Annotated in this window: 89 protein-coding genes, 3 pseudogenes and 1 riboswitch (2 of these 93 running past the window's edge); of the genes and pseudogenes, 51 read left to right on the forward strand and 41 right to left on the reverse strand. The window is 61.8% G+C overall.

The window, feature by feature from the left end; genetic code table 11:
• A protein-coding gene (metC, locus tag AC07T0_RS16225; protein WP_495002153.1) for a cystathionine beta-lyase crosses the window boundary here: on the forward strand, positions 1 to 2,156 show its 3' portion. 601 nt of this gene lie to the left of the window's left edge; the window shows 2,156 of its 2,757 coding nt (coding positions 602–2,757); the start codon falls outside the window, past its left edge; it ends in the stop codon at positions 2,154 to 2,156.
• Between the two features lie 125 nt (positions 2,157 to 2,281).
• Here metC and AC07T0_RS16230 read toward each other — a convergent pair whose 3' ends face one another.
• Complete coding sequence (locus tag AC07T0_RS16230) at positions 2,282 to 3,187, reverse strand: helix-turn-helix domain-containing protein (RefSeq protein WP_495002154.1); 906 nt, start codon at positions 3,185 to 3,187, stop codon at positions 2,282 to 2,284.
• Positions 3,188 to 3,315: 128 nt separating this feature from the next.
• Between AC07T0_RS16230 and cobF the strand changes: the two genes are divergently transcribed.
• Positions 3,316 to 4,071, forward strand: a complete 756-nt coding sequence (gene cobF / locus AC07T0_RS16235; protein WP_495002155.1) for a precorrin-6A synthase (deacetylating) — start codon at positions 3,316 to 3,318, stop codon at positions 4,069 to 4,071.
• Positions 4,072 to 4,230: 159 nt separating this feature from the next.
• Positions 4,231 to 6,564 (forward strand): glycoside hydrolase, encoded by a 2,334-nt coding sequence (locus tag AC07T0_RS16240; protein WP_495002156.1) that lies wholly within the window; start codon positions 4,231 to 4,233, stop codon positions 6,562 to 6,564.
• Positions 6,565 to 6,567: 3 nt separating this feature from the next.
• Here the strand turns inward: AC07T0_RS16240 and AC07T0_RS16245 are convergent, their stop codons facing one another.
• Positions 6,568 to 7,860: a glycosyltransferase gene (locus AC07T0_RS16245; protein WP_495002157.1), complete on the reverse strand. Its 1,293-nt coding sequence runs from the start codon at positions 7,858 to 7,860 to the stop codon at positions 6,568 to 6,570.
• Between the two features lie 90 nt (positions 7,861 to 7,950).
• Positions 7,951 to 8,169: riboswitch (cobalamin riboswitch) on the forward strand.
• Positions 8,170 to 8,264: 95 nt separating this feature from the next.
• Here AC07T0_RS16245 and cobW point away from each other — a divergent pair.
• From cobW to AC07T0_RS16265, 4 genes are read left to right on the forward strand one after another with little or no spacing between them, the layout of a single operon-like run.
• Positions 8,265 to 9,332 carry a cobalamin biosynthesis protein CobW gene (gene cobW, locus AC07T0_RS16250; protein WP_495002158.1) on the forward strand — a complete coding sequence of 356 codons (1,068 nt, stop codon included), beginning with the start codon at positions 8,265 to 8,267 and terminating at the stop codon, positions 9,330 to 9,332.
• Between the two features lie 3 nt (positions 9,333 to 9,335).
• On the forward strand, positions 9,336 to 13,109 hold the full coding sequence (gene cobN, locus AC07T0_RS16255; protein WP_495002159.1) for a cobaltochelatase subunit CobN: 3,774 nt from the start codon (positions 9,336 to 9,338) through the stop codon (positions 13,107 to 13,109).
• A gap of 12 nt (positions 13,110 to 13,121) precedes the next feature.
• The gene (locus AC07T0_RS16260) at positions 13,122 to 14,153 is read left to right on the forward strand and encodes a magnesium chelatase ATPase subunit I (protein ID WP_495002160.1); all 1,032 of its coding nucleotides are present in this window, start codon (positions 13,122 to 13,124) and stop codon (positions 14,151 to 14,153) included.
• A gap of 35 nt (positions 14,154 to 14,188) precedes the next feature.
• Entirely contained in the window at positions 14,189 to 14,800 is a 612-nt protein-coding gene (locus tag AC07T0_RS16265; protein ID WP_495002161.1) for a vWA domain-containing protein, read from the forward strand.
• Positions 14,801 to 15,182: 382 nt separating this feature from the next.
• Here the strand turns inward: AC07T0_RS16265 and AC07T0_RS16270 are convergent, their stop codons facing one another.
• Positions 15,183 to 15,446, reverse strand: coding sequence for a hypothetical protein (locus AC07T0_RS16270; RefSeq protein ID WP_100943402.1), 264 nt, complete (start codon positions 15,444 to 15,446; stop codon positions 15,183 to 15,185).
• A gap of 359 nt (positions 15,447 to 15,805) precedes the next feature.
• Between AC07T0_RS16270 and AC07T0_RS16275 the strand changes: the two genes are divergently transcribed.
• On the forward strand, positions 15,806 to 17,131 hold the full coding sequence (locus AC07T0_RS16275; protein ID WP_495002162.1) for a sigma-54 dependent transcriptional regulator: 1,326 nt from the start codon (positions 15,806 to 15,808) through the stop codon (positions 17,129 to 17,131).
• A 65-nt stretch (positions 17,132 to 17,196) separates the two neighbouring features.
• Here the strand turns inward: AC07T0_RS16275 and fapF are convergent, their stop codons facing one another.
• From fapF to AC07T0_RS16315, 8 genes are all read right to left on the reverse strand, one after another.
• A complete protein-coding gene (fapF, locus tag AC07T0_RS16280; RefSeq protein ID WP_495002163.1) occupies positions 17,197 to 18,501 on the reverse strand; it encodes a fibril amyloid transporter FapF in 1,305 nt (434 codons plus the stop codon).
• Between the two features lie 49 nt (positions 18,502 to 18,550).
• Complete coding sequence (gene fapE / locus AC07T0_RS16285) at positions 18,551 to 19,300, reverse strand: fibril amyloid subunit FapE (protein WP_495002164.1); 750 nt, start codon at positions 19,298 to 19,300, stop codon at positions 18,551 to 18,553.
• A 43-nt stretch (positions 19,301 to 19,343) separates the two neighbouring features.
• Positions 19,344 to 20,024, reverse strand: a complete 681-nt coding sequence (gene fapD / locus AC07T0_RS16290; RefSeq protein WP_495002165.1) for a fibril amyloid maturation endopeptidase FapD — start codon at positions 20,022 to 20,024, stop codon at positions 19,344 to 19,346.
• Positions 20,025 to 20,087: 63 nt separating this feature from the next.
• Positions 20,088 to 21,044 (reverse strand): amyloid-like fimbrin subunit FapC, encoded by a 957-nt coding sequence (gene fapC, locus AC07T0_RS16295; protein WP_495002166.1) that lies wholly within the window; start codon positions 21,042 to 21,044, stop codon positions 20,088 to 20,090.
• A 70-nt stretch (positions 21,045 to 21,114) separates the two neighbouring features.
• Positions 21,115 to 21,690 carry a fibril amyloid subunit FapB gene (gene fapB / locus AC07T0_RS16300; RefSeq protein WP_495002167.1) on the reverse strand — a complete coding sequence of 192 codons (576 nt, stop codon included), beginning with the start codon at positions 21,688 to 21,690 and terminating at the stop codon, positions 21,115 to 21,117.
• Position 21,691: 1 nt separating this feature from the next.
• Positions 21,692 to 22,132, reverse strand: coding sequence for a functional amyloid chaperone FapA (fapA, locus tag AC07T0_RS16305; protein WP_495002168.1), 441 nt, complete (start codon positions 22,130 to 22,132; stop codon positions 21,692 to 21,694).
• Between the two features lie 451 nt (positions 22,133 to 22,583).
• On the reverse strand, positions 22,584 to 23,120 hold the full coding sequence (locus AC07T0_RS16310; RefSeq protein WP_495002234.1) for an AAA family ATPase: 537 nt from the start codon (positions 23,118 to 23,120) through the stop codon (positions 22,584 to 22,586).
• A gap of 61 nt (positions 23,121 to 23,181) precedes the next feature.
• Entirely contained in the window at positions 23,182 to 24,816 is a 1,635-nt protein-coding gene (locus AC07T0_RS16315; RefSeq protein WP_495002169.1) for a methyl-accepting chemotaxis protein, read from the reverse strand.
• A gap of 296 nt (positions 24,817 to 25,112) precedes the next feature.
• Here AC07T0_RS16315 and AC07T0_RS16320 point away from each other — a divergent pair, with 296 nt between their 5' ends.
• On the forward strand, positions 25,113 to 25,940 hold the full coding sequence (locus tag AC07T0_RS16320; protein WP_495002170.1) for an undecaprenyl-diphosphate phosphatase: 828 nt from the start codon (positions 25,113 to 25,115) through the stop codon (positions 25,938 to 25,940).
• Positions 25,937 to 26,368, forward strand: a complete 432-nt coding sequence (locus AC07T0_RS16325; RefSeq protein ID WP_495002171.1) for a DUF1294 domain-containing protein — start codon at positions 25,937 to 25,939, stop codon at positions 26,366 to 26,368. The genes AC07T0_RS16320 and AC07T0_RS16325 overlap by 4 nt, the downstream gene beginning before the upstream one ends.
• Here AC07T0_RS16325 and AC07T0_RS16330 read toward each other — a convergent pair.
• Together AC07T0_RS16330 and AC07T0_RS16335 are read right to left on the reverse strand one after the other, a co-directional pair.
• Positions 26,363 to 26,707, reverse strand: a complete 345-nt coding sequence (locus AC07T0_RS16330; protein ID WP_495002172.1) for an MmcQ/YjbR family DNA-binding protein — start codon at positions 26,705 to 26,707, stop codon at positions 26,363 to 26,365. The two genes, AC07T0_RS16325 and AC07T0_RS16330, sit on opposite strands and share 6 nt — an antisense overlap.
• An 11-nt stretch (positions 26,708 to 26,718) precedes the next feature.
• A complete protein-coding gene (locus AC07T0_RS16335; protein ID WP_495002173.1) occupies positions 26,719 to 27,627 on the reverse strand; it encodes a LysR substrate-binding domain-containing protein in 909 nt (302 codons plus the stop codon).
• A gap of 129 nt (positions 27,628 to 27,756) precedes the next feature.
• On the opposite strand from AC07T0_RS16335, the gene AC07T0_RS16340 reads away from it, so the two are divergent.
• Together AC07T0_RS16340 and AC07T0_RS16345 are read left to right on the forward strand one after the other, a co-directional pair.
• The gene (locus AC07T0_RS16340; RefSeq protein WP_495002174.1) at positions 27,757 to 28,368 is read left to right on the forward strand and encodes an FMN-dependent NADH-azoreductase; all 612 of its coding nucleotides are present in this window, start codon (positions 27,757 to 27,759) and stop codon (positions 28,366 to 28,368) included.
• 249 nt (positions 28,369 to 28,617) lie between these two features.
• On the forward strand, positions 28,618 to 29,649 hold the full coding sequence (locus AC07T0_RS16345) for an alpha/beta hydrolase family protein (protein ID WP_495002175.1): 1,032 nt from the start codon (positions 28,618 to 28,620) through the stop codon (positions 29,647 to 29,649).
• Position 29,650: 1 nt separating this feature from the next.
• On the opposite strand, the gene AC07T0_RS16350 is transcribed toward AC07T0_RS16345, so the two are convergent.
• The 3 genes and pseudogenes from AC07T0_RS16350 to AC07T0_RS16360 all read right to left on the reverse strand — a co-directional run.
• The gene (locus tag AC07T0_RS16350; RefSeq protein ID WP_495002176.1) at positions 29,651 to 30,844 is read right to left on the reverse strand and encodes an MFS transporter; all 1,194 of its coding nucleotides are present in this window, start codon (positions 30,842 to 30,844) and stop codon (positions 29,651 to 29,653) included.
• Between the two features lie 282 nt (positions 30,845 to 31,126).
• On the reverse strand, positions 31,127 to 32,716 hold the full coding sequence (locus tag AC07T0_RS16355) for an ABC-F family ATPase (RefSeq protein WP_495002177.1): 1,590 nt from the start codon (positions 32,714 to 32,716) through the stop codon (positions 31,127 to 31,129).
• A gap of 12 nt (positions 32,717 to 32,728) precedes the next feature.
• A pseudogene (locus tag AC07T0_RS16360) lies at positions 32,729 to 32,948 on the reverse strand (site-specific integrase); the annotation flags it as partial.
• A 179-nt stretch (positions 32,949 to 33,127) separates the two neighbouring features.
• Here AC07T0_RS16360 and AC07T0_RS16365 point away from each other — a divergent pair.
• From AC07T0_RS16365 to ilvA, 4 genes and pseudogenes are all read left to right on the forward strand, one after another.
• On the forward strand, positions 33,128 to 39,766 hold the full coding sequence (locus tag AC07T0_RS16365) for a TcdA/TcdB pore-forming domain-containing protein (RefSeq protein WP_495002178.1): 6,639 nt from the start codon (positions 33,128 to 33,130) through the stop codon (positions 39,764 to 39,766).
• A gap of 109 nt (positions 39,767 to 39,875) precedes the next feature.
• Positions 39,876 to 40,238, forward strand: a complete 363-nt coding sequence (locus AC07T0_RS16370; protein ID WP_495002179.1) for a hypothetical protein — start codon at positions 39,876 to 39,878, stop codon at positions 40,236 to 40,238.
• Between the two features lie 15 nt (positions 40,239 to 40,253).
• A pseudogene (locus AC07T0_RS16375) lies at positions 40,254 to 40,397 on the forward strand (hypothetical protein); the annotation flags it as partial.
• A 199-nt stretch (positions 40,398 to 40,596) separates the two neighbouring features.
• The gene (ilvA, locus tag AC07T0_RS16380) at positions 40,597 to 41,628 is read left to right on the forward strand and encodes a threonine ammonia-lyase, biosynthetic (protein ID WP_495002180.1); all 1,032 of its coding nucleotides are present in this window, start codon (positions 40,597 to 40,599) and stop codon (positions 41,626 to 41,628) included.
• Positions 41,629 to 41,639: 11 nt separating this feature from the next.
• Here the strand turns inward: ilvA and eco are convergent, their stop codons facing one another.
• Positions 41,640 to 42,122 carry a serine protease inhibitor ecotin gene (gene eco / locus AC07T0_RS16385; RefSeq protein WP_495002181.1) on the reverse strand — a complete coding sequence of 161 codons (483 nt, stop codon included), beginning with the start codon at positions 42,120 to 42,122 and terminating at the stop codon, positions 41,640 to 41,642.
• A 425-nt stretch (positions 42,123 to 42,547) separates the two neighbouring features.
• Between eco and AC07T0_RS16390 the strand changes: the two genes are divergently transcribed.
• Positions 42,548 to 42,817 (forward strand): DUF1652 domain-containing protein, encoded by a 270-nt coding sequence (locus tag AC07T0_RS16390; RefSeq protein ID WP_495002182.1) that lies wholly within the window; start codon positions 42,548 to 42,550, stop codon positions 42,815 to 42,817.
• 165 nt (positions 42,818 to 42,982) lie between these two features.
• Positions 42,983 to 44,629, forward strand: coding sequence for a phosphoglucomutase (alpha-D-glucose-1,6-bisphosphate-dependent) (gene pgm, locus AC07T0_RS16395; RefSeq protein WP_495002183.1), 1,647 nt, complete (start codon positions 42,983 to 42,985; stop codon positions 44,627 to 44,629).
• 160 nt (positions 44,630 to 44,789) lie between these two features.
• Here pgm and AC07T0_RS16400 read toward each other — a convergent pair whose 3' ends face one another.
• Positions 44,790 to 45,488: a pirin family protein gene (locus tag AC07T0_RS16400; RefSeq protein WP_495002184.1), complete on the reverse strand. Its 699-nt coding sequence runs from the start codon at positions 45,486 to 45,488 to the stop codon at positions 44,790 to 44,792.
• Positions 45,489 to 45,759: 271 nt separating this feature from the next.
• Here AC07T0_RS16400 and AC07T0_RS16405 point away from each other — a divergent pair, with 271 nt between their 5' ends.
• Entirely contained in the window at positions 45,760 to 48,225 is a 2,466-nt protein-coding gene (locus AC07T0_RS16405; protein WP_495002185.1) for a UvrD-helicase domain-containing protein, read from the forward strand.
• 146 nt (positions 48,226 to 48,371) lie between these two features.
• Here AC07T0_RS16405 and AC07T0_RS16410 read toward each other — a convergent pair whose 3' ends face one another.
• Positions 48,372 to 48,662: a DUF1652 domain-containing protein gene (locus tag AC07T0_RS16410; protein ID WP_495002186.1), complete on the reverse strand. Its 291-nt coding sequence runs from the start codon at positions 48,660 to 48,662 to the stop codon at positions 48,372 to 48,374.
• Positions 48,663 to 48,835: 173 nt separating this feature from the next.
• On the opposite strand from AC07T0_RS16410, the gene AC07T0_RS16415 reads away from it, so the two are divergent.
• The 6 genes and pseudogenes from AC07T0_RS16415 (at position 48,836) to AC07T0_RS16440 (ending at position 54,587) form a co-directional block, all read left to right on the forward strand.
• Positions 48,836 to 49,651 (forward strand): AraC family transcriptional regulator, encoded by an 816-nt coding sequence (locus AC07T0_RS16415; protein WP_495002187.1) that lies wholly within the window; start codon positions 48,836 to 48,838, stop codon positions 49,649 to 49,651.
• 49 nt (positions 49,652 to 49,700) lie between these two features.
• On the forward strand, positions 49,701 to 51,107 hold the full coding sequence (locus AC07T0_RS16420) for an NAD(P)/FAD-dependent oxidoreductase (protein WP_495002188.1): 1,407 nt from the start codon (positions 49,701 to 49,703) through the stop codon (positions 51,105 to 51,107).
• Between the two features lie 43 nt (positions 51,108 to 51,150).
• Complete coding sequence (locus AC07T0_RS16425) at positions 51,151 to 51,492, forward strand: cupin domain-containing protein (RefSeq protein WP_495002189.1); 342 nt, start codon at positions 51,151 to 51,153, stop codon at positions 51,490 to 51,492.
• 50 nt (positions 51,493 to 51,542) lie between these two features.
• Positions 51,543 to 52,622, forward strand: a complete 1,080-nt coding sequence (locus tag AC07T0_RS16430; RefSeq protein WP_495002190.1) for a polyamine ABC transporter substrate-binding protein — start codon at positions 51,543 to 51,545, stop codon at positions 52,620 to 52,622.
• A 354-nt stretch (positions 52,623 to 52,976) separates the two neighbouring features.
• Positions 52,977 to 53,729 (forward strand): annotated as a pseudogene (locus AC07T0_RS16435) (MCP four helix bundle domain-containing protein); the annotation flags it as partial.
• Positions 53,724 to 54,587 carry a methyl-accepting chemotaxis protein gene (locus AC07T0_RS16440; protein WP_495002235.1) on the forward strand — a complete coding sequence of 288 codons (864 nt, stop codon included), beginning with the start codon at positions 53,724 to 53,726 and terminating at the stop codon, positions 54,585 to 54,587. The pseudogene AC07T0_RS16435 and the gene AC07T0_RS16440, both read left to right, overlap by 6 nt.
• Positions 54,588 to 54,800: 213 nt before the next feature.
• Here AC07T0_RS16440 and AC07T0_RS16445 read toward each other — a convergent pair whose 3' ends face one another.
• Positions 54,801 to 56,144 (reverse strand): OprD family porin, encoded by a 1,344-nt coding sequence (locus tag AC07T0_RS16445; RefSeq protein ID WP_495002191.1) that lies wholly within the window; start codon positions 56,142 to 56,144, stop codon positions 54,801 to 54,803.
• A 605-nt stretch (positions 56,145 to 56,749) separates the two neighbouring features.
• On the opposite strand from AC07T0_RS16445, the gene AC07T0_RS16450 reads away from it, so the two are divergent.
• From AC07T0_RS16450 to AC07T0_RS16460, 3 genes are all read left to right on the forward strand, one after another.
• Positions 56,750 to 58,099, forward strand: coding sequence for a 2-hydroxycarboxylate transporter family protein (locus AC07T0_RS16450; protein ID WP_495002192.1), 1,350 nt, complete (start codon positions 56,750 to 56,752; stop codon positions 58,097 to 58,099).
• Between the two features lie 483 nt (positions 58,100 to 58,582).
• Positions 58,583 to 59,782, forward strand: a complete 1,200-nt coding sequence (locus AC07T0_RS16455; RefSeq protein WP_495002193.1) for a YncE family protein — start codon at positions 58,583 to 58,585, stop codon at positions 59,780 to 59,782.
• 281 nt (positions 59,783 to 60,063) lie between these two features.
• On the forward strand, positions 60,064 to 61,689 hold the full coding sequence (locus AC07T0_RS16460) for a methyl-accepting chemotaxis protein (protein ID WP_495002194.1): 1,626 nt from the start codon (positions 60,064 to 60,066) through the stop codon (positions 61,687 to 61,689).
• 48 nt (positions 61,690 to 61,737) lie between these two features.
• Here AC07T0_RS16460 and AC07T0_RS16465 read toward each other — a convergent pair whose 3' ends face one another.
• From AC07T0_RS16465 to AC07T0_RS16505, 9 genes are all read right to left on the reverse strand, one after another.
• Complete coding sequence (locus AC07T0_RS16465; RefSeq protein ID WP_495002195.1) at positions 61,738 to 62,715, reverse strand: NAD(P)-dependent oxidoreductase; 978 nt, start codon at positions 62,713 to 62,715, stop codon at positions 61,738 to 61,740.
• 18 nt (positions 62,716 to 62,733) lie between these two features.
• On the reverse strand, positions 62,734 to 64,032 hold the full coding sequence (locus tag AC07T0_RS16470; protein WP_495002196.1) for an MFS transporter: 1,299 nt from the start codon (positions 64,030 to 64,032) through the stop codon (positions 62,734 to 62,736).
• Positions 64,033 to 64,095: 63 nt separating this feature from the next.
• A complete protein-coding gene (locus AC07T0_RS16475) occupies positions 64,096 to 65,049 on the reverse strand; it encodes a sugar kinase (RefSeq protein ID WP_495002197.1) in 954 nt (317 codons plus the stop codon).
• A complete protein-coding gene (locus AC07T0_RS16480) occupies positions 65,042 to 65,830 on the reverse strand; it encodes a sugar phosphate isomerase/epimerase family protein (protein ID WP_495002198.1) in 789 nt (262 codons plus the stop codon). The genes AC07T0_RS16475 and AC07T0_RS16480 overlap by 8 nt, the downstream gene beginning before the upstream one ends.
• Positions 65,831 to 65,934: 104 nt before the next feature.
• Positions 65,935 to 66,972: a LacI family DNA-binding transcriptional regulator gene (locus tag AC07T0_RS16485; RefSeq protein ID WP_495002236.1), complete on the reverse strand. Its 1,038-nt coding sequence runs from the start codon at positions 66,970 to 66,972 to the stop codon at positions 65,935 to 65,937.
• Positions 66,973 to 67,090: 118 nt separating this feature from the next.
• Positions 67,091 to 68,020 (reverse strand): alpha/beta hydrolase, encoded by a 930-nt coding sequence (locus tag AC07T0_RS16490; protein WP_495002199.1) that lies wholly within the window; start codon positions 68,018 to 68,020, stop codon positions 67,091 to 67,093.
• Between the two features lie 180 nt (positions 68,021 to 68,200).
• A complete protein-coding gene (locus AC07T0_RS16495) occupies positions 68,201 to 69,142 on the reverse strand; it encodes a choline ABC transporter substrate-binding protein (protein WP_495002200.1) in 942 nt (313 codons plus the stop codon).
• A gap of 137 nt (positions 69,143 to 69,279) precedes the next feature.
• A complete protein-coding gene (locus AC07T0_RS16500; protein ID WP_495002201.1) occupies positions 69,280 to 69,891 on the reverse strand; it encodes a LysE family translocator in 612 nt (203 codons plus the stop codon).
• A gap of 51 nt (positions 69,892 to 69,942) precedes the next feature.
• Positions 69,943 to 70,794: a helix-turn-helix domain-containing protein gene (locus AC07T0_RS16505; protein ID WP_495002202.1), complete on the reverse strand. Its 852-nt coding sequence runs from the start codon at positions 70,792 to 70,794 to the stop codon at positions 69,943 to 69,945.
• Between the two features lie 173 nt (positions 70,795 to 70,967).
• Between AC07T0_RS16505 and AC07T0_RS16510 the strand changes: the two genes are divergently transcribed.
• From AC07T0_RS16510 to AC07T0_RS16540, 7 genes are all read left to right on the forward strand, one after another.
• Complete coding sequence (locus AC07T0_RS16510) at positions 70,968 to 72,071, forward strand: DmpA family aminopeptidase (protein ID WP_495002203.1); 1,104 nt, start codon at positions 70,968 to 70,970, stop codon at positions 72,069 to 72,071.
• A gap of 309 nt (positions 72,072 to 72,380) precedes the next feature.
• Positions 72,381 to 73,829, forward strand: a complete 1,449-nt coding sequence (locus AC07T0_RS16515; RefSeq protein ID WP_495002204.1) for a serralysin family metalloprotease — start codon at positions 72,381 to 72,383, stop codon at positions 73,827 to 73,829.
• Between the two features lie 135 nt (positions 73,830 to 73,964).
• On the forward strand, positions 73,965 to 74,276 hold the full coding sequence (locus AC07T0_RS16520) for a protease inhibitor Inh/omp19 family protein (protein ID WP_495002205.1): 312 nt from the start codon (positions 73,965 to 73,967) through the stop codon (positions 74,274 to 74,276).
• A 184-nt stretch (positions 74,277 to 74,460) separates the two neighbouring features.
• Positions 74,461 to 76,242, forward strand: coding sequence for a type I secretion system permease/ATPase (locus tag AC07T0_RS16525; RefSeq protein WP_495002206.1), 1,782 nt, complete (start codon positions 74,461 to 74,463; stop codon positions 76,240 to 76,242).
• On the forward strand, positions 76,239 to 77,561 hold the full coding sequence (locus tag AC07T0_RS16530) for an HlyD family type I secretion periplasmic adaptor subunit (RefSeq protein WP_495002207.1): 1,323 nt from the start codon (positions 76,239 to 76,241) through the stop codon (positions 77,559 to 77,561). The genes AC07T0_RS16525 and AC07T0_RS16530 overlap by 4 nt, the downstream gene beginning before the upstream one ends.
• Before the next feature lies 1 nt (position 77,562).
• Positions 77,563 to 78,912, forward strand: coding sequence for a TolC family outer membrane protein (locus tag AC07T0_RS16535; protein WP_495002208.1), 1,350 nt, complete (start codon positions 77,563 to 77,565; stop codon positions 78,910 to 78,912).
• A gap of 25 nt (positions 78,913 to 78,937) precedes the next feature.
• Positions 78,938 to 80,785, forward strand: coding sequence for a polyurethane esterase (locus tag AC07T0_RS16540; protein ID WP_495002209.1), 1,848 nt, complete (start codon positions 78,938 to 78,940; stop codon positions 80,783 to 80,785).
• 181 nt (positions 80,786 to 80,966) lie between these two features.
• On the opposite strand, the gene AC07T0_RS16545 is transcribed toward AC07T0_RS16540, so the two are convergent.
• From AC07T0_RS16545 to arnC, 8 genes are all read right to left on the reverse strand, one after another.
• Positions 80,967 to 82,562: an ArnT family glycosyltransferase gene (locus AC07T0_RS16545; protein WP_495002237.1), complete on the reverse strand. Its 1,596-nt coding sequence runs from the start codon at positions 82,560 to 82,562 to the stop codon at positions 80,967 to 80,969.
• A gap of 262 nt (positions 82,563 to 82,824) precedes the next feature.
• Positions 82,825 to 84,186, reverse strand: a complete 1,362-nt coding sequence (locus AC07T0_RS16550; RefSeq protein ID WP_495002210.1) for a UDP-glucose dehydrogenase family protein — start codon at positions 84,184 to 84,186, stop codon at positions 82,825 to 82,827.
• Entirely contained in the window at positions 84,183 to 84,590 is a 408-nt protein-coding gene (arnF, locus tag AC07T0_RS16555; protein ID WP_495002211.1) for a 4-amino-4-deoxy-L-arabinose-phosphoundecaprenol flippase subunit ArnF, read from the reverse strand. Before arnF ends, AC07T0_RS16550 begins: the two co-directional genes overlap by 4 nt.
• A complete protein-coding gene (gene arnE, locus AC07T0_RS16560; RefSeq protein WP_495002212.1) occupies positions 84,587 to 84,931 on the reverse strand; it encodes a 4-amino-4-deoxy-L-arabinose-phosphoundecaprenol flippase subunit ArnE in 345 nt (114 codons plus the stop codon). The genes arnF and arnE overlap by 4 nt, the downstream gene beginning before the upstream one ends.
• Positions 84,928 to 86,577: a lipid IV(A) 4-amino-4-deoxy-L-arabinosyltransferase gene (gene arnT, locus AC07T0_RS16565; protein ID WP_495002213.1), complete on the reverse strand. Its 1,650-nt coding sequence runs from the start codon at positions 86,575 to 86,577 to the stop codon at positions 84,928 to 84,930. Before arnT ends, arnE begins: the two co-directional genes overlap by 4 nt.
• Positions 86,574 to 87,458, reverse strand: a complete 885-nt coding sequence (gene arnD, locus AC07T0_RS16570) for a 4-deoxy-4-formamido-L-arabinose-phosphoundecaprenol deformylase (RefSeq protein ID WP_100943353.1) — start codon at positions 87,456 to 87,458, stop codon at positions 86,574 to 86,576. Before arnD ends, arnT begins: the two co-directional genes overlap by 4 nt.
• On the reverse strand, positions 87,458 to 89,449 hold the full coding sequence (arnA, locus tag AC07T0_RS16575; protein ID WP_495002214.1) for a bifunctional UDP-4-amino-4-deoxy-L-arabinose formyltransferase/UDP-glucuronic acid oxidase ArnA: 1,992 nt from the start codon (positions 89,447 to 89,449) through the stop codon (positions 87,458 to 87,460). The genes arnD and arnA overlap by 1 nt, the downstream gene beginning before the upstream one ends.
• On the reverse strand, positions 89,446 to 90,459 hold the full coding sequence (gene arnC, locus AC07T0_RS16580; RefSeq protein ID WP_100943351.1) for an undecaprenyl-phosphate 4-deoxy-4-formamido-L-arabinose transferase: 1,014 nt from the start codon (positions 90,457 to 90,459) through the stop codon (positions 89,446 to 89,448). Before arnC ends, arnA begins: the two co-directional genes overlap by 4 nt.
• 394 nt (positions 90,460 to 90,853) lie before the next feature.
• Here arnC and AC07T0_RS16585 point away from each other — a divergent pair, with 394 nt between their 5' ends.
• Positions 90,854 to 92,515, forward strand: coding sequence for an MFS transporter (locus tag AC07T0_RS16585; RefSeq protein WP_495002215.1), 1,662 nt, complete (start codon positions 90,854 to 90,856; stop codon positions 92,513 to 92,515).
• Positions 92,512 to 93,657 carry an HlyD family secretion protein gene (locus tag AC07T0_RS16590; RefSeq protein WP_495002216.1) on the forward strand — a complete coding sequence of 382 codons (1,146 nt, stop codon included), beginning with the start codon at positions 92,512 to 92,514 and terminating at the stop codon, positions 93,655 to 93,657. The genes AC07T0_RS16585 and AC07T0_RS16590 overlap by 4 nt, the downstream gene beginning before the upstream one ends.
• 85 nt (positions 93,658 to 93,742) lie before the next feature.
• Here the strand turns inward: AC07T0_RS16590 and AC07T0_RS16595 are convergent, their stop codons facing one another.
• Genes AC07T0_RS16595 through AC07T0_RS16605 form a run of 3 tightly spaced genes read right to left on the reverse strand, consistent with a single transcriptional unit; the run spans position 93,743 to position 97,037 of the window.
• Complete coding sequence (locus AC07T0_RS16595) at positions 93,743 to 94,570, reverse strand: metal-dependent hydrolase (protein WP_495002217.1); 828 nt, start codon at positions 94,568 to 94,570, stop codon at positions 93,743 to 93,745.
• Between the two features lie 14 nt (positions 94,571 to 94,584).
• Complete coding sequence (locus AC07T0_RS16600) at positions 94,585 to 95,490, reverse strand: SDR family NAD(P)-dependent oxidoreductase (protein ID WP_495002218.1); 906 nt, start codon at positions 95,488 to 95,490, stop codon at positions 94,585 to 94,587.
• Entirely contained in the window at positions 95,487 to 97,037 is a 1,551-nt protein-coding gene (locus AC07T0_RS16605; RefSeq protein WP_495002219.1) for a flavin-containing monooxygenase, read from the reverse strand. The genes AC07T0_RS16600 and AC07T0_RS16605 overlap by 4 nt, the downstream gene beginning before the upstream one ends.
• Before the next feature lie 253 nt (positions 97,038 to 97,290).
• Between AC07T0_RS16605 and AC07T0_RS16610 the strand changes: the two genes are divergently transcribed.
• The 12 genes from AC07T0_RS16610 (at position 97,291) to AC07T0_RS16665 (ending at position 113,031) form a co-directional block, all read left to right on the forward strand.
• Positions 97,291 to 98,283, forward strand: coding sequence for an alpha/beta fold hydrolase (locus AC07T0_RS16610; RefSeq protein ID WP_495002220.1), 993 nt, complete (start codon positions 97,291 to 97,293; stop codon positions 98,281 to 98,283).
• Between the two features lie 243 nt (positions 98,284 to 98,526).
• Positions 98,527 to 99,561 (forward strand): alkane 1-monooxygenase, encoded by a 1,035-nt coding sequence (locus AC07T0_RS16615; protein WP_495002221.1) that lies wholly within the window; start codon positions 98,527 to 98,529, stop codon positions 99,559 to 99,561.
• Between the two features lie 139 nt (positions 99,562 to 99,700).
• Entirely contained in the window at positions 99,701 to 100,192 is a 492-nt protein-coding gene (gene praA / locus AC07T0_RS16620) for an alkane oxidation protein activator PraA (RefSeq protein ID WP_495002222.1), read from the forward strand.
• 171 nt (positions 100,193 to 100,363) lie between these two features.
• The gene (praB, locus tag AC07T0_RS16625; RefSeq protein ID WP_495002223.1) at positions 100,364 to 100,846 is read left to right on the forward strand and encodes an alkane oxidation protein activator PraB; all 483 of its coding nucleotides are present in this window, start codon (positions 100,364 to 100,366) and stop codon (positions 100,844 to 100,846) included.
• Positions 100,847 to 100,968: 122 nt separating this feature from the next.
• Positions 100,969 to 102,411 (forward strand): outer membrane protein transport protein, encoded by a 1,443-nt coding sequence (locus AC07T0_RS16630; RefSeq protein WP_495002224.1) that lies wholly within the window; start codon positions 100,969 to 100,971, stop codon positions 102,409 to 102,411.
• A gap of 289 nt (positions 102,412 to 102,700) precedes the next feature.
• The gene (locus AC07T0_RS16635) at positions 102,701 to 105,226 is read left to right on the forward strand and encodes an acyl-CoA dehydrogenase (RefSeq protein WP_495002225.1); all 2,526 of its coding nucleotides are present in this window, start codon (positions 102,701 to 102,703) and stop codon (positions 105,224 to 105,226) included.
• Positions 105,227 to 105,257: 31 nt separating this feature from the next.
• Positions 105,258 to 106,610: a 3-oxoacyl-ACP reductase gene (locus AC07T0_RS16640; RefSeq protein ID WP_495002226.1), complete on the forward strand. Its 1,353-nt coding sequence runs from the start codon at positions 105,258 to 105,260 to the stop codon at positions 106,608 to 106,610.
• A 3-nt stretch (positions 106,611 to 106,613) separates the two neighbouring features.
• The gene (locus AC07T0_RS16645; RefSeq protein WP_495002238.1) at positions 106,614 to 107,507 is read left to right on the forward strand and encodes a MaoC family dehydratase; all 894 of its coding nucleotides are present in this window, start codon (positions 106,614 to 106,616) and stop codon (positions 107,505 to 107,507) included.
• Entirely contained in the window at positions 107,504 to 108,802 is a 1,299-nt protein-coding gene (locus tag AC07T0_RS16650) for an acetyl-CoA C-acetyltransferase (RefSeq protein ID WP_495002227.1), read from the forward strand. Before AC07T0_RS16645 ends, AC07T0_RS16650 begins: the two co-directional genes overlap by 4 nt.
• Positions 108,803 to 108,823: 21 nt before the next feature.
• On the forward strand, positions 108,824 to 110,545 hold the full coding sequence (locus AC07T0_RS16655) for an AMP-binding protein (protein WP_495002228.1): 1,722 nt from the start codon (positions 108,824 to 108,826) through the stop codon (positions 110,543 to 110,545).
• Between the two features lie 264 nt (positions 110,546 to 110,809).
• Positions 110,810 to 111,214, forward strand: a complete 405-nt coding sequence (locus AC07T0_RS16660) for a TraR/DksA family transcriptional regulator (RefSeq protein ID WP_100943636.1) — start codon at positions 110,810 to 110,812, stop codon at positions 111,212 to 111,214.
• 407 nt (positions 111,215 to 111,621) lie between these two features.
• On the forward strand, positions 111,622 to 113,031 hold the full coding sequence (locus AC07T0_RS16665) for a methyl-accepting chemotaxis protein (protein WP_495002239.1): 1,410 nt from the start codon (positions 111,622 to 111,624) through the stop codon (positions 113,029 to 113,031).
• A gap of 82 nt (positions 113,032 to 113,113) precedes the next feature.
• Here the strand turns inward: AC07T0_RS16665 and AC07T0_RS16670 are convergent, their stop codons facing one another.
• Positions 113,114 to 113,515: a hypothetical protein gene (locus AC07T0_RS16670; protein ID WP_495002229.1), complete on the reverse strand. Its 402-nt coding sequence runs from the start codon at positions 113,513 to 113,515 to the stop codon at positions 113,114 to 113,116.
• Positions 113,516 to 114,030: 515 nt separating this feature from the next.
• Between AC07T0_RS16670 and AC07T0_RS16675 the strand changes: the two genes are divergently transcribed.
• Both AC07T0_RS16675 and AC07T0_RS16680 read left to right on the forward strand, forming a co-directional pair.
• Positions 114,031 to 114,501, forward strand: coding sequence for a hypothetical protein (locus AC07T0_RS16675; RefSeq protein WP_495002230.1), 471 nt, complete (start codon positions 114,031 to 114,033; stop codon positions 114,499 to 114,501).
• Between the two features lie 116 nt (positions 114,502 to 114,617).
• On the forward strand, positions 114,618 to 115,343 hold the 5' portion of the coding sequence (locus AC07T0_RS16680; RefSeq protein WP_495002231.1) for an ABC transporter substrate-binding protein. It continues 291 nt past the right edge of the window; 726 of the gene's 1,017 nt are visible here — the first part of the coding sequence; it begins with the start codon at positions 114,618 to 114,620; its stop codon lies off the right edge, out of view.

Here is a 115,343-nt window from a genome sequence, read left to right on the forward strand (position 1 = left end):
AGACGCTGATCAACCTTGGGGTGAAGAACCCGGTCTATGCCCTGGAAAATGGCACCCAGGGTTGGTTCCTGGCTGACCTGCAACTGGAGCATGGCAGTACCCGCCGCTACGCTGATGCGGCACCGCCGGCCGGTATCGAGCAGCAGCGCGAGGCTGCCCGCGTGCTGGCCCGGCGTGCCGAGGTGCCGACGGTCACGGCGGCGCAGGTCACGGCCTGGGCGCAGGCGGGCGAGGGCAGTCTGTTTCTCTGCGATGTGCGCAGCGCCGAAGAGTTTGGCCTCGGCAGCCTGCCCCGCGCGCAACATACGCCAGGCGGCCAGTTGATCCAGGCCACCGACCTGTATATCGGTGTGCGCCAGGCGCGGCTGGTGCTATTCGACGACGATGGCGTGCGTGCCCCGGTCGTTGCCAGCTGGCTGCGCCAGTTGGGGCACGATGCCCGGGTACTGGAAGACGGACTGTACAGCGGTTTGCGCTTGCCGGTGGCTGCAGCCTTGCCGTTGCCCGAGCTGCCCGTGCTTGAGGCTCGGGATTTGTCCCGTGAACTGGCTGAAGGCGCGGTGGTGCTGATCGATCTGCGTCCGAGCATGGCCTTTCGCAAAGCTCATCTGGTCGGTTCGCGCTGGTCGATCCGTTCGTTGCTGGCCGCTGAAGTGGCCAATGAAGAACAGCCTCTGGTTTTACTGGCGGACGATATCGCCGTGGCGCAGTTGGCGGCCCTGGAGTTGCCCGAGGTCCAGCGGGCGCGGCTGCGGTTTTTCCGCGCGGACCTGTCGGCCTGGAAAGCGGCCGGGCTGACGGTGAGCAACGACCCGTCGGCGTTGCCTGACGAGCGTTGCATCGATTTCCTGTTTTTCACCCACGATCGTCATTCCGGCAACAAGGACGCGGCGCGCCAGTACCTGGCCTGGGAAACCGGCCTGCTGGGGCAAATGACGCCGGCGGAGATCGCCAGCCTGAAGCCGCTGGCACCCGCCAAGGCGCCAGTGGATGTACGGACTCGGCTGATTCACGCTGCTCGTACCGTCAAGGGCAGTGGCCCGCGTTCGGTGAACGTGCCGGTCACCCGCTTGAGTACCGTACTGTTTGACAGTCTGGCGGATATGCGTGACGCCCGCCGCCGCCGCGACAGCGAACGGGTCCTGAGCTATGGCGCCCGGGGCAACCCGACGGCCTTTGCTCTGGAAGACCTGGTGACGGAGCTGGAAGGCGGCCATCGCACACGTCTGTTCGGTACCGGGCTGGCGGCGGTGGCGCAGACCTTCCTGGCCTATCTGCGCCCGGGCGACCATGTGCTGATTAGCGATGGCGTCTACTTCCCGGTGCGGCGTCTGGCGCAGGAGTTCCTCGAGCCCTTCGGCATTGAAGTCGGCTATTTTCCGGCGGACGGCCGGGATATCGAGTCACGCCTGCAGGCCAACACCCGGATGGTCTATTGCGAGTCGCCGAGCTCCTTGCTCTACGAACTGAACGACCTGCCGGCCATCGCGGCCCTGTGCAAGCCGCGCGCTATCCTGCTGGCGGTCGACAATACCTGGGGGTCGGGTTACCAGTACCGGCCGTTGGCCCTGGGGGCGGATATCTCGATCATGGCGTTGACCAAGTACCTGTGTGGTCACAGCGATGTGGTCATGGGCAGCGTCTGTACCCGCGCGGCCGCCTGGCCGGCGCTGGCGCGGATGAGCGACAGCTTTGGCAACACGGTGAGTCCCGACGATGCTTATCTGGTTCTGCGCGGTGCGCGGACCCTGGCGGCGCGCCTGGAGGTGCACCAGCGCCAGGGCCTGGAAATCGCCCGCTGGTTGCAGACGCAGCCGCTGGTGCGGCAAGTGTTCCATCCGGCCTTGTCCACGCACCCGGATCATGCGCTATGGGTGCGGGATTTCAGCGGCAGCAACGGGTTGTTGTCGTTCGAGTTCGCCGAGGCCGATCCAGGGCAGTTGCAGCGTTTTATCGGCGCCTTGCAGCTATTCGGGCTGGGCGCTTCGTGGGGCGGCTATGAAAGCCTGGTAACGGTGGCGGATGTGAGCGACCGGCAGTTTGCCGGGCCGAGGCGCAATCCGCTGATCCGGCTGCATATCGGCCTGGAGGCGGTTGCCTCGCTGATCGAAGATTTGCAGCGCGGTTTTGCCGCCCTGGCACGACCCTCCACCTAGCACGGTCTCCCTGTAGGAGCTGGCTTGCCAGCGATGGCGGCCGCAAGGCCGGTACAAGCCTCAAGGGCCTCATCGCTGGCAAGCCAGCTCCTACAGGTCCGCGTTCTGCCTCTGAATCCGGGTCATCAGCCGTGGTTCTGCTCGGTCAGACGTTGTACCGCCAGGCGCCGGTAATGCGAAGGGGTCATGCCCTTGAGTTGCTGGAAGCGCCGGTTGAAGTTGGAGATATTGTTGAAGCCGGACTCGAAGCAGACATCGGTCACTGGCTTGTCGCCGTCCGCGAGCAATTCGCAGGACTTGCTGATGCGCAGGCGATTGACGAATTCGACGAAACAACGGCCGGTGGCCTGCTTGAATACCCGGGAAAAGTAGGTGGGTTTCATGCCCAGGTACTCGGCCACTTCTTCCAACGGCAGTTCGCGGGCGTAGTGGGCAAAGATGTAGTCGACCGCCCGGTTGGTGCGGTCGATATTGTGCTCGTCGGCCAGTTGTGGTGTGGTAGCGCCAGACAGCAACTGGTAGTCGTCACAGTTGCCCAGCAGTTCCAGCAGGATCAGGAAATGACCGAGCCGGGTGACCCCCCGGGAGTCGGCGATACGTTGCATCAGTGTCGTGGCCTGGCGCACGGTGTGCTGGCAACGGAACTCGATGCCGTACTGGGCCCGTTCCAGCAGCGGTGTCAGGGCTTTCAGCTCGGCAAACACCAGGTGGCCGCTTTCGAACAGTTCGTCGGTGAAGTTCACCAGCATGTCGCGCTTGGGTACCACTTCATCCTCGGCCACCTGGCTGATCCAGTTGTGGGGCAGGTTGGGGCCGGTCAGGAACAGGGTCTGCGGGTAGAAGTTGCCGATATAGTCGCCAATGAACACCTTGCCGGAGCTGGCGACGATCAGGTGCAGCTCGTATTCCTTGTGGAAATGCCAACGAACCAGGGGGCAGGGAAAACCATGCTGGCGATAGATGATCGACAGGCCGTTGTGGTCGTCCATCAACTCGTAGGAGGGGTCGGTGACGCGGGCTGCTCGGGTCATGCCTGGCTACTTTTTGTCGTTTTTTGTTGTGGGCGCCTGCCGATAATGCCCTCATCCTCGCCATCGCGCCAGTTGCACCGTGCCCAAGATGGGCCCGTGCCAGGCGCCGGACACCTGGAGCGCCAGTCATGAAAACCCTCCTGCTGATCGGCATGGGCCCCGGGCACCCGGAGCAGATCACCGTGCAGGCGATCAACGCGCTCAACCGCGCCGCGGTGCTGTTCCTGCTGGACAAGGGCGAGGCCAAGGACGATCTGCTGAATCTGCGCAAGGCCATCTGCGAGCGTTATATCCAACAGCCCGGCTGCCGGCAGGTCCAGGTCAGCGATCCGCTGCGCGAGGACTCGGCGGCGTCCTACGAGGCGGGGGTCGAACACTGGCATCGGCAGCGGGCCAGCCTGTTTGCACGACTGATCGACGAGGAGCTCGGCGAAGATGAGTGCGGTGCGTTCCTGGTCTGGGGCGATCCGGGGCTCTATGACAGCACCCTGAGGATTCTCGAGCGGGTTCGCGCGCTCGGCGGTCCGGCGTTCGCCGTCGAGGTGATCCCGGGCATCAGCAGCATCCAGGTGCTGGCCGCGCACCATCGGATTCCTCTGAATCGCATCGGCGAGCCGCTGCTGATCACCACCGGGCGGCGTCTGGCGGCGGCCGACCTGGACAACGTGGTGGTCATGCTCGACGCCCGCTGTGCGTTCGGCCAGTTTGCCGACCAGGACCTGGAGATCTATTGGGGCGCCTACCTGGGCACCGAAGACGAACTGCTGGTGGCCGGCAAGCTGCACGAGGTCGGCGAGCGGATTCGCCGTGTGCGCGAAGCGGCGCGCAAGCGCAAGGGCTGGATCATGGACTGTTACCTGCTGCGCCGGCCACTGAAGTCCTGATTGTGGTGTGGGAGCGGTGCGGCGGTCCGACAAGCCCCGCGCCCACATCCGCAGATTTTTAGTGTTTTCACTCGATTCGAGGGGAAGGGGACTACAGGGCATTTTCTCCTCTGTCAGTTAAGGTTCGTCGGTTTACACACCTGAATCGACGAGGACAACATGAAGGCCACGCCGCCGCGCTGGGTGAATGATCGTCGCTGCTTGCAGATCTGGCTGACCCTGCTCGGATCGGCCTTATCCCTGACGGTCGAATGCGCTTCCCTGGTCTACCTGCCCCATCGTTCAGGTACCTTTGTCATCGACCCGGCCAGCCTGGCCGTGTCCTTGCTGCACCGCGACGAACACCGGCCCCCGGACCTGCTCAGTGCCGCGGCCTTCGACAAGGACACTCAGGTCATCGAGCACACCGGCAACCGCTGGCGGGTCCGACAGGCTGAGCAGGATTTCAGGGTCGAGGTCGGGATGGACCGGGAGGCCCTGGTGGTGACGGTGCATGCCCAACAGCCGGGGCGACTGGAGTGGCCTCGGCCCATCGACGGCGGGGCGATCGAGGCCCATGCGATTCCGTTTGGCGAAGGCGCCTATATTCCCAGTGATGATCCGAAATGGCTGGACTGGCTGCTGCGGCGCTATCAGCCATCGCGGCTCAACGGCGTGCTGTCGATGCCGTTCTGGAGCGAACTGCGCAAGGACTATTCACTGACCTGGATCGTCGAGACGCCGTTCAACACCAGTTTTGGTATCAAGGAGCAAAACGGTCGCCCCGTGCCGACCCTCGGCCATACCTTCAATCGCTTGGCCCCCGATGCACCTTACCGGGTGCGCATTGTCGTCGGCCCGCGGGAGTCGCTGATCGGCGCACGGCTGTACCGGCAATGGCTGCGGGATAACGATCAGTTCGTCTCGTTGCGCGAGAAAATCCACAGCCAACCGCAGATTGCCCAACTGGGCGGCGCGCCGCATATCTATCTGTGGGATGCCGGGCCGCTGAAGGCTGGCGATGTCCTGCACTGGCCGGAGTTCCTACGCTTTTTTGCCCGCCACCGCGACGATAGCGATCACCTGGCGTCCAGGCTCTGGGGGGCCTTCGAACTCAAGGCCCGTGAGGCCTTCCTGCTGGCGCTGGGCGAAGCCGATAGCGCCTCTGAGCAGGTTCCGCCTTTTGCCCGGATCCAGGTGATCCGGGCGATCAACTCCGGGTTGCCTGCGGTGATCGTACGCGAGGCCCGGGCGCCGTTGCCCGGCAATCACGATCCGCAGGCCGAGGTGGCCTGGGCGCAAACGGTGCGTCGGCAGTTGCGCGAGGCCTTTGGTGATCTGCTGGCGCCGGCCGAGCGCTGGGGCGGTGGGTTGTCCCTCGACACCGTTGTCGCCTTGCAAGGCGCGGGTCTGGCGCGGGCCTGGTTGGGCGCCGATGACTGGCGCGACACCTTCTGGCACCCCGAGGCGGTGGACGCCGCCAAGGCCGCCGGCTACCTGGTGTCGGCCTACGACAGCTACGGCAGTGCGCATCCGTCGAATCTGCAAGCCAGTTGGGCGACCGCGAAGATGGGCGATGAACTGGCCGCCGCCGGTTATACCGATGAGCAGGGCAAGAAAGTCCAGGGCTTCAATGGTCGAGGGGTCTACGTCAATCCACGCCGTGTCGAAGCCTATGCCAAGCGGCGGATCAGCGCCGTGGCGCAGGCGGGGCGCCTGAACAGCTACTTTCTCGATGTCGATGCCGCCGGCCCCGAGTTCAGTGATTACACGCCGGGCCGGGAAACCAGCCAGGTGCAGGATGCCGAGGCGCGCCGCCGGCGTCTGGCGTATCCGGTCCAGGCGCTGGACCTGGTCACGGGCAGCGAGGGTGGGCTGGCCTTCTATGCGCCGGTCATCGCCTTCAGCCATGGCATTGCCACCCAGCCCTTTGCCTGGATGGACGCGGATATGCGCAAGAACAAACGCTCGCGCTACTACCTGGGCGGCTATTGGCCGCCGGAAACCCCCAACCTGTATTTCAAGGCGGTGCCGTTGAAGCCGGAGGTGGCGCGCTTCGTGACCTCGGCCGAGTTTCGCTTGCCGCTGTATCAGATCGTGTTGCATGACAGCCTGGTCAGTACCCATCACTGGGAGTACGGTTCGCTGAAATTTTCCAGCGAGCGCGAGGTCACGGCGTTGCTGCAATTGCTGTACATGGTGCCCCCGCTGTATCACCTCAACGATCAGGTGATTTCCCGCGATTTGCCGCTGATCAGCGCCTACGACAAGGTGTTCCGGCCCCTGCACGAGCGCCTGTTCAGCCAGGCCATGGATGACTTCCAGATCCTGTCCGCGGACCGCCTGCTGCAGCGCTCGACCTTTGCCGACGGCACGCTGATCACCGTCAACTTTTCCGTCCGGCCCAGCCGCACGCCGGAAGGTCGGCAGCTGCCGCCGTTGTCGGCGCATGTCGTGGTCTCCGGCGAGCCGGCGCAACTGATCGAGATCCGCCAGGTCCTCGGCGCCTCCTGAACATCAGTCGACGCGGTTTTTCGCCTCGATCCACTGGGACATGTACTGGGTGCTCTTGTGGTGATGATGCCGCAGCATCGCCCCGGTGAAATTGTCCCGGCGGTGGGCCGCGAGGTCGAGGCGGCAGGCCTGGATCCGGGCAATCAGCGCGGGGCCGTGGACCCGGCGCTCGTAACGGGCGGCGAGCAGCGCCTGGCCGTTGGCCTGGGCCTGCTGCCACAGCGTGCGGTCCTGGTAGAGGCGCACGGCCGCTTGGGCCAGGGCGACGGCGCTGGTTTCGATGGCGCCGGCCCAGGGCAGCCCACCGTGCATGGCTTCGGCCCCGATGGGGGTGGTGACATTCGGCGTGCCGCAGAGCATGGCGTCAACGATCTTGCCCTTGATCCCGGCGCCGAAACGCAATGGCGCCAGGCAAATGCGCGCCGCCGCCATGACGTCCAGGGCATCCTCGGCCCAGTTCATGATGTGAAAACCCTGGGCGGGGTTGTGCAGCGCGGTGGCCTTGGGCGGGGTGTAGGCGCCATAGATCTGCAGCTGGGCCGTGGGCAACTGCTGGCGGATCAGCGGCCAGAGCGTGGTCTTCATCCAGAGCACGGCATCCCAGTTCGGCGCGTGGCGGAAGTTGCCGATGCTGAGAAAATGCGCACGCTCGTCGAAATCGCGATAGGCCGCCACAGGTGTGTCGATCATCAACGGGCACCAGTGCAGCAACGCCGCCGGGACCTTGAATTGTTCGACCAGCAACTGCGACTCGACATCGGAAATCATCAGGCTCAGGTCCGAACGGTAAATCGCGGCGATTTCCCGCTGGGCCTGATCGGTTTCGCTCATCTGTTGGAACACCTGCCGCTGATCGGGAGCGAACAGGCTGCTGAAGTCATTCTGGTCCTGATCGTCTTTCAGGCGCGCCTTGAGCTGTTGTTGGCGGGCATCGCGCAAGCTTTGCAGGTCCGCGGTCTCCAACACCCGCAGGGCCTCGGGGCAGTGTTTTTCCACGCGCCAGCCGAACTGCTCCTCCATCATGAAGCGGTCGAACAGCACCACATCCGGTTGCAGGCCGGCGACAAAGCTGTCGAAACTGCTGCTGTTGAGCTCGATGCGACACTCCTCGATACCCAAGCTCGCCAGGTCGGCCTTGTGTTCGCCGACGGCGGCGGGGCTGGCGAAGGTGACGCGCCAGCCGGCGTCGAGAAAACTCTCGAGGATCTGCATCATGTGGCCGCCAGCCGCCGACGAGCGCGGTTCCGGCCAGACGTAACCGATAACCAGGACCTGAGTGATGTCGGTGGCGTGCATGAGTACGATTCCTTGAAACGGGCAGGGCGGGAAAAAGGGGCGCAATTAAACCACAGCGACGCTCGCGATTGACCTGCCTCGACGCACTGCGTAGCCTTGCAGCTTCGAGGTTCTTCGGCATTCGGCCGAAGCTAAGAAGGGAACGCGGTATGCCGCGGCTGCCCCCGCAACTGTAAACGGTTCGATAGCCCTGCAATGCCACTGTCTGCGGACGGGAAGGCGCAAGGCCAGGTCTACCGCGTGCTGCCCAGAAGGCGCCGCGACGGCCCGACCGTAAGCCAGGAGACCTGCCTCGTGACCGTTTCTCACTACAACCGGGCGGGGTGATCCGGTGGCGAACGCATCCGCGCCCCAGGGCCGTGGTTCTCGTCCCGTATGCCCGCCACTTTGCCAAAGGGCATCCGATGAAAACACTGGCCAAGCTTCCCGTCACCATCGTCACCGGCTTTCTCGGCTCGGGCAAGACCACCTTGTTGCGCCATATGCTCGACAACGCCCAGGGCCGCCGCATCGCGGTGATCGTCAACGAGTTCGGCGAACTGGGCATCGACGGCGAGATCCTCAAGCAGTGCTCGATCGGCTGCACCGAAGAAGAGGCCAGTGGTCGCATCTATGAACTGGCCAACGGCTGCCTTTGCTGCACGGTCCAGGAAGAATTCTTCCCGGTGATGCGCGAGTTGGTGGCGCGCCGTGGCGACCTCGATCATATCCTCATCGAAACCTCCGGTCTGGCGCTGCCCAAGCCCCTGGTGCAAGCCTTCCAGTGGCCGGAAATCCGTAGTGCCTGCACCGTCGACGCGGTGATCACCGTGGTCGACAGCCCGGCCGTCGCCGCCGGCACCTTCGCTGCGTTCCCGGACCAGGTGGATGCCCAGCGCAAGCTTGATCCGAACCTGGATCACGAGTCGCCGCTGCACGAACTGTTCGCCGACCAACTGTCCAGCGCCGACCTGGTGATTCTCAACAAGGCCGACCTGATCAGCCCTGAAGACCTGGCCCGGGTGCGCCTGGAAGTGGCCGAAGAACTGCCGCCGGCGGTGAAGGTCGTCGAAGCCAGCAGCGGCCGCCTGCCGCTGGACGTGCTGCTGGGCCTGGGCGCCGGTTCCGAGGAGCATATCGACGGCCGTCACAGCCACCACGATCACCACCACGATGCTGACGATCATGACGATCACGATCATGATGCCTTCGACTCGATCTCCCTGGAGCTGCCGCAAGCGGATGAAAGCCTGCTGCTGGACGTCCTGACGCAACTGGTGGTCAAGCACGGCATTTTGCGGGTCAAGGGCTTCGCCGCGATCCCGAACAAGCCGATGCGTTTGCTGATCCAGGGTGTAGGCACACGTTTCGACAAGCATTTCGACCGTGCCTGGACGGCGGCCGAACCCCGCGTTACCCGCCTGGTGCTGATTGGCCAGGATCTGGATGCCGCGCTGCTCGAATCGACCTTGCGCACCGCGCTGACCGCCTGACCCATGCACCTGCTCAGGACCCAGCCCGGCGGTTTTGTGTCGGATGACAATATTGCCGACCTGGGACAAACCCCCGCCGAGCTGGTGATCCTCTGCAGCGGCGATTCCAGCCTTGCGCTGCTGGCCGAGGCGGCCGGGCAACTGCCCGACGATTACCCGAGCCTGCGCCTGGCCAATCCCATGCAGGTGCAGAACCATGCCTCGGTCGACCTCTATGTCGACCAGGTGCTGCGACATGCCCGGGTCATCCTGCTGTCGCTGCACGGCGGGATCGGCTATTGGCGTTACGGTATCGAGCGTTTGGTGCAACTGGCCGAGCGCGGGGTGACCCTGATCCTGGTGCCGGGGGACGATCGTCCGGACCCGGAACTGAGCGACTTGAGCAACGTACCCGCCGCGGAGGGTGAGCGACTCTGGCATTTTCTGCGCCAGGGTGGCTTGGGCAATGCCCTGGACCTGTACCGCTGCCTCGCCAGTCGTTGGTTGGAGCGCGACTATGCCTGGGCCGAGCCGAAGCCGTTGCCGCGCACGGCGATCTATCATCCTCGCCACGGTGACGCCGGACTGGCCGGCTGGCGCGCCGATTGGCGGGTCGGTCAACCGGTCGCGGCCTTGCTGTTCTATCGCTCGCATTTGCAGGCGGCGAATACCGCCTTTGTCGATGTGTTCTGCCAGCGCTTGCTGGTGGCCGGGCTCAATCCCTTGCCGATTGCCGTGGCCAGTCTCAAGGAGCCCGGGTGCCTGAGCGTGGTTGAGGACCTGCTGGACGAGGTGACGGCCGCAGTGATTCTCAACACCACCGGATTTGCCCAGTCCAGCCCAGAAGCCCCGCATCTGCGGCCATTTCGCCGCGATATTCCGGTGATCCAGGCCATCTGTGCCCAGGACAACGAGCCCGGTTGGCAGGCCAGCGAGCAGGGCCTCGGCCCCCGTGACCTGGCGATGCATATCGCCTTGCCGGAACTGGACGGGCGCATCATCAGCCGGCCCATCAGCTTCAAGGACTTGGCTTGGCGCAGCGAGCGCAGCCAGAGCGATGTGGTCTGCTATCGGGCCCAGCCCGAGCGCATGGATTTCGTTGCAGAACTGGCCCGCCGCTGGGTCGATCTGGCACGGGTGCCGAATGCGAACAAGCGCGTTGCCCTGATCCTCGCCAACTATCCGACCCGCGACGGGCGGATCGGCAACGGCGTGGGCCTGGACACACCAGCGGCGGCGCTGAATATCCTGCGCGCGCTCAAGGACCAGGGTTATCCGCTGAGCGAGGCGTTGCCTGAGAGTGGCACGGCGCTGATCCAGGCTTTGCTCGGTGGGGTCAGCAACGACCTCGATAGCCTGGACCTGCGGCCTTGCCAGCAGAGCATGGCCCTGGCCGACTACCAGGTGATGTTCGAGCGCCTGCCCGAGAGCAATCGCCAGGCGGTGTTGGCGCGTTGGGGCCGGCCGGAACAGGACCCGATGTTCCGTGGTGGGCGGATGATGGTGGCCGGCCTGCGTTTTGGCCTGACCTTTGTCGGCATCCAGCCGGCCCGGGGTTATCAGGTCGATGCCAGCGCGGTCTACCATGATCCGGACCTGGTGCCGCCCCACGGTTACCTGGCGTTCTATTTCTGGCTGCGGCACACCTATGACAGCCATGCGCTGATCCATGTCGGCAAGCACGGCAACCTGGAATGGCTACCGGGCAAGGGCGTCGGTCTGTCGCAGCAGTGTTGGCCGGATGCATTGCTGGGGCCGTTGCCGAATATCTATCCGTTTATCGTCAACGACCCGGGCGAGGGGGCCCAGGCCAAGCGCCGGACCCAGGCGGTGATCATCGATCACCTGATGCCGCCGCTGACCCGGGCCGAGACCTACGGCCCGCTGCGCGACCTGGAGCTGCTGGCCGACGAATATTACGAAGCGCAGTTGCTCGACCCGCGGCGTGCCCGCGAGTTGCAGCGGGACATTCTCAAGCTGGTTCGCGAGACGCAGATCGATCGTGAGCTGCAACTGGACGCGGGCCTCGACAGCGATGCCGAGGCGGCGATCTGGCTGCCACGGTTGGATACCTACCTTTGCGACTTGAAAGAGTCGCAGATCCGTGACGGCTTGCATGTGTTCGGCGAATCGCCGACCGGGCGCCTGCGCATCGATACGCTGCTGGCCTTGCTGCGGATTCCCCGTGGTGACGGGCGTGGCGCCCAGTCCAGCTTGTTGCGGGCCTTGGCCAAGGCCTTTGCCATGGGTTTCGACCCGTTGGACTGCGCCCTGGGCGAACCCTGGAACGGGCCTCGGCCTGAGTCGTTGCAAAGCCTCAGCGAGGAAACCTGGCGCACCGCTGGCGACAGTCGCGAGCGCCTGGAACTGTACGCCGGGCAACTGATCGAGCGTGCGCTACGGGGCGAGGTCGATTGCCCGGACACGGCAGGCTGGGCCGATGTCCGGCTGATCATCGACGGACTGCTGACGGTGGTCGCGCCGCGCCTGGATGCCTGTGGCCCGGCGGAGATGAGTGGTCTGCTCGACGCCCTGGCGGGTCGCTTCGTACCGGCGGGCCCCAGCGGCGCACCGAGTCGCGGACGCCTGGATGTGTTGCCCACCGGGCGCAATTTCTTCTCCGTGGATGTGCGCAACCTGCCGACCACCACCGCCTGGCGCATCGGCTTTCAGTCGGCCAACCTGATTCTCGAGCGGCATTTGCAGGACCATGGCGACCATTTGCGCCAGCTTGGCCTGTCGGTCTGGGGCACGGCGACCATGCGCACCGGCGGCGACGATATCGCCCAGGCCATGGCGCTGATGGGCGTACGGCCGGTGTGGGCCACCGGCAGCCAGCGGGTCGACGATTTCGAGATCCTACCCCTGAGCCTGCTGGACCGGCCGCGGGTGGATGTGACCTTGCGGGTTTCCGGGTTTTTCCGCGATGCCTTCGCCAACCTGATCCGGCTGTTCGACGCCGCCGTGCAGGCCGTGGCGGCGCTGGACGAGCCGGCGGAGTTGAATCCGCTGGCCGCCAGGGTCCGCGAGGAGCGCGAGCAGTTGCAGGCCGAAGGCCTGGATGAGCAACAGGCGGCCCGCCAGGCCGGTTGGCGAATCTTCGGCGCGAAGCCGGGGGCCTATGGCGCCGGGGTGCAGAACGCCATTGACGGGCGCTTGTGGCAGAGCCGCGCGGACCTGGCCGAGGTCTACCTGAACTGGGGCGGTTATGCCTATGGCGGCCAGGATGAAGGCACGGCGGCGCGCGAGCAGTTTGCGCAACGGCTGGGCCAGGTCCAGGCAGTGCTGCAAAACCAGGACAATCGCGAGCACGATCTGCTCGATTCCAATGATTACTACCAGTTCCAGGGTGGCATGTTGGCGGCGGTGGAAACCCTGCGCGGCGCGCCGGCTGCCAGCTATCATGGCGACCACAGTCAGCCGGACCTGCCGAAGATCCGCACGCTCAAGGACGAGTTGAACCGGGTTGTCCGCTCGCGGGCGGCGAATCCGAAATGGATCGACGGGGTCAAGCGCCATGGCTATAAGGGTGCGTTCGAGCTGGCGGCGACCGTCGACAATCTGTTTGCGTTCGACGCCACTACCGGCCTGATTGACGATCACCAGTACGCCTTGCTGGCTGATGCCTATCTGCTGGACCCGGACACCCGCGACTTTGTCCGCGAGCACAATCCCGCGGCATTGCGCGACATGACCGAGCGTCTGCTGGAAGCCCAGCAGCGCGGCTTGTGGCGCGAGCCCGGCGCGTACCGCGAGGCGCTGGAAAACCTGCTGCTGGATATAGAAGAAGATTCCTGAGGTGTGCAAGTCATGAGCGATACCCCGCATTTCCCGCTGTCGGCCGTGGTCGGTGCTGACGACCTGAAGCTGGCGCTGTGCCTGACGGCGATTGATCCGAAGATCGGTGGCGTGCTGATCGAGGGCCCGCGGGGCATGGCCAAGTCGACCCTGGCCCGTGGGCTGGCGGATCTGCTGGCCAGTGGCTTGTTCGTCACCCTGCCGCTGGGGGCGACGGAAGAGCGGCTGGTGGGTACCCTCGATCTGGACGCGGCGTTGGGCGAAGGTCGGGCGCAGTTTTCCCCTGGCGTACTGGCGAAGGCCGACGGCGGGGTGCTTTATGTCGATGAGGTCAATCTGTTGGCCGATCATCTGGTGGACCTGCTGCTGGACGTCGCCGCCAGCGGCGTCAATCGGGTCGAGCGCGACGGTATTTCCCACCAGCATTCGGCGCGATTTGTACTGATCGGCACCATGAACCCGGAAGAGGGCGAGTTGCGCCCGCAGTTGCTCGACCGTTTTGGCCTGAACGTGGTGCTCAGTGGTCAGACGCCGCCGAGCGAGCGCGGGCAGATTATCCGTCGGCGCCTGGACTTCGATAGCGATCCGCAAGGTTTCTGCGAACAGTGGGCGCCGGCGCAGGAGTCCTTGCGCGAGCGTTGTAGCCAGGCCCGGGCCCGATTGCCGGAGATCGCCCTGGATGACCAGGCTCTGGAGGCGATTACCCAGCGCTGCTTTGCGGCGGGTGTCGACGGCCTGCGCGCGGACTTGGTGTGGTTGCGTGCCGCCCGGGCCCATGCGGCCTGGCGCGGTGCCGGACAGATCGCTGCCGAGGATATCGAGGCGGTGGCCGAGTTTGCCCTGCGTCATCGCCGTCGTGAGCGGATGCCGCCAACATCGACACCGGCTTCGAATCCGAGCGCGTCGCCCCAGGCGGCGAGCGAGCCGGACCCGAGTCCGGGTCAGGGGCAGTGGGGTGAACTGCCGGCCCAGGCCTTGCCGGTCGGTGCACGTCGGGAAATTCCGAGCTGGCCAAAAAAGCCCCAGGCATCCGCCCTCGACTGAAGCCGGGGGCGGATGCCAGGCCTCGCTCAGGTCACTTGTCTGGTGGGCGTCAAGGCGTCAGCCGGGCCGGCGAAAGCGGCGCGATCAGTTGGGTGGAAACCTTGTTGGGCGGGCGCCCGCGTTCGCGCAAGGACTTGCGCTTTCGTCCGCGCAGCCGTGCGCCCCATGAACTGTGGCTGGTGATTGTCGATGCGTCGGCGTCGACCCGCCGGCACCAAGCGTTGAGTGACGCCAAAGGCTTGCTGGCGCAGTTGTTTGACGATGCTTACCGGCAACGGGCGCGTTTGGCGCTGATGACCGTCAGCGGTGATCGGCCCCGCTGGCAGCTGCAGGGCTTGAAGGCTTCGAGTGACTTGCGCGGTTGGCTGGACGGCCTGGGGGCGGGAGGCGGAACGCCGTTGCAGGCGGCACTGGCGGAAGCGGCGGATTGGTTGAGCAAGCGACAGCGGCGCCATGGGGCTGAACGGCAGCGGGTGTTGTTGCTGACGGATGGGCGCTTGAAAGCCTGGTCGGGCTTGCCGGTCTTCAACTGCCAGGCGTTGCTGGTGGACCTGGAAAAAGGCCCGATCCGCCTGGGGCGCGCTGTGCAGTTGGCGGCGGAGCTGAGCGCGCAGTACCTGCATATCGAAGAGCTTTCAACACTCTGACAGGCTCTGCGATCCTGCTGGGGAGCACGATCAACTGTAGGAGCCGGCTTGCCGGCGATGGCGGGCGTGTGAGCGGCGCAAGACTCAAGGGCCTCATCGCTGGCAAGCCAGCTCCTACAGGGGGTACGGCGATATCCTGCGGGGAACTCGATCAACTGTAGGAGCCGGCTTGCCGGCGATGGCGGGCGTGTGAGCGGCGCAAGGCTCAAGGGCCTCATCGCTGGCAAGCCAGCTCCTACAGGAGGTACGGCGATATCCTGCGGGGAACTCGATCAACTGTGGGAGCCGGCTTGCCGGCGATGGCGGCCGTACGGCTTGCATCGCCATTGCTGGCAATCGAGCGTCGCCCCCTACAGATCTTGCAGTGTTCCCTGGAGGCGCTTCAGGCCGACAAGGTCCAAGGCTGCAGGTCGTAGCCTTTCTGGCTCAACTCCGCACGGGCCTGTTGCAGCAGGCTGACCAGTTGCTCGGAGTCGGAGTAGGCGCTGCAAGGAATCTGCTGGCGACCGATGCTGTTGTTGGTACGGTCGATCACGGTCAGGCTCAGTTCACCTTTGTCTTGCGCCACCCAGGCAACACACTGGAATGGTTTAAGGGCCTGGCCGGCCATCAGAAGTGCTTCGTTCATACGGAGCGGGGCGTTCATGGATTTTTCTCTCAAGTATGCCCAAACAGTTCGTTGGACCGTCGGCTTGGGCTCACCGTCTCGGTCGGTTACTTGTACTGATGTCCCAACACCGGCATCAGGTCACACAAGTCGTAAAGTTTTTTTCACTTTTTTTCACTTGCTCAGTTCAAGCGTTGTTTCGACCAGACCAACCCCGATGAGTTCGCAGCAAGGGCGCAAAAGCTCTGGTACAGGGCTTCTGGATATAACGCTGGTTTGTCGCCGGGTTTATAACCAAACGGTACAAGATCGCGTCAAATTTTTGCTAGTGTTACAGACAGGTTTGCCAACTGATTGTTTCTAATAAATATTTGAAATTATGGCGCCAAGGATCAGTCATGCAAGAAGCGGTTCCGCTCAGACGCCTGCTGGTGGTTGATCCTTGCGATGACTGTCATCGCTTGCTCCCCGGCTTGCGCATGGTGGGCTGGGATGTCGACAGCTGCAATCTGGACGTCGCCGGCGACCGTTCCTGCGATGTGGGTCTGTTGCGCCTGCAACCTTTTCATCTCGAACGCCCCGAGGCGGTCAAGGACCTGATCAGCCGCAGCGGCACCGAGTGGATTGCGGTCCTCAGCCAGGAAGTGCTGCGTTTGCAGAACGTCGGTGACTTTGTCTGTGAGTGGTTCTTCGACTTTCATACTTTGCCCTTCGATGTTTCCCGCGTACAGGTGACATTGGGTCGCGCCTTCGGCATGGCGCGCTTGCGCGGCCAGGGTTCGATCCATGTCGACCAGCCGGAGCACGAACTGCTCGGCGATAGCCGGTCGATCCGCGAGTTGCGCAAACTCCTGGGCAAACTGGCGCCCACCGAGTCGCCGGTGTTGATTCGCGGGGAAAGCGGCACTGGCAAGGAGTTGGTGGCGCGGACCCTGCACCGCCAGTCCCAGCGCCACGCCAAGCCATTCGTGGCGATCAATTGCGGGGCGATTCCGGAACACCTGATCCAGTCCGAGTTGTTCGGGCATGAGAAGGGCGCCTTTACCGGGGCGCACCAGCGCAAGGTCGGGCGGATCGAGGCGGCCAACGGCGGCACCTTGTTCCTCGATGAAATCGGCGACTTACCGCTGGAGTTGCAGGCCAATCTGTTGCGCTTCCTGCAGGAAAAGCATATCGAGCGGGTCGGCGGCAGCCAACCTATCGCGGTGGATGTACGGGTGCTGGCGGCGACCCATGTGGATCTGGAGGCGGCCATCGGTACCGGACGTTTCCGTGAAGACCTCTATTACCGGCTCAACGTCTTGCAAGTGATGACGGCGCCGCTACGCGAGCGGCATGGCGATGTGGCGATGCTGGCCAACCACTTTTCCCATTTCTACAGTCTGGAAACCGGGCGCCGGCCGCGGAGTTTCAGTGAAGAGGCGCTGGTCGCCCTGGGCAACCATGCCTGGCCGGGCAATGTCCGCGAGCTGGCCAATCGGGTCAGGCGCGGGCTGGTGCTGGCCGAAGGGCGGCAGATCGAGGCCCGGGACCTGGGGCTGGACAGTCTGCCTTGCGACAGCGCGCCCATGGGTACGCTGGAGGACTATGTGCACCGTGCCGAGCACCAGGCGCTGTGCGATGTATTGAACCGACATAGCGATAATATGAGCGTCGCCGCCCGCGTACTGGGGGTATCACGCCCGACTTTCTACCGATTGCTGCACAAGCACCAGATCCGCTAAGGCGCGGTAAGCGAAACGAAAAGGCCCGCAACGTTTGCACGTTGCGGGCCTTTTCATGGGCGACGTCAGAAGTAGTAGGGGAACTTCACGCTGAAAGAGAAGTTCGGCGCATCGGGGGTCATGCCCAGAGAGAGCATGGGTACTATGGTGAGGTTGGGTGAGGCGGCGATGGTCATGCCGATGTTGAAGAACCCGGAGTTGGCGTCGCTGCCGACCACGTTCTGCCAACCCTGGCCGCTTTGCTGGAGCCGGCTCTTGCGTTGCACCAGGTCCGAGACCGAGAAGGACATGCTCATCTTCTCGTTCAAGGCGAAGGCCACGCCGGCGCCGATTTGGAAGCTGTCGCCGAGCTGAACTTTGCCGGGAACCACCTCGCCCTCCTGCGCACTGATATCGCTGAACGACCTCTCGAAGTTGTGGGTGTAGGCCAGGGTGCCGAACAGTACGGCCGGGTCAAAGGTCTTGACCAGCGAGATGCCCGGTGTCAGGGACCAGACCCCGTTGCCGGTGGGTAAGTCGGTCGGAAAGGTCAGATTGCCCTCGGTGGCCGGGGCCTTGACGAATTTGATGCCATAGGGGTCCTTGCCGGTCGGGGCCTTGACCCGCAGGCTGAAGACCGCGTCCGGCCAGCTTTCCGATTCGTCAAGGAACTTGTAGGCCACGCCGAAGTTGACGTCGCCCAGGGCCGGGTCCTTGGTGACCGTCTGCTCGGCCGTGATTGACGCCGCGCCGTTGTTGCCACCGCCCGATTGATAGGTGGACTCGCGGTAGACAATGGGGGCGTTGATATCGAATTGCCAACGGTTGTCGACGTTGTAGCGGGCCGTCAAGTCCATTGTCCAGGTGTCGGCCTTGATCCTGTCCAGGTTGACCGTACCCAGCAGGATCGAGTCCAGGGCCAGGAAACCGTTGAGAAACAATTGGCGAGTGTCATAGCGCGTATAGGTGATCCCGGTTTCCACGCTGAACTTGCCATTGCCGAAGAAACCGCTGGCCTCGTTGTACAGGTCGGACACACTCTGGGCCGGCGCCGAATCATCCTTGAGCGATTGACCGTAAGAGGCGCCAGAACTGCTGGCCGCAGACCCAGGGGCGTTCGCGCTGGCTGCCGCCACCGTTTGCCCCTTTTTCAGGTCGGCCGGGGATTTGACCAGGCGTTTGGGTGGCGGCGGCGTTGGCTGGTCCTCTACCTGGCGAACCCGTTGTTCCAATACCGACAAGGCTTGTTGTTGTTGTACGTAGCGTTGTTTCAGCTCCTGGAGTTCCTGTTTCAGGGCCTCTACCTCGGGGTCAGGCGCTGCTTGCAGCATCGACGCCGGGAAGAGCACACCCACACATACAGCAGCGCGTAGCGAGAGCGAGAGAGACATGAAATAAGTCGTCCTTTTCTGACGTCCAATGGTCGAAAATGAGCGTAGTTCAGAATCCCATGCTGCGTAGTCCCTTGAGTTGAGTCAGGTTGCAATCCAGTGCTCCTACGGTAGGCATGTTGTTCTGTAACACCACATTGAGTTGAGTCATGCTGCGGACCAGGTTGTTGCCACCCAGCAGGGTGGTGGATTGCAGCACGCCGCCCTGGGCGATCTGCTGCTGCAGATTGCCCTGATTGTTATTGGCCAGTATCTGCATTTTCAGGCCGCTGGAAGAGGCGGAGACGGTGACGCTGCCCGCGGCGCCGAAGCCGGTGATGCTGCCGCCGCTGGTGAGCACTTGCCCCGTTGGCTGAGGACCGCCCGGGACCTGATTCGCTTCGCTGACATTGATGAGCACGTTGTTGCTGGCGCTGTTGCCGTCGCCAGCGGCGCGCACCACCTGGGTCACGCCCGCCGAGACGTTCAGGCCGGCACCGCCGATAACCGTGCCGGAGCCTTGGGTCGGTGCGGAGCCATTGCCTTGGGTGCTGTAGGTGGTGACGTAGAACTGCGGCTTGACAGTCGATTGCTGAATTTGCAGGGAAGTGGCCGCGCCGATGAGGTCTCCCTGGGCGTTCGTCCAAGTGCTTTGCATGACAATCCCAAAGCTGATGATGCGTCCTGGCATGACATAGCGGCCACGCAGTTCGGAGAGTTCCTGATCTTTCAGTTCGATGGGCTTGAAGGGCAGGGTTGCGTGTGCCGGCAGGCAGGTGAGTGCCAGGCAACTGACCATCAGCCAGTGTGAGTTTTTCATATGCTGCTCCCGGAGCGTCCTGCTCCTTTATTTTTAGTGCACCTTAAAAGAAGTCGCTCTGGATAAAGCCGAAATCCATCAGTTCCGCGTCCTTGATCGGGTGAAAGGTGTCCAACTTGTTCTTGGCCGTGAGCGGCGCCGGTGGGTCGAGCAAGGCGTTGCTCTTGTCGTAGCCGGGGCCGATGATGGCGAAAATGATGCCGTTCCAGCCTTTCTGGAAGTCGGCATTGGTGTAGCGTTTGTGGCCCAGTACCGGGTCGCCGATATAGACCCAGTCCTTGTCGGCGCGCTGCATCACCACGAAATGCTTGTAGCCGCGGATGTCCATCATCACCACGACCGGAATAGTTACGCTGGGCAGGCTGTCGGCGGGAATCTTGTAGCCCCGCGCACGCATGCCGATGCTTTCGATATAGCGCTTCATGTCCAGCATGGAGAAACCCTGTTTCTTGACCAGTTCCTGATCGGAGGTGGTCAGCATGCCTTTGATGATCTGTTCTTCGTTGACGTCCAGCCAGTAGGCTTGGCGCAAGAGGGTGGCGAGTGCGGCGGCACCGCAACTGAAGTCGGTCTTCTGCTCGACCAGATCGGAAAAACGCCGTTCGCGAATGCTTTGTACCTGTTTGTAGAAAAGCACGGCGCCGGGTAGACCGGGCACGGCCATGGTGGCGGCCTGAATTGGAACAGAGAGAAAAAGCGCGAGGGCAAGGGCGATAGCACGCATGGTCATACGCCTCTCAGAGCTGAAAAAAGAGCCCCGTTTCCGGGGCTCTCAGTGCTGTTGCCACTACATGCAGGCGCGGCAGCCGGCAGCAATGGACAGCGTGTTGCCTTGTTGGTTGCCGACACCGGCCGCCACGTTGGCACCCACGTTGCCCGAGGCATTGTTGAGCGAGTTGTTCATGCTGGCGTTGTTGACCACAGGCATTTTCCAGCCATTTGGTGTCATGACTTGATAGGTGATCACACCGTCCAGATCAATGGTGCCCATCTCGGTACCCTTGATGGTTTCTTTCCCTTTGTCACCCCAGCTATCGTTGCCATAACCGCCTTTGCCGCCGCTTTCGGTACCTGAGAAGGTCCCTTTGTAGCTGCCGTCAATATCGATAGTGGCTTTGAGGGTGGTGACTTTGTAGGCTTGTACCGCATCGTTGTTGACTTTCAGGCCGGTGGAGGTCTGGGTAGCCGCACCGCTTGCCGAAGCGACACGACCGCCGGATACCGCGATGGCCAGGTCGTTTTTCTGTTGGTTGAAGTCGCCAGCGGCCACGTTGACACCTATGTTGCCGGAGCCATTGTTGCCGGAGCTGTTCATCGAACCATTGTTCTGGGTGGATTGGTTGTTGACCGTGTTGCTGTAGTTGGTCTGAGTCAAGCTGGTGCTGGAAGTGGCGCTGCCGAAGATGAAGCTTTCGTCGGCGGTGGCCAGCGCGGCTTCGTTGAGTTGCTGGTTGCCATCACCGGCTGCGGTGTTGGCGCCGACGTTACCGCTGGCACTGTTCAGCGAGCTGTTGATGCTGCCGTTGTTCTTGGTGCCTTGGTTGGAGACGACGTTGCCGTGGCTGTCCTGCTTGTCGTTCACCGAGGCGGTGGCGCCGGCGGTGATTTGCAGCAGGGTGGCGAGGCTAGGGTCGTGGTCATGATGACGACGACCGTGTCCTTCATCGCCGCCTGCCTGGGCGGCCATTGCCATGACGGCGGCCAGTGCGAAGACCAGTGGTTTGAGAGCCATTGTGGGTTTCATGGTGTGTATCTCCGTGCTTATTAGTTGAGTTAAGTGTTGGTACTTTCTAATTGGCACTGCACGGGTCAATTCAATCAGCGACCCGGATACTGAGGGTGTTGGCCATTCGGTTGCCCACCCCCGCGCTCTGGCTCACCTGAATCACGCCTCGGCTGCCGGTGAAGGCCTGGTCGCTGGTAACGACCTGGCGGCTGCCTGGTGGTGTGGAAGAGCCTGAGTTCGCTGACAGCGCCACGTTCTGTTGGGACAGGACGCTGTCGTCGATGCTTTGTGGCACCGCACTGATGCTGATGCGCACGACGTTGATCATCTGGTTGTTGGCACCGGCGGATTGGTTGACCCCAACCATGCCGTTACCGTTACTGAAAGCGTTGCCCTGGATGGCCACCTTGGCGTCGATCGCGGTGCTGGCCCCGCTGCTGATTTTCTGGGTCAGCGCGGTGCTGGCGCTGGCGCTGGTGCCGACTGCAATGGCGCGGCTGTTGAGCTGTTGTTGCTGGTCGCCGGCAGCCTGGTTGACCATCACGTTGCCGTTGTATTGCTGGCCGCTGTTGCTGAGGGTGGCGCTGTCGATAACCGGGCTGGCGGAGTCGGCGAGTACGCTGGCGCTGCTGAACAGGGCGAGAAGAAACAGTGAGTGGCGCATGTCATTGCCCCTTGCCGATGGCGCCGAGGGCGTTCATGCCGGCCGAGAGTCCGTGGTTGACCGTATTGGCGATGCTGGCGCCACTGCCGCCGCCGTGTCCGGCGGCCATTCCCGGCAGACCATTGGGGTTGTTCAGGCCCGGCATATCGACGGTATGCTTGTCGATCAGCTGGCTGATGGAGCCGCCGGTGCTGACGCCGGCGATATCGCCATCACTCAGTTCCCGACCGGTAATCGAGGTGATGCGGGCGGACTGGTTGGCGTTGACCGTGGTCGGATTGGGGTCGGGTTGCGCCGGTGCGCGGCCCCACGATTCGGGCTGCAGGGGACGGCTCAGCACAATCACCCCGTTGCCGCCGGCCTGGACCGCGAGGCTGAGCATCGAACTGATCGCGCAACTGATCAGCAAGGTGCGGGTAAAGCCGGTTGTGAGTGTCCCCATGACGAGATTCCTTTTTCAGTACGCTGGCCCTAGCCTGGCGTTGACAAGGAAAGAGCAGAAGTTGTGCCTCTTTTTGTTTTTCTTTTGAAAACAATGAGTTGTTTTGGATTTCGGAGGAGACGCGCGAAAGCTGTTTCAGGGATGAGACAGGCGCAAGGGGGACGGGCGGGAGGATTTCTGCGCAACGCAGTAATACGGGCGCTTTCAGCGCCGGTGTATCAGCGGCTTAACACCAGGGGCATTGCGGGAGTTGAACCGTTGATTTTGAGGCTTCACCTGTGTGCCGGATGTTTCAAGAATGGACACAGGGCTGGAAAATGGCCGGGCCTGACCTTGAAAACACGATGGCTCCTGTAGGCGTTGGCTTGCCAGCGATGAGGTCCTTGAAACTTGCGGTGTCCGTCCGGCCGCGATCGCCGGCAAGCCGGCTCCTACAAGGTGCGCGATGTTTTCAGGCGCGTGTTTTACCTTCCAGCAGTTGGGCGACAGCCGCGAGGGCCTGCTCGCGACGCGCCTGCCAATCGCCGTCAATCACAGTGACCGCTTGTCCATGCCGAGTCAGCCAGTCGAGGCTGGCAGCGAAAAATGCCTGGCGTTCGCCCAGTCCGGGTTGGCAGCGCTGGCCGTCGTCGGTCCAGCCCACGCCTTCGGGGCGCAGTAACAGGTGCAGGTCATAGTGGCGCGCCTGGAGGGCCTGTTCGATCCAGGCCGGGCATTCGCCGAACAGGGTTTGGCTCCAGAGCAGGTTGCTCAGCAGGTGGGTGTCGAGAATCAGCAGCGCCGGTGCCTGCGCGCGGGCCGCGTCCTCCCACTCCAGCTGTCCGCGGGCGATGGCAGGGATGTCCGCCAGGCAGGTGTCGCGCGGGTTGCATTCGATGAAGTAACGCACGTACTCGCCGACCACCAGGCCGCCGAAGTGTGCTTGCAGCTCGGCGGACAGCCCGCTTTTACCACTGGACTCAGGTCCCGCCAGGACGACGACCTTCATGGGCGCGGACATGCGGATTCCTTGGGCTGGAAAAAAGGAGGGCGATTGTACCCTCCCGCTGTCACACCTTGAACTGCTTGAGCAAGGTATTGAGCTGCTGGCTCAGGGTCTTGAGTTTTTCACTGTCGACACTCGACTGTTCGGCCGCCAGGGCCGTGCTGTGGGACAGTCCTGCCGCGTCGGTGACGTTCTGGTTGATTTCCTCCACCACATGGGACTGTTCGAGGGTGGCGCTGGCAATCGAGGCATTGAGCCCGTTGAGGTTGCGCAGAGCCTGGCCGATGGCATTCAGGCTCTCGCCAGCGAGACCCGCCTGCTCAATGGTCAATTGCGAGGCACGGCTGCTGTCGCCGATCACTTTCACCGCAGCCTCGGAATGGCCTTGCAGGCGTTCGATCATCGACTGGATCTCCGCCGTGGACTTCTGCGTGCGCTGGGCCAGCAGGCGCACTTCATCAGCCACCACGGCAAAGCCGCGACCTTGTTCGCCGGCCCGGGCGGCCTCGATGGCGGCGTTCAGGGCCAGCAGGTTGGTCTGTTCGGCAATCGACCGAATCACTTCAAGAACGCTGCCGATCTGCGTGCTTTCGGCCGCCAGGGTGCGGATCACTTCCACGGCCTGGTCGATGGTGGCGCAGAGCGAATCGATCTGTTGCAGGCTGTTGTCGATGTTCAACTGGCCCTGCCGGGCCTGGGCTTCGGCGTCACGCATTTCGCTGGCGGCCTGCTCGGCGTTCTTGGCCACATCCTGCACGCCGTAGGTCACTTCGTTGATTGCCGTCGCGACCATTTCCATCTGTTGCGATTGCTGCTGGCTGCGGGCCTGGGCCTGGGTGGCGTTGCTGCCCAGGTCGGTGGAGGATTGGCCGAGCGCCGTCGCCGAGGCCTGGAGCTGGCCGACCACGCTGCGCAGCTTGCTGGTAAAACCGTTGAAATGGTGGGCCAGTTGCGTCACTTCGTCCTGCCCGTGGGTGTCGAGGCTGCGGGTCAGGTCGCTTTCACCGCTGGCGATATTGGCCATGGCGTTCACGCTTTCCTGCAGGGGGCGCACGATGCTGCGGGCAATCATCGTCACCAGCAGCGCCATGATCACGGCAATCCCCAGGCCGATCAGCGACGCGCGCCATACCTGGCCGTAGAACTCGTCCTGCAGGTCGTCGACGTACACGCCCGAGCCGACGATCCAGCCCCAGGGCTCGAAGAGCTGTACATAGGAGGTTTTCTGCACCGGGGCGCTGGCGCCCGGTTTCGGCCAGCGGTAGTTGATCATGCCCGCGCCCTTGGCCTTGGTCAGGGTAACCATCTCGTTGAACAGGGCGTAGCCGTCAGGGTCCTTGATCCCCGAGAGGTCCTGGCCTTCAAGCTTGGGGTTGGCCGGGTGCATGATCATCACCGGGCGCTGGTCGTTGATCCAGAAATAGTCGGTCTGGTTGTAGCGCAGGCCGCGGATCACGCTCAGGGCCTGCTTCTGCGCGGCTTCGCGGCTGAGGGTGCCGGCGGTTTCCAGGTCATGGTAGTAGTTGAGGACGCCACTGGCGACCTGGACCACGTGCTGGGTCTTCTGCGCCTTGCCCTGGTAAAGGTCGTCGTGGATCTGCTGGAGCATCAACAGGCCCAGGGTCAGCAGCATCGCCATGGCGACGATGAGGATGAGCCACAACCGCCGACTGATCGACACATTTCGCAAACTATTCATGAGGACACCGCTCCTGGTTTCTTCTTGTTTTGATCATCGCCGATCTGCATCCAAACAGGTTTTGTCGCTCTTGCCCAGTCAGCTTACGGCTACTTTCCAGGCAGCCACAAACAGGCGTGTCTGATAGGATCTCGGCCCGAAACCGGCAAACCTGAGTTGATGTTTGATTTTTCAGGCATTTTTTACGCTTTGACGACAGACGGTACGGCACGCTGGGCGCCGGTTGCCCACGGGCAGATGATTGAACGTCGAGTTTTTCAAGTGTCACGCGGGGTGCGTGGCAGCATGGGGGAATAATGGATCTTTGGACCGCCGCACAGGCAGTGATTCTGGGTATCGTCGAGGGGCTGACGGAGTTCTTGCCGATCTCCAGCACCGGGCACCAGATTATCGTTGCGGACTTGCTGGACTTCGCAGGGGAACGGGCAATCGCCTTCAATATCATCATCCAGCTCGGGGCGATCCTGGCGGTGGTCTGGGAGTTTCGCCACAAGGTGTTCTCGGTGGTCCGGGACCTGCCGACGCAACGCAATGCGCAGCGCTTCACCCTCAACCTGCTGGTGGCGTTCCTGCCGGCGGTGGTGCTGGGGGTGTTGTTCAAGGAGATCATCGCCACCTACCTGTTCAACCCGATCACCGTCGCCGCCGCGCTGGTGGTGGGTGGTCTGATCATTCTCTGGGCCGAGCGCCGCCAGCACGTGGTGCATGCCGAGACGGTGGATGAAATCACCTGGAAAGACGCCCTGAAGGTCGGCTTCGCCCAATGCCTGGCAATGATCCCCGGCACTTCGCGTTCCGGTGCAACGATTATCGGCGGTTTGTTGTTCGGGCTGTCGCGCCAGACCGCCACCGAATTTTCATTCTTCCTGGCGATGCCGACCATGGTCGCCGCCGCGGTGTACTCCGGCTATGGTTTTCGCCATCAGTTCCAGATGGCCGACCTGCCGGTGATCGCCCTGGGCTTCGTGACCTCCTTTGTCTTCGCGATGATCGCCGTGCGCGGTTTGCTGAAATTCATTGCCAGCCATACCTATGTGGCATTCGCCTGGTACCGAATCGTCTTCGGCCTGGTGATCCTGGCCACCTGGCAGTTCGGCTGGGTCGACTGGTCGAGCCACGAATGAGGGCGTCACGTAGCCCGGAGCGCAGTCGCCAGGCCACTGCTCCGGTTCGGCACCTCAAGCTCAAGCTGGCGGTACTCTTGCTGCTCTGCGCATTGCCCGGATTCGGCGCGTTGCGGATGGGGCTTGGCGGTGGCAGCGTGCTGCCGCTGTGGGCGTACGGAATTGCCAGCCTGCTGGCGTTTTTCCTCTACTGGAGCGACAAGCGCAAGGCCCGCGACGAGACCTGGCGTACACCGGAGAAGGTCCTGCACGCGATCGAACTGCTGGGCGGCTGGCCAGGGGCGCTGATCGCCCAGCAGGTGTTTCGGCACAAGACCCGCAAAGTCTCGTTTCAACTGGTGTTCTGGTTGATTGTGCTGATGCACCAGGTGTTCTGGATCGACCATCTGTTCCTCGGTGCCAGCCTGGTGCACCTGTCCTTCTTATAGCAGCAGGCCGACCTGGACACGCTTGGGCAGTTTCGCCGCCACCAGTTGGTGCGAGCGCTGGATCAGCGCTTGCAGCTCGTCACGGCCCAGCGGATAGGGCGTGTCCATGATGATCCAGTGAGCCCTGGCCAGATACGGCGCCGGGCCGATCCCCGGACGGTCGACGTGACCGAGGAACAGCTCCTTGTCGACCTTGAAGGCCAGCGAGTCGCCGCGCAGCCCCTGCACGGCGAACATCTTGTTCCCGGCAATGGAAAACACCCGCACGCCGCCCCATTTGTAGTCTTCCCGCGCGCCGGGTAGTGTCAGGCAGAAACTCGCGACGTCTTCCCTGTTCATGCTTGATCCTTTCACAGTGCTCTATCTCCGCAACCTTTGAAAACTTCTGCCAGGTGATCGATCCAGGCCCGCACCGCCGGCAGTACGCCGCGCCGATGAGGGTAGACGGCCTGTAGCCAGCCGCCGGGCAAGGACCATTCGGGGAGTATCCGCACGAAGGTGCCGTTGGCCAGCTCTTCCTCACAATACAGCATCGGCAGGACGGTGAAGCCCAGGCCGGCGAGGGCGCAGGCCTTGCGCACGACAAAGTCGTCGACCCCGAGTCGGGCTTCGAGAGTCAGCTCGCGCTTTTCACCCTCGGCGTTGAGCAGGCTCAGGTGCACCAGGCGATCGGCCTCCAGCGCGCCCAATATAGGTGCATTCCTGAGGTCGTCCAGGCGGCTGATAGGGTACTGCTCGAGAAAGGCCGGCGTTGCCAGGATAAAGGTCTGCGCCTGGCGTAGGCGCCGGGTCACCAGCAACGGATCTTCGTCGCCCTGTTCACGAACCCGCAGGGCGACATCGATGCCTTCCGTCACCAGGTCGACTCGCCGATTGACCATCAGCACCTCCAGCTGGACCAACGGGTGCGCGGTCAGGAAGCTGGAGATCACCCAGGGCATGAACTCCTGGGCCAGCCCCACCGGAGAGGACACGCGCAAGCGTCCACGGGGCTCGCTGGACATGCTGGCCACGGCCTCGTCGGCCATCTCGGCTTCCAGTAACATCGCCTGGCAATGGCGCAGGTAGCGCTCGCCGACGGCGGTCAGTTTCAACTGGCGGGTGGTGCGTTGCAGCAAGCGCGCGCCGAGGCGTTCCTCCAACTCGGCGATCCGCCGCGACAGACGCGACTTGGGAATCCCCAGCAGACGCCCGGCCGCCGCGAAGCCGCCGGCTTCGACCACCTTGGCGAAGTAGTAGAGATCGTTGAGGTCTTGCATGGCCGTGACTCGATTGTTCTATGGTTGGGACAAACTATCACATTCAAGCCGTCTAATCGGCCATTGGTTTCGCCTGTAGGATTATCTCAACTTGATCGCCCAGTGGCGATCCTCACTTGGAGATCCGGTATGAAACTCTTGCACATTGATTCCAGCATCCTCGGCGACAACTCCGCCTCCCGTCAGCTGAGCCGCCAGGTTGTCGACGCCTGGAAGCTTGCCGAGCCTTCCGCCGTGGTGACCTACCGCGACCTGGCCAGCGACGCCATCAGCCATTTTTCCAGCCTGACCCTGGTCGCTGGCGGTACCGCGGCGGAACTGCGTGACGCGGCCCAGCGCCACGAAGCCGAGCTCAGTGCCTCGACCATCGAGGAGTTCCTCGCCGCCGATGCCATCGTGATCGCCGCGCCGATGTACAACTTCAGCATTCCGACCCAGCTCAAGGCCTGGATCGACCGCGTCACCGTCGCCGGCAAGACCTTCCGTTACACCGAAGCCGGTCCTGAAGGCCTGGCGGGTGGCAAGAAGTTGGTGATCGTCTCTACCTCCGGCGGCCTGCATGTCGGCATGCCTACCGGCGTGGCCCACGAAGATTACCTGAACGTGCTGTTCGGCTTCCTCGGCATCACCGATATCGAGTTCGTTCGCGCCCACGGCCTGGGCTACGGTGAAGATGTCCGCGCCAAGGCCATGAGCAGCGCGCAGGCACGGATCAGCGAAGAGCTGTTCGCCACCGCGTAAAGCTTTGGTAAACACACGAGCTTCTTTCGGGAACCCCCATTAAACTCTGTACGTTGATCATTCTGAATGGTCAGCGTACGGAGTTTTTTTGCGTCTGGCTGTTCAGGTTTGGCTCGGGTTATGCATCATCGATCAACCATAGGTGCTCTGAAAAACCTCGAAAATTAGCCAAAGCCTGCTCCAGAGCTTTAGTTTCAAGGATTTGAAGAGAATTGGTGTGCTAATTACGCAGCAAAGGTGGGCATCCCCATGATGCGTCTTTGTGCAGTGTTACTGATCTGCTTGTCCAGCAGCCTCCTGACGGTGCAGGCGGCGCCGCCTGCTCATTGGAGCGTTGGCTATCATCGCCTGACGTTCCTTGATCCGCTGGATCTCAAGCCGATGACGGCGATTGCCTTCTATCCTTCCAGTGGCCGCGAGCGTCCGAGCCGGATCGGCAATTACACGATTCAGGCCAGCGAAGACGCCAAGGTCGCCATCGGCCGTTATCCGTTGCTGATGTTGTCCCACGGCAACACCGGCACGCCCCTGGCCTTGCATGACCTGGCCACCTCTCTGGCGCGTAAGGGCTTTATCGTGGTCGCCGTGCTGCACCCTGGCGACAATTACAAGGATCAAAGCCGCCTGGGCACCTTGAGCAACCTTTACGGTCGGCCCATGCAGATTTCCGAAGCCATTACTGCCGCCCTCGGCGACTCGACCCTGTCACCTTTTATCGAAGCCGAGAATGTCGGCGTGATCGGTTATTCGGCGGGCGGCGAAACCGCGCTGATCCTGGCGGGAGCCCAACCGAACCTGGAGCGCTTGCGCCGCTATTGCCAGCAGCGTCCGGATGACAAGGATGCCTGCAACACCAAGGGTGAACTGATCGTCGACCGCGATGACCTGCAGCCGGTGGCTGATCCCCGGGTGCATGCCTTGTTGCTGATGGCGCCGCTGAGCCTGATGTTCGGCCGCCACACGTTGTCCGATGTCCACGTGCCGGTGCTGATGTACAGCGGTGGTGACGACAAACTGGTATTCCCGGACAAGAACGCCGCCGCGCTGGCGCGAAAATTGCCGGTAGCCCCTGAGTTCAAGTTGATCGCCGGGGCCGGGCATTTCGTCTTCATGGCGCCGTGCAGCCCCGAGCAACTCCAGGCCACACCGGGACTGTGTACCGATGCCGAAGGGGTCAACCGCGAGGATATCCATCGCGATCTGATCCACGAAGCCGGGCGCTTCTTCACCAAGACCCTCAGTACGCCGAGCCATGGCGGGATGCAGACCGCCGATCAGTGAGTCAGTCGGCTGCCGCGTGACGTGCCAGCAGCACTGTGACGGATAGGCCGCTGATCGACAAGAGTGCCGCGCTGAAGAAAATCCAGGAATAGCCCAGGTTCGAGGCCACCGCGCCCATCACCGGACCGGCGATGGCCAGTGCCAGGTCGAAAAACACCGCATAGGCACTCAGGCCCGCACCGCGACTGCTGCTCGGCACCTGTCTGATCGCCTCCACCCCCAGCGCCGGATATACCAGCGACAGACCAAACCCGGCCAGGCCGGCGCCGGCCAGGGCGACACCGGTGGACGGCGCTAGCCAGAGCAGCACCAGGCCGAGGGTCTCGATACTCATGCAGGCAATGGCGGCCTTGAAGCCACCGAAGCGGTTGATGCAGCCGATAAACAACAGCCGGGCAAGGATGAAGCAGGTGCCGAACACCGTCAGGCAATAGGCGGCACCGGTCCAGCCGCGGCTGAGGTAGAAGAGGGTGACAAAGGTCGTCAGGGTGCCGTAGCCGATGGACGCCAGGGTCAGGCTGGCGCCATAGGGCGCGATGCGACCGAACACGGCCCAGAACGGCAGGCGCTCGCCGCGAATCACCGGGACCGAGGGTTTGTTACGGATCAGCAGCAAGGCCCCCAGGGCCAGGGTCGACAAGGCGATGCCGAGGCTGGCGAAGCCGTAATCCTCGACCATCAGCACCCCCAGCGGCGCGCCGATGGCGATGGCGCCGTAGGAGGCGATGCCGTTCCAGGAGATGACCCGGGCAGTCTGGTCGGCACCGACCTGGCCGATGCCCCAGCTGATGGTGCCCACGCCGATCAGGCCCTGGGCGATGCCCAACAGCAGGCGTGCGCCGATCAGAATCCCCAGGCTTGGCAGCGGCAGGTGCTGCACCTGCGTCGACAGCCAGGTCAGGACGCCGCTCAAGGCGATGCCCGACAGACCATAGATGATCGAGCGTTTGGTGCCGATGCTGTCGGCCATGCGCCCGGCCATGGGGCGGCTGAGCAAGGTTGCCAGATATTGCGAGCCAATGGTCAGGCCGGCGATCACCGCGCTGAAACCCAGTTGTCCGTGCACGTAACCGGGCAACACCGCAATCGGCAGGCCGATGCAGAGGAAGGCGATAAAGGTATAGAAAACGATGGAAACGATCTGCAGGGTGATCGTCAGGTTGCTGGACGGTCTGGGCGGTTGCTGGGCGGACATGAAGGCTCGTTCGCGGGCGGGCGGTTAGAGAGCAACATGATGGCGGGATGGGGAGATAAAAGAAAGCAGGCTAACTAATTTCTTGTATGCGCTGTGGACGCTGGCTGCAATGCAAGGCTCACCGCCGCTATCGCCAGCAAGCCGGCTCCTGCCGGTCCGGGGTTGGCTGTCAATCATCGTCGTACATAGAACCTTGTAGGCGCTGGCTTGCCAGCGATGAGGCCCGCCAGTCTTGCATCGACTGTACGGCCGCCATCGCCGGCAAGCCGGCTCCCACAGTATTTAGAACACCACGCCCTGACTGCGCAGGTAGTCGTCATAGGTGCCGCTGAAGTCGATCACGCCGCTTGGGCTCAGCTCGATGATGCGGGTGGCCAGGGACGAAACGAATTCACGGTCATGGCTGACGAAGATCAGCGTGCCCGGGTAATTTTCCAGCGCCAGGTTCAGGGCTTCGATGGATTCCATGTCCAAGTGGTTGGTCGGTTCATCCATGATCAGCACGTTGGGCTTTTGCAGGATCAGCTTGCCGAACAGCATGCGACCTTGCTCACCACCGGAAATCACCTTGACCGACTTGAGGATCTCGTCGTTGGAGAACAGCATGCGGCCCAGGGTGCCGCGAACCACTTGTTCGCCTTCCTTGGTCCAGCGGCCCATCCAGTCGAACAGGTTCGATTCATCTTCGAAGTCCGAGGCGTGATCCTGGGCGTAGTAGCCCAGTTCGGCCGCTTCGGTCCACTTGACGGTACCGGCGTCCGGGGTCAGTTCGTTGACCAGGGTGCGCAACAGGGTGGTCTTGCCGATCCCGTTCGGACCGATGATCGCCACGCGCTCGCCGGCTTCAACGGTGAAGCTGAAATCCTTGAACAGAGGCTTGCCGTCAAAGCCCTTGGCCATACGCTCGACGATCACCGCCTGGCGATGCAGCTTCTTGGTCTGGTCGAAGCGGATGAACGGGCTGACGCGGCTCGACGGCTTGACTTCAGCCAGTTGGATCTTGTCGATCTGCTTGGCGCGGGAGGTGGCCTGCTTGGCTTTCGAGGCGTTGGCCGAGAAGCGGCTGACGAAGGATTGCAGCTCGGAGATCTGCGCTTTTTTCTTGGCGTTGTCCGACAGCAACTGCTCGCGGGACTGGGTCGCCACGGTCATGTATTCGTCGTAGTTGCCCGGGAACAGGCGCAGCTCGCCGTAGTCCAGGTCCGCCATGTGGGTGCAGACGCTGTTCAGGAAGTGGCGGTCGTGGGAGATGATGATCATCAGGCTGGAGCGCTGGGTCAGGATGTTTTCCAGCCAGCGGATGGTGTTGATGTCCAGGTGGTTGGTTGGCTCGTCGAGCAGCAACACTTCCGGATCGGAAAACAGTGCCTGGGCCAGCAATACCCGCAGTTTCCAGCCAGGGGAGACTTCGCTCATCGGGCCGTTGTGCTGTTCGATGCCGATACCCAGGCCCAGCAGCAATTCGCCAGCGCGGGATTCGGCGGTGTAGCCGTCCATCTCGGCGAAATCGGTTTCCAGCTCGGCCACGGTCATGCCGTCTTCTTCGGTCATTTCCGGCAGCGAGTAGATGCGATCGCGCTCGGCCTTGACCTTCCACAGCTCTTCGTGACCCATGATCACGGTGTCGAGCACGCTGAATTCTTCGTAGGCGAACTGGTCCTGGCGCAGTTTACCCAGGCGCACGTTCGGTTCCAGCATGACCTGTCCGCCGGACGGATCGAGGTCGCCGCCGAGGATTTTCATGAAGGTCGACTTGCCGCAGCCGTTGGCGCCGATCAGGCCGTAGCGGTTACCGGCGCCGAACTTGACCGAGACGTTCTCGAAGAGCGGTTTGGCGCCGAACTGCATGGTGATATTTGCGGTGGAGATCAATTACTTTACCTATCAAGGGGTTACGCGCTGCTGATTGGGTGCTTGGGCCATTCCCTGGGCATTTAGGAGCGTGTCCATCTCGCTCCGGTCACCGCTAGAGTTCAGCCAGCGCGCGTACGTAAAGAGCAGCATCCGACGTGGTGTCCGAGCTGCTGTGCAATATAAAGGCGGGATTCATTCCAGACATTGGCTCCATTGTCGCATACGTGTGACGACAGTTACATGTCTGTCGGCAAGCCCTTGTCGTCCAAGGCCTGGGGACGGCGTGCAATAGATATGTACGGCCTGAGACGTAACGCTTCTGCGCAGAATATTTTCCAGCGGTTCGGGTGGTGTTTCGGGCGAATTCCGATTACCCGGGCTGGTGGCAATGAGTGTCAGTTATTGAAGCCATGATTCTGGAGGCCGTACATGCGCGATGGAGCAGCTACAACCACTGAAAGTGTCGATGGGGCAGACAGCAACGGGGCGTTGAAAAGACCTGGCTCGTCGATCCAGGCGGGAGGGAAAAGACCCAGGCCCCTGGACAGTGAAATCTCGGCTGCGACGCAGGGCCATGAACCGAGCCAATGGGGCGTCGACCTGATGCCTTGGGGACAGTCGACGCGGCAGGCCGAGACTGCTGATCCCTTTGACTGCCAGATCGTTCTCGAACTGGGAGAGGTGCCGGGGATTGCGGACGCCATCCAGACACTCGTGTTGCAACATCCCGACAAGTCTTTGCTGTGGTTCCGGCTCAACGAGCAAGGCTATGCGCCGGTACTGGGCGACCCGACCGTCATGAGCGGCCATGCGCGGATCCTGGTTCTGGGCGTGGCGGCCGAAGCGGGGACCCTGGGCGGTTATACGACCTCAGCCCTGGAGCAAAAGATCAGCGAGTTTCGTGGCTGGCTGCGCAGTCGCTACCACTACGGCGGTTATGGCTTGAGAGGGTCGATCTACGAGGATTACTTGTCCAATGCCTCGTCGTGGAACAGCAAGCACTGGGCTTACCCGGTTTCCGGCATGGGCGGCGACGGCAAGCGCGATCCTGATTTCTGGCGTCAGGTGAAAAAGGTATTGCGCGATAGCGCTGGAACACGCGAACAAAAGATGCAGGCACTCCGCAAGTTGGATCTGCGGCTGGATTTGCATGGCCTGAATTTTTTCCGCATGCCGGGAAGTATCGCCACCGAACTGGAATGGCTGGATGGCGCGCTGATTGCCGATATTCTCCAGCGCAAGTCCGGTGGCGGTCATGAGTCCGCGGTGAGCCGTGTGATAGAGCCCATGGCCGGCTCGGGGGTCTACTCGAACTGGGTCAGGGCGCTGGGGTTCCGGGGCAAGGTCATCGTCAACGATATCAACCCGTTGGTCTCGCTGACACAGAGCGAAGTGGTCAGTCATCCGCAGGTGCTTCTGCGGGCTATACAGGAAATCAAATCCGACCTATTGGCGATTGGCCGCCAGCATGGCTTTGATTTCGACGATAACCTGGCGATGAGCTTTGAGCGCGCCTTTCCAGAAAACCTGGCATTGCCAGACAAAAAGCAGGAAAGAATAAAAAGAAAAGAAAAATTCAAGGCATTTGTCAAAACGGATCGGGCGAAGCGTCTTCGCCAGGCCATAAACGAGTATTTCGAAGACAGCCTGGCTCAACTGATCACGCTGAAAGACGGCAGGATGATTGTCGATGAGCCGCCGGAGCGGCCGCTGATGACGGAAAACCACAGGACAACGGCCAGAACCCGGGTCGCCGCGTTGTTTTATATCATGCAGAATTCGGCCAATCACAATGGCACGGTGACCCTCATTTCTGCCCCCGGCAAAGGGCACCGGCTACATTTACCCCTCAATCTGTTGACGGCTGATGAGCATTACAAAGTCCATCTTCTGCTGTTGAGCACCAATGAGAGGAAGTTGCTTTTTCTCAGTCGACTGCACCATGGGCACCCCGAAACCACTGAGTTTCTTTCAGGTGACGGTTGGGCCCTGTTTGCCCGTTCGGATGTCGGGCCGGGTGATTTGATTCTGCTCAGTGGCCATTTCAGTGACAGCTATTTAAGCGTGGAGGCCTTTTATGAAAAAGTCGATCAGTACGTCCAACGTGCGGCTGAAAAGGGCGCCCAGATCCTTATTGTCAATGATTTCAGCGAGGTCAAAGAGCAAGGGTTCAAGCAGCGCGGGTTCCAGGTTTCCCGTCATGCAAGAGCGAACGGCAATAAAAAGTTCTACCTGCTGGCCTTGAAAAATATTGTGGTATCGCCCGGCACGCCGGAGGCATTGACCGACAACCTGCGAGATTTCGTGGTCACGATGCGTGGCATCGAAAAACAGGTCGGTTTTATTCCTGGTAAAACACCGGCCCTCTGGAATGACAACGATTACTACGACCCCGAGGCGGTCAAAAGGGCCAATGTCAGTGCTTGGAGCCCGGGCGAGGGGCGTGAGCACCTTTCGCAAGAAACGGGTGCGCTCAGCCGGGATGAAGTCGGCGAGTGGGATCTGCCGGTACCGACGGCATCCAACGACAGCGAGAGCACCAGCCGGTTCGATTACCAATTGATTCTTCAGCTTGAGGACAATCCGACGGTCAGGCAAGCGGCGATCGACCTGGCGGGTAAACACCCGGCGAATTCGCTGGTGGTGCAGATGGACGTCACGGCCAAGCTGCAGTGGGGCAATGCCCAGGATGCGCTGTTGACGCGGATCGGCCAGTGGAACCGTCAGGGAAAAAGCCACTGGCGCCTGCAAGCGGTCGGCCACGGTCGGGACAACAGCGCCGGACAGCGGACCCTCGCGGGTTATCTGCCGGCGGAGCTGGCGCTGGCCATCCGGCAGTTGTTGAATCATGGGCTGCTGGATGGGCAGGCGCGGGCCCGTAGCCCTGCGCCGGAACATATCAGCCTGGTGGGCTGCGCGTTGGTGGACAACGAGCCGACGCAAACCGCCAGTTACATACAGGCGTTCGCCCACGCCCTGGACCGGGAAAATATCCCCACGCGGTCCATCGCGGCCCACTCGGCCAGGATCATCGTCAACCCGCGCGGCGGCAAGCGTGGTGTTACCGTCACGGATACCAAGCGGGTGCTGCGCCGCCAGGGTGAGTCCTGGGTAGCGCTGGTCGCGCCAGGAAAAACCGGTTTTGACGAAAGCCTGCTGTTGACTGAGACGCTGGGCGAAAAAATGGCGCAGTTGCGGGTGAAAAACCAGCGACTCGTCATGCTGACGCGGGCCGACGATTTCCAGCAGGGCATGAAACAACTCTACCGCGACCAGCATTTGTCCGCGGCTGAGTGGCTGCCACTCTGGCATAGCCTGACGCCAGAGGGCGGTGATTACCGGCTGGCGTTCGTCGATGCTGCACACCCGGGGCAGCCACCACGGATACTGCGGTTTGCCGATCGGCGCGTGGCGGATTTCCTGGAGCATTACAATCAGCAACTGCTGACGCTCCGCCAGGCCCATGGCGTGGAAGGCGAGTACTTGACCCAGCGGCCTGGGGTGACGGAAGGCGAGGCCCTCGATGGGCTGAACGCCTTGTTCATTGTCCAGAGCCTGTTTGCCTGGTTCAGCCAGAAGAGCCGCGCGCAGGCGGCCGACGGCGAGTTGCCGGAGATCTTGAACCGGACATTGCAGGTGCATGGTTGGCTGAACACGGTGCAGATGGTCCACGGTGCATTGGAGGACGCGGGGAAAGTCGCCCAGCTTTATCGTTCGGCGATGGCCATCAGTGCGGGCAAGGTGCTGTTCAGCGAGGGGAAGTCCCTGACCTTGCTGTCGTCGATCTCGAAACTCAGGACCGGGGCCGGGCTGTTGTTGAACCTGGGCAGCGCGGTCCTCGACATCATCGAACTGTCGCAGGCGCAGAATGAAGCCCAGCGCGCGGTCTTCGCGACCCAGTTGGCCTTTGATAGCATCGGATTGACCACCAGTGTGTTCAGTCTTGGTGCGTCGATGGCCGCGAATGCCGGCGTCGTCGGCGCCGCCACCGCCGCGGGTTTCGCCGGTGCGCTGGCGGTGCCCCTGGCGGGCCTGGGGGTTGGCTTCAACGCCCTGGCCCATGCGTTCAGCGCCGTGGCGGAGGAAGCGGCCCAGGTGGGCAGTTATTTTGCCGGGCTTGATGAAGCCTATCGCCTGGGCGGCTACCGCCGTGTGGAACGCAACACCCGCGGCGATCATGAGCAGGGCCCGGCCCATGTCCTGATGGAATCGATCCCGGGCGCGGTGATCAGCACGCTGGATCTGCGCCTGCGGCAACTGACCCTGGACAGCCAATACCTCTATCGCAACGACCCGACCGACGCGATCGGTTCCGGTCGGAGCAACTACTTCTTCTGGTGGCCAGGGCGGGCGCCGAACCTGGAGAAGCAGCAGGCGATCAATATCCGCGAAGGCATCGGTTATCGCCAGGCCCAGGTGGGCTTCGTTGCTGATGACGCGATATTGGTGTTGCCGTCGACCGCGAAGTCGTACCTCAATTACGAGTATATGATTCTGCCGTTTGCCACCGGCCGTAACGATCACGGCTTCGATGTGTTGCGCAGGTTGGAGGAAGACTATCGCTTCGACTTTGATTTCTATGCATTCCCCGGCGAGCGGATTGTCCGGCGGATTATCCCGGAATATGTGGCGACGTCGGTGACGGTGCTACTGGACCGGCAGGCGCGTGACATTCTCGTGCCCGCGCTGCCGGAGATCATGCAGGGCAAACTGTCCTATCAGCTTGAGGGTGATGGGGGTGAATACCGTCTGAGTCTGCAGGAAGGTGTATCGATTTCCCTGGGTGGCAGCGCGACCAGCCGCTGGAGGCTGGATGCCCGCCAATTGAAGGAGGCCGCGATCCGCCTCAACGGCAACCAATTGCAGGTGGGTAGCCTGCGGATCACGCTGCACGAGGCCTGCGGTGAGATATCGCTGATCAATGCCAGTGCCGAGCTTTTTTCCGTCGACCGGGAGAAACAGGCGCTGGTCCTGCTGGAGGCCGATGGCAGCGGCTTTGCCGACTGGCGGGCCCTGCATGCGCACCTGCGGCAGTTGACCAGTCAGGCACCGCACAGCCAGCCATTTGTTCCGGTCGACCACTATCGGCCGGCCGGAGAAGACACGGGCCGGGCTTTCTATCAGGTGAGCCTTGACCGTTTCATCTACACCCATTTCCCGCAGATCAGTGAGTTTCTCAGCCAGGCGCTGCTGGGTGGCACGCTGGACGACAAGGCCTGGTTTTACCGGGGGGCGGATGTCTGGCAGGTGCAGATCGCCACGGGGCAGGTGTTGCGCCAGTATCGGCCACGAACCTTTGCCGCGCAGGTCAGCCGCAGCAGCCTGGTGCAGCGTGATGGTCAACTCCTGCTGTCGATTGAAGAGGCGTTGCCTGATGGCACGATTCAGCACATTTACCAGGTCGAAGAGGCCGCGCTGAAACTGCTGGCTATCCAGCTGGACGGGCCGCTGGCCCAGCCCGGCGAGGACAGCGCTGACCTGCTCTCAAGCGCCCCGCGGTGGCGCGAACCGACAGAGCTGATGACCACGCAGGATCGGCAAGTCAGGGCCAGTTATGCGCGCGTGGTGACCTGTACCCTGGGCCGTGCGCCGGCCACGGAACGTCAGTGGCTGCTGTTTGACACCGAGGGTCTGTCGCCGCGTGTTGTCAAGGCGAACCTGGGGGCTGCCATGGCGCAGGACCTGGCGCTGGTCGGTACCATGGCGGGGGATAAGCCGAGCTTCTACTTTTATGACCCGCACGGGCGACAGGTCTACTTTCAGGCCGATGACGGCTTGTCCGGGGCGCCGGCTACGGTGCTGGCTCTGAGTGACGTCACCTCGGTCAGTGGCGGTGATCAGTCACCGTGTCTGGCACTGACGATGGAGGGCAGCGTGTGGTTGCTGGACCGCGGTGCCGTGCGGCTGGCGGGGGTGGTGTCCAGTTGGTTGCTGCGTCATCGGGTGGGGTTGACCACGGCGCTGGAGAAACTGGCCAGCGCCAGCGCGGGCCAACTCGACAACCTGGTGCTATGGGGCTTGCGGGATTCAGCCGGGAAAGCGCTCAACGCCTGGTACGACATTGCCGCGCGACAGGTCGTGCAGGGCGGGAGCAATCTGGATGGCCGGCATTCCCTGACTTATCTGGGATTGACCACAGAGGGCGGCCACGCCTGGATCCTGGATGCCGATAGCCAGCAACTCTATCGTCAGGCCCAGGTAGCGGTGTCGGAACTGAGCCTCGATGAACAGTTGGTGCCCTCACCGAGCGCCGCCGACGCGCAGGTCTGGCAGACGCAACGAAACTGGATCAGGGCGCTGCGCCAGGGCAATAGCCTGCGCCTGGAAAGTCGCGACGGCGCGATAGTTTTGCTAACAATGGCCGCGACCCCGGCGGACCGCGCGGTGCTGATCGCCCTGCGCATCAAGGCCCATCAGCCGGCGGGGCAAATCGCCGAGTTGATCAGGGCCTTGCGCCAGCACTATGAGTTGCCGTCGGCCGTGAGGCTGTTGGTCGAGCCGGGTCAGGCTCCGGGCTGGTATCTGCCTGACAGTGCAGAGCTGTTGTGCGCCGCCGGTCCGCAGGCCGGCCATCAGTTGACTTACCTGGGCAAAGCAGCGGGGCAGGCGGGTGGCTATATCCATGATGAGGACAGCGGGCAGTTGTGGTGTATCGATAGCCGGCAGTCAACCCTGGCGGGTTGCTACAGCTTTGTCCATTTGTCCGAAGGCAGCCTGATCCTGCAACTCGACGAGGCCGATACGGCGGCGTTGCCGGTCCTGGAGGAGGCGAATTGCCTGATGCTCTCCGGTCGGAGCGGCGCTGTGCATCACTACCCACTGGATCGTACGCTGTTGACCCATTACCGGCAGATCATCATCGATGAGCAGAGCCATGATGCGGTCATCCGTTCCGATTCCGAACGCCTGGTGTTGCATCGCGGTGGCCAGGACTTGATGCTGTACGACAATGATGCCCATACCAGTCTGTTGATCCCCGATATCGATCAGGCGGCACAGCGTGGGACGAAAGTGCAACTGGCACCGCAGCCGCTGAGCGGCGTGCTGGCTGGGCTGGGCCGCCAGTGACGAGATCGGCGGTCCCGCGGCGGCGCTGAACTCGACAGCACCGTGGGTATATTATGGGGTGAGGCGTTGTCCAAACCCCATAACCCACTCACCCTTGAGGAGAGCCGTCATGTACAGACTTGTCTTCGCGCCGGCAACCTTGCTGGTCATTGGGCTTCTGGCCGTTGCTCTTCCCGCCGACGGCGCGCCTAGGGGCGGGACGTCCGCTACGATCCTGCTGGCGCAAAACCTGCCCAACAGCGACAACCCCTACAACCCCTACAACAGCCCGATTCGCCGCGCCAACCCCAACAGTCGCCAGGGGTCGGTGTCCAGCGTACCGCCCTTGCGCGGTCCGAATACCCTGCCGACGCCACGGCCCTCGACGATTGAAAACGGCGCGATCGAGAATGGCTACCCACGTGACACATCAGCGCCGATGGCGGTGCCGATCAAGTCGGGCACCCGCAGCGATCCGAATACACAACGCTGAGCCCGGCTGCCAGTTGAGGTGGTGGTGATCGAGGTCAACGACAACCCGAACATGGACGCTGGCATCGAGGACGCCTATCTGCAGGATGACCTCTACGCCCTGGTGCTTGAGGAGTTTGTCCGGCGCCTGGAGTTCAAGCATCGTGGCCAGGCCTGGTAGTCGATGATTCCAGGCATTGACTTGACCGCGGCGCCCGGATAACGTCAGTGCATGACTTCCACCCAGCGCTTTTCTCAGCCAAGCATTATTACCGCCATTCCTTATCTGGCGGGCTGACCTGTATCTGTTACCCAAACCCGCCTCCGAGGCGGGTTTTTTGTTTCTGTCTCCGAGGCCAACCGATCACCCGGAGACCGCCATGCCCAGCACCGCCAGCCTCAGCCTGGAACCTGCCACCGATAGCCGCCTGCTTGGCGACTATGTACGAAAGATCCTTGCCGCGCCGGTCTACGACCTGGCGATCTGCACGCCGCTGCAAGGGGCCCCGGCACTGTCCCTGGCCCTGGGCAATCAGATCCTGCTCAAGCGCGAAGACCTGCAACCGACGTTCTCGTTCAAGATCCGTGGGGCCTACAACAAACTGGTCCAGCTCAGTGAAGCCCAGCGGCGCTGTGGCGTGGTCACGGCGTCGGCGGGTAATCATGCCCAGGGCGTGGCCCTGGCGGCCCGGACGTTGGGGATCGAGGCGACCATTGTCATGCCGACCAGTACACCGGAGCTGAAAGTGCAGGGTGTGCGCAGTCGCGAGGCCACGGCGGTGCTGCACGGGGAAAGTTTTCCGTTTGCCCTGGCCCATGCCCTGCAACTGGCCGAAGAGCATGGTTACACCTTTGTCTCACCGTTCGACGATCCGGATGTGATCGCGGGGCAGGGGACCGTGGCCATGGAGTTGCTCAATCAACATCCCGGGCCACTGACAGCGATCTTTGTCCCGGTCGGTGGTGGCGGGCTGATCGCCGGTATCGCCGCCTATGTCAAATACCTGCGGCCAGAGGTGCGCATCATCGGCGTGGAGTCGGAACACTCCAACTGTCTGCAAGTTGCACTAAGGGCCGGCGAGCGGGTGGTGTTGCCCAAGGTCGGGACCTTTGCCGATGGTGTGGCGGTGGCGCAAATCGGTGCGTACGGCTTTGAAGTCTGCCGTCAGTATGTCGACGAGGTCATCACCGTCAGCAACGACCAGCTGTGCAGCGCGATCAAGGACATCTATGACGATACCCGCTCCATCACCGAACCTTCCGGTGCGCTGGCGGTGGCGGGCATCAAGCAGTATGTGGCGGTCCATGGGCTACATGGCCAGACCCTGGTGGCGATCAACTCGGGGGCCAATATCAACTTCGACAGTCTGCGCCATGTTGCCGAACGCGCGGCCCTGGGCGGGGCCGCGTGAGTCGGAAGCGGTTATTCGCGGCTGGCGGGCTTGACCAGCTTGGACGGTGTCCAGATCCGGTAACGGATCTCGAGGTCATCGGGGGCGTAGATCACCAATGGCAGTTTGCTGTTGTAACGCAGCATGTAGCCTTCACCGATCACCGGGACGAAGTCTTTTTTCGTCTTGCTGCCGGGCGGGCAGGCCATCAGGGTGGACATCGGCCCGGTGACTTTCTCCAGGCGGTAATAGGCGTAGCTCCAGCCCTCGAGGTTTTTCTCGTCGAGGTTGCCGCCCAGGCGTTTCGGGTTGCAATCGACGGGCATGACCTTGCCAGCGATGATCTCGACCCGGTGATCGGCGTCCTTGGTCATCTTCGGCACGCGGATGACCGAACGGCTGAAACCGTCCTCGGCCTTGGGGAACGGCGCCAGGTCGGCTTTGTCGGCGGCGATCGCGCCAGTGGTGGTGGTTAGCGCCAGCAGCAAGGTTGCGGCGATAGTCGTCGAATTCATGAGCTCTCGTTGCCCTGTCATGAGGGAGACTCCCTCGTTTGATGGATGCGGTGGCGGCACGGCGCCGAATGATACTGGCGTTGGATGCCTGTCCAGGCCAGGGGCGTTTGCCACGATACCGGCAAACGGTATGGTCCTAGAAGGCATTTAATGCATTTTGCATTGGCACGCGGGCCTATTAGCGCCTTAACGCATTGATTTTTCCAGCAAACAATAATTCATCTTGTTTCGGCACGCGGTGTGCACTGTCGCCGTGTCGGATTGTCGGACGAATAACCTTAACGAGTGGTGTGAAAAGGCCTAATCTAAATTCGGTGTCGTCCTCCATGGCTGGACCGGGCGCCCGCCTGAAACACAGATGTGAATGGCTAACCCTGGCTGTTCTGCCCAAGACCTGGCCGTCTCACATAAAGGAGAGAGTCGCCATGCAAGTATTATCCACGTTGGAACTACGCAATATCATCGAGAGCAGTTTCCTGCCCACACGCTGCCAATGCAGCCTCGGCGCTGACGAGTCGTTGACGGTGAGAGTCTTCGACCGAAAATCCGAACGGGTGGACTTGGTGGTCACCGGTATCCAGGCTTCGACGCTTGATAGCAGCCGGGCCATTTCCGACCTGATTGCAGAGCTGCGTTATGACCTGAAAAATCATCAGGTCGCCGCGCTTGGCGAGATGAAAGCCCGGGCGCGCTAACGCCCCGTCTCATTTGCGCCCACCCAGACACGCGCTTCCCCGACCGGGGGAGCGCGTGTCGCATGGAAAATCTTCGCGCCAACGGATAGAACCCTTAACGTCAGTGTCGAACTGTCAGTAAACTGCGCGTCTTCCCCCAGTACCATCCATCTCCAGAGGTTTTGCATGACACTCAGTCCTTTTGCGGGCAAGCCGGCACCGGCACAGTTGCTGGTTGATATTCCGCGACTGGTATCGGCCTATTACACCGGCCAGCCCGATGCGACGATCTCCACCCAACGCGTGGCCTTCGGCACCTCCGGGCATCGCGGCAATTCGTTCGAGCTGAGTTTCAACGAGTGGCATGTCCTGGCCATCAGCCAGGCCATCTGCCTGTATCGCCAGGCCCAGGGGATCGATGGTCCGCTGTTTGTCGGCATCGACACCCACGCCCTGTCCACGCCGGCCGGCGCCAGTGCGTTGGAAGTATTCGCTGCCAATGGCGTAGAGAGCATGATCGCCGCCGGCGACGAGTACACGCCGACACCGGCGGTGTCCCACGCGATCATCTGCTACAACCGCGGCCGCACCGCGGGCCTGGCGGACGGTGTGGTCATCACCCCGTCCCACAACCCGCCGGAAAGCGGCGGCTTCAAGTACAACCCGCCGAATGGCGGCCCGGCCGACACCCATGTCACCAAGTGGATCGAGGCCAAGGCCAACGAACTGCTGGGCAACCGCCTGGCCGGCGTGAAGCGCGTGAGCTACGAGCAGGCGCTCAAGGCCAGCACCACCCATCGCTACGATTACCTCAATACCTACGTGGCCGACCTGATCAATGTCATCGACCTCGACGCCATCCGCGCCTCCGACCTGCGCCTGGGTGTGGATCCGCTGGGCGGGGCCGGGGTGCGTTACTGGACGGCGATTGCCGAGCACTATCGACTGAACCTGGAAGTGGTCAACCGCGAAGTCGACCCGACCTTCCGCTTCATGTGCGTGGACTGGGACGGCAAGATTCGCATGGACCCGTCCTCCAGCCATGCGATGCAGGGCCTGATCGGCTTGAAAGAACGTTTCGACGTGGCCTTTGCCTGCGACCCGGACCATGACCGTCACGGCATTGTCACCCCCTCCGGCGGCCTGTTGGCGCCGAACAACTACCTGGCCGTGTCCATCGACTACCTGTTCCAGAACCGTCCGCAGTGGCGTAGCGACGCGGCAGTGGGCAAGACTGTGGTCAGCAGCGGCCTGATCGATCGGGTCGCGGCCCGCCTGGGCCGGCGCCTGTACGAAGTGCCGGTGGGCTTCAAGTGGTTCGCCGACGGCCTGTTCGACGGCTCCCTCGGCTTTGGTGGCGAGGAGAGCGCCGGGGCCTCGTTCCTGCGCAAGGATGGCAGCGTCTGGACCACCGACAAGGACGGTTTGATTCCGGCCCTGTTGGCGGCGGAAATGACCTCGCGCACCGGCCGCGATCCGAGCCAGATCTATCGTGGCCTGACCGATGAACTGGGTGAGCCGTTCTCGGTGCGGGTCGATGCCAAGGCCACGCCGGCGCAGAAGGCCCTGCTGAGCAAGCTGGCACCGGAACAGGTGACCTCCACGCAACTGGCTGGCGAGGCGATTCAGCGCATCCTCAGCCATGCACCGGGCAACGACCAGGCGATCGGCGGGTTGAAGGTGATGACCGAGAACGGCTGGTTCGCCGCGCGTCCTTCGGGCACCGAGGACATCTACAAGATCTACGCCGAGAGCTTTATCGGTGACGATCACCTCAAGCGCCTGGTGGAAGAAGCACAGGTGCTGGTGGATGGAGCGATTTCGCCGAACTGAACAGGGTTTCTGTAGGAGCCGGCTTGCCGGCGATTGCGATGTGACATTCACCACCGTCATCGCTGGCAAGCCAGCGCCTACAGTTGATTGCGTTTGCAGCGTAAAAAAGGGGTGAACGACGATTGTCGTTCACCCCTTTTTTACTTTGCCGATCAGCGAATCAGGCCAAATCCACCAGGATGATTTCGCTGTCCTGCACGGCCGTCACCCGCAGCACCTGCTCATCCGCCACCGCGACCCCGTCGCGCGCTTCGGCCCGCAGGCCATTGACCTCGATCACCCCCGTGGCCGGTACCAGGTAGGCGCGCCGACCGCTGTCCAGACGATACTCGGCGCTTTCCCCGGCTTTCAGGTTGGCCGCCACCAGGCGGGCATCGGCGCGAATCCGCAGGCTCTGGTCGTCGCCGGCCTTGCCGCTGGCCAGGGTGACGAAGCCTTCGCCACGTTCGCCCTTGGGAAACGGCTTGGCGCCCCAGGACGGTGCCGAGCCGGCCTCGTTGGGAATGACCCAGATCTGGAAGATCTTGGTCGGCGTCGCTTCCAGGTTGTACTCGCTATGGGCGATCCCGGTCCCGGCGCTCATGACCTGGACATCACCGGCTTCGGTGCGGCCCTTGTTGCCGAGGTTGTCCTCGTGGCTGATGGCGCCTTCACGGACGTAGGTGATGATTTCCATGTCCCGGTGCGGGTGCTTTGGAAAGCCGGTGCCGGGCGCGATCACATCGTCGTTCCAGACCCGCAGGTTGCCCCAGTTCATGCGCTGCGGGTCATGGTATTCGGCGAACGAAAAGTGGTGGTGCGCATCCAGCCAGCCGTGATGAGCGCCGCCCAGGGTCTTGAAGGGTCGAAGTTGCAGCATGAGTCTTCTCCTGTTCAGGTTCGTCACGGGCCGGCAGGAGCCGGGGCAGGACGGTAACCGATGGTTGATGGCAACGATCATCTATCAAAGTGATATCGATAAAAAGCGTAAAAAATGCCTTAAAGCAATCGGTTTATTCGATGTTTATAGTTCTCCCTGGACTTTCAGTTCGTCGCCTAAATGGCTGATCGGCAAGCAATTGACTAGAACTCAGGACGCAATGGAGCGACCATAGGCCTTTCGCCCAGACCGTCGCCTACCTGGAGTCAGCGTGCCATCACCGACACCCGAACCGCCTGCCGAACTTTCCTCCCTGGCTCAATTGCCCCTGTTCAAGCGCCTGCTGGCCAGATTGCTGGGCGGCGGACTGAGTCGCCTGCGGGCCCAACACGTAGCGTCCTGGTTGCAGGGGCAGGCCGATGGCTTTCGTAGTGGTCATGGCGCGGGCGTCGAGTACGGTTATGACGAAGGGCGGCGCGACGGCCTGGAGGAGGGGCGCCAGGTCCTGCTGATTCGCGATACGCGGCCGCTGGAGCATCGCGCCCCGGGGGTCGACGATAACCTGTTCGACGACTGGCGCCTGCCGCTGACGGCCGAATTGAAGAAGCGGATCAAGGCCGATGTGGCCCGGCTCCTGCCTGCGCACGCGCAGCCCAGTGCCGCGCAATGGAAAATGATCTTCAGCGATACACCCTCGACGGCGGTGATTGCCGGCGCCGGTGCTGGCAAGTCGACTTCGCTGGTCCTGCGCATCCTGCTACTGACCCACTACCTGGGCTTCGAGCTGGATGCGATGACCGTGGTGACCTTTACCCGTGAGTCGCGCAAGGACTTCATGACCAAGCTGGTGGAAGTCATGGGCCTCTGGGGACATAGGCTCAGCCCCCGGGATGCCCGTGAAGTGGTACGCACCTTTCACTCGCGGATTCTACCCATGGTCCGCAGCCTGCCGGGCTTCGGCCAGTTGCAAGCGTTCGAGAACCTCAGCGAACGCGACCTGTTTACCGATGAGGGTGCCGACAGCAACCCGTTCGACCTGCGGATCAACGACGCCCAGCGCCAGCAGTTGAACGCCTGCTATCAGCGTTTGCACACGGATCATCCACGCTTTCGCGAAGTGCTGGTGCCGCTCTACAAACAAGCCTTGCAACTGCGCGAGCTGGATCAGGACCACCCGGATGTGCGCAAGCGCATGGCGGTCACCGAGCTGGCGTCCAAGCGCGACGAGGAACTGTGCGATACCCTGGAGGACCTGTGGTTTCGCGCGGGGGCCTGGCCGATCGCCGGGATTGAACCGGACCGCCAGGTCATCGAGATCAACGGTTCGGCGTTCCATTGCCACGGTTACATCGCTGAGCTGGAGGCGTGGGTGGTGCTCGGCTTCGATCCTCGGGAGAGTCCGCAGATCAGCCGTCCCGGGTCCAAGCTGACAGTGCGCGCCGAATGGGCGGTAAAGCGCACCTTGTTTCAAGCTTTCTGTCGTAAACCATTGATATGGTTGGAAAGCTATGAGTCAGCCAAGTGTGTTCTTTCATCCCAGGCCGGGGATGCCACGGCCGGCCCTGGCTTCGATTACAAGGTCAAGGGTGAGCTGGCGTCGGCGCCACTGCTCGACTGTTTTGTGATGGCCGCCGGCTTTATCGAGAACCTGGGCCTGGATGTACCCGCCGCTGTGGCGCGAATGAGTTTCGCCCAGGACGATCCGGACCGTTTCTTCTTCGAAGCCCTGAGCCTGTTCTGGAAGGCCCTGGAAACCCATCTGTTGGCCCAGTCGCCACCGATCATGACCTATAACCGCATGTTCTCGCTGTTCGGCGAAAACACCCCGGAAAACCAGACGCTGCTCAGCGACGAGCTGTTGCGACCGTTGTCGCACCTGATGATCGACGAGTTCCAGGACGTTTCGCCGCAGATCGTCTCCTGGCTACGGGCCAGCCTGCGGGAAATCCGTCGGCGCGGTCCGGCGCTGCAGGTGGGTCGGGCGGCCCGGCATTCGTCACTGTTGTGCGTGGGCGATGACTGGCAATCGATTTATGGCTGGCGCGGCAGTTCACCCAAGTACTTCATGGAGTTCACTAAACAGTTCCCGTCGCCAGGGACGACCCGGGTCATGCTCAGCGATAATTATCGCAGCCACCAGCACATTATCGATGCCGCCGAGCATATCGTCCGCGCGGCACCGGCGATTGCCGGGAAAAAGGCCAGGGCCGGCGGGGAGCCGAAGGCGCTGTGGCCGGTCAATGTGCTGGATCGTGACGATGCCGGTCTGGCCAAGCGCTTGGAGGAACACTATCGGCGCGGTGAAAGTATCTTGATGTTATTTCGAAAAAGTAGCGATAAGTTACTGATTAATGAGCATATTTCATCTGTAGTTAATGTTGATTCTAGTTTGCCTGTCGAGCAGCGCCGGCTCAAGCAATTGACCTATCACAGCGCCAAGGGGTTGCAGGCCGATGTGGTGTTCCTGCTGGGCGACTGCCTGCACCTGACCCGTTCACCCTACAAGAATCAAGTCTATCGCATGGCCGGGCTGGGCGACGATGGCGATGCGGAGGCCTACGACAACGCGCAGAAGGACGAAATCCTGCGGTTGGCCTACGTCGGTATTACCCGGGCGGTGAAGCACTGTTACTGGTATCTGGATGGGCAGGATGGCCAGGCCGCGAACGGGCCGAAGGCCTCGGATCGGATTGCGCCGGACAAGGCGTTTTTCGCTGATTTGCGGGTCAAGCCCTGAAGGTTGCGCGGCGGTAGGTGGAATATTGAAACTGTGGGAGCGGAGCTTGCCCGCGAAGACGTCTGTAAGAACGCTAAAAGCTTCGCGGGCAAGCTCCGCTCCCACAAGGTTGGATGTCGCTCTTGACTGCCTGGCAAGCCTTCGAGTCAGTTGACGGCCCGCAGACTCATGGGTGGCACGAAGGATTCAAGCTCATCCTCAACCGCCTCGATGATTCGCTCGACATCGGCGGCATTCATCACTGTGGCACAAGGAATACCGGCGATGGCGATCAGCGTCTCGCCACTGGCCCGGTCGAACAACCGGGCGATCATGCTGCCCGGTGCGTCCATGCTGGCTTCGAAGCCCATGGGATGAAAATGCCAGCGCATCAGTTGGCAAGCGTTGGGGAAGGTCACCTTGCTGAAGACTTTATTCATGTCGCCCACCTGTTTCATTGAGCGCTTCCTTTTGCTCGCGGGTAGGAACGGCTGGACCTCATGGTCCGGCCACCAATAGGAGGCTTAAAAATAGCATCCGTTCAGCGGACGCAGGAGAGTTTTTTCAAGCCGTTCGGCGATTGTTTTCGTGTAACTTGATCTGTGTCTATAGATCTTGATTCGAGTGCGCCATGTCCGATGACGATGACGGCCCGCAGCAGACCCGGGCGACCGGTGAAACCGTTCTGCGTTACCACCTGTGCTGGAAACACCGCGACCTCGACGGGGTGATGGCGCTTTATCACCCCGAGATCCAGTACCACGACTTCTTCCAGAACCGTGTCCTGGGCCTCGCGGAACTGCGTGAATACGTGCGCCTGAGCATGCCGCGCGAATCGGACGAGGCCCTGGAGCACAGCGATCGCATCCGCCTGGACGGCAACACCGCCTTTATCCAGTACCAGACCACCCTGCGTGGCGGCCAGGGCCTGGTGTCGTTTCGTTCCAGCGAGGCAATCACCGTGCGTGACGGCCTGATCTGGCGCGTCAATGAGTACGCCTCCCTGGTGCGGGAGCAGGTCACCCGCGAAACCACCGGCGGTCTGCGCGCGGCGGCCAGTCGCCTGGGGTTGTCGCCGCGGCAACTGAGCTTTATGGCCGCCGACCTGCAACAGTATTTCCAGCGCCAGCAAGCCTACCTGGACCCCGACCTGGACCTGCAGCGGGTGGCCAAGGAATGCGGTTACAGCCGTAATCAGATTTCCTATCTGCTCAATCAGGTGCTCGGCCAGAGTTTCTACCGCTACGTCAACCAGGCGCGCTTGCAGCACCTGCTGACGGCGCTGGACAAGGCCGCGCCACCGGTCCGTATCGACGAACTGGCGTTCGCCGCCGGGTTCAATTCCCTGTCGGCCTTCTACAAGTGCTTTCGCGAGCACACCGGCCTGTCGCCCAAGGCTTATGCCCGGCAAATTTCTCTGCGGGCACGCGCGCAAGACAGCCTCTGAGTGCTGGCACTAGGATCGCAGCCATCTGTTACGGGTTGTGGAGTCTGGAATGCCGGCATGGCGCAATATCAGTTTATGGATGGATCAGCTCGATGAGCCGCTGACGCCCCGTGCGTCCCTGGAGCAGGACCTGGATGTCGACGTGGCCATTGTCGGCGCCGGTTACACCGGGCTCTGGACCGCGTATTACCTCAAGCGCCAATCCCCGGCATTGAACGTGGTGATCGTCGAGGCACAGACCGCCGGTTTCGGCGCTTCGGGGCGCAACGGCGGCTGGGTGATGGGCAATCTGCTGGGCGAAGAGCGCCTGCTGGCCGGGCTGTCGCCCGAACAGCGGCGGGCCTCCTTCGACTTGTTGCATGGCATTCCCGACGAGGTGAAGCGGGTTATCGATCGCGAGGGCATCGACTGCGACTACCGCAAAGGGGGCGTGCTGTACTGCGCCGCGCGTTACCCCGAGCAGGAACATAGTCTGCGGGCCTACCTGGACAAACTCTACCAACAAGGTCTCAACGAGAGCGACTACTGCTGGCTGAACCCCGAGCAATTGGCCCGGCAGATTCGCCTCGCCCGACCCTACGGGGGCATTCATGCCCCCCATGTCGCCACCATCCAGCCGGCGAAACTGGTGCGCGGCTTGGCGCGGGCCGTCGAGCGCCTGGGGGTGCGGATCTTCGAAAACAGCCCGGTGACCGACTGGCGTTCAGGTGGCTTGCGCACCGCCCAGGCACAGATCCGCAGTCGCTGGGTGGTTCCGGCCGTGGAAGGCTACTCGGTGACGTTGCCGCCCCTGGGCCGCTATCAACTGCCGGTACAAAGCCTGCTGGTGGCTACCGAACCTTTGTCCGAGGCGACCTGGGACGAAATCGGCCTCAGCCAGGGCCAGGCTTTCAGCGAGAGCAGCCGCCAGGTCACCTACGGCCAGCGCTCGGCGGACAATCGGCTGATCTTCGGTGCCCGCGGTGGCTATCGCTTTGCCGGTCGGCTCCGGCACGACTTCGACCTCACCGACAGCGAAATCGAATTGCGTCGCTACCTGTTCGGCGAACTGTTCCCGCAACTGAAGAAGGTCCGCATCAGCCATTCCTGGGGCGGCAACCTGGGCATGTCGCGACGCTTCCAGCCGCACATGCTCTGCGACCGCGCCAATGGCCTCGCCCTGGCCGGCGGTTACGGCGGCGAGGGCGTGGGTGCCAGCCAACTGGGCGGGCAAACCCTGGCCGACCTGATCCTCGAACAGGACAGCGAGCGGGTCCGGCAACCCTGGGTGATCCGCGAGGGCGGTCTCCAGGCGCTGAAGGCCTGGGAGCCGGAACCCTGCCGCTGGCTGGGTTACAACGCGATCATCCGCAGCTTTGTCCATGAGGACCAGACCCTCGCCAACCCCAACACAGCGCCCTGGCGGCGCAAGCTGGCGAGCGGCGTGGCCGGGTTCATGGAAGGTTTCATGCAGTAACCGGCGCCTGGGCGCCGGCTCATCCACCCGTGGGATCAAGCCTATGAGCATTACACAATTCAAGCACACCGCGACTGCCGTCCTCGAGGTTTCCAACCCGGTGGCGGTGCCCCTCGGCGAGCCGGTTTCAGTGGCCTCGGTCACCTGCGTCGAGCGCGACGATGGCGTCGAAACCGGGGTCTGGGAATGCACCCCCGGTCGCTGGCGGCGGCAGATCGTCGCCCAGGAGTTCTGTCACTTTATCCAGGGGCGCTGCACCTTCACCCCGGACCACGGCGAGCCCTTACAAATAGAAGCCGGCGATGCACTGATGTTGCCGGCCAACAGCTGCGGAATCTGGGATATCCAGGAAACCGTGCGCAAGACCTATGTGCTGATTTTCTGATCCTCTGATCGCCCGAACCTGCCAACAAAAACTCACACAGGAATCGACTCATGATCCGCATGTCCCTTGCTCTCTTGATGCTGGTCGCGTCCCTCGGCCAGGCGGCCGAGACCGTCAAGATCTTTAACTGGTCGGAGTATATCGGCCCGGATACCACGAAGAACTTCCAGGCGGATACCGGGATCGGCTTCAGCTATGACGTCTATGACAGCAACGAAACCCTGGATGGCAAGTTGATGACCGGCAAGTCCGGCTACGATGTGGTGTTTCCGTCCAACCACTTCATGGCCCGGCAGATCGAGGGCGGTGCGCTGAAAAAACTCGACAAGCGCCAACTGCCAAACTGGAAGAACCTCAACCCGGCGTTGCTCAAGGCGCTTGAGGTCAACGATCCTGGCAATGAGCATGGTTTCCCGTACCTGTGGGGCAGCACGGGCATCGGCTACAACATCGACAAGGTCAAGGCAGCCCTTGGCGACAACGCGCCGCTGGACTCCTGGGATTTGATCTTCAAGCCCGAGAATATGCAGAAGCTGCAGAAGTGTGGGGTGGCGATACTCGACAATGGCCCGGAGTTGCTACCGGCGGCCTTGAATTACTTGCACCTGCCGCATCACAGCAAGAATCCGGCGGACTATAAAAAAGCCGAAGCCTTGCTGATGAAAGTACGTCCTTATGTGGCTTACTTCCATTCTTCCAAGTACGTCAGTGACCTGGCCAACGGCGATATCTGCGTTGCAGTCGGTTTCTCCGGCGATATCCTGCAAGCCGAGAGTCGGGCCAAGGAAGCGAAGAACGGTATTAATATCGGTTACTCGATTCCCAAGGAAGGCGCCGCCATCTGGTTCGACATGGTGGCCATGCCGGCCGATGCCCCGGATGAAAAGGCCGGCTATGCCTTTATGAACTACCTGCTGCGCCCGGAGGTGATGGCCAGCATCAGTAACTATGTGAAGTATGCCAACGGCAATGCGGCGGCCGATGCCCTGGTGGACCCGGTGCTAAAGGCCGATACCAAGGTTTACCCGAGCCCGGAAATGATGGGCAAGCTGTTTGCCCTGGAAGCGATGCCGCTGAATATCGACCGGGTTCGTACACGGCTGTGGAGCAAGATCAAGACGGGCGAATGATTCGCTACAATTCCGTGATCCGCTTGTGGGAGTCCAATGCTCCCACACGTTGTTTTTGCGGCCACTTTGTACATGTATGTACAGATAGTGGCGCATGGCTACTATCATAAAGTATGAATGACATTGCGTGTATCAATAGCGAAGCACTTATTCGCAGGCTATTCATAAACTAAAATATTTTTCATTTCCCCCTGAATAAAATCCCGGCTCGTGCCGATAATCAGTTCAAGCCCACCGTCGATAAGAAGAGTGGCGCCAGCACTGTCGGTATGGCCTTTTGCTATCCGGCACGTCTCCGGCATGGAAGCTAATAGTCCTCACGTCTATAGAGAGCAGCCCATGTCCCTCCGAAATATGAATATCGCCCCTCGCGCCTTTCTCGGTTTTGCATTTATTGCATTACTGGTGATTGTGCTGGGGGTCTTTTCCCAGACCCGCATGACAGTGATTCGTCAGGCGTCCATCGACATGGAAACCAATCAACTGCCCAGCGTGGGGTATCTGGGCAATGCGCTCGAAGATGTCCTGCGTATGCGTATTCTGTCCTTTCGCGTGCTGGTCAACCGAGAGCCCGCCGCCTTGCAGGACTCCGAAACACGTATCGCGGCGCTGGTGGACAAAGTTCGCAAGGACGTGAAGAGTTACGCCGATCTGCCTGCGGATGGGGAGGAGTTGGCCAAGTACAAGGAGTTCGCCGCGACGCTCGATACCTATCTCCGGGACCAGGGCCAGATGCTGCTGCTGTCACGCCAGGACAAGGTCGAGGAGATGCGTAACCTGATCAACAACCAGATCAAGGCCGGTACGGACCTGATGGGCGTGCAGCTCAACCAGTTGGTGGAGATCAACAAGGCCGGGGCCGTGGCCGCGTCGGCGCTGGCCGGCGAGCAATACAGCAATGCCAGTTTCGGCATTATCCTGGTCTCGGTGCTGGCGGCGCTGATGACCGTGCTCTTGGCCTGGTTGTTGACCCGCAGCATCGTCGTGCCACTGAACAAGGCGGTCGAGGCGGCTGAAACCATTGCCGGCGGTAACCTGACCAAAGCCATTGTCATCGAGGGCAAGGATGAGCCGGCGCGTTTGCTCGGCGCGTTGTTGGCAATGCAAGGCAATCTGCGCAAGACCATCGAGCAAATCTCTGGTTCGGCCACCCAGTTGGCATCGGCGGCCGAAGAGCTCAGCGCGGTGACCGAAGAGGCCTCCCGTGGGCTGCAGCAACAGAACAACGAGATCGAGCAGGCGGCCACGGCGGTCAACGAAATGACCAGCGCAGTCGAAGAAGTGGCGCGCAATGCGGTGTCGACCTCCGAAGCTTCGCAACAGTCCAACCAGGCGGCACGGGAAGGGCGCGACCGGGTGGTGGAAACGGTGGGCGCGATCCAGGCCATGACCCAGGACGTACAAAACACTTCGGTATTGATCGAAGGCCTGGCGACCCAGGGCCGCGACATCGGCCAGGTGTTGGACGTGATCCGTGCCATTGCCGAACAGACCAACCTGCTGGCACTCAACGCCGCCATCGAAGCCGCGCGGGCCGGTGAGGCCGGGCGTGGTTTTGCGGTGGTGGCCGATGAAGTCCGGGCGCTGGCCCATCGCACCCAGCAGTCAACCAAGGAAATCGAGCAGATGGTTGCCGGGATCCAGAATGGCACCGGCCAGGCCGTGCAATCGATGCAGCAGAGCAACCAGCGGACCCAGAGCACCCTGGAGATGGCCCGTGCCGCCGGTGTGGCGCTGGAGCAGATCACTCAATCCATCAACCTGATCAACGAACGCAACCTGGTGATCGCCAGCGCCTCGGAAGAGCAGGCCCAGGTGTCCCGTGAAGTCGACCGCAACCTGGTGAACATCCGCGACCTGGCGTCCCAGTCGGCCTCCGGTGCCAACCAGACCAGCGCCGCCAGTCATGAACTGTCGCGTCTGGCGGTGGATTTGAATTCGATGGTCGCCAGATTCGTGATCTGATTGTTGATCGGGTGTGTCGGTGCTGTAGGCACGAGCAATTGAATGCCGCTCCTACACGCCGTTTAGATAATCGTCCGAATCACCACCACAGTGAACCGAACAGCGCCAGTCACGGCGCTACACGCCATGCCTGGCGCACAATAAAAAAGGCCCATCACCAGGATGGGCCGTTCTTTAACCGGGTGTCACATCATCCAACAGATAATCAGGTGATTACAGGAAGTTGATTGGGTAGTCGGTGATCAGGCGGAAGTCGTTGACGTTGCCTTCACTCTCGGCAGCATTGGCACGGTGCCAAGCCTGGCGTGCACGGATGGACAGGTTTTTCAGAGGACCAGACTGTACAACGTACTTGGCTTCCAGGTTGGTTTCGAAGTGATGACCGTCTGAGCCATAGCCGTTTTGGGCAGCATATACAGCGTTCATATGGGTACCGTCGATACCTTCGCCATGGGCATAACGAAGCATGAAGCTCAGGCCTGGGATGCCGTACTCGGCCATTTTGATGTCATAACGAGCCTGGAGGGATCTTTCACCCGGGGCGTTGAAGTCGGAGTACTCAATCGAGTTGCTCAGGAAGATCGACTCGGTACCGCGGTTTTTGTCACCCGCACCGATGTAGTCGAATGGCTCGTTGCCGTTGATCTTCTGGAACGCCAGAGTAACGGTGTGTGCCTTCAGGAACGAATAGGCTGCTGCCAGCGAGTAGGCGGTGTTGGAGATCTTGCCTGCTTTCGCCGCACCGGTGTCGGTGGTGCGATAGAGGTTGAAGTCGAAGTTCAGAGACTGATCGGTCGCCAACGGAAGGGTGTAGTTCGCGTTGGTGTAGTACTGATTCCACGTGTCTTGGGCCTTGGCACCGTAGAGCGATACGCTCAGGTTCTCATTGAGACCGTACTTGCCGCCCACGTAATCAATGCTTCTGATCGGAGTAACGCCGTATTGGCTAAAGAGGTTGCCTTGCAGTGTGGTGTTGTCCTCGCTGCTGCTGGCGTAGAAGTGACCGGCGTCCAGATCGAGGTCTTTGACCTCGCTGCTTTGCAGCTGGAAGCCACGGGCAGTCTGTTGGAACTGACGGGGGGTGCCGAAGGCGAATACTGGCGCCGTGTTTGGGGTGAAGTCACCGAACTTCAGCTCGGTTTTGGAGATGCGAACGGCAATGTCGGCACCGGCTTTGCCGTAGCTGTTGTCGTTTCCAGTATTGCTGCTATTGCGGGGTAGATTGAGCGAGCCACCCTCATCGTCACGACCATAGAGTTTGTAAGCCGCATCACCAAAGCCTTCAACTTTGACACCGACAGTCCCTTGAGTGTAGCCGGAGCTGAATTTTCCCCGGATGCCTTGGGTCCAGTCGATTGAGTCTTTATTACGTTTGTTAGGTTTTTGATCCTGCCGGGTCCGGTTGAAGTAGAAGTTCTCCAGAACCACGCCAGCCTTGGCTCCTTCAACAAAGCCCGGGGCATCAGCCTGAGAGGTTACAAACGGCTCAGCCATGGCCAATTGGGAACCTACTGCAGAAACAGCCAGGGCGATCATGCTCCACTTCATTACGCGCATCGTCATTTGCTCCGTTTATTTTTAGGAAGAATACTGCCGTCCCACTTGTATTTTTGTCTGGGCGGCTCTTTCTTTTTTTGAGCGTCAGCTTTCTTATTTTTGCGTCGGCGCGAACTTATATCAGGTCGGTATTTGTCGGGCAAACTTCGTTTTCGGTGTGTTGCTGAGTTTTATGGTAATTGAGATCTGTTTGCAAATTACGTGCGGTCTCTAATCTACCGTCGGTCCGTTTTACAAGGGTTCGAACATATAATATGGGGGGCGCTTGTTCAAGGCGCTTTATTGAAAGGTGTCAGAAAGGTTGGTGGTTTAAGGTAATGGGCGCAAGACCAAAATTTGCGATTTCTGCAGAGGTTAATGTTAAGGGGCTTTGTTGAAAGGTTCCAGAAAGGTGGGTGGTATATAGTAATGGATGCGAGACTAAAATCTGCGGTTTCTGCAGGGGTCAATATGATTAAGGGGCTTTATTGAAAGCTGTCAGAAAGGTTGGCGGTATATAGTGATGGGTGCATGACCAAAATCTGCGGTTTCTGCAGAGGTCAATATATTTGGCTGCGTGAAGATCTGACAAAACAATGAAAACAATAAAAGCAGTGGAGAAAAATATGAAAGCGAGTCCGTCCGAGCAGCCGCTGGTGGGCAAGGATGAAGTACCCACTAAATTCTGGCCGTACGGCTGGTGGAAAATCATGGAGATTCGCATCGGTATCATACCGTTGCCGGTGTACCTGCTGCTTCTGGTGTTGCTCGGTGGATTCGCCCTCACCGACAAGGTGCCGACTGACATTTCCGTGTCGATCGCCATTCTGGCGATAGGCGGCTATAGCTGCGCCGAGCTTGGCAAGCGCCTGCCCTTTTTCCGCAATATCGGCGCCGCCGCGATTTTCGCCACGTTCATTCCCTCGTTTCTGGCTTTCCAGCATCTGGTGCCGGATCTGGTTCTCAAGAATGTGACGGAATTTACCAAGTCGTCCAATTTCCTTTATCTGTTCATTGCCTCGATCATTGTCGGCAGTATCTTCAGCATGGATAGAACGGTGCTCATCAAGGGCTTTCTGAAGATATTCGTGCCGCTCGCTGCCGGCACCGTGGCGGCGGCCATCGTCGGCACCCTGGTCGGCACCTTGTTGGGCTTGGGCGCCTTCCACACCTTCTTCTACCTGGTCGTTCCGATCATGGCAGGCGGCGTTGGTGAAGGCGCGATCCCGTTGTCGATCGGTTATGCCGCCATCCAGCATGTGCCTCAGGGTGATGTTTTCGCGCAAGTTCTGCCGCCGGTGATGCTGGGCAGTCTGACGGCTATTCTGCTGTCCGGACTATTGAATGCCTATGGCAAGAAAAATCCGCACCTGACCGGCGAAGGCCGTCTGCAGCCGGGCGAGCACGATGACATGGAGCCGAGCAAAGAAGCCCTGCCGGGGCATATGGATATCTCCCATATCTCCGCGGCCGGCATCACCGCCATCACGTTGTACATGGTCGGGTTGATGGCCTTCAAATTGTTCGGATTTCCGGCACCGGTCGCCATGCTGTTTGTCGCGGTTGTGCTTAAGCTGTCGCGCGCGGTGTCGCCGCAATTGCAGCAAGGTTCGTTCGTCGTCTACAAGTTCTTTTCGACGGCAGTGACTTATCCGTTGCTGTTCGCGATCGGCGCTGTCATGACCCCGTGGGACAAGCTGGTCGCTGCTTTCAATTTGCCCAACCTGATCACGATCGTGGCAACGGTGGTGACCTTGATGGCGACGGGTTTTGTGGTCGGGCGCTGGATGAAAATGTATCCGATCGAGACCGCGATCGTGAACGCTTGCCATAGCGGCCAGGGCGGCACCGGAGACGTGGCGATCTTGACCGCCGCCAACCGCATGCAGATGATGCCGTTTGCGCAAATCGCCACGCGCATCGGCGGCGGTATCATGGTGACATTGGCGCTGATCGCCATCTCTCAGTTGACATAAGACGACAGAGAAAAGCCCCCCTCCAGGTCTGGAGTATTATCCAGTTTCAACAACACTCATGGATATTGCTTAATCCGTACAGCATGAGTGTCGTGTATAGGCAGGGGCGTAGCACCTATAGGGGGGCATGATCATCCAGCATCATGCCCTGGATGAAGTTTTTCAGGCGTGAGACTTCAAGCAGCTGCGCAGGTTTTTTATAGTTGATTGCCCGGAACCCGGGTATTGAATAAACGGGTGTGGAGTCTATTTTTCTGAAGACTTCAGCGTGGCGTGTTTGGGCGAAATAAAGCGTGAATGCTGATGAAAAGGCTATGTCGGATTAATGACTCCGTCAGGCTCGCCATTGATTTGGTGTGACATGTTTTGATCAAGGGTAATTAGGGAATTGTAACTCGGTCAGAATAGCGGGGCTGCAAGTAATAATATTTCCTAAAGGCGCGTAATCTGCACGTGTGAGTACATCTAATATTGACATCGTGTATGCAATTGACCGAAATTAACCAGGCGATCGAAGGTGTTAGACGTCTCGGTTGGCTAGGGGCGGCTTACTGGAAACGAATAAAAAAAATATCCGAAGAACTCTGGAGAAAACACGATATGCAGCGGAAATTGTTGGGTTGTGCAACTGCAATATGGGCCTTGAGCTTAATTGCCACTTCAGTGAGTGCTGCTGATCTGAAACAGATCGGAAAATTGGAAGTTCCAGGCGAACCTCTCAACGGGTTCGACATCACCTACGTTGATCAGGCAACCAACCTTTACTATTTGGCCGATAGATCCAACAAGTCTGTCGACGTGTTCGATGTCACCAGCGGCAAAATGGTCGACCGGCTGCTCGGCGGATTCGTAGGGCAATTGAAGAGCAGTTCTGTATCGGGTCCGAACGGTGTCGTCGTCGCTGGCGGCGATTTGTGGGCCGGCGACGGCGACAGTACTGTGAAGGTCATCGACCTCAAGACGAAAAAAGTCACTGCTACCCTTTCGACCGGCGGAAAGTCCCGGGTTGACGAGATGGCATACGATCCAGACGCCCACGTTGTGATTGTCGGCAACAATGCTGACGAGCCGCCGTTCCTGACGCTGTTCTCGACCGAGGCCGGGCATAAAGTCGTGTCCAAGATTGTTTTTGAGGATGCCACGGACGGAATCGAGCAGCCTATCTACGATGCTGTGACGAAGAAGTTCTATGTTTCGGTTCCCGAGTTGAAGAAGGATAAGGCCAAGGGCGCAGTCGCCGTCATCGACCCGAGCAGCGGCAAGCTCGAGAAACTGATGCCTGTGGATGACTGCCATCCCAATGGGCTGGTGAAAGGACCTGGCGCAAATCTGCTGTTGGGTTGCGACGCTGGGAGCAAGGACGGCGGCCTGAAGCCGGTGCTCGTGGTCATGAAAACCGACGGTTCGGTGGTCAAGGTCATTCCTGGTCTCGGTGCAGCCGACATGGTCGCCTACAATCCGAAAGTCAATCAATATTACAGCGCTTCGCGCAACATGCCGGGTGCCCCGGAACTCGGCGTCATCGACGCGAAATCCAACACCCTCGTCCAGCGCATAAAACTGTCTGGCGGTACCCCGCATTCGGTCGCTGTCAGCGAGAAGAATAACCACGTCTTCGTGCCGCTCGGCGCGAAGGGCGGTGGTTGTGATGGTTGCGTTGCCGTCTTCGAACCAGGTAACTGATTTTTCATCCTGATCGTCCAGCCTTGCGCGTCGCCAATACAGGCGGCGCGCAAGGCTGTCGGTTGTCTGTGTATCCAGAAAAAGCGCTTGATCGGTATCGTCTCGAATGCTGATGCGCAATAGCTTTTACCTTTCCTCCCATTGCCATCCTTGTCATGTACCTGACCTGTATAAATTCCAGCAGGGAATGCAACGAGATGGCCTCACTCGCGCCGGGTCTGCTTACGTTTTCCGGTGTACTCGAGTCGGCGAAGAACATCACGTCTATAAGAGAGCAGTCCATGTCCCTACGAAATATGAAAATCGCTCCTCGCGCCTTTCTCGGTTTCGCATTCATTGCATTACTGGTGATTGTGCTAGGGGTCTTTTCCCAAACTCGCATGACGGTGATTCGTCAAGCGTCCGTTGATATGTATACCCATCAACTGCCCAGCGTGAAATATCTGGACAATGTGGGCGAATACATTCTGCGTATGCGTATTGTGTTCTATCGGATTCTGATCAACCGTGAGCCCGAGTCCTTGCAGAGCGAGTATCCGCGCATCGTTGGTCTGATCGAAAAAGTTCGCAAGGACGAGAAAGCCTACGCAGATTTAACGGCTGATGGGGATGCGCTGGCCAAGTACAAGGCGTTCGCCGCGACGCTCGATACTTATATAGGGGGCCTGAACCAGGCGTTGGAGCTATCGCGCCAGAACAAGGTCGAGGAGTTGGGTAACCTGATGAAAAACCAGCTCAAGACCAATTCGGATGTGATGGAGGAGCAGCTCAAGCTGTTGGTGGAAATCAACATGAAGGGGGCCACGGACGCATCGAACAAAGCTGGCGAGCAATATAACAACGCCAGCCTCGGCATTCTTCTGGTCTCGGCTCTGGCGGCGGCGATGACCGTGCTCTTGGCCTGGTTGTTGACCCGCAGCATCGTCGTGCCGCTGAACAAGGCGGTCGAAGCGGCTGAAACCATTGCCGGCGGTAACCTGACCAAGGCCATTGCCGTTGAAGGCAAGGATGAGCCGGCCCGGTTGCTCGGCGCGTTGTTGGCAATGCAAGGCAATCTGCGCAAGACCATCGAGCAAATCTCTGGTTCGGCCACCCAGTTGGCGTCGGCGGCCGAAGAGCTCAGCGCGGTGACCGAGGAGTCGTCCCGCGGGTTGCAGCAGCAGAACAACGAGATCGAGCAGGCGGCCACGGCGGTCAACGAAATGACCAGCGCAGTCGAAGAAGTGGCGCGCAACGCAGTGTCGACCTCCGAAGCTTCGCAGCATTCCAATCAGGCGGCCCGTGATGGACGCGACCGTGTCGTCCAGACGGTGGAGGCGATCCAGGTCATGACCCAGGACGTGCAAAGCACCTCGGTGCTGATCGAAGGGTTGGCGACCCAGGGCCGCGACATCGGCCAGGTGCTGGATGTGATCCGCGCGATTGCCGAACAGACCAACCTGCTGGCCCTCAACGCCGCCATCGAAGCCGCGCGGGCAGGCGAGGCCGGGCGCGGTTTTGCGGTGGTGGCCGATGAAGTGCGGGCGCTGGCCCATCGCACCCAGCAGTCGACCAAGGAAATCGAGCAGATGGTCGCCGGGATCCAGAATGGCACCGGCCAGGCCGTGCAATCGATGCAGCAGAGCAACCAGCGGACCCAGAGCACCCTGGAGATGGCCCGTGCCGCCGGTGTGGCGCTGGAGCAGATCACTCAATCCATCAACCTGATCAACGAACGCAACCTGGTGATCGCCAGCGCCTCGGAAGAGCAGGCCCAGGTGTCCCGTGAAGTGGACCGCAACCTGGTGAACATCCGCGACCTGGCTTCCCAGTCGGTCGCCGGTGCCAACCAGACCAGCGTCGCCAGTCAGGAACTGTCGCGCCTGGCGGTGGACCTCAATACCATGGTCGCGCGCTTCGTGATCTGAGCCTCGAGCGTTGCCGCGTCCTGGCAACGCTCGCTACCCGCACTGGCGTCAGTTCGGGTAGGCCTGCGGATTGACCAGGTTCGCCGGCCGTTCTCCGGCCAGAGCCGCCAGCAGATTGTCCACCGCGCAGCGCGCCATGGCTTCGCGGGTCTCATGGGTGGCCGAGCCGATATGCGGCGTGGCCACCACATTGCTTAGGCTCAGCAAGGGCGAGTCCGGCGCCAGCGGTTCGCGATCGAATACGTCGAGGCCGGCGCCGCGGATCTGGCGGTTCTGCAAGGCCTGGATCAAGGCCTGTTCGTTCACCACCTTGCCCCGGGAAATATTGATGAAAATACTTTCCGGGCGCATCAGGGCCAACTCCCGGGCACCGATCAGTCCCTCGGTTTCAGCGGTCAGGGGCAAGGTCAGGCAGATGAAGTCGGCCTCCTGCAAGAGTGCGTGCAGCCCCAGGTAGCGCGCATTGAAACGCTGTTCCACTGCCGGCTTGGGCGAGTGACTGTGGTAGAGCACCGGCATGCCGAAACCGAAATGCCCACGCTGGGCCAGGGCTTCGCCGATCCGTCCCATGCCGATGATGCCGAGCTTCTTGCCATGTACATCGCTGCCGAAATGCAGCGGGCCGATATTTCGCGTCCACTGCTTGTTGCGCACCAGGTTCGCCAGCTCCACCACGCGCCGGGCGGTGGCCAGGATCAGGGCGAACCCGGTGTCGGCGGTGGTTTCGGTGAGGACGTCCGGGGTGTTGCTGAGCAGGATCCGCCGGCGGTTCAGGTAGTCGATATCGTAATTATCAACGCCGACCGAGACACTGGCGATGGCTTCCAGTCGCGGGGCCAGGTCGAGCAGCGCCGCGTCCAGTTTCAGGCTGGCACCGAGCAGGCCCCGTGCCTCGGGCAGGGCCGCGCGCAGTTGTGCCAGGCCGTTGTCCCCCACGTCCTCGATCAGGGTGACCTGGGTGTGCTCATGCAGGCGAGCCATCAGCGGGGGCGAGAGTTTCTTGTACAACACAACCGGTTTTTTCATCGGATTCGCTCGACAGGTTCAGGGATGGGAAAGCGCACGCCGCGTCGGCAGGCCCTTGGGGGCTGCGCGATCGCTGGCGCCGGGATGGAGGAACACGGTCAGCACCACCGACAGCAACAGGGCAGCGCTCATCAACAGGTAGGAAGCCCCTGGCGAACCGGTTTCGCTGTTCAGGTAGCCCACCAGGTAGGAGCCGCCGAAGGAGCCGAGGGCACCCATGCTGTTGATCAGTGCCATGGCGCCACCGGCGACGTTGGCCGGGAGGATTTCCGGGACAATCGCAAAGAACGGCCCGTAGGGCGCGTACATGCAGGCGCCGGCGAGCACCAGCAAGCTGTAGGACCACCAGAAATGCTCCGCGCCCAGGGCGTAGGAGGCATAGAACGCCAGCGAAGCCACCAGCAACGGCGGCCAGACAAAGCGTTTGCGCCGCTGCAGCTTGTCCGAACCCCAGGACACCGCGAGCATGGCGATCACCGCGGCCAGATAGGGCAAGGCCGACAACCAGCCGGCTTCGACCATGTCCATCTTCAGGCCGCTCTTGAGAATTGACGGCAGCCACAGCACAAAGCCATAGACGCCGATGCTCCAGCAGAAGAACTGCAGGGCGAGGATGATCACCTTGGGTTCGCGGAACGCCTGGGCATAGTTCTTCACCGCCTTGATGCCGACCTGCTCGGCGGCCAGGGCGCTGTCCAGGTCGCGCTTCTCTTGCGCGCTGAGCCAGCTCGCCCGGGCTGGGCGTTCGTCGGCCAAGCGCCACCAGATAAAGGCCCAGATCACCGCCGGCAGGCCTTCGACGATAAACATCCAGCGCCAGCTGAAGTGCTGCACCAGATAGCCCGAGGCCACCGACATCCAGAGCATGGTCACCGGGTTGCCGAGGATCAGGAAGGTATTGGCCCGTGAGCGCTCGGCGCGGGTGAACCAATGGCACAGGTACACCAGCATCGCCGGCATCACGGCGGCTTCGACCACGCCGAGCATGAAGCGGATGCCGATCAGCATATAAGCGTTGGAGACGATGCCGGTGAGGGTGGCCAGGCCGCCCCAGAGGATCAGGCTGACGAAGATCAGCTTTTTCACGCTGTGTTTCTGCGCGTAGAGGGCGCCAGGCACCTGGAAGAAGAAATAGCCGAGAAAGAACAGTGCGCCAAGCAGCGACGACAGGCCGGGGGTGATGTTGAGGTCGGCAGCCATGCCCGAGGCGGCGGCGAAGCCGTAGTTGGCGCGATCCAGGTACGCCAGGCTGTAGGTGATGAAAACGATGGGCATGATGTACCACCAGCGGCGGGTGGCGAGTTTCAGCGTATGCATGGTGTGGCTCCTGAGCTTGTTGTTTTTGTCGCAGCAGGTGGCATTCAAAAAACCTGGTCTTGCTTAATCGACTGGCGCGGGGCGGTGCGCCGCTGTCAGTTGTTCCCGGGTCGGCAGACCTTCCATGTCGCCGCGGCTCTGCACCGCCTGGGCGCCGATCCAGTTGCCGCGCGCCACGGCCTGGGCCACGCTGTGGTTCTCCAGCAGCGCACTGACCACACCGACGGCGAAAGCGTCACCGGCCCCGACCGTGTCCACCACGGTTTGCACCGGCACGGCGGCGACAAAACCCTCGTCTTGCTGGGTCCGGTAGTAGGCGCCGTCGGCCCCGAGCTTGATGGCGACGACGGCGGCGCCCTGGTCGAGGTAGAAGGCGGCGATGTCGCGGGGCTCCTGGTAGCCACTGAGTAAGCGGCCCTCGCTCAGCCCCGGCAGCACCCAATGGGCGAGAGCGGCGAGGGCGTTGATGTCCTCGATCATCTGTTTTTCGCTGGCCCACAGGCTCGGCCGCAGATTGGGATCGAAGGACACGCTGCGTCCGGCGGCCGCCATCTGCGTCATCAGTTCGAACGACAGCTCGCGGGCGCTGGCCGACAGGGCCGGCGGAATACCGGTGGCGTGCAGATGGCGGGCCTTGAGCAGTTCCGGGCGGATATCGGCCACTGACAGGTGGCTGGCCGCCGAACCGCGGCGGAAATATTCCACCTGTGGGTCCTGGCCCTGGTCTTCCCTGGACTTGAGTTGAAAACCGGTGGCACAGGTCGGGTCGATGTCTACGTGGTCACAGTGCAGGCCTTCGCCTTGCAGGGTGTCGATGACGAAACGGCCCAGGGAGTCGGCGCCGACCCGGCTCAGCCAGTTCACCTTGAAGCCCAGGCGCGCGAGGCCGATGGCGACGTTGCTGTCGGCTCCGGCGATGCGTTTGTGGAAGTGCCCGACCCGGGCCAGGTCGCCGGTCTGTTCGGCGACGAACATCGCCATGGTTTCGCCGAACGAGAGGATTTCGATCTCAGGCATGGGCCGTTTCCTCCATGGACCGGCCCAGGCGGGCGAGGGTGTGCACGTGTTCGCGGGTGACGGCCAACAGGTCGTCGCCTTGCAGCGGGTATTCCACGGCCCGGGTCAAACCTTGACTCATCTGACCGATCAAACCTTCCCACCGCTCCAGATCGATGGCGCTCGGTGGCAGGGCGACGAGCTTGCCGTCCGCGCGCTGGGCCACGGCCTTGCAGTGCAGGTAGTCGACATGCCGGCCGAGCAGGCGTGCCGCGCTGCTGGCGGATTGGTCCTGCCAGTGCCAGTTGCCGATATCGAAGGTCATTTTCACCGGCAGGCGCTGTTGCTCAACCTGATCGAAAAAGCGCTGCAAGGGTTCGATGCGCCCGCCCTGGGTGGTCTGGTCGTTCTCCACCAGCAGGTGCACCGCTGAGGCCGACAACAACCCCGCCAGGTTCGACAGGTCGCTGTTGTCACTGAAGTAGCCCAGGGAGACTTTCAGCCAGCGGGCGCCAAAGGCTTCGGCGCGCCGCAGGGTGGCCGCCAGTTGCGAGTCCGGGTGTGACTGACCGGCGGGCCACAGCTCCAGGGGTGACGAGTAGGCGCACTCCAGGCCCATGGCGGCGGTACGGCTCGCAAAGCGCTGGGGGTGTTCATCGGTCAGCAGTTCTTCGCGCACTTCGATACGACGGGCGCCGGCCTCGGCCAGCAGTTCGATAAAGCTTTCCTGGCCGCGTTCGCGGACCAGCGGCGCACCGTAGCTGGAGAGGCTGATAGAGACGGGAAACAGCTGTTCTTTCATTGTTGTTGTACCTCTGAAACCGGTTTCATTTTTTGGCGAACCTCTATAAATGGTTGCAGGCGGCGTGGAAGCTCAGGCAGAACCTGTTGCCCCGGCGCGTCGCCTTAAGAGGGATGCTCCACTTTTACTCGTCGGGTCGAGCCGCGGACGATCAGTTGGGCGGGGAAGTCGATGACTCTCGCGGCGCCCTTGTCTCCCCGTAACCGCTTGAACAGGCAGTCGAAGGCACTGACGCCGATCTGTTGCGTGGGCTGGGCGAGGGCAGTGATGCCGCTACCAACCAGCGGGAACCACTCCAGATCGTCCAGGGCGATCAGGCCAATATCGTCGAACAGCTTGCAACCCAGTTCGCGCAGGGCCTGGACGCTGGCCAGGGCGGCGATGCCGTTGGCACAGAACAGCGCCTTGGGACCGGGGCCCGGCGTGGCCAGGAAGTCTTGCAACTGATGCCGCAGTGACTCACCTGTATGGCCAATGCGACCGCTCAGCGAGCCGCGCCGGGCGATCTCACGGTTGAAGTGCTCGATCCGTTCCAGGCGCGAGCTGGTGCCGTCCAGCGGTTCGCTGACCAGCATCAGGTCGCGGTAACCCTGCTGCTCCAGGTGGTCGACGGCGCTGCGCACGGCGGCAGCGTTGTCGAGGCCGACCAGGTCGCTGTCCAACTGCTCGACCTTGCGATCCACCAACACCATTGGCATTTCCTGGTGCAGTTCCTGCAGTTCTTCGAGGTGATGGCCGAGGGTGTTGAGGATCAGGCCTTCGATGTTGTACGAGCGCAGCGCCGCCAGGTGCAGGCGCTCCTGCTGATCGTCGCGGTCGGTGTTGCACACCACCAGGCTGTAGCCGTGGGCGCGACAGGCGGTTTCCACGCCATGCATCACGGCAATCGAATAAGGGTTGCGGATATCGGCCACCAGCATGCCGATCAGGCGCGTACGGCCGCGCTTCAGACCACGGGCCATCTGGTTGGGGCGGTAGCCCAGTTCGCTGATCGCCTGTTCGATACGCAAGGCGATGGCTTCGGAGAGCAGGGCCCGATCATCGCCGATAAAGCGCGACACGCTGGCCTTGGAAACCCCGGCACGTTCGGCGACATCGAGCATGGTTACGCGGCTGCGTTGGGCAGCGGAAAAACTGTTCACGGCCTGGAACCTTTTCTTGGCGTTGTCGGCAGGCGGTTTGTACATCAGCACTGAAACCGGTTTCAGGAGAACTCAAGACCAGGGTGGTCGTCAAGTCACTTTTTGCCGGCCAGGTCGATTACAGGTCCAGGGAGCGGCGCAATGCGGCGAGGAGTTTGGCGTAGAGCAGATCCACCTCCGGCGCCAGGCCGCGGGCCCGCAGGCAGCCATGCACCAGGCCGTGACCGGGATGGAAAGCCACGGCGACACCGGCTGCTGCAAGGCGCTCGGTGTACTGCACGCCGTCATCGCGCAAGGGGTCGAATTGCGCCACGGCGATAAACGCCGGGGCCAGGTCGCGCAGATCCGTGGCCTGCAACGGCATCGCATAGGCCGCAGGCTTGGCCGAACCCGGCAGGTACAAGGCGTGATAGCCGTGCACATCGCTGGTGCTGAGCAACGGCGCGTCGGCGCATTCGCTGCGCGAGGGCAGCCGCTCGTCACCCCCCAGCCCCGGGTAGATCAGGGCTTGCAGCCGCGGCTGCGCTTGCCCGGCATCACGCAGGGCCAGGCACACGGCGGCGGCGAGATTGCCACCGGCGCTGTCGCCGGCAATCGCCATGCGTTGCGGGTCCAGTTGCCAGGTCGCGGCGTCAGCTTGCAAGCCGCGCCACACCGCCAGGCAATCGTCGAAGGCCGCCGGAAAGGGATGTTCCGGCGCGAGTCGATAGTCGACGGCGATGACCACGGCGTTGAGCAGGGACGCCAGTTCAGCGGTGATGAAATCATGGGAGTCGAGGTCGCCGACCACCCAGCCGCCACCATGCAGGTAGACCACGCTGGGCCAGCCATTGGCAGGTACTGCTGAAGTCGGGCGGTATTGGCGGATGGGCACCTGATCGATCAGTTGTTCGCTGACACTGATGTCCGCCGGGCGTGCCGGGGTGAAAGCCCTGCACATGGCGCTGTAGCCGACGCGCAGACCGTTGATGCTGGTATCCGGATAGCTGAAATCGAGGGTCCTGGCGACAAAGGCGCTGAGTTCGGGAGAGAGCGGGTAATCGGTCATGCGCAGTCTCAGCTGTGTTCTGGATGGCAGGAAAACCGGTAGGAGCGTTATTGGTCTGGAGATAGGTGCTTTATTGTGGGAGCGGAGCTTGCCCGCGAAGAGGCCCGTGAGGACGCTAAAAGCTTCGCGGGCAAGCACCGCTCCCACCCAAACACCGCAGCTGCGCGCCTACAATTAGCGCTATTTCAAACTGGCCTGCACGGTTGCCACGCCGTCCTTGCCGTCAACACTGGTCACGCCGCTCAGCCATTTCTGCAGATCTTCCGGGTGATCGCGCAGCCATTTTTTCGCCACGTCCTGGGGTGTCTGGCGCTCCATGATCGGTACCATCAGTTGGCTTTCCTGGGCGGCGCTGAACGTCAGGTTTTCCAGCAGCTTGTTGACGTTCGGGCAACGCTGGGCGTAATCCGGGGCGGTGACGGTGGATACGGTGGCCGCGCCTTCGTTAGGCCCGTAGACATCTTCGCTGCCGGTCAGGTAGGCGATTTTCATATTGATGTTCATCGGGTGCGGGGTCCAGCCGACGAAGACCACGAACTCCTTGCGGTTGACCGCCCGCTGTACCGCCGCGAGCATCCCGGCTTCCCCGGACTCCACCAGGTTGAAACCCTTGAGGCCGAAGTGGTCGGTATCGATCATGGTCTTGATGGTGGTGTTGGCGCCGCTGCCGGGCTCGATGCCATAGATCTTGCCGCCGAGCTTGTCCTTGAACTTGGCGATATCGGCGAAGGTCTTCAGGCCCGCGTCAGCCACGTATTGCGGCACGGCGAGGGTGGCCTGGGCGTCGGACAGGCTGGGCTGGGCCAGGACCTTGACCTGGTTGGCGGCGATAAAAGGCGCGATGTTCTTGTCCATCGCCGGTTTCCAGTAGCCGAGGAAGATATCCAGGCGTTTGTCACGGATCCCGGCAAAGATGATCTGCTGCACGGCGCTGGTCTGCTTGCTTTCATAGCCCAGTCCATTGAGCAGCACGTCAGCCATGCCACTGGTGGCGATGACGTCGGTCCAGTTGACCACGCCCATGCGCACGGTCTTGCAGGAAGCGTCTTCGGAGGCCAGTACGCTGGTGCTCAGGAGGGCGGTACCGCAGAGGAACAGACAGCTGTTGAACAGTCTTTTCATGATACGCAGGTCTCGCGGCAGGTCGTTTATTGTGGAGTTCGGTGTCTTCATGCACCGTCCGGCCACGTTACGCAGCCGGCTGCTGGCAAAAGCGCACCAGTGCGACCGGCTTTTGCACTGCGGCGACTCCCGCCCCGTTATACCAGCACGCTCAGCCAGGTCGAAACCAGCAGCAACAACGCCATGCAGCGATTGAACCGCTGCATCGCCAGGGGCGAGCGAAACAACCGCGCGGAGCCGACCCCGAGCACCGCCCACAGGCTCATGCACGGCAGCGACACCAGGAAGAACACCAGGGACAGCGACAGCACGTGGGCCTGGCGCTCGGCGCCGCTGCCGGCGAACACGCCGACCACCGCCAGGGCCATCATCCAGACCTTCGGGTTGATCAGTTGCAGGCTGGCCGCGCCCAGCAGGCCGAGGCGTTTGACCGGGGCCGCATCGGGGTCGATGGCGTGGGCCGGGGCGCTGAAGATCTGCCAGGCCAGGTAGCTCAGCCAGGCGATGCCGAGCCATTGCATGCCCGTCCGCACCTGGGGCAGTCGTGCCAGTGATTCACCGACACCGCTGCCCACCAGCAGGACGATCAGTGCGGCGCCAGCACCGGCGCCGAGGATGATCGGCAGCGCTGCCGCCAAACCATGGCGGGCACTGTTACTCAGCACCAGGATGTTGTTCGGCCCGGGAGTGACGGAGGCGACGATGGCGAAGAGCACAAAGGGCAGGAGGCTGGAAAGACTGGACAACATGGCGGCGGGCTCCGGGGAAAGATCGATGCAGCGATCTTCCCGTGTGCCGCTTCAGGCGTCTGGAAGATTTGAGCAGCGCTTGCGGTAGGCGGCGGGCGTCAGCCCATAGGCGCGCACGAACCAGCGGCCCAGGTGGCTCTGGTCGGCAAAGCCCAGGGTCACGGCGACGTTCGCCGGGGTTTCGCCCCGGGACAGCAGTTGCCGGGCCTTGGCCACCCGTAATTGCACCAGGTAGGCATGGGGCGGCAGGCCGTAGGCGGCCTTGAAAGCGCGGGTCAGGCGGAAGCGGTCGACACCGCAGACGGCGGCGACCTCATCCAGGCTCAGGTCGTGTTGCAGATGGGCGTGCAGGTACTCGCGGGCGACCTGCGCGACCCGCGGCAGGCGCGGGTCGTCGCGGTAGCGGGCGCGCCAGTGCAGATGGTCGGTGAGGCTGGCGAACATCTGGTCGAGGGCGCTTTGCCGGACAATGCGCAATTCCTGGGTGTGAATGGCCTGGAACGCGGCACTGGTGGCCTGGGCCAGGCGGGTGTCGGTGGCCAGGGTGTTGGCAAAACTCAATTGGCTACCCGCTGGGGCCTCCTCGAACAGCGCGCTCAGTTCCCGTTCCAGCCAGTGCGGGTCGAGATAGATCGTTCGGTAGGTGAAACCGCCTTCAGTGGGGGCGTCGCCGTCGTGGATCTCGCCGGGTTCGAGCAGAAATACGTTGCCCGCCAGGCTCTGGTAGCGGGTGCGACGGCAATTGAACTGCTGCACGCCTTGCTCGGTGACTCCCACCAGGTAGCTGTCGTGCCAGTGGGCATCATAGGCATGGGTATGGCCTTGGAAACGCGCGCGCAGCGTTTCAATGCCGGTGTCCCGGTCCTGGTTCAGGTCGACCCAGTGGTTGGCGGTGCTGGACATGGGGTTCCCGGAGTCGTGGTCAATCGTGCAGTGGTTCAGTTAATGCCTGCGGTCGGGTATCCGTCTAGAAGATCCGTGCAAGGGCTCGACACTACCCCGATAGGGGAATTGGCGGGCAGGTGACGAGCGCCTAGAGTGGCGGCACATTTCAAATACGCAGACAGAGAGGGATTATGCGCGCGCGCGAATGGGGAATCACCCTGGGCCTGGGAACACCGGGTCCACTCAATGCCATCACCGATGTGCCGGGGGTACGGGTCGGTCACAGTACGCTGAAGAGCGAAATCGACGGCAAGCAGGTACGCACCGGGGTGACGCTGATCCAGCCACGAGCCGGGGTGGCGCGGGCGCAACCCTGTTTTGCCGGTTGCCATGTGCTCAACGGCAATGGCGATGCCACGGGGCTGGAGTGGATTCGCGAAGCCGGGCTGCTGACCACGCCGGTGGCGATCACCAATACCCATAGTGTGGGTGTGGTGCGCGATGCGCTGATCGCCGACGAGCGTGACAGCCTGGCGGACCCGGCAGTGTACTGGTGCATGCCGGTGGTCATGGAGACCTATGACGGGGTGCTCAACGATATCTGGGGCCAGCATGTCGGCCCCACGCAGGTCCGTGAAGCGTTGGCCGATGCCAAGCCCGGGCCGGTAACTGAAGGCGCGGTGGGGGGCGGTACCGGGATGATCTGCCACGAGTTCAAAGGGGGTATCGGCACTTCGTCACGGCGTTTGCCGGCAGCGCAGGGCGGCTGGATCGTCGGTGCATTGGTCCAGGCTAACCATGGCAAACGCCAGGAGCTGCGGGTGGATGGCTATCCGGTCGGTCGCCAGTTGCTGGACATCCCGTCGCCTTTCGCCCGCCGCGGCAGTCCGGGGATGGGCTCGATCGTGGTAGTCCTCGCCACCGATGCACCGTTGCTGCCTCATCAATGCCAGCGCCTGGCGCAACGGGCCTCTATCGGTATCGCCCGTACCGGTGGTGGCACCGAGGACTCCAGCGGCGATATCTTCCTGGCCTTCGCCACCGGCAACGAGCAAATACCGACGGCCGATTACGGGCGCAAGGACCGGCCTTTCAGCAGCCCACTGACGATGGTCAACAATGACCATATTTCCCCGCTGTTCCTGGCGGCCGCCGAAGCGGTGGAGGAGGCGATCATCAATGCTCTGCTGGCCGGCGAGGACATGACCAGCGCCGATGGAACAGCGGTGCCGGCGTTAAAGGGCGAAGTTGTCCTGAATGCACTCAGGACATGCGGGTGGCCGGGAAATGTATAAGTAAGGAAATGACTACTCGGTCATTTATTGATGCACTTCGCATGTGTATTCTTGTGGCTTGAAGTTTTCCGAAAGTCTGCTTGCTGGAGTCGGTCGTTATTGTCATAAAAAACTTTCACGACATAGACCAATGTTTGTAGGCGTTTTCCTTGTTTTGGCGATTTGCTATCAAAAAAACGCTGGACGTTTGATTTCAGATTGTGTCAGTTTCTCGCTGCCTTCAAAAAGGGCGAGTGATAGGATGATCTCGCCAAGGGATTGTCGCTATCTGACAAAAACTGTTTCACTTGCAAACAAGGAAGTGTGTTTATGTCGAAAGTCAAAACCAAAGCTATTGTTTCCCCGGAGGCGGCACTGGCGGCCAACGGTACAAGTTCCGCCTTTAACCAGATCGATAGCTTCAGCCATCAATACGACCGTGGCGGCAACCTCACGGTCAATGGCAAACCCTCCTACTCCGTCGATCAAGCCGCCACGCAACTGTTGCGTGACGGTGCCGCCTGGCACGATCTGGACGGCAGCGGCAAGATCGAACTGACCTACAGCTTTCTGACTTCCCAGACCTCGAATTTCAGCGGTCTGGGCGTCACCGGGTTCAGTCAGTTCAGCGCGTTGCAGAAGTCGCAGGCCGTTCTGTCCATGCAATCCTGGGCGGACGTGGCCAACGTGACCTTCACGGAGGCCGCGAAAGGTGGCGATGGTCATATGACCTTCGGTAACTACAGTGGCGGACAGGAAGGCGCGGCCGCATTCGCCTTTCTGCCGGGAACCGAGCCTGGCTACGACGGCCAGTCCTGGTACCTGACCGGCAGCGGCTACAACGTCAACAAGACGCCTGGCCTGAACAACTACGGTCGCCAGACCCTGACCCATGAGATCGGCCATACCCTCGGCCTGGCTCATCCCGGTGACTACAACGCCGGCGAAGGCAACCCGACCTACAATGACGCGTCCTATGCTCAGGACACCCGCGGCTACAGCGTCATGAGTTACTGGAGCGAGAGCAACACCAGCCAGAACTTCAGCAAAGGCGGGGTCGAGGCTTATTCCTCGGGCCCGCTGATGGATGATATCGCGGCGATCCAGAAACTCTACGGCGCCAACTACAGCACCCGTGCCGGTGATACCACCTATGGGTTCAACTCCAATGCCGGTCGCGACTACCTGAGCGCCACCTCGTCTTCGGACAAGCTGGTGTTCTCGGTCTGGGACGGTGGCGGCAATGACACCCTGGACTTCTCCGGGTTCACCCAGAACCAGAAGATCAACCTGCATGACGGCTCGTTTTCCGACGTTGGCGGCATGGTGGGCAATATCTCCATTTCCCAGGGTGTCACGATCGAGAACGCCATCGGCGGTTCGGGCAACGACCTGCTGATCGGCAACGACGTGGCCAACGAACTGCGCGGCGGTGCCGGCAACGACATCCTCTACGGGGCTGGCGGTGCCGACAAACTCTGGGGTGGTTCGGGCAGCGATACCTTTGTGTTCGCCGCCGTTTCCGACTCGGCGCCGAATGCCGCCGACCGGATCATGGATTTCACCAGTGGCCAGGACAAGATCGATTTGTCCGGGATCACCCATGGTTCGGGCCTGACCTTCGTCAACGCATTCACCGGCCATGCCGGCGATGCTCTGCTGACGTATGCCTCGGGCAGCAACCTGGGTACCCTGGCGGTGGACTTCTCCGGACACGGCGTCGCCGATTTCCTGGTGACCACCGTGGGTCAGGCAGCGGTCACGGATATCGTGGCTTGAGTTGATGCGGTACGGGCAGCGCTGCAGCGCTGCCCTCTGGCCCGGTAGTCGATACCCATGATCAAGACCTGTGTCCGCAGTATCTATTCGACGTGGCTGATGGCTGCGTTTCTGACGTTTTTTGGAGCAGTCACCATGGCGAGAAGCCTGATCCTGACCCCACCCGAGGCCCTTGCCGGTCAGTGGCGGATGTACCCCGAAGGTGAACAAGCCAAGGCCTGCGAGCTTGACTTGGTGCTGCAATCACCACGCCTGGCTGGCGACCTGGCGTGCATCGCCGGCTGGTTGGGCGAGCGCCCGGCCAATTGGGAGCCGACGCCCGATGGCCTGTGGCTGTATGGCGCCGAAGGCTCCGGAATCGTGCACTTCAATCGGCAGAGGGCGGACCGTTATGAAGTGCGCTTGAAGAGTGGCAGCGTTCTGGTGCTGGTGCGCGGTACGTCCTGAGTATTCAGAGGCAAATCGATTAAACGGTCACTGGATGTCCAGTGTCTGTTAGTTGTTTTCTTGTTCAGTCTTTAATGAGTCGCGAAAGAACGGCTCCTGTTGGAAGTACCTATATTCCCGAGCGGCTCGCCGGCCATCGAATAAAGGTACGTATCCGGCTGTCCGTAAACTTCAAGGAAGAGAGATGAGCCCGCCGAAAATGATGTCCGGGACACCTTTGATCCGTGTGCTCGGCGATTATAAAAGTGTCCTGCTCAGCGTCGGTTGTTTCACCGCGCTGATCAATCTGTTGATGCTGGTGCCTTCGATTTACATGCTCCAGGTCTATGACCGGGTATTGACCTCACAGAATGAAACCACCCTGGTGATGTTGACCCTGATGGTGGTGGGGTTCTTTGCCTTTATCGGGCTGCTGGAAGTGCTCCGCAGTTTTATCGTGATCCGCATCGGCAGTGCCCTGGAGCGGCGCCTGAACCTGCGGGTCTATCAGGCGGCCTTCGAGCGCAACCTGTTGCGCGGCGAGGGACACGCCGGCCAGTCCCTCGGCGACCTGACCCAGATTCGCCAGTTCCTTACCGGGCCGGCGCTGTTCGCCTTTTTCGACGCCCCCTGGTTTCCCATCTATCTGCTGGTGATCTTCCTGTTCAATCCCTGGCTGGGGGTCTTCGCCAGTGTCGGCGTCTTGCTGCTGATTGCCCTGGCCTGCCTTAACGAGTCGATGACCAAAAAGCCCCTGAGCGAAGCCAGCGGTTATTCGCAGCGCTCGACTCAGTTGGCCACCAGTCACCTGCATCACGCCGAAACTATCCAGGCCATGGGCATGCTCGGCGCGCTGCGCACGCGCTGGTTCCAGGTGCACTCGAGATTTCTCGCGCGGCAGAACCGCGCCAGCGATACCGGGGCGGTGCTTACTTCCCTGAGCAAGATGTTGCGCCTGTGCCTGCAATCGCTGGTGTTGGGCCTGGGCGCGCTGTTGGTGATCAAGGGTGAGATGAGCGCCGGGATGATGATCGCCGGCTCCATCCTGATGGGGCGGGTGCTCAGCCCCATCGACCAGTTGATTGCGGTGTGGAAACAGTGGAGCACGGCCAAGCTCGCCTACCAGCGCCTGGACAGTCTGTTGCGCGACTTCCCAGAAGTAGAAGGGCAGATGAGCCTGCCCGCGCCCCAGGGCCAGGTGGCCTTTGAACAGGTCAGCGCCGGACCGCCGGGCAAGCGTATCGCGACCCTGCACCAGGTGAGTTTCAGCCTGGCCCCCGGTGAAGTGCTGGGGGTGCTCGGCTCCTCCGGCTCGGGCAAGTCGACTCTGGCCCGGGTGCTGGTGGGCGTCTGGCCGACCCTGGGCGGCACCGTGCGCCTGGACGGTGCCGACCTGCACCGCTGGGACCGCGACGATCTCGGTCCACATATCGGTTACCTGCCCCAGGACATCGAGTTGTTCAGCGGCACCATTGCCGAAAACATCGCCCGGTTTGCCGAGGTCGATTCAGCGAAGGTGGTCGAGGCGGCGCGCCAGGCCGCTGTGCACGAATTGATCCTGCGTCTGCCTCAGGGCTACGACACCTTGCTCGGCGAAGACGGTAGCGGCCTGTCCGGCGGACAGAAGCAGCGCGTGGCGCTGGCCCGTGCGTTGTATGGCGGCCCGCGCCTGGTGGTGCTGGACGAGCCCAACTCCAATCTCGACGTGGTTGGTGAAACCGCCTTGACCCAGGCGATTGCCCAGCTCAAGACACGGGGCTGCACGGTGGTTCTGGTGACCCACCGTTCCACCTCCCTGACCCAGGCGGACAAGTTGCTGGTGCTCAACGAAGGTCGCTTGCAAGCCTTCGGCAGCAGCGCCGATGTGCTCAAGGCACTCTCGGCCGGCGTGGCACCACCACCCCAATCAACCCGCGAGACCGCGACTCCGGCCGGCGTCAGCCTGAGCCGACAGTATCCGGCGCCGACGCGCAGCAGCGGCGCATGAGCAAGGACAGCACGATGCAGATCAGTACCCCTGTTGAATACCACGATGCCCGGTTCTTTGCCCGTCTGGGCTGGTGGTTGGCGCTGGTGGGCGCTGGCAGCTTCTTTCTCTGGGCGGCCCTGGCGCCGCTGGACCAGGGCATTGCGGTGCAAGGCAGCGTGGTGGTGTCCGGCAAGCGCAAGGCGGTGCAATCCCTGGGCGGCGGCGTGGTCAGCCGGATCCTGGTGCGCGAAGGGCAAGTGGTGCATCAGGGCCAACCGCTGTTTCGTCTCGACCAGACCCAGCTGTCGGCCGATGTGCAATCACTGCAGGCCCAGTACCGCATGGCCTGGGCCAGTCAGGCACGCTGGCAGAGCGAGCGCGATAGCCTGCCGCGGGTGGTGTTTCCCGCCGAGTTGAGCAGCGATCCCGACCCACGCCTGGCGCTGGTGCTCGAAGGCCAGCGGCAGTTGTTCAGCAGCCGTCGCGAAGCCTTTTCCCGCGAGCAGGCCGGTATCCGCGCCAGTATCGATGGCGCCGCTTCGCAACTGGCCGGTATGCGCCGGGCGCGTAGCGACATGCTGGCCCGCGCCGACTCCCTGCACAGTCAGCTGGATAACCTCAAACCCCTGGCGGACAGCGGCTATATCCCGCGCAACCGCCTGCTCGACTACCAGCGCCAGTTGTCCCAGGTGCAACAGGACCTGGCACAGAACAATGGCGAAAGCGGGCGGGTCGAGCAGGGCATTGTCGAGTCGCGGCTCAAGCTCTCCCAGCACGGTGAGGAATATCAGAAGGAGGTCCGCGGCCAACTGGCCGAGGCCCAGCTCAAGACCCTGACCTTGGAGCAGCAACTGCGTTCGGCGGGTTTCGATCTGCAACACAGCGAGATCAGTGCGCCAGCGGAGGGCATCGCGGTCAACCTGAGCGTACACACCGAAGGCGCGGTGATCCGCGCCGGGGAAACCCTGCTGGAGATCGTGCCCCAGGGCGAGCGCCTGGAAGTCGAGGGACACCTGCCGGTCAACCTGGTGGACAAGGTAGGCAGCCATCTGCCGGTGGATATCCTGTTCACCGCCTTCAACCAGAGTCGCACGCCACGGGTGCCTGGCGAAGTCAGCCTGATCTCCGCCGACCAGCTGCTCGATGAAAAGACCGGCGCACCGTATTACCTGCTGCGCACTTCGGTGAGCGACATGGCCCTGGGAAAACTCAACGGGTTGGTGATCAAGCCGGGCATGCCCGCCGAGATGTTTGTGCGTACCGGCGAGCGCTCACTGCTCAACTATCTGTTCAAACCGCTGCTGGACCGCGCGGGTTCCGCGCTGACCGAGCAATAGGATGTTCCACCGAATGAAGACACTGTCGATGATCGCGGCAACGCTGTCCCTGTTGGTCAGCACCGGCAGCCAGGCCATGGGGCCGTTCCAGGTTTATGAGCAGGCGCTGCGCAATGACCCGGTATTCCTCGGCGCGCTCAAGGAGCGCGATGCCGGCCAGGAAAATCGCGTCATTGGCCGCGCCGGCCTGCTGCCGAAGATTTCCTACAACTACAACCAGGGCCGCAACGATTCACGGGCCACCTACCTCAGCGAACGCGGCAACGCCCATGAGGATCGCCACTACACCAGCTCCGGTTCCACGCTGATGCTGCAACAACCGCTGATCGACTACGAGGCCTATGCCAATTACCGCAAGGGCGTGGCGCAAGCGTTGTTCGCCGATGAAACCTTTCGCGGCAAGAGCCAGGAGCTGCTGGTACGGGTCCTGACCCATTACACCCAGGCGCTGTTTGCCCAGGACCAGATCGAGATCGCCCAGGCCCGCAAGAAAGCCTATGAAGAGCAGTTCCAGCAGAACGAGCAGTTGTTCCGCCAGGGCGAGGGCACGCGCACCGATATTCTCGAGGCGGAGTCGCGTTTCGAGTTGGCCACTGCCGAGGAGATCGAGGCGCGCAACGAACAGGACGCCGCCTTGCGCAAGCTGGGGGCGCTGATTGGCGTACCGTCGGTGGACGTTTCCGAACTGGCGCCGCTGGCCCAGGCTTTTCAGTCGTTTCCCCTGGAACCGGCCAATTTTGATACCTGGCACGCCATGGCCCTGGAGAACAACCCGACCCTGGCCTCCCAGCGCCAGGCCCTCGAAGTGGCCCGCTATGAAGTGGAGCGCAACCGCGCCGGGCATCTGCCCAAGCTCAATGCCTATGTCAGCGTGCGCAAGAGCGAGTCCGACAGCAGCAACACCTACAACCAGCGCTACGACACCAACACCATCGGTTTCGAGGTGAACGTGCCGTTGTTCGCTGGCGGCGGGGTCTCGGCGTCAGTACGCCAGGCCAGCGCCAACCTGGAGCAGGCCGAGTACGAACTGGACGGCAAGACCCGCGAAACCCTGATCGAGCTACGGCGCCAGTTCAGTGCCTGCCTGTCGGGCGTGAGCAAATTGCGCGCCTATCAGAAGGCCTTGAATTCGGCTGAAGCCCTGGTGCTGTCGACGAAGCAGAGCATCCTCGGCGGCGAGCGGGTCAACCTCGATGCGCTGAACGCCGAGCAGCAGCTCTACAGCACCCGGCGCGACTTGGCCCAGGCGCGCTACGACTACCTGATGGCCTGGACCAAATTGCATTACTACGCGGGCACCTTGCGCGAAACCGACCTGGCCAGGGTCGATGAGGCCTTTGTGCGTCAATAATTCCAACCAGCAAGGAGGCAATACCATGGGTGTGTTTGACTATAAAAACCTAGGGACCGAGGCTTCAAAAGCGCTGTATTCCGATGCGCTGGCGATCACCTTGTATTCCTACCACAACCTCGATAACGGCTTTGCCGTGGGCTACCAGCAGAATGGCTTCGGCCTCGGCCTGCCGGCGACCCTGGTCAAGGCCCTGCTCGGTGGCACGGATGCCCAGGGGGTCATCCCCGGTATACCGTGGAACCCGGATTCGGAGAAAGCCGCGCTGGTGGCGGTGAATGCGGCTGGCTGGACACCCATCAGCGCCGCGCAACTGGGCTACGGCGGCAAGACCGACGCCCGCGGCACCTTCTATGGCGAGACGGCCGGCTACACCACGGCGCAGGCGGAAATCCTCGGCAAGTACGACGCCAGCGGACACCTGAGCGAGATCGGTGTGTCCTTCCGTGGTACCAGCGGGCCGCGGGAAAGCGAGATCAGCGACAGCATCGGCGATGCGATCAACGACTTGCTGGCAGCCATCGGACCCAAGGATTACGCGAAGAACTACAGCGCCAACGCCTTCGAAGGCTTGCTCAAGAGCGTGGCGAGCTTTGCCGCGGCCAACGGTCTTTCCGGCAAGGACGTGCTGGTCAGCGGCCACAGCCTGGGCGGGCTGGCAGTCAACAGTGTGGCCGACCTGAGCCAGGACCATTGGGGCGGTTTCTACAAGGACGCCAACTATATCGCCTTCGCTTCGCCGACCCAGAGCGGCGCGGGCCCCCAGGTGCTGAATATCGGTTATGAAAACGACCCGGTGTTCCGCGCCCTCGATGGCTCCAGCCTGACCCTGGCAACCCTGGGCGTGCACGATGCGAACAAGGCATCGGCGACCAACAATATCGTCAGCTTCAACGACCATTACGCGTCCGATGCCTGGAACCTGCTGCCGTTTTCCATCGGTAATGTCGCCACCTGGATTTCCCACCTGCCGACGGCTTATGGCGATGGCCTGAACCGGGTGCTGGGGTCGCAGTTCTATGACCTGACCAGTAAGGACTCGACCATCATCGTCGCTAACCTGTCGGACCCGGCGCGGGACAAGACCTGGGTGCAAGACCTCAATCGCAACGCCGAAACCCATAGCGGCAGCACCTTTATCATCGGCAGCGAGGCCAATGATCTGCTCAAGGGTGGCCGTGGCAACGATTACATCGAAGGGCGTGGCGGCGACGATACTTTCCGGGACGACGGTGGCTATAACATCATCCTCGGCGGCAAGGGCAACAACACCTTCGACCTGCAGAAATCCCTGGGCAGCTTCGATATCGCCAATGATGGCCACGGCACCTTGTATATCCGCGATGCCGTGGGCGGTATCACCATCGCCCAGAATATCGGCACGCTGGTCAGCAAGGAGTCGAGCCTGGTGTTCTTCAACAAGGACGTGGCCCATGTGGTGGGCAACCAGAGCTTGTCCGAGGGGAGCTACGTCAACTCGCAGGTGGGCAGCGATGGGACCGATACACTGATCGCGAAGTCTTCGGGGGAGTGGCTGCTGGGTAATGGCGGGGACGATCATCTGGTCGGTGCGGTCAAGGGCGGCAACCTGTTTATCGGTGGCGCGGGGAATGACCTGATGGACGCGAAGGGCGGCGGTAATACCTTTCTGTTCAACGGCTTCAATGGCGCGTTCGGCCAGGACAAGATCACCGGCTTCCAGGCGTCCGACAAACTGGTGTTCATGGGTTATGCCGATTCCCAGGGACACACTATCCAGGAGCACGCCAGGGTGGTGGGGCACGATACCGTGCTGACTTTCGGGGCGGATTCGGTGACGCTGGTGGGGGTAGGGCTGGATGTGCTGAAGGGGGCGAGTGTAGTTATCGCCTAACGCGGTGAATGGGATATCGCAATCGCTGCGGTGCGGCGTCCCGACAACCATAGAATCTCCCACAGTTCGGTGTTGAACACCGATGCTATGTCCGACAGAAATCCTGTGGGAGCCGGCTTGCCGGCGATTGCGGCCTCAAGACCGCCAAAAGCTTCGCTGGCAAGCCATGCTCCTACAGGTTTTATGGCAGCTTCAACAACACATAATCGTTCTTGTCGAAGCGCTGGCTGAGCACCGGGACCAGATCGCCGATGGCCGTGCCTTTCAGTGCTTCGTAATGGTCCTTGTCCATCATCACCCAGGCCGGTCGCGCCACGCCCTGAAGTTGCTCGGGGGTTTCGCTGAAGATCGGCTGCAGATCGCTCTCGGCATTGACCATGAACTTGATTGCCCGTCCATCCTTGCCCACCGCATGCATGACCAGCGGGGCCGGGTCCTTCTGCATCAACTGCTGGGTGGCCTGGGTAAAGCCGCGAGTGTCATAGGCCACGCGCTCAGTCGGTTCGACAATCAGGATATAGCTGCTCCACAGCGCCAGGACCGCACAGCCGGCCAGCCCGAGTGCACGCCAGCGGGCGTTGAACAGCGCCAGCACGGCGATCACCTGCAAGGCCCCGACCAGATAAGGTGCGACGCCCAAGGTCGGCAGTTCCTCGGGAAAGCGCCGATGCAACATGAACATCCCGGCGATCAGCAGGCCCGGGAGGATCAGCCAGAGCCCCTGCATCAGCCCACGCAACCAGGCGAACAGACGGCCCTTGGCAACCTGGAACGGATAGGCGGCGACGATCGCCGCCATCGGCACCATCGGCAGGATATAACGGGCTTTTTTCGCCTGGGGCACGGACAAACCGAGCATCACGATCAAGCCGGCCGCGACCGCATAGAGGGTCAGTTGCAAGGCCGGTCCACGATGTTGGCGACCGGTTGCGAGGATGGCCACCAGCACCAGTACCGCCAATGGATAAGCCAGGGCGTAATTACCAAAGGCACTACTGAAGTAATACAGCGTTCCGCTGGAACCCGCCGAGCCATCCATGCGGCCGGTGAACTGCATGCGGATCACTTCCTGGAGGAAGGCTGGACCGCCGTCCAGCGAGGCCAGCCACAACAGCAGGCCGATGCAGGCCGCCAGCAGGAACAGGGCCTGGAAGCCGAACACCAACAGCCGGCGCCATTGACCGCTGAGCAGGTAGAAGCTGCAGAGCATGCCGGTGGGGATCACCAGGCCCATCGGGCCGCGAATGGCAAAGCCCAGTACCAGCAGCGCCAGGAGCAGCACGCTGCGTTTCGGCGCGGCGTAGTATCTGGCGGCATAACCCAGGTAGAACACCGCCAGGGACACGGCGGCGAGCATCTGGTCCAGGGATACGGCACGGGTTTCAATCAGGAAGTTGTTGGTCAACAACAGCAGGGCGATGCTCAGCAGCGCCCAGCGTGGCGAATGCGGGGCCACCAGCCGGTACATCAGCACCACGATCCAGGCCGAAGCCAGAGCGCTCGGCAGCCAGGCGGCGAGGGCGTTGACCGTGCCGAACGGCAGCGCAAGCAACCAGATCAACAGGGTGGAAAACGCCGAATAATCCGGATACGGCTCGCCATAGGTGGTTGGGAAGAAACTTGGGCCATGGCGCAGCATTTCCTCGGCGAACAGCACGAAGCGCGAGTCAAAGCCGATGGCGGCTTGCTGATAGACGCCGGCGATAAACAACAGCAGGGCTACCAGACCCAGGCCGAGGGATTGGCGGTTCAGGGTATTGCGGGATGGGGACGTCAATGTCACGGCCGTGAACCTGAAAAAAACGGGCGAGCCCGTTAGGAACGAAAACGCGGTCATTTTTTGGAAATGACCGCGTCGTTTGTTTATCTGGGCCAAGCCCGATGCACTGGCCTGAACCCAGACCTTGAGAACACCCCGGAACCTGTAGGAGCCTGGCTTGTCGGGACGCCGCACCGCAGCGAAGGGGGCCCTGAGACCGCCAAAAGCTTCGCGGGCCAGCGCCGCTCCCACAAGTCAGCCTGGGCCAACCATCAGGATGTCACTCCAGACCGTGACGGGTCACCGGCAGGTCCAGCGAAGCACCGCGACCGATCGCAAAGTAGGTGAAACCTTTGCGCTGCATACGATTGGCGTCGAACAGGTTGCGGCCGTCGAAGACCACCGGCGCTTTCAGGCGCTGCTTGATCAGCTCGAAGTCCGGCGCCTTGAACTGTTGCCATTCGGTGCAGATGATCAGCGCGTCGGCACCGACCAGTGCCGATTCCGGCGTGCCCATCAGTGACAGACCTGGCTCATCCGGGTAGATGCGCTGGGTTTCCTGCATGGCTTCCGGATCGAACGCACGAACCTGTGCGCCGGCCGCCCACAGGGCTTCCATCAGCACACGGCTTGGAGCGTCGCGCATATCGTCGGTGTTCGGTTTGAACGCCAGGCCCCAGAGAGCGAAGGTCTTGCCTTTCAGATCGCCCTTGTAGAACGCGTTCAGACGGTCGAACAGCTTGTGCTTCTGGCGCTCGTTGATCGCCTCGACGGCTTGCAGCAGGTCGCTCGAACAGTTGGCCGCCTGGGCGCTGTGGATCAGGGCGCGCATGTCTTTGGGGAAGCACGAGCCGCCGTAGCCGCAGCCCGGGTAGATAAAGTGGTAACCGATGCGCTGGTCGGCGCCGATGCCCATGCGCACGGCTTCGATGTCCGCGCCCAGGTGTTCGGCCAGTTCGGCGATCTGGTTGATAAAGCTGATCTTGGTCGCCAGCATGCAGTTGGCGGCGTACTTGGTCAGCTCGGCGCTGCGCAGGTCCATGAACATGATGCGGTCATGGTTGCGGTTGAACGGGGCGTAGAGGTCGCGCATCACTTCGCGCACTTCTTCGCGCTCGCAGCCGATGACGATACGGTCTGGACGACGGCAGTCTTCCACCGCCGAACCTTCCTTGAGGAATTCCGGGTTGGAGACAATATCGAATTCCAGGCTGCGGCCGACTTTGTCCAGGGCGGCCTGGATATGCGCGCGCAGGGTGTCGCCGGTGCCGACCGGAACGGTGGACTTTTCCACCAGGATTAGCGGCTCGACGCGGTGACGGACCACGGCATCGCCCACCGAGAGGACGTACTTGAGGTCAGCCGAACCGTCTTCGTCCGACGGCGTGCCGACGGCGATAAACAGCACCTGGCCATGCTCGATCGCCAGCTTCTCATCGCTGGTGAAGTGCAGGCGGCCGCTTTCCAGGTTGCTCTTGACCATGGTCTCCAGCCCTGGTTCGAAGATGGGGATGTGGCCTTTACGCAGCAAGTCGATCTTGTTCTGGTCGACGTCCATGCACACGACATCATGACCGACTTCGGCCAGCACAGTCGCCTGTACCAGACCGACATAACCGCTACCAATTACGCTGATTTTCATACGGAGTCCCTAGGACGGGGTATACGTGGAGAGTTGATCGTTAACACGCCGAGAATGACCAGGGCCACTCCCAGCGATTTCGAAAGACTGAAGCTTTCATTGAAAAACGGCAGGCCGGCGGCCAACAGGTAGACCAGCGCGTAACTCACGCTGAGCAACGAGTAGGCCCGGCCCAATGGCAGGTCGCGCAAGGCGGCCAGCCAGCAAAGCATGGACAGGGCGTAGGCGAGGATCGATGCAGCCACTACACCCAAGGCGAGTAACGATACGTCCTGAGTCATCAGGGCGTCCAGCCATTGCGCCGGTTCCGGCAGGCGGGTCATGCTCCAGCGCATGCCCAGCTGGGCTCCGCTGACCAGCAGCACGCTGCCGGTGGCCAGGGTAAAACCGCGTGCCTGGCTCATACGTGACGCCCCAACAGGACCACACCGGCGATGATCAACGCCACGCCCAACCAATGGCGGGTGTCGATCGACTCCTTGAACAGGTAGTGCGCCACCAGGGTGATCAGGACAAAGTTCAGGCTGAGCATCGGATAAGCAATGCCGACCTCCAGCCGTTGCAGGACCAGCAGCCAGACCAGCAGGCCGAAACCGAGGCTGGCCAGCGCCAGCCACAACCAGGGCGAGCGCAGTTTATGCAGAATGCCCAGGGAAGGGCCGCGCCAGCTTTCAACGGCAAACTTCTGGGCGACTTGGCCCAGGCATGTCAGCAGGCAGGCGCTGAGCAACAACATCAGGGTCATGGCGTGGTCTTCGAGAAAATCAGGATAACCATGTTGCCTTCTTCATAGCGAACATGATCCTTGGGCAGCAGGTCGATCTCATGCAGTTCGTCCTGATCCTTGACGCGCATTACCACTCCGACCTGGCCTTCACGGCGGGCGTTGTCCATCCAGGCCTGGATCTGGCTCAGGTCCTGGGCGCGACCGGCGGTTTCCGGATAACCCAGGCCGTACTGCAGCTCACCCTGGGTGTTGTAGAGGGTGATATCGCTGCGCTTCATGCGCCAGGCCAGTGCGGAAGCGGCACCCAGGTCGTTGCTCAGGAAGTGCCGGCTCTGGCTCAGTTCGTCGGCATGGTGGGCGATGAACTGGTCGGGCATCTTGTTGTGCACGATGACGTTCGGCATCGCCGCCGGCAGCAACAGCACCAGCATGCCCATGCCCAGCGCCGGGGTGGCCCAGAAGGTCAGCGGCTTGAGCAGGGGCAGGATATTGACCAGGATCCAGCTACCGATGAAGACGCAGAGCAGGGTCAGGTGCAACGGCTCGTTATCGTAGAACGGCTGCTTGATCTGGAAATACACCAGCGCCGCCAGTCCCGCCAGGCCCAGTACCAGGTTGAGCAGACCGTTGAGACGGGGGACCTGACCTTGCGCAAGCTTGATGCGCTCCATCAGCGAATGCCCCATCAGCAACGCCAGGGGCATCAGGCACGGCATGATGTAGGTCGGCAGCTTGCCGCGGCTGAGGCTGAAGAACGCCAGTGGCAGCAACAACCAGAGCAGCAGGAACACGCTGATGCGTTGGCCCTTGGTGCGCCAGGCATCCTTCAGGGTCACCGGCAACAGCAGCGCCCACGGCAGGCTGGAAACCACGATCATTGGCAGGTAGAACCACCACGGCCGGGTGTGCTGCGCGTCTTCGGCGGCAAAACGACGGATATGCTCGTGCCAGAAGAAGAAACGCCAGTAGTCCGGCTCCTGGAGGTGAACCGCGAGGACCCAGGGCAGGCTGATCAGCGCGGCCACGGCCACGGCCACCAGGCCATAACCCACCAGTTCGCGAAAACGCTTCTGCCAGATCATGTAGGGCAGGGCGATCAGCACCGGCAGCATCAGGGCGAGGAAGCCCTTGGTCATGAAACCCATGCCACAGGCCAGGCCCAGGGCCACCCACGACCACAGCCGAGCCCGCGGGGTGCTGCCGTCGATGGCGAACCACAGGGCGACGAAGCTCAGGTTGACCCAGAAGGTGAACTGCGGATCGAGGTTGGCATAACCGGCTTGCCCGGCGATCAGGCCGAAGCTCATGTACAGCGCGGCGCAGGCAAACTGCTTGCGTTCGTCGTTCCACAGGCGTCCGGCGATCAGATAGACCAGCAGCACGCTCAACCCGGTGCTCAGGGCCGACGCGAAACGCACGCCGAAAAAGTTCTCACCGAAAATGGCCTGACCGATGGCGATCATCCAGTATCCGGCGATGGGTTTTTCGAAGTAACGCAGTTCCATGAAATGCGGCGACGCCCAGTGGCCGTGCCGGAGCATTTCCTGGCCGATCTGGGCGTAGCGGGTTTCGTCCGGAATCCACATGCCATGGGTGACCAGTGGCAGGAGGTAGAACAGCAGAAAAGCGAGAAACAGCAACGGCAAAGCCCAGCGCCTGGTCATCCCTGCTGTACCCCGAGCCAGCCTTCACGGCCGCCGAGGGTGCCACGGACCAATTGCCCTGCGGGCAGGCGGTCCAGTTGGGCTGGCAATAGATTGACCAGGGGTTGGAACTCGATGTCACGCGCCTTGGCCTGGGCCAAGAGCTGGCGAAACTCGTTTGCCATCAGAATCCCTTCTACTTCCGCGTGAATGGTGTAGACATTCAGACGCGCCGGACTGAACCGGTCGAGAATGAACGCATTGAAATCTTTCGCGGCCAGATCCGCACCCACGACTTCGTCGAAAGTGGGCAGGTCCACGGGAATTTGCGGGGTCCCCAGGCTGCCATCCGCCAACCGTGGCAGAAACAGACCGTGCCCGCGGCAATCGCTGTTATAGCGAAAACCGAAATGCTCCTTGGCTTGCACGACACGTTCGTCCGCCCGCCAACCGGCGGTGGCCGAACATTCGACGGCTTGCCCGGTGATATCGCTCAGGCAATCGACGCCGCGACGGATCTGTTCGATCAGTTCGGCTTCGCTCCAGCGCCCGGCATTGGCCTGCCAACCGTGGTGATCCCAGGCGTGCAGGCCGACCTCATGGCCGGCGGCCAGGGTCTGGCGCATCAGATGCCCCAGATCCCGACCGATCGGCTTGCCTGGCCAGGCAGTGCCGGCCAGCAAGATGTCCCAGCCATAAAGACTGGCAGCCTTGGAACGCAACATCTTCAGGAGGAACTGGGGTTTGATGAGGCGCCACAGGTGGCGCCCCATGTTGTCCGGTCCAACGCTGAAGAAGAACGTTGCCTTGACCTGGGCCTCGTCGAGCAGTTCCAGCAACCGCGGTACCCCTTCACGGGTGCCGCGATAGGTGTCCACATCGATGCGAAGTCCAGCCTGCATCAGCGCTTGTCCGCGATTTCGAGCATGGCTTCTTTGAGGAAGAAGTCCAGGGTGTTACCGATGGTTTCGCTCATCTCGACGGTAGGCTCCCAGTTCAGCAGGCGCTTGGCGTTTTCGACGCTTGGTTTGCGGTGCGACACGTCCTGGTAGCCAGTACCGTAGAACGCCTTGCTTTCCACGTCGCGGAAGCCGGCGAACGGAGGGAAGTTGCTACGCAGCGGGTGAGCTTCGAACTGACGCAGCAGTTCTTCGCCCAGCTGACGGATGCTGGCTTCGTTGTCCGGGCTACCGATGTTGATGACCTGGCCGTTGCAGCAGTCGTTCTCGTTGTCGACGATACGGGCCAGGGCCTCGATGCCGTCGGCGATGTCGGTGAAGCAGCGCTTCTGCTCGCCGCCGTCGAACAGACGGATCGGGGTACCTTCGACCAGGTTCAGGATCAGCTGGGTGATGGCACGGGAGCTGCCGATACGCGCCGAATCCAGACGGTCCAGACGTGGACCCATCCAGTTGAACGGACGGAACAGGGTGAAGTTCAAGCCCTTGGCGCCGTAAGCCCAGATCACGCGGTCCAGCAACTGCTTGGACACCGAGTAGATCCAGCGCTGCTTGTTGATCGGGCCAACGATCAGGTTCGAGGTGTCTTCGTCGAAGTTCTCGTCCTGGCACATGCCGTAGACTTCGGAGGTCGACGGGAAGATCACGCGCTTGTTGTACTTGACGCAGTAGCGAACCAGTTTCAGGTTCTCTTCGAAGTCCAGTTCGAATACGCGCAGCGGGTTGCGGGTGTATTCGATCGGGGTGGCGATGGCCACCAGCGGCAGGACCACGTCGCACTTCTTGATGTGATATTCGATCCACTCGGAGTGGATGCTGATATCGCCTTCGACGAAGTGGAAGTTCGGGTGGCTGCGCAGGCGTTCGATGGCGTCGGAGCCGATGTCCAGACCGTAGACGTCGTACTTGTCGTCACGCAGCAGGCGCTCGGACAGGTGGTTACCGATGAAGCCGTTGACGCCCAGGATCAGTACGCGGGTACGACGTGGCTTGCGGCCCGACTCGGCGCCGCGCAGGAAGGAACCGTCCACCAGGCCCAGTTCGTTGGCCAGTTGCGGGCCGCTGAGGAACAGGCCGTTGTCGTTGCGCTGGCCGGCGTTGATCACCAGGGAGTCTTCACCGCAAGCGATGCGCAGTGGGTCGACGCTGATCACACGGCCAGGGGCCTGACCTTCGTTGCCCTTGACGACGTCGGCGCTCCAGACGATCAGCTTGTGCTCGCCCACGGCGCAGAAGGCGCCCGGGTAAGGTTGGGTCACGGCGCGAACCAGGTTGAACAGCTCTTCGGCAGGCTTTTTCCAGACCAGTTTGCCGTCAGCCGGGGTGCGGCGACCGAAGTAAGTGGCCTTCGACTCGTCCTGGGCGGTTTCGCTCAGTTTGCCGGCAGCCAGTTGTGGCAGGGCTTCGCTCAGCAGGGCGGCAGCGCTGTCACGCAGCTTGGTGTGCAGGGTCAGGGCGGTGTCGGCACGTTCGATGGCGACGCGGTTCTGCGCCAGGATGCCGCCGGCATCGGCACGCTTGACCATGCGGTGCAGGGTCACGCCGGTTTCGCTTTCGCCGTTGACCAGCACCCAGTTGGCCGGTGCGCGACCGCGGTAGCGTGGCAGCAGGGAACCGTGCAGGTTGAACGCGCCGTTCTTGGCGGTGGCCAGCAGCTCTTCGCTCAACAGGTTGCGGTAGTAGAACGAGAAGATGTAGTCCGGGTTCAGCTTGGCAATGCGCTCGATCCACAAAGGATGGTTGGCATCTTCCGGTGCGTGCACGGTAATGCCCTTGCGAGCACAGAGTTGCGCTACGGAACCGTAGAAGGCGTTCTCCTTCGGGTCGTCGGCATGGGTGAACACTGCGGCGATGTCGTAACCTGCGGCGAGCAGGGACTCGATGCCGGTGCAACCAATATCGTGATAGGCGAAGACGACAACTTTCGGATTCATGGTGCGACCTGATTGGAGGTAGTAGTAGAAGGGGTATCACCAGCAGCGCTGGCAGGAGACGGCTGGCTACGCAGCACTTTCTCGATGAAGAAGCGCGGACGTGCACGCACGTCACTGTACATGCGACCCAGGTATTCACCCAGAAGCCCCATGCCGATGAACTGACCGCCGGTAAAGACGAACAGGATAGCAAACAGCACGAACGAACCGTCACCGGCCCAGGCGGCGCCGAAGATCAGGCGCAGCACCACCAGCAGGATGGCGAAGAGCGCGCCGAGGCCGGCCATGGTGAAACCGATGATGCTCAACAGCCGCAGGGGCGTGGTGGTCATGCAGGTGACCAGGTCGAACATCAGGTTGATCAGGCGCATCGGGCTGTATTTCGAGTCGCCGTGTTCGCGCTCGGCGTGCTGCACCAGCACTTCGGTGGTGTGCCGGGCAAAGCTGTTGGCCAGGATCGGAATGAAGGTGCTGCGCTCGCGGCAGGCCAGCATCGCGTCGACGATGGTCCGGCGATAGGCGCGCAACATGCAGCCGTAGTCGCTCATGGCGACGCCGGTGGAGCGTTGCACGGCCATGTTGATCAGGCGCGACGGCCAGCGGCGCAAGGCCGAGTCCTGGCGATTGTTGCGCACGGTGCCGACCACATCGAAGCCCAGCGCGGCCTGTTCCACCAGACGCGGGATTTCTTCCGGCGGGTTCTGCAGGTCGGCGTCCAGGGTGATGACCACATCGCCGGTGGATTGCTCGAAGCCCGCCATGATCGCGGCGTGCTGACCGTAGTTACGGTTCAGGATCACGGCGATGACCGGGCTGCCTTCACGCTCGGCGGCTTCCTGAAGAATGTCGGCGGAGCGATCACGGCTGCCGTCGTCGACCAGGATGATTTCGACATCCTGGGTCAACTGCGCACAGGCCGCTTCGGTACGGCGCAACAGTTCAGGCAGGCTCTGTTCTTCGTTATAGACCGGGATAACGATCGACACGCGCTGAATTGGATAAGGTTTCAAAGGCTTCTTTCCAGAATGGTTTCAATGGTGCGGCGATGCTTCAAGCCAGCCGATAGCATGCCGGACTCAACGCTCAGGCACAATGAACGATGCCTTTTATGCGGGCAAGCATAGAGGCATGACCGTGGGATGATACAGGGGTAATAAAAGACATGCGGCGATTAAAGCCTAAAAAAATGAAATGTCAAAGCTGCATAACAGCGTTATCTTCATGATTTTTATCAGTTCCCTGGTTCGGAGCGCGGGCGGGATTCTACGGTAAACGCCCAAATGTGAAAAGCCTATGAAGAAGAGATGAACGACCTGTTGTTTTTGCTCAATAGACAGCGGTGATTCAGGTAATCTGTGCTGCCGCGCAAAAGAGTCGCCTTCCAGTGTTTGGAGCCGGGCCCCGATGAACCATTATGCGCCGCACGACTGGCAGCCCCACGAGCGCCCCAGCCTGCCCGGATCGCCGTCGACGCCGTTGCATTCCACGCCGAAACGCTGGGCCTACGCGATGGTCGGGCTGCTGGTGGCCCTGACTGGCGGGCTCGGCAACGCGCTGGTGATCGCCAACCTGCCGTACCTGCAAGGCGCCCTGGGCTCGACCACGGCGGAAATCGCCTGGCTGCCGGCGGCCTATGTGATGACCAACGTCTCGATGAACCTGTTGCTGGTGAAGTTTCGCCAGCAATTCGGCCTGCGGGCGTTCACCGAGGTGTTCCTGGTGCTCTATGCGCTGGTGACCTTCGGCCATCTGTTCGTCAATGACCTGAGTTCGGCGATTGCCGTGCGCGCGGCCCACGGCATGGTTGGCGCGGCCCTGAGCTCCCTGGGGCTGTATTACATGATCCAGGCCTTCCCGGCGAAGTGGCGGCTCAAGGCCCTGGTGCTGGGCCTGGGTACCTCGCAGTTGGCGCTGCCGCTGGCCCGGCTGTTTTCCGAAGACCTGCTGCAGATCGCCGAATGGCGTGGCCTGTATCTGTTCGAGCTGGGACTGGCCCTGGCGGCCCTGGGCTGCGTGTTCCTGCTCAAGCTGCCGCCGGGCGATCGCTTCAAGACCTTTGAGAAACTCGACTTCCTGACCTTCGCCATTCTCGCCAGCGGCGTGGCGTTGCTCTGTGCGGTGCTGTCCCTGGGGCGGATCGACTGGTGGCTGGAGGCACCCTGGATCGGCCTGGCCTCGGCCGCGTCGATCGTGCTGATCCTCGCGGGACTGGCGATTGAGCACAACCGCAGCAACCCGATGCTGATGACTCGCTGGCTCGGTAGCGGGGCGATGATCCGCCTGGGCTTGGCGGTGATCCTGATCCGCATGGTCTTGTCCGAGCAGTCCACCGGTGCCGTGGGCTTTCTCCAGGCCTTGAACATGGGCAGCGAGCAGATGCGCAGCCTCTATGGGGTGATGTTGCTGGGCAGCATCGCCGGGTTGGCGGTCAGTGCCCTGACCATTGATCCCGAGCACCTGCTCATGCCGCTGATCATTTCCCTGGCGCTGATCGCGCTCGGTTCGTCCATGGACAGCTTCTCCAGCAACCTGACGCGCCCGGCCAACATGTACGCCAGTCAATTCCTGCTGGCCTTCGGCGGGACCTTTTTCCTCGGCCCGACCATGGCCCTGGGCACTCGCAACGTGGTGACCAACCCGCGCAACCTGGTGAGCTTTTCAGTGTTGTTCGGGATCTGCAACAATCTCGGCGGGCTGATCGGTTCCGCGTTGCTGGGCACCTTCCAGGTGGTGCGGGAGAAATTCCACTCCAGCAGCATCGTCGAACACCTGACGCTGATCGATCCGCAGGTCGCCGCCCGCCTGCAAAGCAGCAGCGCGGCCTACGCTGGGGTGATTTTCGATCCGTCGGCGCGCACCACCCAGGGGATGCAGGCACTGGCCGCGTCCGCGACCCGCGAGGCGAATATCCTGGCTTATAACGATGTATTCATGCTGATTGCGGTGATCGCGCTATTGACCATGCTGTGGATTTTCGCCCGTAGCTTGTGGTTGCTCAGCATGAACAAGAAGATTGCCCGCAACGCCCCGTCTTCCACTCTCACCAGCGGTGCCCCTTCACGATGAGCGAACCTGCGACCACGACCAATGCCATTGCCGCCACCCCCGAAGGGGTCACTCCAGCCGGCGTCTCGTCCACCGAGCCGAGATCCCTGGGCGTGCGCATCGTTTCTTCGCTGGGCTTTGCCGCGATCGCCATCACCGGCGTGTTGATCGTGTTGTATGCCTGGCAACTGCCGCCGTTCGGCAGCGCCATCGAAAGCACCGAGAATGCCCTGGTCCGCGGGCAAGTGACGCTGATCGGTCCACAGCTCAGCGGCTATGTGTTCGAAGTGCCGGTGCAGGATTTCCAGTTCGTCAAGGCCGGTGACCTGCTGGTGCGCCTCGATGACCGTATCTATAAGCAGCGGCTGGACCAGGCGCTGGCCCAGTTGGAGGTGCAGAAGGCCGCCCTGGCCAACAACCTGCAGCAGCGTCGCAGCGCCGAGGCGACCATCGCCCAGCGCCAGGCGGCGCTCGACAACAGTCGGGCCCAGGTGCTCAAGAGCAGCGCCGACCTCAAGCGCAATGAGGCGCTGATCGCCGATGGTTCGGTGTCGCGCCGTGAGCTCGACGTGACCCGTGCCGACCATGCGCAGACGGGCGCGGCGGTGGAGCAGGCGCGGGCGGCGCTGGATATTTCCCGTCAGGACCTGCAAACCGTGCTGGTCAACCGCGGTTCGCTGGAAGCCGCCGTGAGCAACGCCGAGGCGGCGGTGGAGCTGGCAAGGATCGATCTTTCCAATACCCGTATCACCGCGCCCCGGGATGGCCAACTGGGGCAGATCGGAGTGCGGCTGGGAGCCTATGTGAACTCCGGCGCGCAGTTGATGGCCCTGGTCCCGGACCGGCACTGGGTGATTGCCAATATGAAGGAAACCCAGATGGCGGCGGTGCGCGTGGGACAGGCGGCAAGCTTTACCGTCGATGCCCTCAACCATCGCCGCTTTACCGGCCGGGTGCAGCGCATTGCCCCGGCGACCGGCTCCGAGTTCAGTCTGTTGCAGGCCGATAACGCCACCGGCAACTTCGTCAAGATCGCCCAGCGGGTGCCGGTTCGGATCATCGTCGATCCGGGGCAGGAGGAGCTCGACCGGCTGCGCCCGGGGCTGTCGGTGGTGGTGAGTATCGATACCGCCAGCCAGATCCAAGCGCTGGAACCGGACTGACCTGGCAAGCCAGCTGCCACAGGTTATGTGGCGTTTTCACAATCCCAGTTCATTAACTGGATGGCATTAGAGCAAGGCTGCGCAGTCAGGAGCGCTGGTTATCCATCGCCTCGACCAGGGCATCGATACGTTGCAGATGCTCGCGGTTGTCATGGTCCCAGGGATGGAAATCCGGCTTGAAGTAGTCCAGCCAGGGCCTGGCGATGCGTGGGAATATGCCGTGGCGGCCGAACAGGTACTTCAGCATGCTCCAGCCACCTTTCAGGTGATGACCGGCCTTGCGGTCGGCGATCAGCAGGCGCAGATGAAAGTCGAACACCACCAGCCAGAACATCAGCGTGGTGCTCAGCATGCTGCCGATACGGATCAGGTAGCGCCCCAGCCCCGGCTTGAGCGCGGTATTCCATACATCGAAGGCCACCGACTTGTGTTCGGTCTCCTCCAGCGCATGCCACATCCACATCTGTCGATAACCTTCGACCGAGTCGCCGAAACGGCTCGGGTCGCGCAGCATCAGGTCGGCGAGCATCGCCGTGTAATGCTCCAGGGCAATGGTGATGCCCAGGTTGAAGGCGGGAGGGAAGTGCTTTTTCTGGAAGTCGAGAATCATCCGCAGCCGTCGATCGAGCTTGTGCGCCGGCAGGCCGGCGGCTTGCAGCATGTCGTTGTAGCGCAGGTGCTCGCGGCTGTGCATGGCTTCCTGGCCAATAAAACCCTGGATCTGGCGCTTGAGTTCGGGGTCGTGCACCCGATCCCGGTAATGGCGCACGCTGTCCATGAAGAACAGTTCGCCGGAGGGAAACAGCAAGGACAGGGCATTGAAGAAATGCGTGACCCACGGCCCCTGGGCATGCCAGTCCTTGGCACGTTCGGCGGGCAGGTCGACATGGACATCACGGCGCACGGGCAACATGGCAGATACTCCTTTCAATTGAGGCCGCCCGGGTCCTTGGCGTCTTGGGCGCCAGGCCGAGTCTTGCGTTTACCCAGGGGCGACATCCGCCGGGTGACGAACACCACCAGGGCCTGATAGGCGCCGGGCAGCAGGCGCACCAGCCAGTCCAGGGCATGGGCGTCGCGGCCGATCAGCACCCGCCGGCGGTTTTTCCGCACGCCGTGGAGGACCGTCCGGGCCGCCTGGTCGGCATCGGTGATGAAGAGTTTTTCGAAATCCGCCCGGGCCTGTTCTTCGTTGTCGATCAGCAGGCCCTTGACGTTGTCGCGGATCCTGCTGGAACGGGCGATATCGGTCTTTATCCCGCCAGGGTGCACGCAGGTGGCCGAGACACCGATGTCCATCAGGTCGAGTTCCTGGCGCAACGACTCGGTAAAGCCGCGCACGGCGAACTTGGTGGCGTTGTAGGCACTCATCCCGGGCTGGGCAAACAGCCCGAAGACGCTGGAGGTATTGATGATATGGCCGTTGCCGGACTGCTTGAGGTAGGGCAGGAAGGCCTGGGTGCCATGGACCACGCCCCAGAAGTTGATCCCGACGATCCAGTCGAGGTCTTCCTGGCTCATGCCTTCGATGGTACTCGACAACGCCACTCCGGCATTGTTGAACACCAGGTTGACGCCGCCATGTTCGGCGGCCGTGGCGGCGGCCCAGTCGAACAGGGCCTGGCGTTCGGCGACATCGAGCACCTGGGTGGTCATGCGCAGTGGCAGCAACGTGGCGGCCCGGGCCAGTTCCAGGGTGCGGGCCAGGCCTTGGGGATTCTTGTCCGCCAGGGCCAGGTGGCAACCTTCGCGGGCCAGGGCAATGGCCAGGGCGCGGCCCATGCCGGCCCCGGCCCCGGTAATCGCCGCCACCTTGCCGTTGAATGTATTCATGGGCGGCCTCGTGGGGCGTGTGCTTGGGCGGGGGCCGGTTCCGGGCACGGGGATAACCGGATGGAAACCCGATAGTCGCTGAGCTGGAAATGGCCTGTGACCTGCCTGAACCGCCAGGTCGAACCGGGCCAGAGCGTGGTGTTTTTGCCGGTGCGCGGGTCCAGGTACCAGCTGCGACAGCCGCCGGTTGACCAGATCGCGCGCTGCAGTTGCTGCTGGAGTCGCTCGTTGTAGCGGCGCTCCACTTCAGGCCTGACCTCCAGGGTCTCGATCCGCTGGTCGCGCATCTGCTCCAGGGCCTGAAGGATGTAGGTGACCTGGGCCTCGATCATCAGGATCATCGAGTTGTGCCCCAGCCCGGTGTTCGGGCCGATGATCATGAAGAGGTTCGGGTAGCCCGGCAGGCAGGTGCCCAGGTAGGCGTGGGCGCCATCGGCCCAGGCATCGAGGACGTCGACGCCGTCGCGCCCGCTGATCAGGCCCCGGGGCAAGGGCTCGGAGGCCTGGAAACCGGTACCGAAGATCAGGCAGTCGACCGGATGACGTAGGCCATCGGCGGTGACCACGGCATCGGCCTCGATCCGCGTCACCGGCTGGCTGACCACTTTTACATGGCTGCGGGCCAGGGCCGGATAGTAATCGTTGGAGATCAGGATGCGCTTGCAACCGATGGTGTAGTCGGGCGTCAAGGTCTTGCGCAGCGTCGGTGCGGCGACCTGCCGGTACAGATGGCGCACCGCGACTTTCTGCACCAGCTTCATCAGCTTCGGATAGCGGGCGAAGGCAATCACCCGGCTTTCCAGGGCCCAGTAAATAGCCGAGCGGGCCAGGCGCTGGGTAACGGGCAGGTGCTTGAACAGCCAGCGTTCAGCCGTCGACAGCTGACGGTCCGGCTTGGGCAGGATCCACGGCGGGGTGCGCTGGAACAGGCTCAGGTGCGCGACTTTCGGGGCGATCTGCGGCACGAACTGGATGGCGCTGGCCCCGGTGCCGATCACCGCGACCCGTTTGCCTTCCAGTTCATAGTCGTGATCCCAGTGCTGGGAATGGAAGCTTTTGCCCTGGAAGCCCGCCAGCCCCGGAATATCCGGCAGCGCAGGGCGCGAGAGTCCGCCCATGCCGGAAATCAGCATCCGTGCCGATACCTGGCGCCCATCGGCAAAGCTCAACGCCCAGCGCTGGCGACTTTCGTCGAACACCGCGGCGCTCAGGGCCATGCTGAAACGCAGGTGCGAACCGATGCCGAAATCCTCCGCGCAACGTTCCAGATAGGCACGGATTTCCGCCTGGGGCGCAAATTGCCGGCTCCAGTACGGATTGGGCGCGAAAGAAAAGGAATAGACATGCGACTGCACATCGCAGGCGCAGCCCGGATAGTGGTTGTCGCGCCAGGTGCCGCCCAGGCTGTTGGCCCGTTCGGCGACGAAAAAATCGCGGGTGCCGGCCTGCTTCAGGCGGATGGCCATGCACAGCCCGGCAAAACCGGCGCCAATGATCGCGATATCAACGGCTTCGCCATCTGGCGGGGGTGACGAGTACGCATTCATGCTGTGTACCTCAAGTGTGGCAACGTCCGCCGGTGAGCGGCAGCGCTGGATGAACCATCAGCATTGCATAATTAAATTAAATGTTTTAAAAAATAATTTAAATAACTTACCTGAAAATATCGCCTACGCTAGTGTTCTGCCGAACCCTGGCGACTCATCCGACCGATGGGCCGGTTCATGAGGTGTAGGCGATTCTCGAGGTGGTAGCCAATCCCGGCTCCGCGCCTGGAGGCAGGGGTGCGAGGACCAGGCAATGGGATGGGGCGTCGGGATTGGAGTTTTTGCGGCGGCGAATGCCGTGCTGTGGGCCATCGGTTCGCGGATCAATCGGAGTATCGAAACCACGGTGCCACCCGAGGGGCGTTTTATCGAGGTGGGCGGCGAGTGGATTCATTATGTGGACGAGGGCAGCGGTCCGGCCCTGGTGATGATCCACGGGCTGTCCGGCTGTGGACGCAACCTGACCTATGCCTTGTCGCCGCGTTTGCGCGAGCAGTTCCGGGTGATCACCCTGGATCGCCCCGGCTCTGGCTACTCCTCCCGCCGTCCGGGCGCCGGGGTCGATATTCCCGCCCAGGCCAGCCTGATCGCCGAGTTCATTCGCACCTTGAGCCTGGATCGACCCCTGGTACTCGGGCATTCGCTTGGCGGTGCACTGGCCTTGTCCCTGGCGCTTGATCATCCGCAGGCGGTTTCCGGGCTGGTGCTGGTGGCGCCCTTGACTCAGCCCCAGCGCATCCTGCCCCCGGTGTTTCTGTCACTGGGGGTGCGGCCCGCGTGGTTGCGGCGCTGGTTCGCGGGAGTCCTCGCCGCGCCCATTGGCATGCTCGGACGCAAGGCCCTGATCAAGGCAGTGTTCGCCCCCGAATCGCCGCCCCATGACTTTGCCCGGCGCGGTGGCGGATTGCTGGGTTTGCGTAGCAACAACTTCTATTGCGCCTCCAGCGAGATCGCCACGGTCAACCAGCACCTGCCGGACATGGTCCGGCGCTATCCACAACTGATGCTGCCGGTGGGCCTGGTCTATGGCTCCCGGGATCACGTGCTGAATTACCGCAAGCACGGTGAGTCGATGCTCGGCAAGCTGCCAGGCCTGCGTCTGGAGATTATCCAGGGAGGCGGGCACATGTTGCCGGTCACCGCCGTGGAGCCAGTGGTCGAACTGGTCCAGGATATCGCCCTGCGCGCGCAACCCACTCAACATCCCGCCACTAGCCCGGTAACCGCGGTGCAGGGCGCTTCCTGATCGAGTGGTTTGCAGCCTGGTCGGCGATTCTGTGAACGGCGTTGAGAATTCCCCAAGAAAATAGTTGACGAGCTATCGAAATCGGGCTAAATATTTAAAAAAATGTTTTGAATGTTTTTTTTAAAAGTGCATTTGAGCGATTAAAATAATGAAAATAACGCTTTCTGACGCATTTGCTTTTTCCCTGCCTGCCCTTCAGTGGGCTGTGCGTTCGTGTTCCGTTGTGATCCCGCGGAGGCTGCCATGAATGCTTCCCTGGCGGCACCTGGAACCTGGACTGACGGCAAGCGGCATCTGTGGTGGCTCGTTGCTTTGCCGATGGCCACGCCGCTATTGTCCGGCGTGTTCGCCCTCGCCACGGGCATCCAGGCCTTGTGGTGGAGCGGGGTGCTGGTGATCTTCGGGCTGATCCCGATGATTGACGGCCTGCTCGGCGAAGACCGCAGCAACCCACCGGAAACCGTGGTTCCGGATCTTGAAAAACAAACCGACTACCGCTGGATCATCATTGCCCATGAACTGGGACACAAGACCCGGCCGCTGGAACAGTTCCTGGCAAAGTTGTCCCTGGCGCCGACCTTCTATGGCCACTTCTTCGTCGAGCACAATCGTGGTCACCACGTGCGTGTTGCCACCCCGGAAGATCCGGCCAGTTCGCGCCTTGGGGAAAGTTTCTGGAGTTTCCTGCCGCGCTCGGTGCACCACAGCCTGCGTTCGGCCTGGCGCCTGGAGCGCGAGCGGCTGGGCAAACTGGGGTTGCCGGCCGTGCACTGGAAAAACACCGTGCTCGGGGCCTGGCTGTTCAGCGTGGTGATGTGGAGTGGCCTGATCCTCTGGTTGGGCAGCGCGGTGATTCCCTTCTTGCTGATCCAGGGGATCTACGGGTTCTCGTTGCTGGAAGTAGTGAACTATGTCGAACACTACGGACTGTTGCGCCAGACGCTACCCAGCGGTCGTTACGAGCGCTGTTCGCCACGGCACTCCTGGAACAGTAATCGGGTTGTCACCAATATCTTCCTCTTTCAACTTCAGCGACACTCCGATCACCATGCCTATCCGACGCGTAGTTATCAGGCCTTGCGACACTTCGATGAGTCACCGCAACTGCCTTACGGATACGCGAGCATGATGGTCTGGGCTTATGTACCGTTTCTTTGGCGACGCCTGATGGATCATCGGGTCCTGGCCCACTACGAAGGGAATATAAGACTGGCCAACTTGCAGTCGTCCAAACGCGTGGAGTTATTGGAGCGCTACGGTACCCGCCACACCTATTGAATGGAACCGTCAAACAACATGCCCACCCTTGAAAGTGCGCATGGCGGGAAAACTCACGCCGCGATTGGCGGAGGGCGCCCGAGGAAAAAATGAAGTTGGCCCATAAAAACAACAATAAGTACCAGGAAGGACCTCAACCATGCAAAGAGTTCGATTAGCTGTTCGGGTACTTGCGGTACTGCTGGGGTTGTCGGCCGTGGCGCCGGCATTTGCCGCCGCGCGGATGGAACCGGCCAATAGCGAGTTCAGCGCCAAGGGTCCGATCAGTTTTGCCAAGAGCATCATCAATGCCGACTGCACCATTGAAGTCAGCGGCCGGATCAGCGCTGACGGCAGCTATGCCAGTGTCGAGAAGGTCGGTTTCGACGGCGGTTTGAAATGCGGCCAGGTCGAGGCCACGCACCTGCCCTGGAAGCTGGTGGCCAAGGATGAAGGCAGTGGCTCGATGTCCGGCATCCAGGTCACGGTGCATGCGCCGTTTGTCGGTGGCGATTGTGGACCGACCACGGCGCACGGCTCCTGGAGCAACAGCAGCGGAAAACTCCAGGCAGCCGATGTGGCGCTGGACGGTGGTTGCACTATCAAGACGGTGTCGATCCAGATGCCGGCGAACTTTCGGGTCGTACCCTGAATTGACTGACCCGGCGTTTGTCGGGTGTTGAAAAGTTACATTGCGGACTTTGAAAATTTGGCTGGAAAAGGAAGCTCGGTCGCTGTTGCTGTCGTGGTACTCCGTGTTGTCCGTTAACGGCCATTACTCCCCGGCGAAATGAATCGCCATAACATGTGAGGAATAACAACAATGAAAGGCATCAAGACTTTTGTATCGTTCACTGCCATTGCTGTCTGCTTAGGCGCGGCATCCATGGTCAACGCTGCTACCATTACTCCGGTCAATACCAACTTCAGCGCACCCGGCACCATTACGGTGAAATCCCCGGCGTCGTTCAACCTGCCCGTGACCTGCAACATCACGTTCACGGGCAAGACCGCTGTTGACGGCTCCTCGGCGTCGATTACCGCGGCCACTGTCAGTGGTTCCAACTCCCTGTGCAGTGTACCAGTGATGCAAAACCTGCCCTGGACGCTGACGCCGACCAGCACCAGCACCGCAACGGTGTCCGGCGTCAGCTTCAGTGTTATTTCAAACTGTGGCACTGCCAATATCAGCACCAACTATGGTGGCGGCGCGTTGACCGTTCCAAGTGCCCAGGCCGTGGGCAGTTGCAGCATCACCGCACTCAGCGTCGCACCTAATCCGACCTTTGTCATCACCAACCCTTGAGGTTGGGTTGAGAGCAACGTGCTGATCACTCGTTGATAAGACCGGCGCCTCCCCGGAGGCGTCTGTTGAGTGCTGGTTAGCCGGGATGACCTGTTGCGGTTGATAATAATAAGGAGTGGGGCATGAATAATAAGAAACAACAATTGCACGTCGCTGTCGCACTGGCTGTTCTGGGCGGGTTGGTGAGTGCAGGGCCTGTCGAGGCCGGCGGCTTTTCGACACCCACCTACGGTGCACCTGGCTGGGGGCGTGCTTTCGGGGGCGGTTCGCTGTTCAAGAACGACCCCAGTGCTGCCTATAACAACCCGGCGGCAATGGCCTTTATTGATCAGAGTGTGGGTCAGTTCACGGTCGACTATGCGCGTATCAAACTGAAGTATACGGGGACCGCCACCGACTATCAGGGCAATCCTGCCTCGCGGACCCCCGTGGATGCCAATGGCATTCCCGGCGACGCTGTGCCCCTGACAGGCGATGGTGGCCAAGGCGGTTTTACGGCCTGGGTTCCAACCGGGTTTCTGGTCATACCGATCAATGATCGTTTTGCTTTTGGCCTTAGCCAGGTAGTTCCGCAGGGGATGCGCAGTACCTGGGACGAAGACTGGAAAGGTCGTGACTTTGCCGTGGATACCAAGATCGAGACCGTGGGGCTCACGGGCTCGCTGTCGTTCAAGGTCAACGATGCCTTTTCGGTGGGCGGTGGTGTTATCGTGCAACACACCAATGGGTTCGTCAGCCAGAACCTCAACCTGACTGGCGCGGCGGCCTTGTCCCCGGGGCTGGGGGGCATTCCCTTCCCATCGGGCGTCGGCTCGAACCTGATGCGGGTCAAGGTGGACAATACCTCGGTCGGTTGGTTTACCGGGGTGGTCTGGAAACCGACCGATCGGGACACCCTCGGGCTGAACTATCACGCCAAGATCAAGAACAAGCTGGAGGGTAAATACAATATCTACGCCGATGCGCTCGGCAGGCAGTACACCACCCAGCCGTTGGGGCCCAATGGTGAGACGCTGGTGGGGCTGGCCTATCCTGGGCTCAGTCTTAATCCGGACGGTGCCAACGCCAGTACCCAGTTGGATATCCCCGCCACGGCCGGCCTGGACTGGGTGCATGTGTTCAGCGACCGTTTCACCCTGGGCGTCAGTGCAACCTGGACCCAGTGGTCTTCCTTCAAGGATCTGACGCTGAAGTCCGACGGCAATGTCATTGTGGCCATTCCCTATAACTACAAGGATTCCATGATGTACTCGCTGGGGGGGGACTATAAGTTCACCGATCGCCTGACGCTGCGCGCCGGTGTGGCCTTCGACCAGACGCCAACCCGTAACTCGACCCGCGACCCTCGTATTCCGGACAACGACCGCTGGTTTACTTCCCTGGGCTTCGGTTATGAAATCAAGGAAATACCGGGGTTGAGCATCGATGGCGCATATTCACGGCAGTTCGTGAAAGAGTCCCCGATCCATACCCAGAACGTGGATCGGCTCGGTGGCTCGACACTCGATGGCAAGGTAGAGGCCTCCGGCGAAGTGGTCAGTCTGTCGACGACTTACAAGTTCTGATAGCAACTTCTGTCATTGCGCTGTGCTCAGGTGCGGCGAAATTTGTAGGAGCCGGCTGGCCGGCTCCTACAGGGGCGTGCTGTGCCTTGCGGAAAGACGCTTCCAAAGAACCGACTCGATCGGTTTTTTTGTTCGGCATAAAATATAAATTTTTATTTAAAAAATAATTTTAAAACGATTCTATTCTTTGTAAGGTAGAAGCCTGCGAGTCGTCGTGTCGATGGCTGCCCCTAGCGCCATTCGCCCTCGTCGCCGGTGGTTTTTCCTGAATGTTCAAAGAGGTGTGCTCATGACTTTCTGGCTGTTGTTGGCAGTGGCGGGGGCCTTGGCCCTCGGGTATCGGCAGGCGTCCGCCCGCCTGTGGTTGGCGGGCGTGCTGGTCTGGCTGGGAAGCGGTTATCTGTTCGGTGTGGTCGGGCCACTAGGCATTGCCATCGGCGGGCTGTTGACCCTGGTCCCGGCCGTGGTGCTGGCGGTCAGACCCTTGCGTCGGGCCCTGTTTTCACGCAAGGCCTTGGTCCTGTTTCGCCGGATCATGCCGGCCATGTCCGACACCGAGCGCGCCGCGATCGAGGCCGGGACCGTCTGGTGGGACGCCGAGCTGTTCAGCGGCCAACCGCGCTGGGAGCGCCTGCTGACAGCCGCGCCGGCAAGCTTGAGCGAAGAAGAACAGGCCTTTCTCGACAACGAGGTGGAAACCCTCTGCGACATGGCCAACGACTGGGAAACCACCCAGGTCTGGCAGGACCTTTCACCCCAGGCCTGGCAGTACACCAAGGAGGCTGGCTTTCTCGGCATGATCATTCCCCGTCAATACGGCGGAAAGGGCTTCTCCCACTATGCCCATTCCCAAGTGGTGATGAAACTCTCGACCCGCTGTTCGGCGGCGGCGATCTCAGTGATGGTGCCCAACTCCCTGGGGCCGGCCGAACTGCTCCTGCATTACGGTACCGAGGCCCAGCGCCAGTACTATCTGCCTCGTCTGGCCCGGGGCGAAGACATTCCCTGTTTTGCCCTCACCAGTCCCTACGCCGGTTCCGACGCTGGGGCGATTCCCGATCTCGGGGTGGTCTGCAAGGGCACTTTCGAAGGTGAGGAAGTGCTGGGCTTCAGCGTCACCTGGGACAAGCGCTATATCACCCTGGGCCCGATCGCCACGGTGCTGGGCCTGGCGTTCCGCGCCGAAGACCCCGACGGCCTGTTGGGCAGCCCGGGCAGCCTGGGGATCACCTGCGCGTTGATCCCCACCTCCCATCCGGGGGTGCGACACGGTCGTCGACACTGGCCGCTCAACGCGGTGTTCCAGAACGGTCCGACCCAGGGCAAGCAGGTCTTTATTCCCCTGGGGTGGGTGATCGGCGGTCGCGAGCAGGTCGGTAATGGCTGGCTCATGCTGATGGAATGCCTGGCCGCCGGCCGGGTGATTTCCCTGCCTTCGGCCAATGTCGGCCTAGGCAAGGTCGCCGTGCGCGGCATCACGGCCTATGCCGCGATGCGCAAGCAGTTCGGCTTGCCCATCGGCAAGTTCGAAGGGGTACAGGCGCCGCTGGCGCGCATGGCCGGGCATCTGTATGCCTGCGATGCGGTGCGCAAGGTCTCGGTGGCCGCCCTGGATGCCGGCGAGAAACCCTCGGTGATCTCCGCCATCGCCAAGTACCACGTGACCGAGCGGGCCCGGGCCATTGTCAACGACGGCATGGACATCGCCGCCGGCAAGGGTATCTGCATGGGGCCGAACAACTTCCTGGCCCGGGCCTACCAGCAAAGCCCGATTGCCATCACGGTGGAGGGCGCGAATATCATGACCCGCTGCCTGATCATCTATGGCCAGGGGCTGATCCGCTGTCATCCCTACGTATTGCGTGAAATGGAGGCGGCCCGTCGCCAGGGGCCCGAGGGGCTGGAAGCTTTCGACCAGGCGATGTTCGGCCATATCGGTTTTGTCCTGGCCAACACGGTCCGGGCCGCGGTGCACGGGCTGACGGCCGGCCGGCTACTCAAGGCGCCGGCGCAAAGCGATCCGGCACTGGCTCCTTATTATCGGCAGATCGAGCGCCTGTCGGTGGTGCTGGCGCTGGCCTCGGATATTTCCATGGGCGTGCTGGGCGGGGCCCTCAAGCGCAAGGAAAGTATCACCGGGCGGCTTGGCGATATCCTCTCGCAGCTCTACATCCTGTCTTGTGTCCTCAAGCGCTTCGATGACGACGGCCGGTCACGTGCGGACCTGCCGCTGGTGCACTGGGCGGCCCAGGACGCCCTGTGGCGCGCCCATGAAGCCTTGAGCGAAACCCTCGATAATTATCCTTCGAAAGCGGCCAGCCGGATCATTCGCGGCCTGGCGTTTCCGTTCGGCATAGCCCGGGGCAAACCTTCCGATCGGCTGCTGGCCGAAGTCGCCGAACTGGTGCAAACCCCGGGCGAGAGTCGCGACCGGTTGCTGGCCGACTCCTATATCCCGCAGCCGGATATCGACAAGCTGGCCTACGGCGAGCTGGCGTTCCGCTTGCTGCCCCAGGTGGAACTGATTGACGCGCGCCTGAAACCGGCCGTTCGCCAGGGGCTGGTGGCGCCGTTGCCGATTTCCCGCGAGGCCTTCGGCCCTTGGCGGGCCTTGGCTCTGGACTTGCAACTGATCAGTGGTGAAGAGGACGAGCTGCTTGGGCGCTATGTTGAATATGCCGACCATGCGATCCAGGTGGATGATTTTCCCCAGGACTTTGGTCTGTTGGAGGCGTTGCAGCGGCGCCAGGCGTATCTCGACCAGGCCGACAAAAACCTGGGCAAGCGTCGGGTAGCCGCGGGCAACCCGGTTTAATGATTTTTCTCGGGTTTATCGGAATCTAATCATGGCTGATGGTTACCTTTCGTTCGTCAATACCCCCTGGGGCCGCTGGCTCGCCCGTACCCTGGGCTTACCGCAACCCTTGCCGTTGCGACGTTATCGTCAAGGCCAGTCAGGCAACTTGCTCAACCCGGTGGTGCTGGCTGCCGGGCCGCAGGGCCGCCTGCTGGGCGAGCTGCAACGGATCTTCGCCGCTACCGAGACCGTGGCTGCGGTCCCGGCGAGCATTGATGCGCCGTCCACGGTCAAGGTCCAGGGGCTGGTCTTCGATGCCAGCGGCCTGGCTGAAGTGCAGCAACTGGACGAGTTGTACCGGTTCTTCCACGCCAATGTCCGGCGCCTGAATGCCCATGGCCGGGTGCTGGTCCTCGGCACGCCGCCGGAACTGTGCGCGACACTGGCCCAGACCGTGGCGCAACGGGCCCTGGAGGGTTTTGTGCGTTCCCTGGGCAAGGAGCTGCGGCGGGCGATCACTGCGCAACTGTTGTACGTCGAGCCTGGTGCCGAGACGGAAATGGACAGCAGCCTGCGTTTCTTCCTGTCCCGGCGCTCGGCGTTTGTCTGCGGTCAGGTGGTGCGGATCACCGAGTCGGTGGATGTGCCCGGGGATATTCTCTGGGACAAGCCGCTTACCGGGAAACGTGCCCTAGTGACCGGGGCCTGTCGCGGCATCGGCCTGGCCATCGCCCAGGCACTGACCGGTGAGGGCGCCCAGGTTATTTGCCTGGATATTCCAGCGGTGGAAGCCGAGTTGCAAGGCGTGGCGGCATCCCTCGGGGGAACCGCGCTGGCCCTGGATATTACCGCGCCCCAGGCGGTCGAGCGGCTGCTGACATGCGCTGGCGAGCAGGGTGCTTTCGATATCGTCGTGCACAACGCCGGCATCACCCAGGACAAGACCCTGGCGAAAATGACCGAAGCCGCCTGGCGCAAGGTCATGGCGGTGAATCTGGAGGCACCGTTGCGGTTGAGCACGGCCCTGCTGGAGGGGCAGGCGATCAATCCTGGCGGGCGGATTATCGGCGTGTCGTCGATTTCCGGCATCGCCGGCAACCTGGGGCAAAGCAACTACGCCGCGTCCAAGGCCGGGGTGATCGGATTGGTCCAGGGGCTGGCGGCATTGGCCGCGCGCCAGCAGGTGACGGTCAATGCGGTGGCACCGGGGTTTATCGAAACCCAGATGACCGCGAAGATTCCCTGGCTGATCCGTGAGGCAGGACGGCGGATGAATTCATTGGCCCAGGGCGGGCAACCCGAGGACGTCGCGCAAACCATTGCCTGGCTGGCGCATCCGGCTTCCGGCGGGATCAATGGACAGGTGGTCCGCGTCTGCGGGCAAAGCCTGCTGGGGGCCTGAATGATGAAAGCCGACTCCTCGATTCGTCTCATCGACCCGCCGCCTTCCGGCGCCCGCCTGCTCTGGCTCGGCCTGCGCAGCTTGCGTAAACCCAAGCTCGACGGGCCGCCGCGCTTGCCCGATGAACGACTGGTCCGGCCGGCGGTGGAGTTGCTGGACGCGGACATTAGCCGTTACGCCCGGGCCTGTAGCTTTCGCCCTGAACATGGGGTGCCGTTGCCGTTTCCCCATAACCTGGCCCTGCCTCTGCACTTGCTGTTGCTGACCAGCCCGACCTTTCCCTGGCCGGCCAGCGGCATGGTCCACCTGGCCAATCGCATTCGCCAGTATCAGCGCCTGGAGATCGGGCAGGCCTTGCGCCTGGAGGTGCATTGCGAGCGCTGGGTGGCACACCCCAAGGGCCAGGCGGTGCAGATCGTCACCCGGGCCAAAGGCGGTGGCGGCCTGGTCTGGGAAAGTGAAAGCCTGTATCTGCGCCGTGGCGTGGTCACGCCCCAGGGCGAGCCCTGGCAGGGCGCATTGGACCTGGACGAAACGGCCCTGGTGTGGACCCAGCGCTGGTCGTTGCCGGCGGACCTGGGGCGGCGTTTTGCCCGGGTGTCCGGCGATCACAATCCGATCCATACCTCCTGGCTGGGGGCGCGCCTGTTCGGTTTTCCGCGGGCCATTGCCCATGGCATGTGGACCCTGGGTCGGGCGCTGGCGGCGCAACAACCGCCGTATCCGCTGGCGGCCGCCGAGCTGACTTGCGAGTTCAAACTGCCGATCTTCCTGCCCGGCGGTGCCACGCTGTGGAATGTGCCGCCGACCGGCACGCGCCATGAGTTCGAAGTGCGCAACAGGGCGGGGGACAAACCGCATATGCGCGGGCTTTTTATCCGGGGAGATCGGTCATGAGTCACTACAGTTTCAATCCGGCGCCGGTGCGTCGGGTCGCCATCCTCGGTGGCAATCGGGTTCCGTTTGCCCGTTCCAACACCGTCTACGCCCAGGACAGTAACCAGGATCTGCTGGTAGCCGCCTTGCAGGGCTTGATCGATCGTTACGGCCTGGAGGGCAAGCGCCTGGGGGAGTTCGCCGCCGGGGCGGTGATCAAGCACTCGCGGGATTTCAACCTGGCCCGCGAGTCCCTGCTGTCCACCACCCTGTCGCCGCAGACCCCGGCCTACGATGTGCAGCAAGCCTGCGGCACCGGTCTTGAGGCAGCGTTGCTGGTGGCCAACAAGATTGCCCTGGGGCAGATCGAGGTGGGAATCGCCGGCGGTGCCGATACCACCTCGGATGCGCCCATCGCGATCAACGAAGCCCTGCGTCAGATCCTGCTGCGGGCCAACCGGGCCAAGGGCCTGGGCGACAAGCTGCGCAGCCTGCTCGGGGTCCGTCCGGGGATGTTCTTCAACCCGCTGTTGCCGCGCAACGGCGAACCGCGTACCGGCTTGTCCATGGGCGAGCATTGCGAGCAAATGGCCAAGCGCTGGCAGATCCGCCGACTGGCCCAGGACGAACTGGCCCTGGCCAGTCACCAACACCTTGATGTCGCCTACAAGCGCGGTTTCCTCGATGACCTGATCAGCCCTTATCGCGGGCTGAAACGCGATAACAACCTGCGCGCCGATAGCAGCCTGGAGAAGCTCGCCGGTCTGGGGCCGGCTTACGACAAACGCAACGGCACCCTGACCGCCGGCAACTCGACGCCGTTGACCGATGGGGCCTCGGTGGTCCTGCTGGCGAGCGAGGAATGGGCCCGGGCGAACAACCAGCGGGTGCTGGCTTATCTGCGTACCGGCGAAACCGCGGCGGTGAATTTCGTCGATGGTACCGAGGGCTTGCTGATGGCACCGGCCTATGCCGTGCCGCGAATGCTCGCCCGCGAAAGCCTGACGCTGCAGGACTTCGACTTCTACGAGATCCACGAAGCCTTTGCCGCCCAGGTGCTTTGCACCCTGAAGGCCTGGGAGGACCCCGACTATTGTCGTGAACGCCTCGGCCTGGACGCCGCGTTGGGCTCGATCGACCGTGACAAGCTCAACGTCAATGGCGGCTCCCTGGCCTGCGGGCATCCATTTGCCGCCACCGGCGGGCGCCTGCTGGCGACCTTGGCCAAGGCCATCGACGAGCGTGGTCAGGGACGCGGACTGATCTCCGTGTGTGCCGCCGGCGGGCTGGGCGTGACCGCCATCGTCGAAAAATAAAACAACAACAAGGAGACTGCCATGAGTGTCGCAAGCCTGCACAGCATTGATCAGCGCATCTGGTTGAACGCCTACCAGCCGGGGGTTCCCGCCGATATCGAAACCGAAATCGACCGTTATCCATCGTTGCGCGAGGTGTTTCTCGAACATATGGAGAAATATCGCGAGCGCGTTGCGTACGTCAGCATCGGGACCGAGATGGGCTACCTCGAATGGGAGCGGCGCGCCTTTGCCTTTGCCGCCTGGCTGCAGTCCCGGGGGGTGAAGAAGGGCGATCGTGTAGCCCTGATGATGCCCAACTGCCTGCAATACCCGATCTGTCTGTTCGGGACCCTGCTGGTGGGGGCCGTGGTGGTCAACGTCAATCCGCTGTACACCGCCCATGAGCTCAGGCACTTGCTCAAGGACAGCGGTGCCGAGACCGTGGTGATCTTCGAGAACTTCGCCCACACCCTGGAGCAGGCGCTGCCCGGCAGTGCGCTGAAAAACATCGTGGTGGCGGCAATCGGCGATCTGGTGGGGACGTTCAAGGGCGCGGCCTTGAACTTTGTGCTGCGACATGTCCAGAAACAGGTGCCGCGCTTCCATCTGCCGGGGGCGATCCGTTTTCCACGGCTGATGAAGCAGGCCGCGAGGTTGCAGGCCAGGAAGGTCAAGCTGGCCCACGATGACATTGCCTTCCTGCAATACACCGGCGGCACCACGGGCGATGCCAAGGGGGCGATGCTCACCCATCGTAATATCCTCGCCAATCTGATGCAGGCCAAGGCCTGGGTTGGCAACCAGCTGGATGAGCGCCAGCAGGAAACCAATGTCACCCTGCTGCCGCTGTATCACGTGCTGTCGCTGACGGTGAACTGCCTGATGTTCATGTGCCTGGGCGGGCGCAATATCCTGATCGCCAACCCCCGTGATGTGAAGCGGGTGCAGATGATCCTGCGCAAGGAGAAGTTCAGCGGCATCGTCGGGGTCAATACCCTGTTCAACGGGCTGCTGGAAAGCGCGGACTTCCGTGCTCGCGACTTTTCCGATCTGAAGCTGGCGATTGCCGGCGGCATGGCCACCCATACCGCCGTGGCCCGGCGTTGGAAGGAGGTGACCGGGGTGCCGATCATCGAAGGCTACGGGCTGACTGAGTGTTCGCCGGTGGTCAGTATCAGCCCGATCGATATCGCGCGGATGCGCGAGGGCGACTTCAGCGGGACCATTGGCGTGCCATTGCCGTCGACCTGGGTGCGGTTCATGCGCGAAGACGGCGAGTTGGCCGAGCTTGGCGAAGAGGGCGAGTTGCAGGTCCGTGGCCCGCAGGTAATGAAAGGCTACTGGCAGCGCCCGGAGGAGACCGCCCAAGTGCTGGACCGGGCTGGGTGGCTGTCGACCGGCGACATCGGGGTGATGAATGGACAGGGTTTCATTCGCCTGGTGGATCGTAAGAAGGACATGATCCTGGTCTCAGGTTTCAACGTGTACCCCAACGAGATCGAGGATGTGGTCGCCCTGCACCCCGGTGTCGCGGAAGTGGCGGCCATCGGTGTGGCCGATCAGGTGACCGGGGAGCGGGTGAAGATCTTCGTGGTGCGCAAGGATCCGGCCTTGAGCGAGGCCCAACTGTTGGCGCATTGCCGGGAGTATCTGACGGGGTACAAGGTGCCGCGGATTGTCGAGTTTCGCACCGAGGAGCTGCCCAAGACCACCGTGGGCAAAGTGCTACGCCGCGCGCTGCGTGACCATTTGTCTCCTTAACAGGCGCTTTGCGGCGAATTTCTTGTTATAAACACACTCCGATACGTCTCCACGGGACGGGCGCCAGAGCGCCTGTGTGGGCGTATCGGAGGTTTTTGCTGTCATTTCAGTTGCTGACTCGATAACTCGGCCTTAGACTGCCGCCCCTCGTAAATTGAGTGCCGGGTGGCGCTTGGAATGGACGGCGCCTTTCTGTGCATCCCCTCAGGTGTGCAGAACGCTCCCTAATTCGCCTTAATGCACGTATTTTCTATAGAGAAATCAATGACAAAGGAAAAGTTGCTGGCCATGCCGGCGGACGACTACATGAACGCCGAGCAACTGGCTTTCTTTACCGAGCTGTTGCAAGCGATGAAAGTCGAAACCCACGAGCGTATCGAGCAGAACCGTATTGCCATCGAGAGTCTCGATACCCCGGCTGATCCGGCTGACGCCGCTTCCGTTGAAGAAGAACGTACCTGGCTGGTGAACGCCATCGACCGCGACCAGCGTATGCTGCCGCAGCTGGAACAGGCGCTGCTGCGCATCAACGACGACTCCTTCGGCTGGTGCGACGACAGTGGCGAGGCGATCGGCCTCAAGCGCCTGCTGATCAGCCCGACCACCAAGTACTGCATCGAAGCCCAGGAACGTCACGAGCAGATCGACAAGCACCAGCGCCAAGCTTGATCTGCCCTCGGTAGCCGGCTTGCCGGCGATCCGGAACGATGCGCTGTTTCTGTCAATCCGCGCATCGTTCATCGCCAGCAAGCCCGGCTCCATACTTGACCCACAGCAACTATTGTTGATTCAAGCGCCCTACAACTAACGGACCATAGCTAATGGCCCTATAGTGGCGTTTAATGGAAAAAAACAATTAGACGCTCACGGTGGGTAAGTACATGTCTGGAGAAGGAATTCTGCCTGGGGTCGGGTCGCATGTGGCCGCGCAATCGAAACCGGCGCGGCGCTGGCTGACACCTTTGATACAGAGTGTGGGGCTGGCGTTATTGTTGTCCGCCATGGCCTTTGCCGGTTGGCCCTTGGGCGTTTGTCTGCCCCTGGCGCTGTTGCTGGTCTGGCTGCCGCGCCTGCGGATGCGCAAGGCCCCGGTGTTATCGGTCCAGAGCAGCGACGATGCCCTGGCGCAATTGACCCGTGACCTTTCCCGTACCACCAGTCATAACGCTCTGTCCGCCGCCGGCGTGGCCTTTTCGGTCAAGCAACTGGCCGGCAAGGTGCAGTCGCAACTCAGCGCCGCTGCGCAGATTGTCGCCAGCGCCGAACAGGTCATTGACACCGAGCAGGCCACCTCGCAATTGAGCCAGCAGGCCCTGGGTTCAGCCAGCGAGGCCCGCAGCAGCAGCGCCGAAGGGCATACGGTGCTATCGGAGTCCATCGGTCGCATGCACCGACTCAGCCAGCAGGCCAACGCCAGCCGCGAGTTGATCGAGGCCTTGAGCCTGCGCAGCGAGGAAATCCAGCGGGTGACCCTGGTGATCCAGGCGATCGCCAGTCAGACCAACCTGCTGGCCCTCAACGCCGCCATCGAAGCGGCGCGCGCCGGCGAGCATGGTCGCGGCTTTGCCGTGGTGGCCGACGAAGTCCGTGGGTTGGCCGGGCGCACCGCCACGGCGACCGATGAGGTTGGGGTCATGGTGGCCGATATCCAGCAACGCACCACCCAGGTCGTCGGACAGATTCGCCAACTGGCCGAGGACCTGGACGGTGGCGTGGAGCAGGTCGAGAATACCGGTCGGCATCTGGAAAATATCGCCGGTCTGGCCGCCAGTGTCGAAGCCCAGGTCGGCGAGATCGCCCGCGGCGCCCAGAGCAACCGCGAGCAACTGGAGAGTTTGTTCACGGCGGTGGAGCAGATGCGCGGTGATCTGGCTGTCAGCGACCAGCAGACCCGCCATCTGACCCAGGCGGCGATCCAGATGGAAGGGCAGGCCGAGACCATCAGCCAACGCCTCGCCGAGGTCGGCCTGGATGACTACCACCAGCGGGTCTACGACCTGGCCCGGGAAGGGGCCGGACAGATTGCCGCGCGTTTCGAGGCGGATATCGAGCAGAGCCGCATCAGTCTCGATGACCTGTTCGACCGCACTTACCAGCCGATTGCCAATACTTCACCGGCCAAATACCAGACGCGTTTCGACCGTTACACCGATCAGGTCCTGCCGGCAATCCAGGAGCCTTTGCTGGCCCGCCATGAAGGCCTGGTGTTCGCCATTGCCTGTACGCCCCAGGGCTATGTGCCGACCCATAACCAGGCGTTTTGCCGGCCGCTGAGCGGCGACCCGCAGCAGGATGCGCTGCACAATCGGACCAAGCGCAAGTTCGATGACCGTACGGGGATCCGCTGTGGCAGCCACCAGCAGCCGCTGCTGTTGCAGACCTACACTCGTGATACCGGTGAGTTGATGCATGACCTGTCGGTGCCGATCATGGTCAAAGGCCGCCATTGGGGCGGATTGCGCCTGGGCTACAAGCCGGAAAAATAAGGCTGTGAGCGACACTGAACGGTAGCCGCCGGCTTGCTGGCGATGGCGTCGGTTCAAGCGCCGCAAGATCGTGGGGAGTTACTCAGGCCGAGGTGTCGATCATCCCGGCCATCAGCTTTTCCGCCATGAACAATGCGCTACTGGTGCCATTCAATGCGCTGCCAATAGCGGCAACTTGCGCTTTGGCCGGTTGGACCGCGGCTTCGCGAGCGGCTTCGTCGAGGTGACGGGCGCTTTTGGTCGCCGCCAGCTGCGCATTGGCCTTGCGCAGTTTTTGCTGAAGCTGCTCGATCTGTGCCCTGAGCTTCTTGACCCGATCCTTCGCCGCCTTTGCATTGGCCGCGAGACTGTCGCCCGGCAGATTCGACCCACGCTCTTCGCCCGCCAGCGGGCCGGACGACAGACGGCTGCTGGAGCTGCCAGTCTCTTCGAGTGGCGACAGCAGGAACGCGGACGGGGTCAGGGATGGATTCAAGTTGATCATCGGTGATCCTCATGGAATGACGCTTGCCAGCTTATCGACCGCAGGGCGTCGGTCTGTAGGGGCGAAGAGGGTTTTGACAAGGTATTTGCGACAGACTGGACACAATCGAGTACTTTTTGTCTTGTAAGAGGCTACCCACGGGTAGTTTGATTGGCCCGAATGGCCTGACGTGTTCTAGAATCACTCTCTGTGCCAGGGGACTGATTTCATCCAGGGCATTTTTTGCAATCTGCATGTCGGAAATTACTTTTTTTCAAGAAGGCCTTCCCTCGCAAATTCAGTTGCCGGTTTCCCGTGATCGGTGCAATGCGGTGTTTTCCTTCAAGCGCTGATGACGCTTCGCAGAAGTCATGGGACCTTGTATCCATTAGGCTTTCTGCGCACCGGTGGCCATCGCCAGGCCACCGGGGCAAACACCAGGGCTTTCTATTCAGTAACCGGCGGCAGTGACCGATCGTTTTGTGTTGCCTGACACTTGCCGGGCGGCTTCATTTTTCGAGTTTGAGGACTTTTCGTTGGCAGTCAGTAATCTGGATATGCATGCACTGTTTGTACTGGGTGATCTTCGGGCCAAGCTGGTCAAACAGTTTCAATCACGTTTTGTCTATATCACCGAACAAACCGCCGAAGGCATCTACATTGCCGAGATCGACACCGAAACTTCCCTGGTGGTCGATGACAAGCCGCGCCTGGAACTGAAAGTGGGCGACCATTTTCGCGCCGCGGTATTGCCCAGTCGCGAAGGCGGCAAGTTCGACATCAAGTTTCGCGAGATCAAACTGACGGTCTATGGCCTGGGCGACTATGCCTATGTCAGCGTGCCGGAAGGCCATGGCATTGTATTCAAGGAAGGGCATACCGTCGTGATGGTGTTTGCCGCCCACGAACAGTTGCAGGGTACCTTGAGCAAGACGCTCAAGGACGTGACCAAGAAGGCTGCCCGCTGGCGCAAGGGTGAACTGACCTTCAAGGCCAGCGAACAATGAGTTTGACCTGATCGCTGGCGCGGCAATCCGGGAACCTCGACTACAGTTCAAGTGACTGAAGATTTCTGGGCTTTCGGACTTTTCGCCGAGAGACGACCTGCGATTGAGGTAATTCCATGAAAGGATTTCGCGCGCTGTTCGCCAGCGCCCTGACGGTACTCTGTGTCAGCACCATGCCGCTTGCGGTTCGGGCCGCTCCCCAGCCGATCCACTTTGCCGACCTGAACTGGGAAAGTGGCAGCCTGATTACCGATATCCTGCGATATATCGTCGAAAAAGGTTACGGCCTGCCAACCGATATGCTGCCCGGCACTACCGTGACCCTGGAAACGGCCCTGGCCAAGAATGATATCCAGGTGATCGGCGAGGAGTGGGCCGGACGCAGCCCGGTGTGGGTCAAGGCTGAAGCGGCGGGTGAGGTCGCGGCCATTGGCGATACCGTCAAGGGTGCGACGGAGGGTTGGTGGGTGCCCGAGTACGTGATCAAGGGTGATCCGGAGCGCGGTATCAAGCCCCTGGCGCCGGATCTGCGCGGGGTCGCGGACCTGGCCCGTTACAAGGATGTCTTCCGCGATCCGGAGTCCCCGGATAAGGGCCGCTTTCTCAACAGCCCGATCGGCTGGACATCGGAAATCGTCAACCAGCAGAAGCTCAAGGCCTATGGCCTGACCGACAGTTATGTGAACTTTCGCAGTGGTTCCGGGGCGGCACTGGATGCGGAGATCACCTCGTCGATTCGTCGTGGCAAGCCGATCCTGTTCTACTACTGGTCGCCGACGCCGCTGTTGGGCAAGTTCAAGCTGGTCCAGTTGGAGGAACCGGCCTTTGATGCGCAAGCCTGG

The sequence above is a fragment of the Pseudomonas sp. GW821-FHT04D07 genome (genome assembly GCF_059420225.1).

Bases quoted from the DNA above. Each gene is read 5' to 3' on its own strand.
- AC07T0_RS16320 (WP_495002170.1), top strand. From the start codon at position 25,113: ATGGATCTTTGGACCGCCGCACAGGCAGTGATTCTGGGTATCGTCGAG.
- fapE (WP_495002164.1), bottom strand. From the start codon at position 19,300: ATGAAAAACTCACACTGGCTGATGGTCAGTTGCCTGGCACTCACCTGC.
- AC07T0_RS16460 (WP_495002194.1), top strand. From the start codon at position 60,064: ATGTCCCTACGAAATATGAAAATCGCTCCTCGCGCCTTTCTCGGTTTC.
- fapA (WP_495002168.1), bottom strand. From the start codon at position 22,132: ATGGGGACACTCACAACCGGCTTTACCCGCACCTTGCTGATCAGTTGC.
- AC07T0_RS16475 (WP_495002197.1), bottom strand. From the start codon at position 65,049: ATGCCTGAGATCGAAATCCTCTCGTTCGGCGAAACCATGGCGATGTTC.
- AC07T0_RS16500 (WP_495002201.1), bottom strand. From the start codon at position 69,891: ATGTTGTCCAGTCTTTCCAGCCTCCTGCCCTTTGTGCTCTTCGCCATC.
- AC07T0_RS16310 (WP_495002234.1), bottom strand. From the start codon at position 23,120: ATGAAGGTCGTCGTCCTGGCGGGACCTGAGTCCAGTGGTAAAAGCGGG.
- AC07T0_RS16595 (WP_495002217.1), bottom strand. From the start codon at position 94,570: ATGTTGCCCGTGCGCCGTGATGTCCATGTCGACCTGCCCGCCGAACGT.
- AC07T0_RS16425 (WP_495002189.1), top strand. From the start codon at position 51,151: ATGAGCATTACACAATTCAAGCACACCGCGACTGCCGTCCTCGAGGTT.
- AC07T0_RS16550 (WP_495002210.1), bottom strand. From the start codon at position 84,186: ATGAAAATCAGCGTAATTGGTAGCGGTTATGTCGGTCTGGTACAGGCG.
- AC07T0_RS16270 (WP_100943402.1), bottom strand. From the start codon at position 15,446: ATGAACGCCCCGCTCCGTATGAACGAAGCACTTCTGATGGCCGGCCAG.
- AC07T0_RS16325 (WP_495002171.1), top strand. From the start codon at position 25,937: ATGAGGGCGTCACGTAGCCCGGAGCGCAGTCGCCAGGCCACTGCTCCG.
- AC07T0_RS16655 (WP_495002228.1), top strand. From the start codon at position 108,824: ATGAGTGTCGCAAGCCTGCACAGCATTGATCAGCGCATCTGGTTGAAC.
- AC07T0_RS16585 (WP_495002215.1), top strand. From the start codon at position 90,854: ATGAACCATTATGCGCCGCACGACTGGCAGCCCCACGAGCGCCCCAGC.
- AC07T0_RS16635 (WP_495002225.1), top strand. From the start codon at position 102,701: ATGACTTTCTGGCTGTTGTTGGCAGTGGCGGGGGCCTTGGCCCTCGGG.
- eco (WP_495002181.1), bottom strand. From the start codon at position 42,122: ATGAATTCGACGACTATCGCCGCAACCTTGCTGCTGGCGCTAACCACC.
- AC07T0_RS16480 (WP_495002198.1), bottom strand. From the start codon at position 65,830: ATGAAAGAACAGCTGTTTCCCGTCTCTATCAGCCTCTCCAGCTACGGT.
- AC07T0_RS16470 (WP_495002196.1), bottom strand. From the start codon at position 64,032: ATGCATACGCTGAAACTCGCCACCCGCCGCTGGTGGTACATCATGCCC.
- AC07T0_RS16600 (WP_495002218.1), bottom strand. From the start codon at position 95,490: ATGAATACATTCAACGGCAAGGTGGCGGCGATTACCGGGGCCGGGGCC.
- AC07T0_RS16665 (WP_495002239.1), top strand. From the start codon at position 111,622: ATGCGCAAGGCCCCGGTGTTATCGGTCCAGAGCAGCGACGATGCCCTG.
- AC07T0_RS16520 (WP_495002205.1), top strand. From the start codon at position 73,965: ATGGCGAGAAGCCTGATCCTGACCCCACCCGAGGCCCTTGCCGGTCAG.
- AC07T0_RS16650 (WP_495002227.1), top strand. From the start codon at position 107,504: ATGAGTCACTACAGTTTCAATCCGGCGCCGGTGCGTCGGGTCGCCATC.
- AC07T0_RS16260 (WP_495002160.1), top strand. From the start codon at position 13,122: ATGAGCGATACCCCGCATTTCCCGCTGTCGGCCGTGGTCGGTGCTGAC.
- AC07T0_RS16330 (WP_495002172.1), bottom strand. From the start codon at position 26,707: ATGAACAGGGAAGACGTCGCGAGTTTCTGCCTGACACTACCCGGCGCG.
- AC07T0_RS16275 (WP_495002162.1), top strand. From the start codon at position 15,806: ATGCAAGAAGCGGTTCCGCTCAGACGCCTGCTGGTGGTTGATCCTTGC.
- AC07T0_RS16370 (WP_495002179.1), top strand. From the start codon at position 39,876: ATGTACAGACTTGTCTTCGCGCCGGCAACCTTGCTGGTCATTGGGCTT.
- AC07T0_RS16390 (WP_495002182.1), top strand. From the start codon at position 42,548: ATGCAAGTATTATCCACGTTGGAACTACGCAATATCATCGAGAGCAGT.
- AC07T0_RS16490 (WP_495002199.1), bottom strand. From the start codon at position 68,020: ATGACCGATTACCCGCTCTCTCCCGAACTCAGCGCCTTTGTCGCCAGG.
- cobW (WP_495002158.1), top strand. From the start codon at position 8,265: ATGAAAACACTGGCCAAGCTTCCCGTCACCATCGTCACCGGCTTTCTC.
- arnT (WP_495002213.1), bottom strand. From the start codon at position 86,577: ATGACCAGGCGCTGGGCTTTGCCGTTGCTGTTTCTCGCTTTTCTGCTG.
- AC07T0_RS16415 (WP_495002187.1), top strand. From the start codon at position 48,836: ATGTCCGATGACGATGACGGCCCGCAGCAGACCCGGGCGACCGGTGAA.
- cobF (WP_495002155.1), top strand. From the start codon at position 3,316: ATGAAAACCCTCCTGCTGATCGGCATGGGCCCCGGGCACCCGGAGCAG.
- ilvA (WP_495002180.1), top strand. From the start codon at position 40,597: ATGCCCAGCACCGCCAGCCTCAGCCTGGAACCTGCCACCGATAGCCGC.
- AC07T0_RS16660 (WP_100943636.1), top strand. From the start codon at position 110,810: ATGACAAAGGAAAAGTTGCTGGCCATGCCGGCGGACGACTACATGAAC.
- AC07T0_RS16610 (WP_495002220.1), top strand. From the start codon at position 97,291: ATGGGATGGGGCGTCGGGATTGGAGTTTTTGCGGCGGCGAATGCCGTG.
- AC07T0_RS16450 (WP_495002192.1), top strand. From the start codon at position 56,750: ATGAAAGCGAGTCCGTCCGAGCAGCCGCTGGTGGGCAAGGATGAAGTA.
- fapF (WP_495002163.1), bottom strand. From the start codon at position 18,501: ATGTCTCTCTCGCTCTCGCTACGCGCTGCTGTATGTGTGGGTGTGCTC.
- AC07T0_RS16400 (WP_495002184.1), bottom strand. From the start codon at position 45,488: ATGCTGCAACTTCGACCCTTCAAGACCCTGGGCGGCGCTCATCACGGC.
- fapB (WP_495002167.1), bottom strand. From the start codon at position 21,690: ATGCGCCACTCACTGTTTCTTCTCGCCCTGTTCAGCAGCGCCAGCGTA.
- AC07T0_RS16590 (WP_495002216.1), top strand. From the start codon at position 92,512: ATGAGCGAACCTGCGACCACGACCAATGCCATTGCCGCCACCCCCGAA.
- arnE (WP_495002212.1), bottom strand. From the start codon at position 84,931: ATGACCCTGATGTTGTTGCTCAGCGCCTGCCTGCTGACATGCCTGGGC.
- AC07T0_RS16430 (WP_495002190.1), top strand. From the start codon at position 51,543: ATGATCCGCATGTCCCTTGCTCTCTTGATGCTGGTCGCGTCCCTCGGC.
- praA (WP_495002222.1), top strand. From the start codon at position 99,701: ATGCAAAGAGTTCGATTAGCTGTTCGGGTACTTGCGGTACTGCTGGGG.
- praB (WP_495002223.1), top strand. From the start codon at position 100,364: ATGAAAGGCATCAAGACTTTTGTATCGTTCACTGCCATTGCTGTCTGC.
- AC07T0_RS16465 (WP_495002195.1), bottom strand. From the start codon at position 62,715: ATGAAAAAACCGGTTGTGTTGTACAAGAAACTCTCGCCCCCGCTGATG.
- AC07T0_RS16345 (WP_495002175.1), top strand. From the start codon at position 28,618: ATGATGCGTCTTTGTGCAGTGTTACTGATCTGCTTGTCCAGCAGCCTC.
- AC07T0_RS16315 (WP_495002169.1), bottom strand. From the start codon at position 24,816: ATGAATAGTTTGCGAAATGTGTCGATCAGTCGGCGGTTGTGGCTCATC.
- AC07T0_RS16410 (WP_495002186.1), bottom strand. From the start codon at position 48,662: ATGAAACAGGTGGGCGACATGAATAAAGTCTTCAGCAAGGTGACCTTC.
- AC07T0_RS16540 (WP_495002209.1), top strand. From the start codon at position 78,938: ATGGGTGTGTTTGACTATAAAAACCTAGGGACCGAGGCTTCAAAAGCG.
- AC07T0_RS16445 (WP_495002191.1), bottom strand. From the start codon at position 56,144: ATGCGCGTAATGAAGTGGAGCATGATCGCCCTGGCTGTTTCTGCAGTA.
- arnF (WP_495002211.1), bottom strand. From the start codon at position 84,590: ATGAGCCAGGCACGCGGTTTTACCCTGGCCACCGGCAGCGTGCTGCTG.
- AC07T0_RS16455 (WP_495002193.1), top strand. From the start codon at position 58,583: ATGCAATTGACCGAAATTAACCAGGCGATCGAAGGTGTTAGACGTCTC.
- AC07T0_RS16440 (WP_495002235.1), top strand. From the start codon at position 53,724: ATGCAAGGCAATCTGCGCAAGACCATCGAGCAAATCTCTGGTTCGGCC.
- AC07T0_RS16645 (WP_495002238.1), top strand. From the start codon at position 106,614: ATGAAAGCCGACTCCTCGATTCGTCTCATCGACCCGCCGCCTTCCGGC.
- AC07T0_RS16515 (WP_495002204.1), top strand. From the start codon at position 72,381: ATGTCGAAAGTCAAAACCAAAGCTATTGTTTCCCCGGAGGCGGCACTG.
- AC07T0_RS16495 (WP_495002200.1), bottom strand. From the start codon at position 69,142: ATGAAAAGACTGTTCAACAGCTGTCTGTTCCTCTGCGGTACCGCCCTC.
- AC07T0_RS16505 (WP_495002202.1), bottom strand. From the start codon at position 70,794: ATGTCCAGCACCGCCAACCACTGGGTCGACCTGAACCAGGACCGGGAC.
- arnA (WP_495002214.1), bottom strand. From the start codon at position 89,449: ATGAATCCGAAAGTTGTCGTCTTCGCCTATCACGATATTGGTTGCACC.
- AC07T0_RS16350 (WP_495002176.1), bottom strand. From the start codon at position 30,844: ATGTCCGCCCAGCAACCGCCCAGACCGTCCAGCAACCTGACGATCACC.
- AC07T0_RS16230 (WP_495002154.1), bottom strand. From the start codon at position 3,187: ATGACCCGAGCAGCCCGCGTCACCGACCCCTCCTACGAGTTGATGGAC.
- arnD (WP_100943353.1), bottom strand. From the start codon at position 87,458: ATGCAGGCTGGACTTCGCATCGATGTGGACACCTATCGCGGCACCCGT.
- AC07T0_RS16335 (WP_495002173.1), bottom strand. From the start codon at position 27,627: ATGCAAGACCTCAACGATCTCTACTACTTCGCCAAGGTGGTCGAAGCC.
- AC07T0_RS16615 (WP_495002221.1), top strand. From the start codon at position 98,527: ATGAATGCTTCCCTGGCGGCACCTGGAACCTGGACTGACGGCAAGCGG.
- AC07T0_RS16340 (WP_495002174.1), top strand. From the start codon at position 27,757: ATGAAACTCTTGCACATTGATTCCAGCATCCTCGGCGACAACTCCGCC.
- AC07T0_RS16245 (WP_495002157.1), bottom strand. From the start codon at position 7,860: ATGCACGCCACCGACATCACTCAGGTCCTGGTTATCGGTTACGTCTGG.
- AC07T0_RS16640 (WP_495002226.1), top strand. From the start codon at position 105,258: ATGGCTGATGGTTACCTTTCGTTCGTCAATACCCCCTGGGGCCGCTGG.
- AC07T0_RS16420 (WP_495002188.1), top strand. From the start codon at position 49,701: ATGCCGGCATGGCGCAATATCAGTTTATGGATGGATCAGCTCGATGAG.
- AC07T0_RS16530 (WP_495002207.1), top strand. From the start codon at position 76,239: ATGAGCAAGGACAGCACGATGCAGATCAGTACCCCTGTTGAATACCAC.
- AC07T0_RS16630 (WP_495002224.1), top strand. From the start codon at position 100,969: ATGAATAATAAGAAACAACAATTGCACGTCGCTGTCGCACTGGCTGTT.
- AC07T0_RS16525 (WP_495002206.1), top strand. From the start codon at position 74,461: ATGAGCCCGCCGAAAATGATGTCCGGGACACCTTTGATCCGTGTGCTC.
- fapD (WP_495002165.1), bottom strand. From the start codon at position 20,024: ATGCGTGCTATCGCCCTTGCCCTCGCGCTTTTTCTCTCTGTTCCAATT.
- AC07T0_RS16510 (WP_495002203.1), top strand. From the start codon at position 70,968: ATGCGCGCGCGCGAATGGGGAATCACCCTGGGCCTGGGAACACCGGGT.
- AC07T0_RS16240 (WP_495002156.1), top strand. From the start codon at position 4,231: ATGAAGGCCACGCCGCCGCGCTGGGTGAATGATCGTCGCTGCTTGCAG.
- AC07T0_RS16365 (WP_495002178.1), top strand. From the start codon at position 33,128: ATGCGCGATGGAGCAGCTACAACCACTGAAAGTGTCGATGGGGCAGAC.
- fapC (WP_495002166.1), bottom strand. From the start codon at position 21,044: ATGAAACCCACAATGGCTCTCAAACCACTGGTCTTCGCACTGGCCGCC.
- AC07T0_RS16605 (WP_495002219.1), bottom strand. From the start codon at position 97,037: ATGAATGCGTACTCGTCACCCCCGCCAGATGGCGAAGCCGTTGATATC.
- cobN (WP_495002159.1), top strand. From the start codon at position 9,336: ATGCACCTGCTCAGGACCCAGCCCGGCGGTTTTGTGTCGGATGACAAT.
- AC07T0_RS16670 (WP_495002229.1), bottom strand. From the start codon at position 113,515: ATGATCAACTTGAATCCATCCCTGACCCCGTCCGCGTTCCTGCTGTCG.
- pgm (WP_495002183.1), top strand. From the start codon at position 42,983: ATGACACTCAGTCCTTTTGCGGGCAAGCCGGCACCGGCACAGTTGCTG.
- AC07T0_RS16535 (WP_495002208.1), top strand. From the start codon at position 77,563: ATGTTCCACCGAATGAAGACACTGTCGATGATCGCGGCAACGCTGTCC.